At 72.8% G+C, this 112,176-nt stretch carries 103 protein-coding genes, 4 tRNA genes and 4 pseudogenes (2 of these 111 cut by a window edge); 68 read left to right on the forward strand and 43 right to left on the reverse strand.

Going from position 1 to position 112,176, the window contains the following annotated elements; translation table 11 throughout:
- The 19 genes from ilvN to BRM3_RS10445 all read left to right on the forward strand — a co-directional run.
- A protein-coding gene (ilvN, locus tag BRM3_RS10355; protein WP_263593245.1) for an acetolactate synthase small subunit crosses the window boundary here: on the forward strand, positions 1 to 323 show its 3' portion. The gene continues 223 nt to the left of window position 1, outside the view; the window shows 323 of its 546 coding nt (coding positions 224-546); its start codon lies off the left edge, out of view; it ends in the stop codon at positions 321 to 323.
- A gap of 127 nt (positions 324 to 450) precedes the next feature.
- Entirely contained in the window at positions 451 to 1,482 is a 1,032-nt protein-coding gene (gene ilvC, locus BRM3_RS10360) for a ketol-acid reductoisomerase (protein WP_263593246.1), read from the forward strand.
- Positions 1,483 to 1,656: 174 nt separating this feature from the next.
- Positions 1,657 to 3,261 (forward strand): phosphoglycerate dehydrogenase, encoded by a 1,605-nt coding sequence (gene serA, locus BRM3_RS10365; RefSeq protein WP_263593247.1) that lies wholly within the window; start codon positions 1,657 to 1,659, stop codon positions 3,259 to 3,261.
- Between the two features lie 59 nt (positions 3,262 to 3,320).
- Positions 3,321 to 4,364 (forward strand): 3-isopropylmalate dehydrogenase, encoded by a 1,044-nt coding sequence (locus BRM3_RS10370; RefSeq protein ID WP_263593248.1) that lies wholly within the window; start codon positions 3,321 to 3,323, stop codon positions 4,362 to 4,364.
- 49 nt (positions 4,365 to 4,413) lie between these two features.
- On the forward strand, positions 4,414 to 5,511 hold the full coding sequence (locus tag BRM3_RS10375) for a branched-chain amino acid aminotransferase (RefSeq protein ID WP_263593249.1): 1,098 nt from the start codon (positions 4,414 to 4,416) through the stop codon (positions 5,509 to 5,511).
- An 11-nt stretch (positions 5,512 to 5,522) separates the two neighbouring features.
- A complete protein-coding gene (gene cimA / locus BRM3_RS10380; protein WP_263593250.1) occupies positions 5,523 to 7,154 on the forward strand; it encodes a citramalate synthase in 1,632 nt (543 codons plus the stop codon).
- Between the two features lie 107 nt (positions 7,155 to 7,261).
- Complete coding sequence (locus tag BRM3_RS10385; RefSeq protein WP_263593251.1) at positions 7,262 to 7,954, forward strand: GntR family transcriptional regulator; 693 nt, start codon at positions 7,262 to 7,264, stop codon at positions 7,952 to 7,954.
- Between the two features lie 62 nt (positions 7,955 to 8,016).
- Positions 8,017 to 8,847 carry an acetoacetate decarboxylase family protein gene (locus tag BRM3_RS10390; RefSeq protein ID WP_263593252.1) on the forward strand — a complete coding sequence of 277 codons (831 nt, stop codon included), beginning with the start codon at positions 8,017 to 8,019 and terminating at the stop codon, positions 8,845 to 8,847.
- Between the two features lie 45 nt (positions 8,848 to 8,892).
- Positions 8,893 to 9,618, forward strand: a complete 726-nt coding sequence (locus tag BRM3_RS10395) for an acetoacetate decarboxylase family protein (protein ID WP_263593253.1) — start codon at positions 8,893 to 8,895, stop codon at positions 9,616 to 9,618.
- A gap of 37 nt (positions 9,619 to 9,655) precedes the next feature.
- On the forward strand, positions 9,656 to 9,784 hold the full coding sequence (locus tag BRM3_RS10400; RefSeq protein ID WP_263593254.1) for a hypothetical protein: 129 nt from the start codon (positions 9,656 to 9,658) through the stop codon (positions 9,782 to 9,784).
- Positions 9,785 to 9,902: 118 nt separating this feature from the next.
- The gene (locus tag BRM3_RS10405; protein WP_263593255.1) at positions 9,903 to 11,117 is read left to right on the forward strand and encodes an MFS transporter; all 1,215 of its coding nucleotides are present in this window, start codon (positions 9,903 to 9,905) and stop codon (positions 11,115 to 11,117) included.
- Between the two features lie 66 nt (positions 11,118 to 11,183).
- Positions 11,184 to 14,963 (forward strand): nitrate reductase subunit alpha, encoded by a 3,780-nt coding sequence (locus BRM3_RS10410; protein ID WP_263593256.1) that lies wholly within the window; start codon positions 11,184 to 11,186, stop codon positions 14,961 to 14,963.
- A gap of 65 nt (positions 14,964 to 15,028) precedes the next feature.
- Entirely contained in the window at positions 15,029 to 16,678 is a 1,650-nt protein-coding gene (gene narH / locus BRM3_RS10415) for a nitrate reductase subunit beta (RefSeq protein WP_263593257.1), read from the forward strand.
- Positions 16,678 to 17,487: a nitrate reductase molybdenum cofactor assembly chaperone gene (gene narJ / locus BRM3_RS10420; RefSeq protein ID WP_263593258.1), complete on the forward strand. Its 810-nt coding sequence runs from the start codon at positions 16,678 to 16,680 to the stop codon at positions 17,485 to 17,487. The genes narH and narJ overlap by 1 nt, the downstream gene beginning before the upstream one ends.
- Entirely contained in the window at positions 17,484 to 18,218 is a 735-nt protein-coding gene (gene narI, locus BRM3_RS10425) for a respiratory nitrate reductase subunit gamma (RefSeq protein ID WP_263593259.1), read from the forward strand. Before narJ ends, narI begins: the two co-directional genes overlap by 4 nt.
- Positions 18,218 to 18,517 (forward strand): DUF6457 domain-containing protein, encoded by a 300-nt coding sequence (locus BRM3_RS10430; RefSeq protein ID WP_263593260.1) that lies wholly within the window; start codon positions 18,218 to 18,220, stop codon positions 18,515 to 18,517. The genes narI and BRM3_RS10430 overlap by 1 nt, the downstream gene beginning before the upstream one ends.
- A 134-nt stretch (positions 18,518 to 18,651) precedes the next feature.
- Complete coding sequence (locus BRM3_RS10435) at positions 18,652 to 19,650, forward strand: ABC transporter ATP-binding protein (RefSeq protein ID WP_263595442.1); 999 nt, start codon at positions 18,652 to 18,654, stop codon at positions 19,648 to 19,650.
- The gene (locus tag BRM3_RS10440; protein ID WP_263593261.1) at positions 19,647 to 21,266 is read left to right on the forward strand and encodes an ABC transporter permease; all 1,620 of its coding nucleotides are present in this window, start codon (positions 19,647 to 19,649) and stop codon (positions 21,264 to 21,266) included. The genes BRM3_RS10435 and BRM3_RS10440 overlap by 4 nt, the downstream gene beginning before the upstream one ends.
- Positions 21,267 to 21,291: 25 nt before the next feature.
- A complete protein-coding gene (locus BRM3_RS10445) occupies positions 21,292 to 21,852 on the forward strand; it encodes a glycine cleavage system protein R (protein ID WP_263593262.1) in 561 nt (186 codons plus the stop codon).
- A gap of 3 nt (positions 21,853 to 21,855) precedes the next feature.
- On the opposite strand, the gene BRM3_RS10450 is transcribed toward BRM3_RS10445, so the two are convergent.
- The 3 genes from BRM3_RS10450 to BRM3_RS10460 all read right to left on the reverse strand — a co-directional run bounded on the left by BRM3_RS10450 (position 21,856) and on the right by BRM3_RS10460 (position 25,937).
- On the reverse strand, positions 21,856 to 24,420 hold the full coding sequence (locus BRM3_RS10450) for a DEAD/DEAH box helicase (protein ID WP_263593263.1): 2,565 nt from the start codon (positions 24,418 to 24,420) through the stop codon (positions 21,856 to 21,858).
- Between the two features lie 72 nt (positions 24,421 to 24,492).
- On the reverse strand, positions 24,493 to 25,359 hold the full coding sequence (locus BRM3_RS10455; protein WP_263593264.1) for a hypothetical protein: 867 nt from the start codon (positions 25,357 to 25,359) through the stop codon (positions 24,493 to 24,495).
- Entirely contained in the window at positions 25,356 to 25,937 is a 582-nt protein-coding gene (locus tag BRM3_RS10460) for a PH domain-containing protein (protein ID WP_263593265.1), read from the reverse strand. Before BRM3_RS10460 ends, BRM3_RS10455 begins: the two co-directional genes overlap by 4 nt.
- 180 nt (positions 25,938 to 26,117) lie before the next feature.
- On the opposite strand from BRM3_RS10460, the gene BRM3_RS10465 reads away from it, so the two are divergent.
- Positions 26,118 to 27,116: a hypothetical protein gene (locus BRM3_RS10465; RefSeq protein ID WP_263593266.1), complete on the forward strand. Its 999-nt coding sequence runs from the start codon at positions 26,118 to 26,120 to the stop codon at positions 27,114 to 27,116.
- A 59-nt stretch (positions 27,117 to 27,175) separates the two neighbouring features.
- Positions 27,176 to 28,105 (forward strand): PfkB family carbohydrate kinase, encoded by a 930-nt coding sequence (locus tag BRM3_RS10470; protein WP_263593267.1) that lies wholly within the window; start codon positions 27,176 to 27,178, stop codon positions 28,103 to 28,105.
- A 56-nt stretch (positions 28,106 to 28,161) separates the two neighbouring features.
- Here BRM3_RS10470 and BRM3_RS10475 read toward each other — a convergent pair whose 3' ends face one another.
- Positions 28,162 to 29,289: a Gfo/Idh/MocA family protein gene (locus tag BRM3_RS10475; RefSeq protein ID WP_263593268.1), complete on the reverse strand. Its 1,128-nt coding sequence runs from the start codon at positions 29,287 to 29,289 to the stop codon at positions 28,162 to 28,164.
- Positions 29,286 to 30,110: a sugar phosphate isomerase/epimerase family protein gene (locus tag BRM3_RS10480; protein WP_263593269.1), complete on the reverse strand. Its 825-nt coding sequence runs from the start codon at positions 30,108 to 30,110 to the stop codon at positions 29,286 to 29,288. The genes BRM3_RS10475 and BRM3_RS10480 overlap by 4 nt, the downstream gene beginning before the upstream one ends.
- A 119-nt stretch (positions 30,111 to 30,229) precedes the next feature.
- Between BRM3_RS10480 and BRM3_RS10485 the strand changes: the two genes are divergently transcribed.
- Positions 30,230 to 30,892 (forward strand): TetR/AcrR family transcriptional regulator, encoded by a 663-nt coding sequence (locus BRM3_RS10485; protein WP_263593270.1) that lies wholly within the window; start codon positions 30,230 to 30,232, stop codon positions 30,890 to 30,892.
- A 20-nt stretch (positions 30,893 to 30,912) separates the two neighbouring features.
- Here the strand turns inward: BRM3_RS10485 and BRM3_RS10490 are convergent, their stop codons facing one another.
- The 6 genes from BRM3_RS10490 to BRM3_RS10515 all read right to left on the reverse strand — a co-directional run bounded on the left by BRM3_RS10490 (position 30,913) and on the right by BRM3_RS10515 (position 34,634).
- Positions 30,913 to 31,926 (reverse strand): 3-methyladenine DNA glycosylase, encoded by a 1,014-nt coding sequence (locus tag BRM3_RS10490; protein ID WP_263593271.1) that lies wholly within the window; start codon positions 31,924 to 31,926, stop codon positions 30,913 to 30,915.
- A 128-nt stretch (positions 31,927 to 32,054) separates the two neighbouring features.
- Positions 32,055 to 32,288, reverse strand: coding sequence for an AsnC family protein (locus tag BRM3_RS10495; protein ID WP_263593272.1), 234 nt, complete (start codon positions 32,286 to 32,288; stop codon positions 32,055 to 32,057).
- A gap of 114 nt (positions 32,289 to 32,402) precedes the next feature.
- Complete coding sequence (locus BRM3_RS10500) at positions 32,403 to 33,176, reverse strand: ABC transporter permease (RefSeq protein ID WP_263595443.1); 774 nt, start codon at positions 33,174 to 33,176, stop codon at positions 32,403 to 32,405.
- Positions 33,173 to 33,958 carry an ABC transporter ATP-binding protein gene (locus BRM3_RS10505; protein WP_263593273.1) on the reverse strand — a complete coding sequence of 262 codons (786 nt, stop codon included), beginning with the start codon at positions 33,956 to 33,958 and terminating at the stop codon, positions 33,173 to 33,175. The genes BRM3_RS10500 and BRM3_RS10505 overlap by 4 nt, the downstream gene beginning before the upstream one ends.
- A complete protein-coding gene (locus BRM3_RS10510) occupies positions 33,955 to 34,323 on the reverse strand; it encodes a DUF1048 domain-containing protein (protein WP_263593274.1) in 369 nt (122 codons plus the stop codon). Before BRM3_RS10510 ends, BRM3_RS10505 begins: the two co-directional genes overlap by 4 nt.
- A complete protein-coding gene (locus BRM3_RS10515; RefSeq protein ID WP_263595444.1) occupies positions 34,320 to 34,634 on the reverse strand; it encodes a PadR family transcriptional regulator in 315 nt (104 codons plus the stop codon). Before BRM3_RS10515 ends, BRM3_RS10510 begins: the two co-directional genes overlap by 4 nt.
- A gap of 686 nt (positions 34,635 to 35,320) precedes the next feature.
- Between BRM3_RS10515 and BRM3_RS10520 the strand changes: the two genes are divergently transcribed.
- The 7 genes from BRM3_RS10520 to BRM3_RS10550 all read left to right on the forward strand — a co-directional run bounded on the left by BRM3_RS10520 (position 35,321) and on the right by BRM3_RS10550 (position 39,851).
- Positions 35,321 to 36,097, forward strand: a complete 777-nt coding sequence (locus BRM3_RS10520) for a fumarylacetoacetate hydrolase family protein (protein WP_263593275.1) — start codon at positions 35,321 to 35,323, stop codon at positions 36,095 to 36,097.
- A 155-nt stretch (positions 36,098 to 36,252) separates the two neighbouring features.
- Positions 36,253 to 37,680 (forward strand): glutamate--tRNA ligase, encoded by a 1,428-nt coding sequence (gltX, locus tag BRM3_RS10525; RefSeq protein ID WP_263595445.1) that lies wholly within the window; start codon positions 36,253 to 36,255, stop codon positions 37,678 to 37,680.
- 7 nt (positions 37,681 to 37,687) lie between these two features.
- On the forward strand, positions 37,688 to 38,455 hold the full coding sequence (locus BRM3_RS10530) for an HAD family hydrolase (protein WP_263593276.1): 768 nt from the start codon (positions 37,688 to 37,690) through the stop codon (positions 38,453 to 38,455).
- Between the two features lie 58 nt (positions 38,456 to 38,513).
- Positions 38,514 to 38,585 (forward strand) — tRNA-Gln (locus tag BRM3_RS10535).
- 41 nt (positions 38,586 to 38,626) lie between these two features.
- Positions 38,627 to 38,699: transfer RNA gene (locus tag BRM3_RS10540), tRNA-Glu, on the forward strand.
- Between the two features lie 87 nt (positions 38,700 to 38,786).
- Positions 38,787 to 38,859 (forward strand) — tRNA-Glu (locus BRM3_RS10545).
- Between the two features lie 128 nt (positions 38,860 to 38,987).
- Positions 38,988 to 39,851 (forward strand): universal stress protein, encoded by an 864-nt coding sequence (locus BRM3_RS10550; protein ID WP_263593277.1) that lies wholly within the window; start codon positions 38,988 to 38,990, stop codon positions 39,849 to 39,851.
- A 70-nt stretch (positions 39,852 to 39,921) separates the two neighbouring features.
- On the opposite strand, the gene BRM3_RS10555 is transcribed toward BRM3_RS10550, so the two are convergent.
- Positions 39,922 to 40,659, reverse strand: a complete 738-nt coding sequence (locus tag BRM3_RS10555; protein ID WP_396126910.1) for an IclR family transcriptional regulator — start codon at positions 40,657 to 40,659, stop codon at positions 39,922 to 39,924.
- A gap of 195 nt (positions 40,660 to 40,854) precedes the next feature.
- On the opposite strand from BRM3_RS10555, the gene leuC reads away from it, so the two are divergent.
- From leuC to BRM3_RS10595, 8 genes are all read left to right on the forward strand, one after another.
- Entirely contained in the window at positions 40,855 to 42,297 is a 1,443-nt protein-coding gene (gene leuC / locus BRM3_RS10560; RefSeq protein ID WP_263595447.1) for a 3-isopropylmalate dehydratase large subunit, read from the forward strand.
- A gap of 26 nt (positions 42,298 to 42,323) precedes the next feature.
- Positions 42,324 to 42,935, forward strand: a complete 612-nt coding sequence (gene leuD / locus BRM3_RS10565; RefSeq protein ID WP_263593278.1) for a 3-isopropylmalate dehydratase small subunit — start codon at positions 42,324 to 42,326, stop codon at positions 42,933 to 42,935.
- Between the two features lie 163 nt (positions 42,936 to 43,098).
- Positions 43,099 to 44,424 (forward strand): UDP-N-acetylglucosamine 1-carboxyvinyltransferase, encoded by a 1,326-nt coding sequence (murA, locus tag BRM3_RS10570; RefSeq protein ID WP_263593279.1) that lies wholly within the window; start codon positions 43,099 to 43,101, stop codon positions 44,422 to 44,424.
- Positions 44,425 to 44,477: 53 nt separating this feature from the next.
- Positions 44,478 to 45,053 (forward strand): DUF2867 domain-containing protein, encoded by a 576-nt coding sequence (locus BRM3_RS10575; protein WP_263593280.1) that lies wholly within the window; start codon positions 44,478 to 44,480, stop codon positions 45,051 to 45,053.
- A gap of 14 nt (positions 45,054 to 45,067) precedes the next feature.
- The gene (locus BRM3_RS10580) at positions 45,068 to 45,817 is read left to right on the forward strand and encodes a lysophospholipid acyltransferase family protein (protein ID WP_263593281.1); all 750 of its coding nucleotides are present in this window, start codon (positions 45,068 to 45,070) and stop codon (positions 45,815 to 45,817) included.
- On the forward strand, positions 45,814 to 46,869 hold the full coding sequence (locus BRM3_RS10585) for an NAD(P)H-dependent glycerol-3-phosphate dehydrogenase (protein WP_263593282.1): 1,056 nt from the start codon (positions 45,814 to 45,816) through the stop codon (positions 46,867 to 46,869). Before BRM3_RS10580 ends, BRM3_RS10585 begins: the two co-directional genes overlap by 4 nt.
- Positions 46,870 to 46,883: 14 nt before the next feature.
- Positions 46,884 to 47,999 (forward strand): D-alanine--D-alanine ligase family protein, encoded by a 1,116-nt coding sequence (locus BRM3_RS10590; RefSeq protein WP_263593283.1) that lies wholly within the window; start codon positions 46,884 to 46,886, stop codon positions 47,997 to 47,999.
- Positions 48,000 to 48,110: 111 nt separating this feature from the next.
- On the forward strand, positions 48,111 to 49,079 hold the full coding sequence (locus tag BRM3_RS10595; RefSeq protein ID WP_263593284.1) for a hypothetical protein: 969 nt from the start codon (positions 48,111 to 48,113) through the stop codon (positions 49,077 to 49,079).
- A 108-nt stretch (positions 49,080 to 49,187) separates the two neighbouring features.
- On the opposite strand, the gene BRM3_RS10600 is transcribed toward BRM3_RS10595, so the two are convergent.
- Positions 49,188 to 49,688, reverse strand: coding sequence for a DUF3515 domain-containing protein (locus BRM3_RS10600; RefSeq protein WP_263593285.1), 501 nt, complete (start codon positions 49,686 to 49,688; stop codon positions 49,188 to 49,190).
- A 42-nt stretch (positions 49,689 to 49,730) separates the two neighbouring features.
- On the opposite strand from BRM3_RS10600, the gene thiL reads away from it, so the two are divergent.
- Entirely contained in the window at positions 49,731 to 50,738 is a 1,008-nt protein-coding gene (thiL, locus tag BRM3_RS10605; protein WP_263593286.1) for a thiamine-phosphate kinase, read from the forward strand.
- A 77-nt stretch (positions 50,739 to 50,815) separates the two neighbouring features.
- Here thiL and BRM3_RS10610 read toward each other — a convergent pair whose 3' ends face one another.
- Together BRM3_RS10610 and BRM3_RS10615 are read right to left on the reverse strand one after the other, a co-directional pair.
- Entirely contained in the window at positions 50,816 to 52,939 is a 2,124-nt protein-coding gene (locus BRM3_RS10610; protein ID WP_263593287.1) for a potassium transporter Kup, read from the reverse strand.
- 78 nt (positions 52,940 to 53,017) lie between these two features.
- The gene (locus tag BRM3_RS10615; RefSeq protein WP_263593288.1) at positions 53,018 to 54,427 is read right to left on the reverse strand and encodes an aldehyde dehydrogenase family protein; all 1,410 of its coding nucleotides are present in this window, start codon (positions 54,425 to 54,427) and stop codon (positions 53,018 to 53,020) included.
- A 171-nt stretch (positions 54,428 to 54,598) separates the two neighbouring features.
- On the opposite strand from BRM3_RS10615, the gene BRM3_RS10620 reads away from it, so the two are divergent.
- Together BRM3_RS10620 and BRM3_RS10625 are read left to right on the forward strand one after the other, a co-directional pair.
- Positions 54,599 to 55,294, forward strand: coding sequence for an SDR family oxidoreductase (locus BRM3_RS10620; RefSeq protein WP_263593289.1), 696 nt, complete (start codon positions 54,599 to 54,601; stop codon positions 55,292 to 55,294).
- Positions 55,295 to 55,299: 5 nt separating this feature from the next.
- A complete protein-coding gene (locus BRM3_RS10625; RefSeq protein ID WP_263595448.1) occupies positions 55,300 to 56,172 on the forward strand; it encodes a glycosyltransferase family 2 protein in 873 nt (290 codons plus the stop codon).
- 54 nt (positions 56,173 to 56,226) lie between these two features.
- On the opposite strand, the gene BRM3_RS10630 is transcribed toward BRM3_RS10625, so the two are convergent.
- The 7 genes from BRM3_RS10630 to BRM3_RS10670 are packed head-to-tail and all read right to left on the reverse strand — an operon-like array spanning position 56,227 to position 66,990.
- Complete coding sequence (locus BRM3_RS10630; RefSeq protein ID WP_263593290.1) at positions 56,227 to 57,288, reverse strand: UDP-glucuronic acid decarboxylase family protein; 1,062 nt, start codon at positions 57,286 to 57,288, stop codon at positions 56,227 to 56,229.
- Positions 57,285 to 59,795 carry a PfkB family carbohydrate kinase gene (locus BRM3_RS10635; RefSeq protein WP_263593291.1) on the reverse strand — a complete coding sequence of 837 codons (2,511 nt, stop codon included), beginning with the start codon at positions 59,793 to 59,795 and terminating at the stop codon, positions 57,285 to 57,287. Before BRM3_RS10635 ends, BRM3_RS10630 begins: the two co-directional genes overlap by 4 nt.
- Positions 59,792 to 61,696: a glycosyltransferase gene (locus tag BRM3_RS15070; protein WP_318152401.1), complete on the reverse strand. Its 1,905-nt coding sequence runs from the start codon at positions 61,694 to 61,696 to the stop codon at positions 59,792 to 59,794. Before BRM3_RS15070 ends, BRM3_RS10635 begins: the two co-directional genes overlap by 4 nt.
- Entirely contained in the window at positions 61,693 to 62,652 is a 960-nt protein-coding gene (locus BRM3_RS10650) for a glycosyltransferase (protein ID WP_263593292.1), read from the reverse strand. Before BRM3_RS10650 ends, BRM3_RS15070 begins: the two co-directional genes overlap by 4 nt.
- Positions 62,640 to 63,758, reverse strand: a complete 1,119-nt coding sequence (locus BRM3_RS10655) for a glycosyltransferase family 9 protein (protein WP_263593293.1) — start codon at positions 63,756 to 63,758, stop codon at positions 62,640 to 62,642. Before BRM3_RS10655 ends, BRM3_RS10650 begins: the two co-directional genes overlap by 13 nt.
- Positions 63,755 to 65,356 carry an HAD-IIIA family hydrolase gene (locus BRM3_RS15075; RefSeq protein ID WP_318152402.1) on the reverse strand — a complete coding sequence of 534 codons (1,602 nt, stop codon included), beginning with the start codon at positions 65,354 to 65,356 and terminating at the stop codon, positions 63,755 to 63,757. Before BRM3_RS15075 ends, BRM3_RS10655 begins: the two co-directional genes overlap by 4 nt.
- Positions 65,353 to 66,990 carry a carbamoyltransferase family protein gene (locus BRM3_RS10670; protein ID WP_263593294.1) on the reverse strand — a complete coding sequence of 546 codons (1,638 nt, stop codon included), beginning with the start codon at positions 66,988 to 66,990 and terminating at the stop codon, positions 65,353 to 65,355. Before BRM3_RS10670 ends, BRM3_RS15075 begins: the two co-directional genes overlap by 4 nt.
- A 398-nt stretch (positions 66,991 to 67,388) precedes the next feature.
- Here BRM3_RS10670 and BRM3_RS10675 point away from each other — a divergent pair, with 398 nt between their 5' ends.
- The gene (locus tag BRM3_RS10675; protein WP_263593295.1) at positions 67,389 to 67,667 is read left to right on the forward strand and encodes a hypothetical protein; all 279 of its coding nucleotides are present in this window, start codon (positions 67,389 to 67,391) and stop codon (positions 67,665 to 67,667) included.
- A gap of 40 nt (positions 67,668 to 67,707) precedes the next feature.
- Here the strand turns inward: BRM3_RS10675 and BRM3_RS10680 are convergent, their stop codons facing one another.
- Positions 67,708 to 68,511, reverse strand: a complete 804-nt coding sequence (locus BRM3_RS10680) for a tyrosine-protein phosphatase (protein WP_263593296.1) — start codon at positions 68,509 to 68,511, stop codon at positions 67,708 to 67,710.
- 229 nt (positions 68,512 to 68,740) lie between these two features.
- Between BRM3_RS10680 and BRM3_RS10685 the strand changes: the two genes are divergently transcribed.
- Positions 68,741 to 69,817: an NAD(P)-dependent alcohol dehydrogenase gene (locus tag BRM3_RS10685; protein ID WP_263593297.1), complete on the forward strand. Its 1,077-nt coding sequence runs from the start codon at positions 68,741 to 68,743 to the stop codon at positions 69,815 to 69,817.
- Positions 69,818 to 70,011: 194 nt separating this feature from the next.
- Entirely contained in the window at positions 70,012 to 70,371 is a 360-nt protein-coding gene (locus BRM3_RS10690) for a helix-turn-helix domain-containing protein (RefSeq protein ID WP_263593298.1), read from the forward strand.
- Here BRM3_RS10690 and BRM3_RS10695 read toward each other — a convergent pair.
- Together BRM3_RS10695 and BRM3_RS10700 are read right to left on the reverse strand one after the other, a co-directional pair.
- Positions 70,343 to 70,951, reverse strand: coding sequence for a ClpP family protease (locus tag BRM3_RS10695; RefSeq protein ID WP_263593299.1), 609 nt, complete (start codon positions 70,949 to 70,951; stop codon positions 70,343 to 70,345). The two genes, BRM3_RS10690 and BRM3_RS10695, sit on opposite strands and share 29 nt — an antisense overlap.
- Positions 70,948 to 71,691 (reverse strand): ClpP family protease, encoded by a 744-nt coding sequence (locus BRM3_RS10700; RefSeq protein ID WP_263593300.1) that lies wholly within the window; start codon positions 71,689 to 71,691, stop codon positions 70,948 to 70,950. Before BRM3_RS10700 ends, BRM3_RS10695 begins: the two co-directional genes overlap by 4 nt.
- Before the next feature lie 157 nt (positions 71,692 to 71,848).
- On the opposite strand from BRM3_RS10700, the gene BRM3_RS10705 reads away from it, so the two are divergent.
- Positions 71,849 to 72,460 carry a dihydrofolate reductase family protein gene (locus BRM3_RS10705; RefSeq protein WP_263593301.1) on the forward strand — a complete coding sequence of 204 codons (612 nt, stop codon included), beginning with the start codon at positions 71,849 to 71,851 and terminating at the stop codon, positions 72,458 to 72,460.
- Between the two features lie 30 nt (positions 72,461 to 72,490).
- On the opposite strand, the gene BRM3_RS10710 is transcribed toward BRM3_RS10705, so the two are convergent.
- The 3 genes from BRM3_RS10710 to rpmB form a co-directional block, all read right to left on the reverse strand.
- Positions 72,491 to 73,150 (reverse strand): HAD family hydrolase, encoded by a 660-nt coding sequence (locus tag BRM3_RS10710; protein WP_263593302.1) that lies wholly within the window; start codon positions 73,148 to 73,150, stop codon positions 72,491 to 72,493.
- Positions 73,151 to 73,416: 266 nt separating this feature from the next.
- Positions 73,417 to 73,950 carry a phosphoribosyltransferase family protein gene (locus BRM3_RS10715; RefSeq protein WP_263593303.1) on the reverse strand — a complete coding sequence of 178 codons (534 nt, stop codon included), beginning with the start codon at positions 73,948 to 73,950 and terminating at the stop codon, positions 73,417 to 73,419.
- A gap of 403 nt (positions 73,951 to 74,353) precedes the next feature.
- Positions 74,354 to 74,548: a 50S ribosomal protein L28 gene (gene rpmB / locus BRM3_RS10720; protein ID WP_263593304.1), complete on the reverse strand. Its 195-nt coding sequence runs from the start codon at positions 74,546 to 74,548 to the stop codon at positions 74,354 to 74,356.
- Positions 74,549 to 74,861: 313 nt separating this feature from the next.
- Here rpmB and BRM3_RS10725 point away from each other — a divergent pair, with 313 nt between their 5' ends.
- Both BRM3_RS10725 and BRM3_RS10730 read left to right on the forward strand, forming a co-directional pair.
- Complete coding sequence (locus tag BRM3_RS10725) at positions 74,862 to 77,060, forward strand: ATP-dependent DNA helicase RecG (RefSeq protein WP_263593305.1); 2,199 nt, start codon at positions 74,862 to 74,864, stop codon at positions 77,058 to 77,060.
- A 1-nt stretch (position 77,061) separates the two neighbouring features.
- Complete coding sequence (locus tag BRM3_RS10730; RefSeq protein WP_263593306.1) at positions 77,062 to 77,646, forward strand: RsmD family RNA methyltransferase; 585 nt, start codon at positions 77,062 to 77,064, stop codon at positions 77,644 to 77,646.
- An 85-nt stretch (positions 77,647 to 77,731) separates the two neighbouring features.
- Here the strand turns inward: BRM3_RS10730 and BRM3_RS10735 are convergent, their stop codons facing one another.
- Entirely contained in the window at positions 77,732 to 78,094 is a 363-nt protein-coding gene (locus BRM3_RS10735; RefSeq protein ID WP_263593307.1) for a type II toxin-antitoxin system PemK/MazF family toxin, read from the reverse strand.
- Positions 78,054 to 78,251 carry a hypothetical protein gene (locus BRM3_RS10740; protein ID WP_263593308.1) on the reverse strand — a complete coding sequence of 66 codons (198 nt, stop codon included), beginning with the start codon at positions 78,249 to 78,251 and terminating at the stop codon, positions 78,054 to 78,056. The genes BRM3_RS10735 and BRM3_RS10740 overlap by 41 nt, the downstream gene beginning before the upstream one ends.
- 212 nt (positions 78,252 to 78,463) lie before the next feature.
- Here BRM3_RS10740 and coaD point away from each other — a divergent pair, with 212 nt between their 5' ends.
- The 4 genes from coaD to mutM are packed head-to-tail and all read left to right on the forward strand — an operon-like array spanning position 78,464 to position 81,344.
- Complete coding sequence (coaD, locus tag BRM3_RS10745) at positions 78,464 to 78,967, forward strand: pantetheine-phosphate adenylyltransferase (RefSeq protein WP_263593309.1); 504 nt, start codon at positions 78,464 to 78,466, stop codon at positions 78,965 to 78,967.
- A gap of 39 nt (positions 78,968 to 79,006) precedes the next feature.
- Positions 79,007 to 79,606, forward strand: coding sequence for a YceD family protein (locus tag BRM3_RS10750; RefSeq protein WP_263593310.1), 600 nt, complete (start codon positions 79,007 to 79,009; stop codon positions 79,604 to 79,606).
- The gene (gene rnc / locus BRM3_RS10755) at positions 79,606 to 80,358 is read left to right on the forward strand and encodes a ribonuclease III (RefSeq protein WP_263593311.1); all 753 of its coding nucleotides are present in this window, start codon (positions 79,606 to 79,608) and stop codon (positions 80,356 to 80,358) included. The genes BRM3_RS10750 and rnc overlap by 1 nt, the downstream gene beginning before the upstream one ends.
- Positions 80,359 to 80,360: 2 nt before the next feature.
- Positions 80,361 to 81,344: a bifunctional DNA-formamidopyrimidine glycosylase/DNA-(apurinic or apyrimidinic site) lyase gene (gene mutM, locus BRM3_RS10760; RefSeq protein WP_263593312.1), complete on the forward strand. Its 984-nt coding sequence runs from the start codon at positions 80,361 to 80,363 to the stop codon at positions 81,342 to 81,344.
- Positions 81,345 to 81,451: 107 nt separating this feature from the next.
- Here the strand turns inward: mutM and BRM3_RS15195 are convergent.
- Positions 81,452 to 82,048: pseudogene (locus BRM3_RS15195) on the reverse strand (DUF7738 domain-containing protein); the annotation flags it as partial.
- Between BRM3_RS15195 and BRM3_RS10765 the strand changes: the two are divergent.
- Positions 81,975 to 82,598: a response regulator gene (locus tag BRM3_RS10765; RefSeq protein WP_263593313.1), complete on the forward strand. Its 624-nt coding sequence runs from the start codon at positions 81,975 to 81,977 to the stop codon at positions 82,596 to 82,598. The pseudogene BRM3_RS15195 and the gene BRM3_RS10765 overlap by 74 nt on opposite strands.
- Before the next feature lie 37 nt (positions 82,599 to 82,635).
- Here the strand turns inward: BRM3_RS10765 and BRM3_RS10770 are convergent, their stop codons facing one another.
- From BRM3_RS10770 to BRM3_RS10790, 5 genes are all read right to left on the reverse strand, one after another.
- The gene (locus BRM3_RS10770; protein ID WP_263593314.1) at positions 82,636 to 83,760 is read right to left on the reverse strand and encodes a sensor histidine kinase; all 1,125 of its coding nucleotides are present in this window, start codon (positions 83,758 to 83,760) and stop codon (positions 82,636 to 82,638) included.
- 50 nt (positions 83,761 to 83,810) lie between these two features.
- Positions 83,811 to 85,550 (reverse strand): thiol reductant ABC exporter subunit CydC, encoded by a 1,740-nt coding sequence (cydC, locus tag BRM3_RS10775; RefSeq protein ID WP_263593315.1) that lies wholly within the window; start codon positions 85,548 to 85,550, stop codon positions 83,811 to 83,813.
- Positions 85,547 to 87,298, reverse strand: coding sequence for a thiol reductant ABC exporter subunit CydD (gene cydD / locus BRM3_RS10780; RefSeq protein WP_263593316.1), 1,752 nt, complete (start codon positions 87,296 to 87,298; stop codon positions 85,547 to 85,549). Before cydD ends, cydC begins: the two co-directional genes overlap by 4 nt.
- Positions 87,299 to 87,416: 118 nt before the next feature.
- A complete protein-coding gene (gene cydB / locus BRM3_RS10785; protein WP_263593317.1) occupies positions 87,417 to 88,487 on the reverse strand; it encodes a cytochrome d ubiquinol oxidase subunit II in 1,071 nt (356 codons plus the stop codon).
- A gap of 11 nt (positions 88,488 to 88,498) precedes the next feature.
- A complete protein-coding gene (locus tag BRM3_RS10790) occupies positions 88,499 to 90,034 on the reverse strand; it encodes a cytochrome ubiquinol oxidase subunit I (protein ID WP_263593318.1) in 1,536 nt (511 codons plus the stop codon).
- A gap of 161 nt (positions 90,035 to 90,195) precedes the next feature.
- On the opposite strand from BRM3_RS10790, the gene BRM3_RS10795 reads away from it, so the two are divergent.
- From BRM3_RS10795 to proB, 7 genes are all read left to right on the forward strand, one after another.
- Entirely contained in the window at positions 90,196 to 91,527 is a 1,332-nt protein-coding gene (locus BRM3_RS10795) for a hypothetical protein (RefSeq protein ID WP_263593319.1), read from the forward strand.
- Between the two features lie 104 nt (positions 91,528 to 91,631).
- A complete protein-coding gene (locus tag BRM3_RS10800) occupies positions 91,632 to 92,474 on the forward strand; it encodes a PspA/IM30 family protein (RefSeq protein ID WP_263593320.1) in 843 nt (280 codons plus the stop codon).
- 306 nt (positions 92,475 to 92,780) lie between these two features.
- Entirely contained in the window at positions 92,781 to 95,924 is a 3,144-nt protein-coding gene (locus BRM3_RS10805) for an Rne/Rng family ribonuclease (RefSeq protein ID WP_263593321.1), read from the forward strand.
- Between the two features lie 262 nt (positions 95,925 to 96,186).
- A complete protein-coding gene (gene rplU, locus BRM3_RS10810) occupies positions 96,187 to 96,495 on the forward strand; it encodes a 50S ribosomal protein L21 (RefSeq protein ID WP_263593322.1) in 309 nt (102 codons plus the stop codon).
- A gap of 37 nt (positions 96,496 to 96,532) precedes the next feature.
- A complete protein-coding gene (gene rpmA / locus BRM3_RS10815; protein WP_263593323.1) occupies positions 96,533 to 96,787 on the forward strand; it encodes a 50S ribosomal protein L27 in 255 nt (84 codons plus the stop codon).
- Positions 96,788 to 96,913: 126 nt separating this feature from the next.
- The gene (gene obgE, locus BRM3_RS10820) at positions 96,914 to 98,455 is read left to right on the forward strand and encodes a GTPase ObgE (RefSeq protein WP_263593324.1); all 1,542 of its coding nucleotides are present in this window, start codon (positions 96,914 to 96,916) and stop codon (positions 98,453 to 98,455) included.
- A 4-nt stretch (positions 98,456 to 98,459) separates the two neighbouring features.
- Complete coding sequence (gene proB / locus BRM3_RS10825) at positions 98,460 to 99,620, forward strand: glutamate 5-kinase (RefSeq protein WP_263593325.1); 1,161 nt, start codon at positions 98,460 to 98,462, stop codon at positions 99,618 to 99,620.
- A 46-nt stretch (positions 99,621 to 99,666) separates the two neighbouring features.
- Here proB and BRM3_RS10830 read toward each other — a convergent pair whose 3' ends face one another.
- Both BRM3_RS10830 and BRM3_RS10835 read right to left on the reverse strand, forming a co-directional pair.
- Positions 99,667 to 100,593, reverse strand: coding sequence for a ribokinase (locus tag BRM3_RS10830; RefSeq protein ID WP_263593326.1), 927 nt, complete (start codon positions 100,591 to 100,593; stop codon positions 99,667 to 99,669).
- A 36-nt stretch (positions 100,594 to 100,629) separates the two neighbouring features.
- Positions 100,630 to 101,604 carry a threo-3-hydroxy-L-aspartate ammonia-lyase gene (locus BRM3_RS10835; protein ID WP_263593327.1) on the reverse strand — a complete coding sequence of 325 codons (975 nt, stop codon included), beginning with the start codon at positions 101,602 to 101,604 and terminating at the stop codon, positions 100,630 to 100,632.
- Positions 101,605 to 101,914: 310 nt separating this feature from the next.
- On the opposite strand from BRM3_RS10835, the gene BRM3_RS10840 reads away from it, so the two are divergent.
- The 7 genes from BRM3_RS10840 (at position 101,915) to BRM3_RS10870 (ending at position 106,188) form a co-directional block, all read left to right on the forward strand.
- Positions 101,915 to 103,243: a glutamate-5-semialdehyde dehydrogenase gene (locus BRM3_RS10840; protein ID WP_263593328.1), complete on the forward strand. Its 1,329-nt coding sequence runs from the start codon at positions 101,915 to 101,917 to the stop codon at positions 103,241 to 103,243.
- 188 nt (positions 103,244 to 103,431) lie between these two features.
- Positions 103,432 to 103,653, forward strand: a complete 222-nt coding sequence (locus BRM3_RS10845; RefSeq protein ID WP_263593329.1) for a hypothetical protein — start codon at positions 103,432 to 103,434, stop codon at positions 103,651 to 103,653.
- Positions 103,654 to 103,657: 4 nt separating this feature from the next.
- Positions 103,658 to 104,281: a nicotinate-nucleotide adenylyltransferase gene (nadD, locus tag BRM3_RS10850; protein ID WP_396126911.1), complete on the forward strand. Its 624-nt coding sequence runs from the start codon at positions 103,658 to 103,660 to the stop codon at positions 104,279 to 104,281.
- Positions 104,256 to 104,948 carry a hypothetical protein gene (locus BRM3_RS10855; RefSeq protein ID WP_263593330.1) on the forward strand — a complete coding sequence of 231 codons (693 nt, stop codon included), beginning with the start codon at positions 104,256 to 104,258 and terminating at the stop codon, positions 104,946 to 104,948. Before nadD ends, BRM3_RS10855 begins: the two co-directional genes overlap by 26 nt.
- Positions 104,945 to 105,358 carry a ribosome silencing factor gene (gene rsfS, locus BRM3_RS10860; RefSeq protein WP_263593331.1) on the forward strand — a complete coding sequence of 138 codons (414 nt, stop codon included), beginning with the start codon at positions 104,945 to 104,947 and terminating at the stop codon, positions 105,356 to 105,358. The genes BRM3_RS10855 and rsfS overlap by 4 nt, the downstream gene beginning before the upstream one ends.
- Positions 105,355 to 106,041 carry a histidine phosphatase family protein gene (locus BRM3_RS10865; protein WP_263593332.1) on the forward strand — a complete coding sequence of 229 codons (687 nt, stop codon included), beginning with the start codon at positions 105,355 to 105,357 and terminating at the stop codon, positions 106,039 to 106,041. Before rsfS ends, BRM3_RS10865 begins: the two co-directional genes overlap by 4 nt.
- A 71-nt stretch (positions 106,042 to 106,112) precedes the next feature.
- Positions 106,113 to 106,188, forward strand: a tRNA-Ala gene (locus tag BRM3_RS10870).
- Positions 106,189 to 106,876: 688 nt separating this feature from the next.
- Here BRM3_RS10870 and BRM3_RS15165 read toward each other — a convergent pair.
- Both BRM3_RS15165 and BRM3_RS10875 read right to left on the reverse strand, forming a co-directional pair.
- A pseudogene (locus tag BRM3_RS15165) lies at positions 106,877 to 106,951 on the reverse strand (hypothetical protein); the annotation flags it as partial.
- 45 nt (positions 106,952 to 106,996) lie between these two features.
- Positions 106,997 to 107,878: pseudogene (locus BRM3_RS10875) on the reverse strand (IS3 family transposase); the annotation flags it as partial.
- A gap of 251 nt (positions 107,879 to 108,129) precedes the next feature.
- Here BRM3_RS10875 and BRM3_RS10880 point away from each other — a divergent pair.
- Positions 108,130 to 109,176, forward strand: a complete 1,047-nt coding sequence (locus BRM3_RS10880) for an IS110 family RNA-guided transposase (protein ID WP_263593333.1) — start codon at positions 108,130 to 108,132, stop codon at positions 109,174 to 109,176.
- 135 nt (positions 109,177 to 109,311) lie between these two features.
- Here BRM3_RS10880 and BRM3_RS15170 read toward each other — a convergent pair.
- A pseudogene (locus BRM3_RS15170) lies at positions 109,312 to 109,626 on the reverse strand (transposase); the annotation flags it as partial.
- On the opposite strand from BRM3_RS15170, the gene BRM3_RS10885 reads away from it, so the two are divergent.
- Positions 109,625 to 110,113, forward strand: coding sequence for an HNH endonuclease (locus BRM3_RS10885; RefSeq protein WP_263593334.1), 489 nt, complete (start codon positions 109,625 to 109,627; stop codon positions 110,111 to 110,113). The pseudogene BRM3_RS15170 and the gene BRM3_RS10885 sit on opposite strands and share 2 nt — an antisense overlap.
- A gap of 213 nt (positions 110,114 to 110,326) precedes the next feature.
- On the opposite strand, the gene BRM3_RS10890 is transcribed toward BRM3_RS10885, so the two are convergent.
- On the reverse strand, positions 110,327 to 110,623 hold the full coding sequence (locus BRM3_RS10890; RefSeq protein WP_263593335.1) for an EamA family transporter: 297 nt from the start codon (positions 110,621 to 110,623) through the stop codon (positions 110,327 to 110,329).
- Between the two features lie 8 nt (positions 110,624 to 110,631).
- Here BRM3_RS10890 and BRM3_RS10895 point away from each other — a divergent pair, with 8 nt between their 5' ends.
- Entirely contained in the window at positions 110,632 to 111,534 is a 903-nt protein-coding gene (locus BRM3_RS10895) for a LysR family transcriptional regulator (RefSeq protein WP_263593336.1), read from the forward strand.
- A 92-nt stretch (positions 111,535 to 111,626) separates the two neighbouring features.
- Here the strand turns inward: BRM3_RS10895 and BRM3_RS10900 are convergent, their stop codons facing one another.
- Positions 111,627 to 112,176: the 3' portion of an RCC1 domain-containing protein gene (locus tag BRM3_RS10900; RefSeq protein WP_263593337.1), read on the reverse strand. 329 nt of this gene lie beyond the right edge of the window; only the last 550 of its 879 coding nucleotides appear in the window; its start codon lies beyond the right edge, outside the window; the stop codon is at positions 111,627 to 111,629.

Raw genomic sequence — 112,176 nt, forward strand, 5'->3', positions numbered from 1 at the left:
AGCAGCTCAACAAGCTCGTCAACGTCCTCAAGATCGTCCAGCTCGAGCCGCGCCAGACCGTCGTGCGCGAGCTCGTGCTGGTCAAGGTCAAGGCCGACAGCTCCACGCGCACCTCCGTGCTGGAGATCGTCCAGATGTTCCGCGCCAAGGTGGTCGACGCCTCCTCCGACGCGGTGACCATCGAGGCCACCGGCGCCGAGGACAAGCTGCGCGCCCTGCTGGGCATGCTCGAGCCCTTCGGCATCCGGGAGATCGTCAAGTCGGGAGCCGTCGCCATCTCGCGCGGAGGCCGGTCGATCACCGACCGCACGCTGCTGTCCTGACGGCTCCCACCCCGAGAGTCGTCCCACTATTCGGGCGCGCCTCTCAGAACGCAAGACGGTGGCGGGCTACCATGAGTCCGTCACCGAACCGACTGCACCGCCTCACCCCTATGAAGGAGCACATCTCGTGGCTGACATGTTCTACGACGACGACGCCGACCTCTCGCTCATCCAGTCCAAGAAGGTCGCCGTCATCGGCTTCGGCTCGCAGGGCCACGCCCACGCGCTGAACCTGCGCGACTCGGGCGTCGAGGTCCGCGTCGGCCTGCGCGAGGGCTCGGGCTCCCGCGAGAAGGCCGAGGAGCAGGGCCTCACGGTCGGCACCCCGGCCGAGGTCTCCGCGTGGGCCGACGTCGTCATGATCCTCGCGCCCGATCAGCACCAGCGCACGCTGTACGCCGAGGAGATCCGCGACAACCTCGAGGCCGGCAACGCCCTCTTCTTCGCGCACGGCTTCAACGTCCGCTTCGGCTACGTCGAGGCCCCCGAGGGCGTCGACGTGTGCATGGTCGCCCCCAAGGGCCCCGGCCACACCGTGCGCCGCGAGTACGTCGCGGGCCGCGGCGTCCCGGTCATCGTCGCCGTCGAGCAGGACGCGACGGGCGAGGCCTGGCCGCTCGCGCTGTCCTACGCCAAGGGCATCGGCGGCCTGCGCGCCGGCGGCATCCGCACCACCTTCACCGAGGAGACCGAGACCGACCTGTTCGGCGAGCAGGCCGTGCTGTGCGGCGGCATGAGCCACCTCGTGCAGGCGGGCTTCGAGACCCTCACCGAGGCCGGCTACCAGCCGGAGATCGCCTACTTCGAGGTGCTCCACGAGCTCAAGCTCATCGTCGACCTCATGATCGAGGGCGGCATCTCCAAGCAGCGCTGGTCGATCTCGGACACCGCCGAGTACGGCGACTACGTCTCGGGCCCCCGCGTCGTCGACGACCACGTCAAGGAGAGCATGAAGGCGGTGCTGTCCGACATCCAGGACGGCACCTTCGCCCAGCGCTTCATCGACGACCAGGACAAGGGCGCGGCCGAGTTCACCCAGCTGCGCGAGACCGAGGCCGGTCACCCGATCGAGGGCGTCGGCAAGGAGCTGCGCAAGATGTTCTCCTGGAACAAGGAGAACGTCGACGCGGACTACACCGAGGGCTCCGCCGCGCGCTGATCCGCACCGGCCCTCTCGAGGCCGGTCGCCGCTCGCGATCCGAGCGCGGCCGGCCTCGCCCGTCCCGCCCAGCAGCACCCCGCCGTGCATCTTGCATGGTGACCCCTGTGACCGCATCGCGGACACCCCACTAGGCTCAGCCCCATCGTCCAACCCACCCCCGGAGGTCAGATCGTGCCGCGTCCCGTCGTGCTCATCGCCGAAGAGCTCTCGCCCGCCACCGTCGAGGTCCTCGGCCCCGACGTCGAGGTGCGCCAGGTCGACGGCACCGACCGTGCGGCCCTCCTGGCCGCAGTCGCCGAGGCCGATGCCCTGCTCGTCCGCTCCGCCACCACGGTCGACGCCGAGGTGTTCGCCGCGGCGCCCCACCTCACGGTCGTCGCGCGCGCCGGCGTGGGCCTCGACAACGTCGACGTGCCCGCCGCGACCACCGCCGGCGCGATGGTCATCAACGCCCCGACCTCCAACATCACCTCGGCGGCCGAGCTCGCGGTGGCCCTCATCCTGGCGAGCCTGCGCCACCTGGGCCGGGCCGACGCCTCCGTCAAGGCCGGACGCTGGGAGCGCAAGCAGCTCACGGGCACCGAGCTGCTCGACAAGACGGTCGGCGTCGTCGGCTTCGGCCGCATCGGCCAGCTCGTCGCCGAGCGCCTGCGCCCCTTCGGCGTGCACCTGCTCGCCTACGACCCCTACGTCTCCCAGGCGCGCGCCGCCGAGCTGGGCGCGCGCGTGGTCGACCTCGAGGAGCTCATGAGCACGGCCGACGTCGTGACCGTGCACATGCCCAGGACCCCGGAGACCGTCGGCCTCATCGGCGAGGCTGAGCTCGCCCTCGCCAAGCCCGGCCTCCACGTCGTCAACGCCGCGCGCGGGGGCCTCATCGACGAGGAGGCCCTGTACCGGGCCCTCGCCGAGGGCCGGATCGCGGGCGCCGCCCTCGACGTCTACTCCTCCGAGCCCCCCACGGCCTCCGAGACCGCGGCCCGGCTGCTCGAGCTGCCGACCGTGACCCTCACGCCCCACCTGGGTGCCTCGACCGTGGAGGCCCAGGAGAAGGCGGGCGTGGCCGTGGCCCGCTCCGTGCGCCTCGCGCTCGCGGGCGAGCTCGTGCCCGACGCGGTCAACGTCGCCGGCGGTGCGATCGACGAGGACGTGCGGCCCGGGATCGCCCTGGCCGACCGGCTCGGCCAGGTGTTCACGGCGCTCGCCGCCGAGGCGCCCGAGCTGCTCGAGATCGTCGTGCGCGGCGAGATCGCCTCGCGCGACGTCACCGCGATCAAGCTCTCGGCGCTGCGCGGCATCTTCCGCCCGATCGTCACCGAGCAGGTCAGCTACGTCAACGCGCCCGTGCTCGCCGAGGAGCGCGGCATCCGCGTGGACCTCGTGACCGCGGAGGACCCCGACCGCTTCCGCAACGTGGTCCAGGTGCGCGGCACCCTGCGCGACGGCTCCGTGGTGTCGGTCTCGGGCACCCTGTCCGGGGTCTCCCAGGAGCACAAGCTCGTCGAGGTGGGCGGTCACGAGGTCGACACGCCCCTGTCCGACCACCTCATGTTCATCCGCTACGAGGACCGTCCCGGCCTGATCGGCCGCTACGGCGGCCTGCTCGGCGAGGCCGGCATCAACATCGCGGGCATGGTCGTCTCCCGCGAGGCGGGCACGGGCTCCGAGGCGCTCGTGATCCTGAACCTCGACCAGAGCGTCGACCAGCAGATCGCCGAGGACATCGGCGAGCAGATCGGGGCGACCCGCTGCCAGAGCGTCGACCTCGTCTACTGACCGCGGCCGCGACCGCGACCACCCCCCATCTCCGCGAACACAGAGGAACCCTGAAGCACATGAGCACCCTGAAGCTGGCCGTCATCGAGGGCGACGGCATCGGCCACGAGGTCGTCCCCGAGGGCCTGCGGGTCCTGGCCGCCGCGCTCGAGGGCAGCGACGTCACCGTCGAGACCACCCCCTTCGACCTCGGCGCGGGGCGCTGGCACCGCACGGGCGAGACCCTGACCGACGAGGACCTCGAGCGTCTCGCCGAGCACGACGCGATCCTGCTGGGCGCCGTCGGCGACCCCGACGTGCCCTCCGGCGTGCTCGAGCGGGGCATGCTGCTGCGCCTGCGCTTCGCCTTCGACCAGTACGTCAACCTGCGTCCCACCCGCCTGTTCACGGGGGTCTCCACGCCCCTCCAGGACCCGGGCCAGGTCGACTTCCTGGTGGTCCGCGAGGGCACCGAGGGCCCGTACGTCGGCAACGGCGGCACCCTACGCGAGGGCACGAAGGACGAGGTCGCGACCGAGGTCAGCCTCAACACCGCCCTCGGCGTCGAGCGTGTGGTCCGCTACGCCTTCGACCAGGCCGCCGCCCGCCGCGGGCACCTGACGCTCGTGCACAAGCACAACGTGCTCGTGCACGCCGGGCACCTGTGGCGCCGCATCGTCGAGCAGGTCGGGGCCGAGTACCCCCAGGTGAGCGTCGACTACGCCCACGTCGACGCCGCGACCATCTACCTCGTGACGGATCCGTCGCGCTTCGACGTGATCGTCACCGACAACCTGTTCGGCGACATCCTGACCGACCTGGCCGGCGCGATCGGCGGCGGCATCGGGCTCGCGGCGAGCGGCAACATCAACCCCACCGGCGCCTTCCCGTCCATGTTCGAGCCGGTCCACGGCTCCGCGCCCGACATCGCCGGGCAGGGCCTCGCCGACCCGACCGCGACCGTGCTCTCCGTCGCGCTGCTGCTCGACCACATCGGCCGGGCCGACGCCGCCGAGCGTGTGCGCCGCGCCGTCGAGCAGGATCTCGCGAGCCGCGCGGGACGCCCCGCCCGCTCGACGGCCCAGATCGGCACCGACCTCGCCGAGGCCGTCCGCGGCGCCTGAGCGCCGCGTAGTCTTCACCCCATCCACGTCACACCCCCGGAGGTTCACGGTGTCCCCGCTCTCGTTCCCTCAGGCTGATGCCACCCGCCGTGCCACGGACGACGAGCGCGCCGCCATCCTCGCCGCACCCGGCTTCGGCCAGCACTTCGCCGACTTCATGGCGCACGCCCGCTGGAACGCCGAGGGCGGCTGGGGCGGCGACGAGCTCGTGCCCTACGGCCCGCTCAGCCTCGACCCCGCCACGGCCGTCTTCCACTACGCGCAGGAGATCTTCGAGGGCCTCAAGGCCTTCCGCCACGAGGACGGCTCGGTGTGGACCTTCCGCCCCGAGAAGAACGCCGAGCGCATGCAGGCCTCGGCCCGTCGCCTTGCCCTGCCCGAGCTGCCCACCGAGGACTTCCTCGCCTCCCTGCGCACCGTGACCGCGGCCGACGAGCCGTGGGTCCCCGCGGTCGACCCGAGCGCCGAGCACTCCCTGTACCTGCGCCCGTTCATGTTCGCCTCGGAGTCCTTCCTGGGCGTGCGCGCCTCCCACACCGTCGACTACTACGTGATCGCCTCGCCCGCGGGCGACTACTTCCCGCGCGGCGTCGAGCCGCTCGTGGTGTGGATCTCCGACACCTACGCCCGCGCCGGCGCGGGCGGCACGGGCGCCGCCAAGTGCGGCGGCAACTACGCCTCCTCGCTGCTGGGCAAGAAGGAGGCCGCCGAGCACGGCGCCGACGAGGTCCTGTTCCTCGACTCCGAGACCCACACCCGGATCGACGAGCTGTCGGGCATGAACGTCTTCGCGATCACGGCCGACGGGCGGATCGTCACCCCCGAGCTGTCGGGCTCGATCCTGCCCGGCGTCACGCGCGACTCGATCCTGCAGCTCGCCGCGGACCGCGGCCTCGCCCCCGCCGAGGAGCGCCTCGACATGTCGAGCGTGCTCGACCAGGTGACCTCGGGCGACATCGTCGAGATGTTCGCGTGCGGCACCGCCGCCGTCATCACCCCGATCGGGGAGTTCCGCTCCAAGGACGGCTCCTGGCCGGTCGGCGGAGGCGGCTCGGGCGAGCACACCCTCGCCCTGCGCAAGGAGCTCACCGACATCCAGTACGGCCGGGCCGAGGACCGCCACGGCTGGCTGACCAGGCTCGTCTGAGGAGGCCCAGGATGTCCGCCCCGCATCCGCCCCCGCCCATCGACTCCTTCCACCTCTACGACACGACGCTGCGCGACGGCTCCCAGCAGGAGGGCCTGACGCTCTCGGTCGCCGACAAGCTCGCCGTCGCACGCCTGCTCGACGAGCTCGGCGTGACCTACATCGAGGGCGGCTGGCCCGGCGCCGTCCCGCGCGACACCGAGTTCTTCGCGCGGGCCCGCACCGAGCTCGAGCTCCATCACGCGCGCCTGGCCGCGTTCGGCGCCACCCGCAAGGCGGGCGCGGCGGTCGAGGAGGACGAGCAGGTGCGCGCCCTGCTCGACTCGGGCGCCCCCACGATCACCCTCGTGGCCAAGTCCGACCTGCGCCACGTCACCGGGGCCCTGCGCACCGACGGCCCCGAGAACCTCGCGATGGTGCGCGAGACCGTCGCCCACCTGGTCGCCGCGGGGCGCGAGGTGGTCATCGACGCCGAGCACTTCTTCGACGGCTTCCGCGCCGACGCCGACTACACCGCGTCCGTCGTCGTCGAGGCCTTCCGGGCCGGGGCGCGCGTGGTCGTGCTGTGCGACACCAACGGCGGCATGCTCCCGCACGACGTCGGCGAGATCGTCGCGGACCTGCAGGCGCGCCTCGCGGACGCGGGCCTCGCGGAGGCGCGGCTCGGCGCCCACACGCACAACGACTCGGGCTGCGCGGTCGCCAACGCCCTCACCGCGGTGCGCGGCGGCATCAGCCACGTCCAGGGCTGCGTCAACGGCTACGGCGAGCGCACCGGCAACGCGGACCTGCTCACGATGCTCGGCGACCTCCAGCTCAAGATGGGCCACGACCTCGTGCCCGCCGGCACGCTCGCCGAGGCGACCCGGATCGCGCACGCGATCGGCGAGATCGTCAACATGCCGGCCTCGCCCCGCGCGCCCTACGTCGGGACGAGCGCCTTCGCCCACAAAGCGGGGCTGCACGCCTCGGCGATCCGCGTGGACCCCGACCTGTACCAGCACATCGACCCGCGCCGCGTGGGCAACGACATGCGCATGATCATCTCCGACATGGCCGGGCGCGCCTCGATCGAGCTCAAGGGCCGCGAGCTGGGCTTCGACCTGGCAGGGGAGAAGAACCTGCTGGGGCGCCTCGCCGCGCGCGTCAAGCAGCGCGAGGCCGAGGGCTACTCGTACGAGGCGGCGGACGCCTCCTTCGAGCTGCTGCTCATGGACGAGATGGGCCGTGTGCCCCGATACTTCGACGTCGAGTCGTGGCGGGCCAGCTCCCACCAGCTGCGCGACGGCACCCTCGAGACCGAGGCGACCGTCAAGCTCTCCGAGCCGGGGGACGGCGACGGCCGCTCGGTCGCGCTCGCCGAGGGCAACGGTCCCGTCAACGCGCTCGACCTCGCGCTGCGCTCCGCGCTGCGGGGCCGCTACCCGCTCATCGACGAGTTCGAGCTGCTCGACTTCAAGGTGCGCATCCTCGACGCCCACCACGGCACCGACGCGACGACGCGCGTGCTGATCCGCACCGCGGGGGACGGCATCGAGTTCCAGACGGTGGGCGTGGGCCCCAACATGATCGAGGCCTCGTGGGAGGCCATCGCCGACGCGTACACCTACGGGCTGTACAAGGCGGGCATCGCGCAGCCCTGAGAGGATGAGGACGGAGACCGTCCGAGCGGCGCACGAGTCCGCTGGCGGACCGTGACGGCGCGGTGACGGTCCGGGAGCGGACCGGCCACGGTCGTGAAGGGACGAGAGTGAGCGACATCGGACAGAGCCTCGCCGGACGCGCGTATCGCGAGCTCTGGCAGCGCATCGTGCACCTCGACTACCCGCCGTTGACCCCGCTCCACGAGAAGGCGCTGAGCCAGGAGCTCGGGATGGGCCTCTCGCCCGTCCGGCAGGCGCTGCGCCGCCTCGAGTACGACGGCCTCGTGATGATCCTGCCGCGGCGCGGGACCCTCACGACCGAGGTCGGCCTGCACTCGCTGCAGTGGGAGCTCGAGATCCGCGAGGAGCTCGAGGGCTTCGCCACCGCGCTCGCGGCCAGGCGCGGCTCGCGGCGCGAGCACGAGGAGCTGCTCCGGCACATCGCCACGATGGACGAGCTCGCGTCGCACGAGAGCGACCTCCCCACGCTCATGCGGTTCACCGACGCCGACAGCGCCTTCCATCGCATGATCTACCGGCAGACGCGCAATGACAGCCTGATCGTGGATCTGGAGCGGCACTTCGCCCACGCCCTGCGGATCTGGAACTACTGTCACCGCAGCCAGTCGATCGATCGGCCGTCCTTCACGCTCGACGCGTACGACATGGGCAGCTATCGGGACGTCGCGCTCGCCGTGAACGACCGCGACGCCGAGGCGGCCCGGGAGGCGATGCGCGATCACGTGCGGCGCGACACGACCGCTGCGCTCGCCCTCCTGCGCGATCTCGACGCCGGCTGACCGGGCGCGATGCCTGGTCCGTGGTCCTGAGCGGGGGTCTTGGACACCCAACTGAAATTTCAGTGGTATGTTCAGGTGATCACGGTCACCCCGATGGCCGTGCCCCCGGACCCGAGCACGAAGGACCCCTGAAGAGCGCCTCGTACGACCCCCGCCGGTACTTCACCGTCCTGGGCTACGACCCGGGCGACCAGGAGTACGCGTGCACGGATCTGGCCACGCTCAACGTCTACTGCCGAGGCGACCGCGAGCAGCTCTCCGCGCTCGTCGGCGTCACCCCCTTCGAGCTCACGAGCGACGTGTTCGTGCTGACCGTCGCCGACTTCGCGAACTGCACGATGACGCAGGGCCGGTACTTCGACGGGGGAGCCATCCTGCCCATCGCGTACGGCGAGCATCGTGGCGGCACCTACTTCTTCGAGTTCGAGGACGAGCACTGGAGCACCGCGGCCGGACGCGAGCTGTGGGGATACCCCAAGCGGTACGCCAAGATCTCGTTGGACAAGGACGACCGCGGCGCGCGCGGCACCATCTGGCACTACGACACGCCCATCCTCGACATCGCGCTCGAGTTCGACGACGCCGTGAGCGGCGAGGGCTGGGCCGATGCGGTGCTGTCCCCGACCCTCCAGGTGCGCGCCGTGCCCGAGCTCGACGGGCCCTCGTACTCCCAGTTCGACATCTCCCTGCGCGACACCGCCGCGAACTTCGTGCTCACCGAGCGGCGCCTCGGCCGCGCGAGCGCCCAGGTCGGACGCATCGACATCGGCTCGGACATCCTCGACGGCGCGGCGCTCGAGATCCTCGAGGTCCTGGGCGGGGAGTACGTCCTCGGGGACTTCGCCGCCACGCACGCGCACGGCACCCCGATCGTGCTCGACTCCCTCGTCTGAGCACCGCCGCCCCCGCCCCCGACAGACAGGACGACATCGTGACCTATGACCTCGCGCTTCACCGGGATGATGCCGGGCGACACCACCTACGAGGTGGACGGCCTCCGGCAGCTGTGGATCTACTGCCGCGGCGACCGGGACCAGCTCGAGCACCTCGTCGGGCACCTGCCGTTCGGCCTGCAGGACGACGTCTTCGTGCTGGGCATGGCGGACTTCTCCGCGGGGCCGGGATGGACGGACGCGAGCGTCGTGCTGCCGATCACGTTCGAGGGCCGCAGGGGCGGCACGTACTGCTTCGAGTACGAGGACCAGCACACCTCGGTGGCGATGGGACGGGAGGCCTGGGGGTACCCCAAGGCCCTCGCCCGGATGACCTGGGACGAGGACGCCTCGGGACTGCACGTCCGGGTCGACGACTACGACACCGAGGTCTTCGAGGCCGACGTCGTGCTCGACGACGCCGTGGACGACGCCGCGTGGAGCCATCTGAGCATCTACCCCCAGTACCAGGTCAGGGCGGTCCCCCAGAAGAACGGGCCGGGCTTCGACAGCATGGAGGTCGTCAGCCGCGACCCCTCGGTCGACGAGATCGTGCAGGAGAGGCACCTGGGGCGAGCCCGCGTGGACATCGGCACGGTCGACATCGCCAACCGCATCCTCGGCGGGCGCCGCCTCGAGGTCGTCGACGTGCTCGGGGCCGAGCTCCGGGTCAGCGACTACCGCTCCACCTCGGAGAACGGCGTGCCCCGCACCGTGCAGAGGCTGGTCTGAGCCGAGCACGACGGCACGGCCGGAGAGGAAGGATCGCATGTTCCGTCCGGATCACGACATCGCCCTGCTGACCTGCCGCCCGAACGACGAGATCGAGCAGGAGTTCACGGCCGCGATGGACGTGCTGGGCGCGGAGAAGGAGCGCCCCCGGGCCGCGGCGGCCTGACCACCGCCGCACGGCGAGGATCGGGACCATCGGTTCCGGCGGCGCGCGGAGGCTACCCTAGCCTGGACCGATCGGCCCGCCCCGGCCGTCGCCCCTCGCTTCCCGCCCCGGAGGTTCCATGTCCTCGCCCCGCCCTGCCGCGCCCGCCGTCGCCGACCAGGCCGATCCCCGCTCACCCGGCCAGGCGCGCCTGGCCCTCACCCTCGCGACCGTCGGCTTCGGGCTCAACTTCTGGGCCTGGGCGCTGCTCAGCCCGCTCGGTCCGGTGTTCGTCTCCCAGGGCATCGCGACGGACGCGGCGCTGCTGGTCGCGATCCCCGTGCTCGTCGGCTCGCTCGGCCGCATCCTGGTGGGCGCCCTGACCGACCGCTTCGGCGGCCGCACGATGTTCCCGATCCTGTCGATCGCGACGATCGTGCCCGTGCTGTTCCTCGGCGTCCTGGGCCAGCACAGCTACCCGATGATCCTGCTCGGCGGCTTCTTCCTCGGCGTCGCCGGGACGACCTTCGCGATCGGCGTCCCGTACGTCAACTCGTGGTTCCCGGCCGCCAAGCGCGGCATGGCCACCGGCATCTACGGCGTGGGCATGGGCGGCACCGCCATCAGCGCGTTCGCGACGGTGCCGCTGTGGCGCCACGTGGGCCCCGTCGCGCCGTTCGTGATCGTCGCGATCGTGCTGGCCGTCTACGCCGTCGTGGCGTGGCGCCTCATGCCCACCTCGCCCACCTGGACGCCCGTCACCAAGAACCTCGCCGCGCAGCTCGGCGGCGTCATGCGCATCCCGCTGACCTGGCAGACCGCGTACCTGTACGCCGTCTCCTTCGGCGGCTACGTCGCCTTCTCGGTCTTCCTGCCCACGATGCTGACCACGTGGTACGACCTCGAGCTGTCGGACGCCGCGTTCCGCATGGCCGGGTTCGTCGTGGTCGCCGTCATCATGCGGCCCGTCGGCGGCACCCTCGCCGACCGCCTCGGCGCCGTGCGGACCCTGCTCGTGGCCTACGCGCTCGTGAGCGTCGCCGCCGTCGTGCTGGCCTTCCATCCGGGCCTCATGCCGCTCGGCACGATCGCCTTCATCGTCATGGCGATGGGCCTCGGCCTCGGCTCGGGCGCCGTGTTCGGCCTCATCGGGCAGACCGCCGACCCCGCGCAGGTCGGCTCGATCACCGGGTTCGTCGGCGCCGCCGGGGGACTGGGCGGCTTCGTGCCCCCGCTCGTCATGAGCGCCGTGCACGGCGCGACCGGCAGCTACTCCGCCGGCGTCGTGCTGCTCCTGATCGCGGCGCTCGCCGCGATCGGCGTCACCGTCGTCGTGGGCCGGCGCGCCCGCTGACGGCGGCGGCGCCCCGCCGCGCACCCCGCTTCATGACCGTTCGCCCCGCGTCCTGAGGAGGACCCCGTGACCACCCGCAGCACCCAGCCCGACCGCCCCGAGACCGCCCCCGAGGGGAAGCGTCCCGGCGTCGACTCCTCCCTCGTCGACGCGCTCATCGGCACCCGCCGGATCTTCAGCCGCCGCGAGCGGATCTCCGAGGACAACCGCTTCACCCAGCGCGTCGGCGGCCGCAGCGGCGACACCTTCTACCGCGACCGCTGGAGCCACGACAAGGTGGTGCGCTCGACCCACGGCGTCAACTGCACCGGCTCGTGCTCGTGGAAGGTGTTCGTCAAGGACGGCGTCATCACGTGGGAGGCCCAGGAGACCGACTACCCCACGGCCGGCCCCGACCGGCCCGAGTACGAGCCCCGCGGCTGCCCTCGCGGCGCCTCGTTCTCGTGGTACACCTACTCGCCCACCCGCGTGCGCTACCCCTACGTGCGCGCCGAGCTGCTGCGCATGTTCCGCGAGGAGCGGGCCCGCGTGCCCGGCGGCGACCCCGTCCTGGCCTGGCGCAACATCGTCGAGGACCCCGTCAAGGCACGGCGCTACAAGTCCGTGCGCGGCAAGGGCGGCCTCGTGCGCGCCGACTGGGACGAGGCGCTCGACCTGGTCGCGGCGGCCTACGTGCACACCGTCAAGGAGTACGGTCCCGACCGCGCGACCGGGTTCAGCCCCATCCCCGCCATGAGCCAGGTGTCGTTCTCCTCGGGCGCCCGCTTCCACCAGCTCATCGGCGGCTCGATGCTGTCCTTCTACGACTGGTACGCCGACCTCCCGCCGGCGAGCCCGCAGGTGTTCGGCGACCAGACCGACGTGCCGGAGTCCGGCGACTGGTGGGACGCGAGCTACCTCATCATGTGGGGCTCGAACGTGCCGCTGACCCGCACCCCCGACGCGCACTGGATGGCCGAGGCCCGCTATCGCGGCCAGAAGGTCGTCTCGGTCGCCCCCGACTACGCCGAGAACGTCAAGTTCGCCGACGAATGGCTCGCCCCGCACCCCGGCACCGACGCGGCGCTCGCGATGGCGATGGGCCACACCATCCTGCGCGAGTTCTTCGTCGAGAGGACCACGCCCTTCTTCCACGACTACGTGACCCGCTACACCGACCTGCCCTTCCTGGTGCGCCTCGAGCGGCGCGAGGACGGCGCGCTCGTGCCCGGCAAGATGGTGGTCGCCTCCGACCTCGAGGCCGACGGCCTCGACGACGCGACCGAGGCCGAGCGCACGAGCGAGCACGCCGACTTCAAGCCGATGCTGTTCGACGTCGCGACGGGCACGCCGCGGGTGCCCCACGGCACGCTCGGCCATCGCTACTCGAGCGACGGCGAGGGCCGCTGGAACCTCGAGCTGGGCGACATCGAGCCGGCCCTGTCCCTCCTGGACCACCGCGAGGACGTCGCCGAGGTGCTGCTGCCGCGCTTCGACACCGTGGGCCAGGGCGGCCGCGGCGACGTGGCGCGCGGGGTGCCCGTGCGACGTCTCGGCGACGACCTCGTGACGACCGTCTTCGACCTGCTGCTGGCCGAGTACGACGTCGGCCGCGAGGGGCTGCCCGGACAGTGGGCCACGGGCCTCGACGACGCCGAGGCCCTCTACACGCCCGCGTGGCAGGAGGGCATCACGGGCGTGCCCGGCCCCGCCGCCGCCCGCATTGCCCGCGAGTTCGCGACCAACGCGATCGACTCGGGCGGCCGCTCGATGATCATCATGGGCGCCGGCACCAACCACTGGTTCCACTCCGACACGATCTACCGCACCTTCCTCACGCTCACCACCCTGTGCGGCACCCAGGGCCGCAACGGCGGCGGCTGGGCCCACTACGTCGGCCAGGAGAAGGTGCGGCCCATCACCGGCTGGCTGCACCTGGCCAATGCGCTCGACTGGTCGCGGCCGCCGCGCCAGATGACCCAGACCACCTACTGGTACATGCACACCGACCAGTGGCGGTACGACACCTTCGGCGCCGACACCCTCGCGGCGACCACCGGCGCCGGCCGCTTCGCGGGCACCACCACGGCCGACGCCGTCGCGCTGTCCCAGCGCCTGGGCTGGCAGCCGTTCTTCCCGCAGTTCGACGTGTCGAGCCTCGAGGTCGCCGACCGGGCCGCGGAGGCGGGGGAGGAGACGATCCCGTACCTCGTGGACCGCCTCAAGGACGGCTCGATCCGCTTCGCCGCCGAGGACCCCGACGACCCGCGCAACTTCCCGCGCATCTGGTCGATCTGGCGGGCCAACACGCTCGGCTCCTCCGCCAAGGGCGACCAGTACTTCTTCAAGCACCTCCTCGGCGTGGACTCGGCGGTCAGCGCCGAGGAGACCCCGCCGGAGTTCCGCCCGCGCGACGTCACGTGGCGCGACGAGGCCCCGATCGGCAAGGTCGACCTGGTGCTGACGCTGGACTTCCGCATGACCAGCCACACCCTGCACTCGGACGTCGTGCTGCCCGCCGCCACGTGGTACGAGAAGCACGACCTCTCGACGACCGACATGCACCCGTTCATCAACTCCTTCAACCCCGCGATCTCCAATCCGTGGGAGTCGCGCACGGACTGGGAGACGTGGTCCTCGATCGCGCGTCGCTTCAGCGAGCTGGCCGCGACCCACCTGGGCACGCGCACGGACGTCGTCGCGTTCCCCCTCCAGCACGACACGCCCGGGGAGCTCGCCACGCCCCACGGGCGGGTGCTCGACTGGAAGAAGGGGGAGTGCGAGGCGGTGCCCGGGCGCACCATGCCGACCCTCGTCGAGGTCGAGCGCGACTACACCCAGATCCACGCGAAGTTCACGAGCATCGGGCCGCTGCTCGAGAAGCTCGGGATGGCCACCAAGGGCGTCGCCTACGACGTGAAGCCGTACGTCGCCGCGCTCCACCGGCTCAACGGCACCCATGCGCGCACCGGCACGGTCGCCGACGGCCGCCCGCGCCTGGTCACCGACCGTCAGGCGTGCGAGTTCATCCTGTCGCTGTCGGGCACCTCCAACGGGCACATGGCGACCCAGGGCTTCGAGACGCTCGAGAAGCGCACGGGCACGCGCCTCGCGGACCTCGCCGCCGAGAACGAGGGCCGCCAGATCCGCTTCGCCGACACCCAGGCCGCGCCGGTGCCCGTGATCACGAGCCCCGAGTGGTCCGGCTCGGAGTCCGGGGGCCGGCGCTACAGCCCCTTCACGATCAACGTCGAGCGCAAGAAGCCGTGGCACACCCTCACGGGGCGCCAGCACTTCTATCTCGACCACGACTGGCTGCTCGAGATGGGCGAGATGCTGCCGACGTTCCGGCCGCCGCTGGACATGACGGCCCTGTTCGGCGAGACGCCGCTCGGGGACACCGACGGGGTCGGGATCTCGGTGCGCTACCTGACGCCCCACAACAAGTGGGCGATCCACTCGATGTACATGGAGAACTTCTTCATGATGAACCTCTCGCGCGGCGGGCAGACCATCTGGATGAGCGTCGAGGACGCGCGCGCCGTCGGCATCGAGGACAACGACTGGATCGAGGCGGTCAACCGCAACGGCGTGGTCGCGGCCCGCGCGGTCGTCAGCCACCGCATGCCCCGCGGCACGGCGTTCATGCACCACGCCCAGGACCGCACGGTCAACGTGCCGCTCACCGAGCGCGACGGCCGCCGCGGCGGCATCCACAACTCCCTGACCCGCATCATGCTCAAGCCCTCCCACCTGATCGGCGGGTACGGCCAGCTGTCCTACGCGTTCAACTACTACGGCCCGACCGGCAACCAGCGCGACGAGGTGACGATGATCCGCAAGCGCACTGCCCCCGTCGAGTACTGACCCATCCCGTGACCCGCCGTCCCGACCGCCCCCGGGACCGCGGCAGAATCCGAAGGAGGGCATTCATGAAGGTCATGGCGCAGATGTCGATGGTGATGAACCTCGACAAGTGCATCGGCTGCCACACCTGCTCGGTGACGTGCAAGCAGGCGTGGACCAATCGCTCGGGCACCGAGTACATCTGGTTCAACAACGTCGAGACCCGGCCCGGCCAGGGCTACCCCCGCGGGTACGAGGACCAGGAGAAGTGGCGCGGCGGCTGGGAGATCGGGCGCAACGGCCGCCTGCACCTCAAGGCCGGCGGCCGCCTCACCAAGCTGCTCCAGCTGTTCTCCAACCCCAAGCTCCCGGGCATCGAGGACTACTACGAGCCGTGGACGTACGAGTACGACACGCTGCTGACCGCGCCCGAGCAGAAGAACATTCCGACGGCCCCGCCGAAGTCCCTCATCACGGGCGAGCGGGTGCAGATCGACTGGTCGGGCAACTGGGACGACGACCTCGGCGGCACCTACGCCCACAAGGACAAGGACCCGATGCTCAAGGGCATCGAGGACAAGGTGTCCCTCGAGTTCGACAAGACCTTCATGTTCTACCTGCCCCGCATCTGCGAGCACTGCCTGAACCCGTCGTGCGCGGCCTCGTGCCCCTCGGGCGCGATCTACAAGCGCGAGGAGGACGGCATCGTCCTGGTGGACCAGGACGGCTGCCGCGGCTGGCGCATGTGCGTGACCGGCTGCCCGTACAAGAAGATCTACTTCAACCACCGCACCGGCAAGGCCGAGAAGTGCACGTTCTGCTACCCGCGCATCGAGGCCGGCGAGCCGACCGTGTGCGCCGAGACCTGCGTGGGCCGCCTGCGCTACCTCGGCCTCGTGCTGTACGACGCCGACGCGGTGACCGCGGCCGCCTCGACCCCGGACGAGAAGGACCTCTACCGGGCCCAGCGCGACCTCATCCTCGATCCGCACGACCCCGAGGTGATCGCGGGCGCCAAGGCCTCCGGGATCTCCCACGACTGGATCCTCGCGGCCCAGCGCTCGCCCACCTACGCGCTCATCAAGGAGTACGAGGTGGCACTGCCGCTGCACCCGGAGTACCGCACCATGCCGATGGTCTGGTACATCCCGCCGCTGTCCCCGGTCATCGACGTCGTGCGCGACACGGGCTACGACGCCGAGGACGCCGAGAACCTGTTCGCCGCGATCGACGCGCTGCGCATCCCCGTGGAGTACCTCGCCAACCTGTTCACGGCGGGCGACGTGCCCACCGTCGAGCGGGTGCTGTACCGGATGGCGGCGATGCGCTCGTACATGCGCGACATCAACCTGGGCGCCGAGCCGAAGGAGGGCATCGCCAACGCCGTCGGCATGGAGGGGTGGCGCATGCAGGAGATGTACCGCCTGCTGGCCCTGGCCAAGTACGACGAGCGGTACGTGATCCCCGTGGGCCACTACGAGAGCGCCCACAACCTCGAGGGCATCTCGACCGACTGCCCGCTCAACGCCCCGGGCGGCCCCGGCATGGCCAACATGGCGTTGCCCGAGGAGTCGATGGGCATGGCCGGGCCCGGCTACGGCGAGAAGCGCGCGGCGGCCGAGGCCGAGGGCTTCGTGCCCCGCCCCGAGCGGGGTCGCGTGAACCTGTTGAACTGGGACGGGCAGGGCAGGCCCGCGGGCCTGTTCCCGCGCACCTCCGAGACGGGAGGCGTCTGATGGGACTGCTCGCCCGAGTCCTCGACCGCGGCGCCGGGCCGACCGCGCACCCGCGCGGCGACGTGCGCGACCCCCTGCACGCGAGCGGCCTCGCGCTCGACGAGCTGCGGGCCACCTGGGCGTGCGCCTCGTGGCTCATCGGCTACCCGGGGCCCGAGATGCTCGCCCAGCTGCCGACCATCCGCGCCGTCGCCCGCAGCGTGCCGGGCAGGGCGGGCGTCGCGCTCGGCGAAGCCGTCGCCGCGCTCGCCGGGAACGACCTCATCGAGCTGCAGGAGGCCTACGTCGACACGTTCGACACGCGGCGCCGCGGATGCCTGTACCTCACCTACTTCAGCCAGGGCGACACCCGCCGACGCGGGATGGCGCTCGTGCGCATCAAGCAGGACTTCCGCCGGGCGGGCGTCGAGCTCGGCGACGACGAGCTGCCCGACCACCTGGGCGTCGTGCTCGAGTTCGCCGCAGGGCACGACGCCGAGGCGGGCGCGAAGATCCTGCGCCAGAACCGGGCCGGGGTCGAGCTGCTGCGCCTGCACCTCGAGGAGATCGACTCGCCCTGGAACGGGGTGCTGCGAGCGGTGTGCGCGACGCTGCCGCCGCTCGACGCGGACGACCGCGAGGCCGTCCTGCGCCTGGCCGCCGAGGGCCCCGAGGAGGAGCTCGTGGGGCTCGACGGCTACGGCGCCGAACCCGGGACGGCGCCGAGCGCGCTGCCCGGAGGGGGATGCTCGAGCCACGACGGCCCCGGCGCCCCCGCGGCCCGTCCCGGGCCCGTCGACATCGAGATCATGAGAGGTCGTGCACGATGACCGTTCCCTACTCCCCGCTGGAGATCTTCCTGTGGGCCGTCGTGCCCTACGTCGCGCTCGCGGTGTTCGTGCTCGGCCACGTCTGGCGCTTCACCCAGGACCGCTTCGGCTGGACCACCCGCTCCAGCCAGATCTACGAGTCCAAGCTCCTGCGCATCGGCTCGCCGATGTTCCACTTCGGGATCATCGGCATCTTCTTCGGTCACGTCATCGGGCTCGGCATCCCGCAGTCCTGGACCCGGGCCCTCGGCATCCAGGACCATTGGTACCACCTGTTCGCGGCGTCGGTCGGGCTCGCGGCGGCCATCGCGTGCGTGGGCGGGCTGCTGATCCTGCTGTACCGCCGCCGCTCCAACGCGCGCGTGTTCGGCGCGACGACGGTCGGCGACAAGATCATGTACCTGAGCCTCTCGCTCACGATCGGCTTCGGGGTGCTCGCGACCCTCGTGCACACGACGCTGGGCGACTACAACTACCGCGAGGGCGTCTCGATCTGGTTCCGCCAGTTCTGGCTGCTGCACCCGGACATCGGCCTCATGGGCCACGCCCCGATCTTCTTCCAGCTGCACATCCTCTCGGCGATGCTGCTGTTCGCGATCTGGCCGTTCACGCGCCTCGTGCACGTGTTCGCCGTGCCGCTGGGCTATCTCACCCGCCCCTACATCGTGTACCGGTCCAAGGACCCGCGCCGCGAGGCCGAGCGCCGCGGCTGGGAGAAGGTGAGGTTCTGATGCCCACGACCCCGCCCGGCGGCAAGGCGCCGGTGACGCAGCAGGAGGACTGGGCCACCGTGCTCGAGCCGTGGCTCGCGGACATGGTGGACGCGCTGGGCCTGGACGGCGCCGAGCTCGACGTCGACCGCGTCCACGAGACCACGGGCGTGGTCGCGCACGAGGTGCAGCGGTCGATGGCACCGATCGCCTCGTTCCTCGTGGGCGTCGCCGTGGGACGCGGCCTCCCGCTCGAGCGGGCGTGCCGGGTCCTCGAGGACGCGACGATGCGCCGGGAGGGCACGCGGCGCAGCGCGTGACCGGCTCGCAGACGGGCCTGTCGGTCCCTTGACCCGCGGTGTCGGCGGGTCCACAGTGCAGGGGTGACGACGGCCGACCGGCCGCCCCACGTGGCACCGGGAGCGCGATCCGCCCCGGAGGACGAGGCATGACGATGGCTGACGCGATCGAGATCCACGACCTGACCAAGACGTTCGGGCGCACCCGGGCCCTCGACGGGCTCGACCTGACGGTCGCGACGGGGGAGGTGCGCGGGTTCCTCGGCCCCAACGGTGCGGGCAAGTCCACGACCATCCGGATCCTGCTGGGCTTCCTGCGGCCCGATGCCGGGACGGCCCGGGTCCTCGGCGGCGACGCGTGGCGCGACGCGCCCCGGCTGCACCGCCGTCTCGCCTGTGTGCCGGGCGACGTCTCGCTGTGGCCCAACCTGAGCGGGGGAGAGGCGATCGACCTGCTCGCCCGGGCCCGCGGCAGCCTCGACGTGCGCCGGCGCGACGAGCTCGTCGAGCGCTTCGAGCTCGACGTGCGCACGAAGGGCCGCAGCTACTCCAAGGGCAACCGGCAGAAGGTCGCGCTCGTCTCGGCGCTCGCCTCCGACGTCGAGCTGCTCCTGCTCGATGAGCCGACCTCGGGCCTGGACCCGCTCATGGAGCGCACCTTCCGCGAGGTGATCGCCGAGGAGAAGGCACGAGGCCGCACCGTGCTGCTCAGCTCGCACATCCTCTCGGAGGTCGAGGCGCTGTGCGACACGGTCTCCATCATCAAGGACGGGCGCATCGTCGAGTCCGGTCCCCTCGAACGGCTGCGCCACCTCCAGCGACTCCACGTGACCGCCGTCCTCGGCCGCAGGCCCGAGGGCTTCGACGCGCTGCCCGGCGTGCACGGCGTCGAGATCGACGGGGACCGGCTCACCCTGCAGGTCGAGGCCGAGGCCATGGCGCCCGTGCTCGAGCTGCTCGCCCGCAGCGACGTCCGCAGCCTCACCTCCGTGCCGCCCACGCTCGAGGAGATCTTCGTGCGCTACTACGACGGCCGCGGCACGGCACCGGGCGACGGGCCGGCACGGCAGACACCACAGGCACCGCAGGCACGGCAGGCAGAGCCGGCGCGGCGCCACGGGCGCCATGCGGCGCGAGGCGGCGAGGCGCGATGACCGGGCTCGCGACGGTGCTGCGGCTCCAGGCGCGTCGCAGCCTCGTGTTCTGGGGGATCTGGGTGCTGGTGCTGCTGTCGATGATGCCGCTGACCATCTCCCAGTACCCGACACTCGTCCCGGCGGGAGCGGCCGGCGATGCGATGGTCACCCAGCTCGCCGCGAACCCGACCATGCGCGCGATCCTCGGCCCGCCGTTCGACCTGAGCACCGCGGGAGGCTTCGCGTTCTGGAGGGTCGGCGCGTTCACGGCGGCCGCCGCCGCGCTCATGTCCGTGTTCGGCGTCATCCGGGCCACCCGCGCGGAGGAGGAGACCGGCCGGCTCGACCTCGTGCGCGCCGGAGCGGTCGGGCGCCACGTCCCGCTCGTCGCCGCGTTCGTCCTCGCCCTCGTGGCCGACGTCGTGCTCGGCGCGCTGCTGCTGCTCGCCCTGGCGGCGCTCGGCACCCCCGTGGTCGGCGCTCTCGCCTCGGCCCTCGCGATCGCCGCGACGGGCGCCGCGTTCACGGGCGTCGGCGCCCTGATCGCCCAGGTGTTCACGACCGCGCGCGCCGCCCGGGCCTGGGCCTGCGGGGTCGCCGTCGGCGGCCTGTACCTGCTGCGCGCGGTCGTCGACGGCTCCGAGGACCCGACGCGGGCGCCCGCGAGCGGCGTGCTGCCGTGGCTGAACCCGCTGTCCTGGCCCGCGCTCGTGCGCCCCTACGCCCACGAGAGGTTCTGGGTGCTGCTGCTCCCGTTCGCGCTCACCGCGGTGCTCGTCGTGCTCTCCGTGGTGCTCGAGTCCCGCCGCGACCTAGGATCGGGCCTCGTCGCCGCGCGCGAGGGCCCCGCGCGCGGCCCACGGGGCCTGCGGTCGGCCGGGGCGCTCGCCTGGCGCCTCTCGCGCGGCGGCGTGATCGGCTGGAGCGTCGCGATGATCGTCACCGGCCTCGCGATCGGCTCCCTCGCGGCGCAGGCGACCGCCGCCGCCCAGGACAGCCCGGGCCTGTCGGGCGTGCTGGAGCGGCTGGGCGGGGACCCGGGCCGGATCACCGACGCGTTCCTGGGTGCGATGGCGGGGCTCGTGGTCGCCATCCTGACCCTCGGCGCGACGAGCCTGCTCACGCGCGCCCACGCCGAGGAGGTCGAGGGGCACGCCGAGCTGGTGCTCGCGACGGCGACGAGCCGGCCGCGGTATCTCGGCGGCCACGTCGTGATCGCCGTCGCGACCGGAGTCCTGCTCGCGGTCCTCACGTGCGCGCTCATGGGCCTCGCGCTCGCCGGCACCGCCGGCGGGGGACGCAGCGGCGCCATGGCCCTCGCGGGCCTCGCCCTCGTGCCCGGGGTGCTGCTCGTGCTCGGGGTCGCGACGGCGCTCCTGGGCTGGGTGCCGCGCCTGCTCGTGCTCGTGTGGGTGCTCCTGGGCTGGTCGCTGTTCGCCGCGTGGGTCGGCGCGCTGCTGCGCTTCCCGAGCTGGCTGATCGAGCTCACCCCGTGGGGCCACCTGCCGCATCTGCCCGGTCCCGCCGTGTCGGGGGAGGCGTGGGACGCGATCGTGGTCGAGACCGTGCTCGCCCTCGTGCTCCTCGTCGTGGGACTGGTCGGGTTCCGGCGTCGCGATCTGGCCGGGCGGTGAGCCGCCATCCGCTAGGGTGACGCCCATGACCACCCTCGTGCTCACGGCGATCGGCGACGACCGCGAAGGCCTCGTCTCCGCCCTGTCCGGCGCGGTCGCCGAGCACGGCGGCAACTGGCTCGACAGCCAGTTCGCGCGCCTGGCCGGTAAGTTCTCCGGCGTCGTGCTCGTCGAGCTGGACCCCGCCCGGGCCGACGACCTGGGCCGCGCCATCGTGTCCCTGCTCGACACCGTCGGCTGGCGCGTCGAGATCACGCCCGTCCAGGAGCCCATGCCGGCCGGGGTGCACGCGCCCTCGACCGCGGCCCCGATGCGGCTGCACCTCGTCGGCCAGGACCGCCCCGGCATGGTGCGCGAGGTGTCCTCGACGCTCGCCGCGCAGCACGTGACGATCGACGAGTTCCGCTCCTGGACGTCCGCCGCGCCCGAGGGCGGCGGCGTGCTGTTCGAGGTCGACGCGGTCGTGAGGCTCGGCGAGGGCGCCCAGGAGGGCGACCTGCGCGACGCCCTCGAGACGATCGCCGCCGAGCTCATGGTCGACCTCGACCTCGAGGCCGCCCGCGTCGAGACCGGCGCCCGCGGCTGAGCCTCAGTAGCCGCCGACCTCCCCGACCGCGGTGATCGCGAGTACGGGCTCGCCCGCCTCGTCGGTCGCCTCGAGATCGAGATCCGCCTCGATCGCCCAGTCGTGGTGGCCCTGCGGGTCGTCGAGCAGCTGGCGGACGTGCCACACCCTCGACTCCTCGTCGATCACGAGGAGCTGCGGCGACCGCGCCGAGCCGTCGATGCCGACCTCGTCGTACGTGTCGTAGTACGCGTCCATCGCCTCGGCCCAGCGCCGCCGGTCCCAGCCCGAGGCCGCGTCGAGCTGCCCCAGCCGCTCCTCACGCTCGAAGGCGAACAGCTCGACGCGTTGCCACATCGCGGCCCTCACCATCTGGCGCAGCACCTTCGTCTGGGCCGAGAGCGCGCGCGGCGTGCTCGGTCGCAGCGCGCTCGCCGCGTCGTCCTCGGCGTCCTCGGGATGGGCGAGCGCCTCCCACTCGTCGAGCAGCGAGGAGTCGATGCCGCGCACGAGCACCCCGAGCCACTCGATGACGTCCTCGAGCTCGTCGGTGCGCAGGTCCTGGGGGATCGTGCGGCGCATCGCCTGGTACGCGTCCGAGAGGTAGCGCAGCACGATGCCCTCGGAGCGCTGCAGGCCGTAGCGCTGCACGAACTCGCTGAAGGTCTGGCCGGTCTCGTAGATCTCGCGGACCACGGACTTGGGCGAGAGATCGTCCTCGCGCACCCACGGGTGATGCCGCCGGTAGATCTCGAGCGCCGCCTCGAGATCGTCGGCGAGCGGCTTGGGCCACGTGACCTCGTCGAGCAGAGCCATCCGCTCGGTGTACTCGACGCCATCGGCCTTGAGCTCGGCGAGCAGCTCGCCCTTGGCGGCGCTCTGCTGCGCCAGCAGGATCTGGTGCGGGTCCTCGAGGATCGCCTCGATGATCGAGACCGTGTCCATCGTGAGGGTCTCGGACTCCTCGTCGAGGGAGTCGATCATCGCGATCGCGAACGGTGCGAGCGGCTGGTTCATGGTGAAGTCGAGCTGCAGGTCCTCGGTCAGCACGATCCGCCGTCCCAGATGGTCGGGCTCGGCGAGCACCTCGACGATGTCGGCGTCCCGCAGCCCCCGCAGCAGCTCGAGGGCCTGGCGCGCGAGCGCGACCTGCTGGGTGCGCGTCTGGTGGGAGGCGTAGATCAGGTGGCGTCCTGCGGCGACCGCGTCGCCAGGGCGGCTCACGAGCGCGAGCAGCATCGAGGACGTGATCCGCAGGTGCGGGCGCAGCGGCTCGGGAGGGTTCTCGACCAGACGCGCGAGGTTCGCCTCGGACCAGGTCACCGCGCCGTCGGGGATCTTGGGCTTGGGCTCCTTCTTGCGCTTCTTGGCGTTGTTGGGGACCGCGCCCGTCTCCTGGCGGGCGGCGTGCTTGGCGCGCTCGCGCTCGAACTCGATCGTCCACTCGGGGGCCTGCACGACCACGTGGCCCACCGTGTCGAAGCCCGCCCGGCCCGCGCGTCCGGCGATCTGGTGGAACTCCCGCGCGTTGAGCAGCCGCGTGCGCCGGCCGTCGTACTTGGCCAGGCCGGTGAGCAGCACCGTGCGGATGGGCACGTTGATGCCGACCCCCAGGGTGTCGGTGCCGCAGATGATCTTGAGCAGGCCGGACTGGGCCAGACGCTCGACGAGCCGGCGGTACTTCGGCAGCATGCCGGCGTGGTGGACGCCGATGCCCTGGCGCACGAGACGCGACAGGATCTGCCCGAATCCCTTGGAGAAGCGGAAGTCGCCGATCAGCTCCCGGATCCGCTCCTGCTCCTCGCGGTCCAGGACCTTCGTGCCGGCGAGGGCCTGCGCCTGCTCGAGCGCGTCCTTCTGGGTGAAGTGGACGATGTAGACGGGCGCGTCCCGTTCGGCGAGGATGCGCTGGATCGTGTCCGGCAGCGGCTCGAGCGACCAGCGGAAGTCGAGCGGCACGGGCCGCGGAGCGTCCGCGACCACGGTGACCCCGCGATCGGTGCGGGCCTCGAGGTCCTCGACGAAGAAGGACACGTCCCCGAGGGTCGCGCTCATGAGCACGAACTGGCAGCGGGGCAGCTCCACGAGCGGCACCTGCCAGGCCCAGCCCCGCTGGGAGTCGCCGTAGAAGTGGAACTCGTCCATCACGGCGAGGCCGACATCGGAGGTCTCGCCGTCGCGCAGCGCGTGGTTGGCGAGGATCTCGGCGGTGCACACGATGATGGGGGCGTCGTGGTTGACCGACGAGTCGCCCGTCATCATGCCGACCATGTCGGCGCCGAACATGGCGACCAGGTCGAAGAACTTCTCCGAGACGAGCGCCTTGATGGGAGCCGTGTAGTAGGCGCGCTCGCCGCGGGAGACGGCGGCGAAGATCGCCGCGTAGCCGATCGTGGTCTTGCCCGACCCGGTCGGCGTCGCGGCGATCACGTGGTCCCCGCTCGCGACCGCGAGCAGCGCCTCCTCCTGGTGCGGGTAGAGGCTGCGTCCCACGGCCTCCTGGCTCGCGAGGAACCCGTCCACGATCGCCTCGGGATCGGTGACGGGGTGCGCAGGCGTGCCGGGCAGGAAGGGGGCGAGGGAGGGCATGGGGCCAGTCTGCCAGGCACCGGGCGCGGTCCCGACGTGCGGGGGCGGCCTCCCCGGCGGGCGGCGCGGACGTCAGTCGGCGGCTGCGTCCCGATCCTCAGGGGAGAGCGCGTCGATCCTCACGAGCGATGCCGCGAGGTCCTCGATCCCGGCGGGGTCGGCCAGGGCGGCGCGCAACGGGGTGTCCGAGGCGGGATCCGACCTCTCCTCGTCGCCTTCGACGAGCGCGAGACCACGGGGGCCGGCGAGCACGAGGAGCCGATCTCGCGCACCGTCCCGGCGGTCGAGCACCTGGACCCGTGAGCGGCGACGCGCGTCCTCGAGCACGGGCCCCACCTGCGGGTCCGCGAGCAGCTCGTCCCAGGTGCCGACGGCGCTGGCCGGGTCGACGGCGGGCACCTCGGGCGGCAGGAGCCGGCCCACCAGGAGGCGCGCCGCGTGCTCGCGGTCGCACATCGCGAAGTGGTGCAGGCCGTCCGGGGACACCTGCTCGACCAGGACGCTGCCGTCATGGTCGACGAACATCACGACGATCGTGACGCGATCCTGCAGCGGCCCCTCGATGCGCACGACGAGGGGCGACAGGACACGGCGGGCGAGGATCCCCGTCAGGAGCGCGTCGGGCACGTAGGCGGACGGGTCCCCCTCGACCCGTCGCCCCTCGGCCTGCGCCACGGCGGACTCGGGGGCCAGGACGCCGCGGGCCAGGAGCGACCGCGCGGCCGACAGCCGTGCCTCGGCGCGCGAGAACCCGGTCGGGCGGGACTCCCGCCCGTCGACCCACGGCAGGTCGAAGCCGGCGAGCGCGTCCTCGTCGACGAGCGCGATGATCTCCTCGTCGGTCAGGCTGGGCAGCGGACGTCCCGCGCCGGCCGCATGCGGGGCGAGGGCTCCTGCGGCGGCGACCTGGCGTGCGGTGGCGGGCGGGGGAGTGCTCATCGACGGCTCCTGTCCTCGAAGGGGGCTGCGGGAAGCGGGCGGGGCGCCGGCGCGCCGAACTCGCCGCGCAGGTAGCGGCGATGGGCGTCGACAGCGGCCCGGACGGGGCGTGCCGGGCTGCGGATGTCGGGGCCGTGGTCGTCCGGGCTCTCGCCCCGGCGGAGGGCGAAGCGCGCGGCCGTGATCGGCGAGCGCACCACGGTGCCGTCGTGCAGCACCACCTCGGCGCCGCCGCGGTCCTGGGGGCGGCCGGAGATCCGCACGAGCTGCACGTCCGACCAGGGGATGCGGCGGCCGCCGAGCTGCCCGGTGACCGTGATGCCGCGGGTGGTCACGCTGAACGCCGGCCGCAGGCCGAGCACCACGAGGACCGCGGGCAGGCCGATCACGAGGAGGGAGCCCAGGACGGACCACGAGGTGGGCCCGTCGCCCCGTGCGAGCAGGGATGCGTTCCAGGCCGCGGCGAGCACGACCAGGACGAGGATCAGGGCGGCGCCCGCGAGGCGCAGCCACGGAGCCGTCCGCGCGCGGTAGAGAACGACCTCGGGGGGCGCGGCCCCCACGCTCGTGGCGTCCATGGCTCGCCCCCGTCCCGCTCCGCGTCCGGGCACGGAAGGGCCCGGATCGTGGGGCCAGCGTAGCGATCGGGCCGGCCCGAGGGGATGGGGAGTCCTCCCCATCGCCGGTGCCCGGCGCGGCGCTCTAGCATGCCAGCACATGACGCGCAGGCGGCGCGCATCCGAGCGGGAGGGCCTGCCATGTTCTACGGAGCCGACACGGACCAGATGGTCGCGTTGTCCCACCGCGCCGGTGACGCCCGGCAGCGACTGCTCGAGCTCGTGGACCGTCTCGACCCGCTCGTCACGGGCGTCGACTGGCAGGGTCCGGACGCCGACGCCTTCCGCTCGGACTGGAGCAGCGACGTCGCGACGCACATGCGCGCATGCGCCGGGCAGCTGCACGAGAGGGCACTCGTCCTCCAGCAGGAGGGCGAGGAGCAGGACTGCGCGAGCGGTTCCGGGGGCGACGGGTCCGGCGGCGACGGCTCCGGTGGAGGCAGCCCCTGGGATCAGTTCGTCCGCTGGCTCGACGACTACGAGCCGCGGGAGTCCGACGGCTTCTTCGGCGATCTCCTGGGAGGTCCGGAGTCGGGGCTGCTGGGCACCGGCGCGTGGAACACGCTGAGCCTCGGCCTCGACGTGTGGGGCATGTTCCCGGGCGAGGTCGCCACCGCCGTGGGCCTGCCCTTCGACCTCGCGAGCGCCGGGATCGGGCTGTACGACGCCTCGCAGTCGTTCCAGGACGGCGAGCTCTACGGCACGGTGGACGGTCTCGTCTCCTACGGGGTCAACGCGCTCGACTCGGCCTTCGGGATCGTGAGCCTCGTGCCGCATCCGATCGCGATGGCTGTCGGCGAGGGCGGCGGGATCGTCACGGGCGGGATCGACTCGGTGTGGTCGGCCGCGACGGTCCTCGCGCAGATGGACGCGGCCCAGGGCGGCGACCACGGCGGCTCGACGACCCGGTTCCTGCTCGAGAGCATGGGTGCTCCGGCGTCGCTGCTCGACACCGCGGAGTCCCTCTACGGGCAGGGCACGGGGTTCGTGCGCGACGCGGTGCCGATCCTCGACCCCCTCCTCGACGCGCCGCAGTACGTCGTGGAGAACCTGGTGCCGGGCGACGTGCAGGAGACCGTCGAGTCCTGGGCCGGCGACGTCAACGACTGGGCGGACGACAACATCCCCTGGTGGCACTGAGGATCCTCCGGCGTCGAGGGCTCCGGCCGGCGTCACGGCCTCGACGCTAGGCTGACCCGATGACCGAGCCGACGTCATCGGGTGGGCGTGCCTCCGCACCGCGCACCGGTCCCCGTGGTCTCTTCTTCGGGCTCGCGACGCTCGACGTCACGCACACGGTGGCATCGCGTCCCGCGCCCGACTCCAAGGTCACGGCGACCTCGCAGCACGTGATCCCCGGCGGCCCGGCGCTCAACGCGGCGGTCGCGTTCGCGGGGCTCGGCGGCCGGGCGACCCTCGCCGCACCGGTCGGCGGCACCGCCGTCTCGGGGATCCTCCGGGCGGACCTGGACCGCTGGGGCGTGCGCCTGCTCGACCTCGCCGCCGAGGACTTCGAGCCGCCGATCTCCTCGGTCACCGTGGTCGCCGACGGCGGTCGCGACGTGGTCTCGATCGACGCACGGGGCTTCCCCGCCGACCTCGATCCCTCCGCGATGGCCGAGGCCCTCTCCGAGGCCGACATCGCCTTGTTCGACGGGCACGGCGCGGGGGCCGCGGTCGCCGCCGCGCGCCTCGCCGGCGAGGCCGGGGTGCCGCTCGTGCTGGATGCGGGCCGATGGCGCCCCGTGTACGCGGACCTGTTCCCCCTGGCCCGCGAGGTGGTCTGCTCCGACGACTTCGCCGTTCCCGGCCGGCGGGACGTGCTCCGCGCGGTCCGCGAGGCCGGGCCCGAGGTGGTCGTGCGCACGGGCGGTGCGGGCCCTATCGGCTACCTCGCCGCCGGGCTCGGCGACGCCGGCGACGCCGAGGGCCGGGTGGCGCCGCCCACCGGGGTCGCCGTGCGCGACACCAACGGCGCGGGCGACATCTTCCACGGCGCCTACTGCTGGGCGCGCGCCGGGGGTGCCGGTGTGCGCGACGCGGTCGTGCACGCCGCCGAGGTGGCCTCGTTCTCGTGCGGGGTCGACGGGACCCGGGCATGGATCGAGCCCTGGCGCCGTCGCCGCTGAGCAGTGACGGGCGGCCTGGCACGTCCGTGCCGGGCCGCCCGCTCATGTCCGTGAGGTCAGTCGAGCGTCCGGGCGAAGGGATCGAAGTCGACCGGGACCGCGGGCACGGGTGCGACCGTGCTCTCGACCTCGACGAACGCGCCGGAGGCGGCCGACTCCTCCGCCGACAGCAGGACGTCGAGCACGTGGTAGCCGAGCTCCCCGCTCGCGACGTGGGGACGGTTCTCGGCGATCGCGCGCACCATGTCGAGCAGGCCGGTGCCGCGCCCGGCGACCACGCCCTCCTGCTCGATCTCGATCCACTCCTGGTCGATCGGGCCGCCGTCGGTCGCGGACGTGAGCGGGCGCGCGAGCGCGATCCGGCCCTCGAAGCGGTTCGGGTCGGGCAGCACGAGCGAGCCCTCGGTCCCGTGGATCTCCACGACGCCGTGCCGGGCCAGGGGCGAGTCGAAGCTGAGCAGGCTCTGGGCCTGCTGGCCTCCCTCGAACGCCGTGAGCACGGAGATCGTCGAGGGCACCTCGACCGGGAAGGTGGTCCCGGCCTGGGGACCGACCTGGATGCTGCGCTCCTCCTGCCCCTTGAGCCCGAGCGCGCCGACGCGGGCGACGGGTCCGAGCAGGCTGATCAGCGCGGACATGTAGTACGGGCCCATGTCCAGGAGCGGACCCGCGCCCTGGGCGAAGAGGAACGCCGGGCTGGGGTGGAAGAGCTCGGGGCCCTGCCACTGCATCGACGTCTGCGCGAAGAGCGGCCGACCGATGTCGCCGCGCGCGATCACGCGCTTGGCGGTCTGGAACCCCGGGCCGAGCACGGTGTCGGGGGCGGAGCCGACGCGCAGCCCCGCGGAGGCGGCGGCGCGCAGGAGCGCCGCGCTGCTCTCGCGGTCGAGGCCGACCGGCTTCTCGGTCCACACGTGCTTGCCGCTCGCGATCGCGCGCGAGGAGACCTCGGTGTGGGCGGCGGGGATCGTGAGGTTCGCGATCACCTGCACGTCCGGATCGGCGAGCACGTCCTCCGCCGTGCCCGCGCGGGGCACGCCGTGCTTGTCCGCCTGGGCACGGGCGCGCTCGGGCACGAGGTCGCCGACGGCGAGGACCTCGACGTCGGGGAAGGAGCCGAGATGCTCGAGGTAGGTGTCGCTGATGACGCCCGCCCCGATGATGCCGATGCCGACGGGGCTCATCGCACGAACCCCCCGTCGCGCAGGAAGGCGTAGCTCGCGGCGATGTCCTCGAAGACGTCACCGGGCGCGTGGTCGTACTCGATGACGGCGTGGGCGATGTTCGTCGCGGCCTGCAGGGACTCGACGAGCGGCACGTCGCCCTCGCCCGGGCGCCGCTGGTCGAGGCTCGCGGAGCTGAAGTCCTCGGCGCCGGGGGCCCAGGGGTTGAGGCCGGGGGAGACGCCGTCCTTGACGTGGATCGCCAGCAGGCGGTCGCCGAGCCGGGAGACCAGGGCGGGGACGTCCTGGCCGCCCACCATGGCCCAGTACAGGTCGAGCTCGAGGGCCACCCGGTCCTCGGTGAGCGACACGAAGCGCTCGTACGGGCTCTGCCCGTCGAAGTCGGCCACGAACTCCATCGCGTGGTTGTGGTAGCCGACGCTCAGCCCGAACGTCGTCGCGAGCTCGGCCGCCTTGTTGAGGCGCTCGGCGATGTCGGCCACGCCGTCCTCGGTCCGCCAGCGCTCGGGGTCGACGAACGGGTCGATCACGGTGCTCATGCCGATCGTCGCGGCGGCCTCGAAGACCACCTCGGGCGCAGGCGTCGGGGTCGAGCCGTCGGGGGTCCACAGAGTGTCCGAGAGCAGCGGAGCGTGGCCCGTCGGAGCGGTCATCCCGGTCGCGTCGAGCGCCTCGCGGATCTTCTGCGGCTCGTCGACGAAGCGGAACGCCTCGACCTCGCGCAGGCCGATGGCCGCGAGCTTCTCGAGCGAGCCGTGCATGTCGTCGGTGAACTGCGTGGCCAGCGTGTACAGCTGGACGGACGCGGCGGGTGTGGTCACAGGTGCCTTCTCTCGTACGTCGTTGTGCAGGGGCGCGGGGCGCCCTCGAGGGTGATGACCATGCTACGGCAAAAACATCCGAGCGGAGGTTTTTTGAGACGCCTCGTACACTCGAGGGCATGCCGACCCCCGAGACCCCCTCCGGCGCCTCGTCCGACGAGACGCCCGCGGTGATCGGGAGGAGGGGGTCCTACGCCAAGGGCGTCGCGCGACGCCGGGAGATCCTCGACCGTGCGCTCGAGGTCTTCCGGGAGCGGGGAGCGGAGGGGACCTCCCTGCGGCGGATCGCCGAGGCGATCGGCGTCTCCCACGGCGCTCTCCTGCACTACTTCCACTCGCGCGAGCAGCTGCTGCTCGCGGTCTACGAGCACGCCGAGGCCCAGCGCCGGGACGACCCCGACGCGCCTCCCGTGCACGGCGCGGTCGACACGCTCGTCGAGGCCGCGACCCGGAACGTGCACGTGCCCGGACTCGTGCAGCTGTACTCGACGCTGCTCGCCGCCTCGCTCGAGGAGGAGGCGGCCCACGGCGGCCCCCCGGGCGGGCGCGAGGGCACGGCCTTCTTCACCGAGCGGTTCGCGCGGCTGCGGCGCGACCTCGCCGGACGCCTCGCGCTGCAGCAGGCCGAGGGCAGCGTGCGCGGCGACGTCGACCCCGAGCGGGTGGCCGCCCTGCTGATCGCGGCGTCCGACGGCCTGCAGATCCAGTGGCTGCTCGAACCCTCGATACCGCTCGAGAGCACCCTCGAGGAGTTCGCCGTCCTGCTCCGGCCCGCCTCCTGACGAGGACCGGCCGCGAGCCGTCAGAGGGTGGACGGCGCGGTCGGGCCCGCGACGGCCGCGAGGGGCTCGACGACGGCGAGGATCCGCTCGCGCAGCCCGTCGGCCCGTCCCGCGAGCTCCCGTTGGCGCCGCACGTACTCCGCCTTGCCCTCGGCCGTCTCGATCGGGACCACGCCGTAGCCGAGCGGCCGCACGTCGTACGGGCTCGCCTCCATGTCGAGCACGCGCGTGTCCCGGGCGTGCTCGAAGCAGTCGAGCACGAGGTCGGAGGGGACGAGCGGCGTGAGCTTCATGGCCCACTTGTAGAGGTCCATGCCCACGTGCAGGCAGGCCGGGTTGTCGCGGCGCACCTGGGTCTCGCGCGTGGGACGCACGGCGTTGCGCGGCACGGCCTCGGGTGTGAAGAAGCGGAAGGCGTCGATGTGGGAGCAGACGAGGCGCTCGCGCTCGACGACCGCATCGGTCGCCTGCTGGCCCAGGCGCAGGGGCAGGTCCTCGTGGCGCTGCGCGCCGGGGGTGAGGCGGTAGACCATCGCCCACTCGTGCAGGCCGAAGCACGCGAGGTTCGGCGTGCGTTCGCGCAGCGAAGAGGCGCGCAGGAGGCGCGCCATGAAGCCGAGCGCGTCGGCTCGTTCGCGCACGTAGCGGTCCACGTCCGCGCGTCGCAGGACGACGCCGGCTCCATCGTCGCGGCCCGGGCCGGGCGCGTCGACGTACCAGGACCGCGAGCCGTCCGCGCGCAGGTCGCCGACCGGCGGTCTCCCGGCTTCCGGCACCGGGTCCGCCGCGGTCGGGTACGCCGCGTGCCACCCGGGGTGCCATCGGCGCAGCCGCGAGGGGGAGAAGGGGTAGTACGTGAACAGGAAGTCCTCGACGGGATGCTTGACACCCTGAGCTCGGCGCGTCCGGTGCTCGGCCGTCAGACGGTCCGCCCGCGCCTCATGGGCCTCGCGTGCTGCCTGCGCCTCGTCCAGGCTCAGCAGGTGCGCGGGACCGGGGATCGCGGAGGACGGCTCGACGGGCGGGATGGGCACCGCGCCAGTGTGCCAGGGAGCGGACGCACCGCGTCCCGGCGCGTCGACGACCGGAGGCGATCATGCCCCGACGGCACCGAGCGCACCGTCCCGATCCGTCGTCGCCGCGGTCCCGGTAAGGGCCCCGGTCAGCTCCGCGAGAAGCGGGAGCCGCCGTACTTGCGGTGGACGGCCTGCCGGCTGACCCCGATCGCCGAGGCCACCGCCGCCCACGACGCCCCGGCGTTGCGGGCGCGGCGCACGAGTGCGCTCTGCTCTCGCTCGAACGCCGTCTCGGCCTCCTGGCGCGTGCGTGCGAGCGTGCTCAGCCGGCGCAGGGCGTCGTCGTCAGGGTTCTCGTCCTGGGCGAGCGTGGTGGACATCTCGGACCTCCTCGATCCGTGCGGCGATCTCGCCGTCCAGCATCCGCCTGCACGTCCCGCGTGTCAACCAGTGTTGACGTCGCGAGGGTGTGCGGTGCGGGCGAGGGGTGCGCGTCACCGGCTCGCGGCGCGATACACCGCGGTCGCGGCGAGCTGGGCTGCCACGAGGATGCCCACGCAGCAAGCGAGGGCGATCCAGATGTCGTCGCCGACCGGCTGGGCCGTGAGCAGTCTCCGGATGGTGTCGACGATCGAGGTCACCGGCTGGTGCTCGGCGAACCAGCGCACGGGGCCCGACATCGAGTCGGTGGGCACGGACGCGGAGCTGAGGAACGGCAGGAGGATGAGCGGGTAGGAGAACGCGCTCGCGCCGTCCACCGACCTCGCGACCAGGCCGGGGATCGCCGCGACCCAGGTGAGCGCGAGCGCGACCAGGACGAGGATCCCCGCCACGCCCAGCCACGCGAGCACGCCGGCATCCGAGCGGAAGCCCAGGAGGAGGGCGACGCCGACGACGACGAGGAGCGAGACGAGGATCGCCACGACCGAGGTGAGGACGTGGGCCCACAGCACGCTCGACCGCGCGATCGGCATCGAGCGGAAGCGCTCGACGATCCCGCCCTTGATGTCCAGGAACAGGCGGAACGCGGTGTACGAGATGCCCATCACCACGGTGAGGAGCAGGATGCCCGGCAGCAGGTAGTCCACGTAGGAGCCGCTGCCCACGCCCGAGCCGGTGTCGATCGCGCCGCCGAGCACGTAGACGAACATCAGCATCATGGCGATCGGCATGAGCGCCGCGGTGATGATGGTGTCGGGGCTGCGCACGACGTCGCGCAGCGAGCGGCCCGTGAGCACCGCAGTGTCACTGAAGGCGTGAGCTGTTATGACGGTGTTCCCTCCCGCTCGTCGCCGACGATCGCGAGGAAGATCTCCTCGAGCGTCGGCTGCTTCTCGACGTACTCGGCCCTCGCGGGAGGCAGCAGCCGCCGGAGCTCGGCGAGGGTGCCGTCGGCGATGATCCGGCCGTGATGCAGGATCGCGATCCGGTCGGCCAGCTGCTCGGCCTCCTCGAGGTACTGCGTCGTCAACAGCACCGTGGTCCCGTTCTCGGCCAGGCCCCGCACCGCCTGCCACACCTCGATGCGCGCCTGCGGGTCGAGCCCCGTCGTCGGCTCGTCGAGCACGACGACCGACGGGTCGCCGATGAGGCTCATGGCGATGTCGAGACGACGGCGCATCCCGCCCGAGTAGGTGCCCACGCGTCGGCCGCCGGACCCGGCGAGCGAGAAGCGGGCGAGCAGGTCGTCGGCGATACGGCCGGGATCGTGCAGATGGCGCAGACGCGCGATCATGACGAGGTTCTCGCGGCCGGTGAGGATCTCGTCGACGGCGGCGAACTGGCCGGTGAGGCTGATCGTCTCCCGCACCTGCTCGGGACGACGCGCGACGTCGATCCCGCGCACCGCGCAGGCGTCGGCGTCCGCCCGGAGCAGCGTGGACAGGATCCGGACGAGCGTCGTCTTGCCCGCGCCGTTGGAGCCGAGCAGCGCGACGACGCTGCCGCGCTCCACCTCGAGGTCCACTCCGCGCAGCACGTGCAGGCCGCCGAAGGACTTCTCGAGGCCGGTCACGCGGATCGCGGGCTCGACGAGGGTCGTCGCGGTCATGCGCGCTCGCCGCCCTGCTGTCTCTCGGCCTGCTCGACGGCCTCGGTGAGCCGCCGTCGCTCCTTGGTGATCCAGCCCGCGCCGCCGTAGTTGGCCGCGAAGGTCTCGGCGAAGTCGACCGGGTCGGCGCCGACGATCTCGCGGATCGGGGTGCCGTCGGCGGCCGCCTGCTCGAACAGGTCGGCGAGGTCCTCGTAGGCCGTCAGCCAGATGTCGCCACCGGTGGCGCCGAAGTACATCAGGTAGTGCTCGAGCGCCTGGGCCGTCGTGCGGTAGCCATCCGGGAGCGCCTTCACGCGGGCCCGGTAGTCGCGCCAGCGGCGCTTGTCGCCGGAGTCCCCGACGACCTTCTCGATGATGTTCATGCGTGCGTGTCTCCTTGGTGGAGCTCGTCCAATCGCCCTGCGAGGACGCTCCACATCCTCCAGAACTCGTCGAGGTCGTCGCGCCCCTGTGCGTTGAGCGAGTACACCTTGCGAGGCGGTCCCTTCTCCGAGGGGACCTTCTGCACGTCCACGAGTCCTCGCTGCTCGACCCGCACGAGGAGCGCGTACACCGTGCCCTCCGCGATCTCGGTGAAACCCCGCTCGCGCAGCTGGGCGGTGATCTCGTACCCGTAGGCGGGCCGGATCGCCAGGAGCGCCAGGACCACGCCCTCGAGAACCCCCTTGAGCATCTCGGTCCTCTGCTTGTCTCCCACGGCACTCCCTCTGCTATTCAGTGTCACTGACTACCGGTAGACAGTAACGCTAAGTACCGAGGGTGGCAAGGGGGAGGCGCCGCGCGCCGTGGGGGGGCGTGGGCGTGCCCTGAGGAGCGTGTGTCCCGACGCAGCGTGCGCCCTGGGGGTGTGTTCCGGGAGGGCGCGGGCCTCGAAAGCCTCGAGGGAACGGGCGCACGGCGAGTCCCTTCGGCACGGAAAAGCGTGTGATCCGGGTGTGCGTGCGCCCCGCGGGGGAGCGGCGTGGCCGTGACCAGGGGGAGGTGGGGGAGCCGGCTGTGCGGTGCCGTCCTCCGGGGTGCCCTACCGGGGTGCCGTGTTCTGCACGGGACGCTGGTGATGTGCACTGGCTATATCGCCAGTGCACATCACCAGCGTCCCGCCCGCGACCATGCCCTCCGGTACCGCCTCCGATGTCGACCCCGGCGTCGCCGGTGTCCCCCGGTATCCCATGCTTCCCCGGTCTTCACCCCGCCCACGCCCCACGGCCCCGGCACCCATCCCTCCGCGGCCCCGCCCCACGGCTTCGGCGCCCACTCTCGCCTCACGCCCCCGCCGCCCCCGGCCGTCGTCGCGAGCACCCGGGAGGCCACGGATCCGCCCGGGATCCCGGCCCTCGCCGGGCCCGTAGACTGGCGGGCATGCGTATCGCCCGATTCACCACCGGCGAGGATCCCCAGTACGGCATCATCCAGCCCCGCGACGGGCAGGAGATGGTCTACGCGATCACCGGGGACCCCCTGTACACCGAGATCCGTCCCACCGGCACCGTGCTCCCGCTCGAGGACGTGCGCCTGCTCGCCCCCGTCATCCCACGGTCCAAGGTCGTGTGCGTGGGCCGCAACTACGCCGCGCACGCCGCCGAGCTGGGCAACGAGGTCCCCGCCCAGGCGCTGTACTTCCTCAAGCCCAACACCGCCGTGGTCGGCCCCGGCGACCCGGTCGTGCTGCCCTGCTACAGCGACGAGGTGAGCCCCGAGGCCGAGCTCGCGGTCGTCATGAAGACGATCGTCAAGGACGTCGAGCCCGACGACGTGCGCGAGCTGATCCTCGGCTACACGTGCGCCAACGACTTCACGGCCCGCGACGCCCAGCGCTCCGAGAACCAGTGGTTCCGCGCCAAGGCCTTCGACACCTCGTGCCCGCTGGGCCCGTGGATCGAGACCGACCTCGACGTGAGCGACCTCGCCGTCCGCTCCGCCGTGGACGGCGAGACGACCCAGGACGGCACCACCGCCGACATGCTCCGCTCGATCCCCGAGCTCATCTCGGAGATCTCGCGCGTCACGACCCTGCTTCCCGGCGACGTCGTGCTCACCGGCACGCCCGCGGGCGTGCGCACCGTGCCCGAGGGCGCGAGCGTCACCGTCGAGATCGAGGGCATCGGCACCCTCACCAACCCCGTCGTGCGGCGCTGACGCGCCGCCCCGTCCCACCGCCAGGAGAACCCTCCGTGACCTCTGCGTCCGTCGAAGCCCCGGACCCCCGCCCCGTCCACGCCCAGCAGGAGCTCGAGCCCGAGCAGGTGCGCGTGCGCTTCTGCCCGAGCCCGACCGGCACCCCGCACATCGGCATGGTGCGCACGGCCCTGTACAACTGGGCGCACGCCCGCCACACGGGCGGCCGGCTCGTCTTCCGCATCGAGGACACCGACGCCGCGCGCGACAGCGAGGAGTCCTACCACGAGCTGCTCGACGCAATGCGCTGGCTCGGCATCGACTGGGACGAGGGCGTCGAGGTGGGCGGCCCCGACGGGCCCTATCGCCAGTCCCAGCGCAGCGCCATCTACGCCGACGTCATCGAGCGCCTCCGGGCCGCCGGACACATCTACGAGTCGTACTCGACGGCCGAGGAGTCGGCCGCGCGCCACCGTGCCGCGGGCCGCGACCCGCAGCTCGGCTACGACGGCTACGACCGCGACCTGACCGACGAGCAGCGCGCCGCCTTCCGGGCCGAGGGGCGCGAGCCCGTCTGGCGCCTGCGCATGCCCGACGAGGACATCACCTTCACCGACCTCGTGCGCGGCGAGATCACCTTCCGCGCCGGCTCGACCCCGGACTACGTGGTCGTGCGCGCCAACGGATCGCCGCTCTACACCCTCGTCAACCCCGTCGACGACGCCCTCATGCGCATCACCCACGTGCTGCGCGGCGAGGACCTGCTGTCCTCGACGCCCCGCCAGGTGGCCCTGTACCGCGCCCTCATCGACATCGGCGTGACCGACCGGGTGCCCGTGTTCGGCCACCTCCCGTACGTGATGGGCGAGGGCAACAAGAAGCTGTCCAAGCGCGACCCGGAGTCCAACCTGTTCCTCTACCGCGAGCAGGGCTTCCTGCCCGAGGGCATGGTCAACTACATCGCCCTGCTGGGCTGGGGCTACAGCGCCGACCAGGACATCTTCACGCGCGAGCAGATGGTCGAGCGGTTCGACGCCGCCGACGTCAACCCCAACCCGGCGCGCGTGGACATCAAGAAGGCCACCGCGATCAACGCCGACCACATGCGCCTGCTCGCGCCCGAGGACTTCACCGAGCGCATGGTGCCCTATCTGCAGGCCGCCGGCGTGGTGTCCGATCCGATCACCGAGCGCGAGCACGCGCTGCTCGCGAGCGCGACTCCGCTCGTCCAGCCGCGCATGAACCTGCTCGGGGAGGCGCCCGACATGCTGCGCTTCCTGTTCGTGGCCGACGAGGACCTCGTGATCGAGGAGGACGCGACCCGGAAGCTGGGAGAGGATCCCGGGGCCGTGCTCGACCGCGCGATCGCCGAGGTCGAGGCCCTGGACGCCGACGCCTTCGCGACCGCGACCCTCGAGAAGCGCCTGCGCGGCGCGATCGTCGACGAGATGGGCATCAAGCCGCGGCTGGCCTTCGGACCCCTGCGCAGCGCGATCTCCGGGCGCCGGATCTCCCCGCCGCTGTTCGAGTCGATGGAGCTGCTCGGACGGGACTCCTCGCTCGCGCGGCTGCGGTCCTTCCGCGACCGCCTCGCGGCCGCCTGAGCTGCGCATGGCCGACCCTCGTCTGCGCGACGCCCTGTGCGGGGTGGAGGCCGTGTTGTTCGACATCGACCACACCCTCGTCGACACGGCGGGCGCCTTCGCGGCAGCCCTGCGCCATGCCGTGACCCCGCTGCTGGGCGCGGACGCCGACCACGACGCGATCGCCGCCCAGTGGTCGCGCGACCGCTCCGGCTGGTACCGCGCCTACACGCGCGGCGAGGTCGGCTACGGCGAGCAGCGCCACCGCCGCATCGACGAGGTCCTCACCGACCGTGACGCCCGCCCGCTCGACGCCGACGGCTTCGCTGTCTTCGACCGGGCCTTCGACGAGGCCTTCGCCGCGGCGTGGAGGCCGTTCCCGGATGCGATCATCGCCGTGCGCCGCCTGCGTGCCGCGGGCCTGCCCCTCGGCGCGATGAGCAACGCGGCCGCGGCGCTGCAGACGCGCAAGCTGACCGCGGTGGGGCTCGCCGAGTCGGTGCCGCTGCTGGCCACGATGGACACCTTCGGGGTGGGCAAGCCCGATCCGCGCATGTTCCTCGAGGGGGCGCGCCGGCTGGGCACGGATCCCGCGCACGTCGTCTACGTGGGCGACGAGCCCGACATCGACGCGGACGCCGCCACGGCGGCCGGCCTGATCGGCGTGCACCTGCAGCGGGAGCACGATCGCCGCTTCGAGAGATGCCGCCCCGACCAGCGTCGCCACCTCGAGGTGGGAGACCTCACAGCCCTCGCGGACGCTCTCGCTTTGCCCTCACCTGGGCCGACCGGCTAGAGTTGTACCTCGGTACGGCCCCGCCCCTGTGATCGCAGGAGAGGGATCGATACCCCCTTGGGGTATGGTGTAATTGGCAACACGGCTGATTCTGGTTCAGTTGTTCTAGGTTCGAGTCCTGGTACCCCAGCGCAACGTCGATCGTGCTCCGGCACGGCAGACGAGGCCCGCGCCCCGTTCGTCTAGCGGCCTAGGACGTCGCCCTCTCACGGCGGTAACACCGGTTCAAATCCGGTACGGGGTACGAGCGAACCTCCGGGTTCGTCGCGAGGAGCCGGCTCCGGTCGGCCGTCGCTGGTCCCTCGCGGACCGGATCCCTCCGGGATCGCACGCCCCGTTCGTCTAGCGGCCCAGGACGTCGCCCTCTCACGGCGGTAACACCGGTTCAAATCCGGTACGGGGTACGAGCAGAGCCGGCGCCTTCGGGCGCCGGCTCTCGTCGTCTGCACCCGGCTCTCGTCCCCGCGCGTCGTACGTCCCGGCCCGCCTCGGGTCCCGGTGTGACGGGCGTCGCACTGGCTAGAATCAGGCCATGGAGACCAACGACCTTCCCCCTCGCGTTCCCGACCTCCCGGCGTCGGCGCCCCGCCCGCGGGTCGTCGTCGGCGTCGCCGACACCGACGAGTCCGACAAGGCCGTGCGCTGGGGCGCCGAGCACGCCGCCCGCACCGGCGGCTCCCTGCACCTGGTCCACGCCTTCGTGTGGCCGCTCATGAACGTCGACGTGGACCCCGTGCCGGGGGTCGCGGGCTCGGGCCTGCGCTCGGCCGCCGAGACCCTCATGCTGCACGCGGTCCAGCATGCGCACGAGATCGCCCCGGACGTGCCCGTCACCTCGCAGATCGTCGAGGGACGCGGCGCCGACGTGCTGCTCGCGGCCTCGCGCGAGGCCGACGTGCTCGCCGTCGGCAGCCGTGGGCTCGGTCGCTTCCTGTCGATGGTGATGGGCTCGACGAGCCTGGCCCTGGGTCGCCGCGCGGACTGCCCGGTCGTCGTCGTGCGCGGCGACGAGGCGACCGACGGACCCATCGGCGTGGCCTACGAGGGCTCCGACCTGGGTACCCAGGCCCTCCGGCGGGCGGGCGAGCTGGCCGCCCTCTACGGCGCCGAGGTGCACGTGGTGATCGGCGTCGCGACGCCGCTGTCGGAGCATCCGCGCATCCTCGAGACCGCGCGGCGCCTCATCCACGAGGGCCACCCGGACGTGACCGTCGAGCTGGCCGACGGCTCGGCGGCCCATGACGCCAAGAGTCTCGTGCGCCTGAGCGAAGGGGTGCGCGCCCTCGTCGTCGCCGCCCGCGGCGAGGGGGCGGTCTCGGCGTCCTCGCAGACCGGCGCCGTCGTGCAGTACGCCCACACCCCGATCTGGATCGAGCGGCCGCTGCGCCGTCGCTGACCGCCCTGACGCGCACGGGGCGCCCGGCCGGATGGCCGGGCGCCCCGTGCGCGTCGCAGGAGGTCTGCGGTCAGACCGACGCGCGGCGCAGGACCTCCGTGAGGTGGTTGGCCGAGGAGATGACGGCGGCGGCGTGCAGGCGGCCGGGCTGACGGGTGATGCGCTCGATCGGACCGGACACGCTCAGGGCCGCGACCACACGACCGTTGGGCCCGCGCACGGGGGCCGAGACGGAGCCGACGCCGCTCTCGCGCTCACCGATGGACTGGGCCCAGCCGCGGCGCCGCACGGCCGAGAGCATGGTGGCCGTGAAGCGGGCGCCGTGGAGGCCCCGGTGCAGACGGTCCGGCTCCTCCCAGGCGAGCAGGATCTGGGCGGCGCTGCCGGCCTTCATGGTGAGCGTCGCGCCGAGCGGCACGGAGTCGCGCAGACCGATGGGGCGCTCGGCCGCGGCCACGCAGATGCGGTGCTCTCCCTGGCGGCGGTAGAGCTGCGCGGACTCGCCCGTGTGGTCGCGCAGCGCCGCGAGCACGGGGCCCGCGGCGGCGAGCAGCCGGTCCTCGCCCGCGGCGGCGGCGAGCTCGCCGAGCCGGCCGCCGAGGATGAAGCGGCCCTGCATGTCGCGGGCGACGAGCCGGTGGTGCTCGAGGGCGACCGCGAGACGGTGCGCCGTGGGGCGTGCCAGACCCGTCGCCTGCACGAGCTGTGCGAGGGTGGCGGGCCCCGCTTCCAGGGCGCCGAGCACGGTCGCGGCCTTGTCCAGGACTCCGACGCCGCTGCCCGCGTCCTCCATCTGCGTGTCGTTCATGGGCACGATCATGTCGTCTTGAACGGTGAGACGCAAGTGCATCGAAGTGTGGACAGTCCCACGATGGCTGGACGAACACCCGAGCACGCCCGGCCGTCGCCCCCATCGATGCCGGCGGCGGGGTTCCTCGAACCAGCATCCCGATCCACGACCGGTGACCCCGGCGCACGGATCGGTCCTAAGGAGATGACAGCAATGGCGGGCACGCTCGCGGAGAAGGTCTGGGCAGACCATGTGGTGCGACCGGGGGAGGGCAACGAGCCCGACCTCCTCTACATCGACCTCCAGCTCCTGCACGAGGTGACGAGCCCGCAGGCCTTCGACGGCCTGCGCCAGGAGGGCCGCCCCCTGCGCCGTCTGGACCAGACGATCGCGACCGAGGACCACAACACCCCGACGATCGACATCGACAAGCCGATCGCGGACCTCACGAGCCGCACCCAGATCGAGACGCTCCGACGCAACTGCGAGGAGTTCGGGGTGCGCATCCACCCCCTCGGCGACAAGGACCAGGGCATCGTGCACGTCGTCGGCCCGCAGCTGGGCCTCACGATGCCCGGCATCACCGTGGTGTGCGGGGACTCCCACACCTCGACGCACGGGGCCTTCGGCGCCCTCGCCTTCGGCATCGGCACGAGCGAGGTCGAGCACGTGATGGCGACCCAGACGCTCCCGCTCAAGCCGTTCCGCACCATGGCCGTCAACGTCGAGGGCACCCTGCGCCCGGGCGTGACCGCCAAGGACATCATCCTCGCCGTGATCGCGAAGATCGGCACCGGCGGCGGCGCGGGCTACGTGCTCGAGTACCGCGGCCAGGCCATCCGCGACCTCTCGATGGAGGGGCGCATGACGATCTGCAACATGTCGATCGAGGCGGGTGCCCGCGCCGGCATGATCGCCCCCGACGACACCACCTTCGCCTACCTCGAGGGCCGCCCGCACGCCCCCCGCGGCGAGGCATGGGACGAGGCCGTCGCGTACTGGCGCTCGCTGCGCAGCGACGACGACGCGACCTTCGACGCCGAGGTCACGATCGACGCCGACACCCTCGAGCCCTTCGTCACGTGGGGCACCAACCCCGGTCAGGGCCTGCCGCTGTCGGCGTCCGTGCCGGCCCCCGAGGACTTCACCGACGACACCTCCCGCGTGTCCGCCGAGAACGCCCTGGCCTACATGGACCTCGTGCCGGGCACCCCGCTCAAGGACATCCGGGTCGACACGGTCTTCATGGGCTCGTGCACCAACGGCCGCATCGAGGATCTGCGGGCCTTCGTCGACATCATCCGCGGACGCCAGAAGCATCCCGACGTGCGCGTGCTCGTGGTGCCCGGCTCGGCCCGCGTGCGCCTGCAGGCCGAGCGCGAGGGCCTCGACCGCGACATCCTCGCCTTCGGCGCCGAGTGGCGCCAGGCCGGCTGCTCGATGTGCCTGGGCATGAACCCCGACCAGCTCAAGCCGGGCGAGCGCGCCGCCTCGACCTCCAACCGCAACTTCGAGGGGCGCCAGGGCAAGGGCGGGCGCACCCACCTGGTCTCGCCCGTGGTCGCCGCGGCGACCGCCGTGCGCGGGACTCTGTCCTCGCCCTCCGACCTCGAGGCCGACGGCTCGATCGCGCCGCTCGCCCAGCAGTCGGCCTGACCCCTCGCCACCAGGAGCTCATCACCATGGAGAAGTTCACCTCCCACACCGGCATCGGCGTCCCGCTGCGCCGCTCCAACGTCGACACCGACCAGATCATCCCCGCGGTCTACCTCAAGCGCGTCACCAAGACGGGCTTCGAGGACGGTCTGTTCTCGGCCTGGCGCAACGACCCCGACTTCGTGCTCAACCGCGAGCCCTACAGCGCGGGCTCCGTGCTCGTCGCCGGCCCCGACTTCGGCACCGGCTCTTCGCGCGAGCACGCCGTCTGGGCGCTGCGCGATTACGGCTTCCAGGCCGTGCTCGCGAGCCGCTTCGCGGACATCTTCCGCGGCAACGCCGGCAAGCAGGGCCTCGTGGCCGCGCAGCTCGCCCAGGACGACATCGAGCAGCTGTGGAAGATCCTCGAGGAGAACCCCGGCACCGAGGTGACCGTCGATCTCGCCGAGCGCCAGGTGCGCGCGGGGGAGAGCGTCTTCCGCTTCGACATCGACGACTACACCCGGTGGCGCCTCATGGAGGGCCTCGACGACATCGGCCTGACCCTCCGGCACGAAGCCGACATCGACGCGTTCGAGGCGCGGCGCCCGCGCTGGATGCCCAAGACCCTGCCCGTGCGCACCGCCGACACGCACTGACCCCTCTCCTGCCCAGCGGCGCCGACCGCCCGGTATCCGCGCCGGTCGTGGGCGCTCGACGGGATCACACCGCCGACCCCGTCCACGGCCAGCGCGCTCCGGTATGGTGGGCCGGTCACCCAGGGTCCCCCCGGCCCCGGACCAGTGAAGCTGCAAGGACACGATGAGCCCCTCGAACTCGACATTCCACGTCCGCGGTGGTCGCCCCCTGAAGGGGGAGATCACGGTCCGCGGAGCGAAGAACCTGGTCTCCAAGGCCATGGTCGCGGCCTTGCTCGGCGAGGAGCCCAGCGTCCTGCACTCGGTGCCGGACATCCGCGACGTGCAGATCGTCGGCGATCTGCTCTCGATCCACGGCGTCAAGGTCGCCCGTGACGTCGAGGCCGGCGAGATCCGCATGGACCCCTCCAACGTCGAGCGGGCCCATGTGACCGACATCGACGCGCACGCCGGGAGCTCCCGGATCCCGATCCTCTTCTGCGGACCGCTGCTGCACCGTCTCGGCGAGGCGATCATCCCTGACCTCGGCGGCTGCCGGATCGGCGACCGCCCCATCAACTACCACCTCGACGTGCTGCGCAACTTCGGTGCGAAGGTCGACAAGCGCGAGCAGGGCATCTACATCACCGCGCCCGACGGACTGCACGGCGCCAAGATCCACCTCGAGTACCCGAGCGTCGGCGCGACCGAGCAGGTGCTGCTGACGGCGGTGCGCGCCGACGGCGTCACCGAGCTGACCAACGCGGCCGTCGAGCCCGAAATCGAGGACCTCATCGCGGTCCTGCAGAAGATGGGCGCGATCATCTCCCTGCAGACCGATCGCACCATCACGATCGAGGGCGTGAGCCGCCTGGGCGGCTACGAGCACGTCGCCATCCCGGACCGCATCGAGGCCGCGAGCTGGGCCTGCGCCGCGCTCGTCACCCAGGGCGACGTCTTCGTCCGGGGCGCCCAGCAGAAGCCGATGGCCACGTTCCTCAACGTCATGCGGCGCGTGGGCGCGGGCATGGACATCCTCAACGACGGGATCCGCTTCTACCATCCCGGCACGCCCCTGCACGCGATCGCCGTCGAGACCGACGTGCACCCCGGCTTCATGACCGACTGGCAGCAGCCGCTCGTGGTCGCGCTCACGCAGGCCGAGGGCATCTCCATCGTGCACGAGACGGTGTACGAGAACCGCCTCGGCTTCACCGACGCGCTCAACGACATGGGCGCCCACATCCAGGTGTACCGCGAGTGCCTCGGCGGCTCGCGCTGCCGCTTCGGGCGCCGCAACTTCAACCACTCGGCCGTCATCTCCGGCCCCAAGCCGCTCCACGGCGCGGACATCACCGTGCCGGACCTGCGCGGCGGGTTCTCCTACCTCATCGCCGCGCTCGGCGCCGAGGGCGTCTCCGCGATCCACGGCATCGACCTGATCGACCGCGGTTACGAGCGCTTCCGGGATAAGCTCACGGCGCTCGGCGCGGAGTTCTGGGAGGACTGACCGCCCCCGCGCGGCACACCCCGCCGAGCATCACGAAGGGAAAGGCACCTGACATGACGGAGCCGTCGCACGAGATCTCGCACGTCGTCCCGAGCCCGGCGACCTCGCTGGCCCTGCGCGACATCCCCGTGCCCGACTACTGCGACGTCGTCATCGTGCCGACCCGCGGGGTCGACGAGCCGGACCCGCGGGTCTGGGCCGAGGCGATCTTCTCCCACGAGAACACCCCGCTGTCCCAGCGCGGCCTGCGTGCGCTGCGCGACGAGGCGGTGCGCCTGTTCGACATGGTGCCGCCGCCCGCCAAGGAGTACGTGACCGACGAGGTGCGCGGCTCCGAGGCGCTCATCGTGGACGACGACGAGAACCTCCGGGTGCGCATCGGCGTCGCCCTGCTCCCCGGCGGACAGCTGCTGCAGGTCACGACGGCCGTCAAGTTCCTCTCGGTGCGGGGCCGCCTCGCCTTCGCACCGCGGCGCCTCCTGCATGCGACAGCCGTCAACACGCTCGCCCGCCGCGCCCCGGCGACCATCCGCCGACAGGCCGTCGCGACGGGCGCGACACCGCGCCGCAGCCTGCCCGGCCAGGTCGCGCGGCGCGTGATCGGCCGCGGCGGCTCCGGCGCGCACTGACCGACGGACCGTCCATGCCCGCCCGTCGGCGCGACGCGTCCCGCCGCACGCCGCCCCTGATCGCGATCGGCCAGGTGGCCGTGCGGCCCCTGCTGCGGCTTGTCACCCGACGCCACTGGATCGGACTCGAGAACCTCCCCGCGACCGGCGGCGCGATCGTCGTGTGCAACCACCTGAGCGTCTACGACCCCTTCGCGATCGGCAACGCGCTCCTGGACGCGCACGTGCCGCCGCGCTTCCTCGCCAAGGACTCCCTGTTCGAGGTGCCCGTCCTACGGGGGATCATGCGGGCCACCGGCCAAATCCCCGTCCGGCGCGGCACCCGCCAGGCGGGCGACTCGGTCGCCGCCGCCGGGCGGGCCGTCGCCGCCGGCGAGATCGTGACCGTCTTCCCGGAGGGCACGCTCACGCGCGACCCCGAGGACTGGCCCATGCGGGCGCGCCTCGGCGCGGCGCGCATCGCGCTCGCGACCGGCGCGCCCGTCATCCCCGCGGCGCTGTGGGGCACCCGCGCCGTCTGGCCGCGCGGGACCCATGCCCCGCGGCTGCTCCCGCGCCACGACGTGACCGTCGCCTTCGGCCCTGCGTTCACGGCATCGCAGCGGGATGATGAGACCGAGCACGAGGCCGCGATCCGCGTGACCACCCAGATCATGGGGCACATCGTGCCGATGGTCGGGGTGCTGCGCGGCCGGCGGCCCCCTGCCGTGCTGCACGACCCGCGCACCGACGCGTTCCGACCCGAGGAAGGGGCCCGGCGATGACCGCCGCATCCGCATCGTCCGCATCCGGCCAGCCTCGTGCGACCCGGCGCCTCGCCGTGCTCGGCGCGGGGAGCTGGGGCACCACCTTCTCCCTCGTGCTCGCCCGGGCGGGGGCTGAGGTCGCCGTCTGGGCCCGGCGCGAGGAGGTCGCGCGCGAGATCCGCGAGCAGCATCGCAACCACGCCTACCTCGGCGACCGGAAGCTGCCGGACGCCATCACCGCCGACTCGCGCGTCGAGGCGGTCCTGGAGGCGGTCGACGGCATCGTCCTGGCCGTGCCCGCCCAGTCCCTGCGCGAGAACCTCGAGGCGTGGAGGCGCGCGCCGGGGCTCGAGCACGGCCTGCCCGACGTGCCCGTGCTGTCCCTCATCAAGGGGATCGAACGGGGCACCGACCGCCGCATGAGCCAGGTCATCGTCGAGGCGGGCGGCATCGACCCCTCGCGCGTGGCCGTCCTCTCGGGCCCCAACCTCTCGGTCGAGATCGCGGCGGGGGAGCCGTGCGCGAGCGTCGTCGCCGCCCAGGACGAGAGGCTCGCTCGCGAGCTCGCCCACTGGTGCGCGGGCCCCGCCTTCCGCGCGTACACCTCGACCGACGTGATCGGCGTCGAGGTCGCGGGGGCGACCAAGAACGTCGTCGCGATCGGCGTGGGCGCGGCCGCCGGGCTCGGCTTCGGCGACAACGCCCGGGCGAGCCTCATCACGCGCGGCCTGGCCGAGATCGCACGGCTGGGCGCCGCCGCGGGGGCCGACCCCGCGACCTTCTCGGGTCTCGCCGGCATGGGGGACCTCGTGGCCACGTGCGCCTCGCCGCTGTCGCGCAACTTCCGCCTCGGGCGAGCGCTCGGGGAGGGCATGGACGTGGCGCAGGCCGCGGCCGCCGTCGGCCAGACCGCCGAGGGTGTCGCGACCGCACGGGCCGTCGCCGACATCGCCGAGCGCCTCGGGATCGACATGCCGCTCACCCGCGGCGTGGTGGACGTCGTGGACCACGGACGGGACATCCGCGAGGCCACCGCGGCCCTGCTTGCACGGTCCGTCCGCCCCGAATGACTACTGTGACCTGCATGAGAGCCACCGTCGCCCTGCTCTTCGGAGGCCGCAGCGCCGAGCACGGCATCTCGTGCGTGACCGCCGGCGGCTTCCTCGCCGCGATCGACCGGGACCGCTACGACGTCGTCGCCGTCGGCATCACGCGCGACGGCAGGCTCGTGCTCGCCTCGGACGACCCGGCGCACTGGCAGATCGAGGACGGCCAGGCGCCCGAGGTGCCCGCCGACGGCGACGAGGTGCTCCTGCCCGCGCGCGTGCACCGCCCGGGCCTGCGCAGCGAGCTGCGCGTCATCCGCGACGGCCGGGTCGAGCACCTCGCCGACATCGACGTGGTGCTGCCGCTCCTGCACGGCCCCTATGGTGAGGACGGCACCGTGCAGGGCCTCCTGGACCTCTTCGACATCCCCTACGTGGGCAGCGGCGTGCTCGCCTCGGCCACGTGCATGGACAAGGCCGCGACCAAGGCGGCGCTGCGCACCGCCGGCATCCCGTGTGCGCGCGACGTCGTGGTGACCGAGGACGCCTGGGCCGCCGACGCCGCGGGCGTCGCCGAGCGCATCCGCCGCGACCTCCAGCTGCCCTGGTTCGTCAAGCCCGCCCGCGCCGGCTCGAGCATCGGCGTGACGCGCGTGGCCGATCCCGCCGAGCTCGACCACGCCATGAAGACCGCCTTCGCCGAGGACCCCAAGGTGCTCGTCGAGCAGGGCGTCGTGGGCCGCGAGGTCGAGTGCGGCGTGCTCCAGGGAGCACCCGGCGAGGGCGCCCGGACCACCGCGCCCGGCGAGGTGCGCATCGGCGACGACCTCGACTTCTACGACTACGAGTCGAAGTACTTCGGCAAGGGCACCGTCGACATCGAGGTGCCCGCCCAGCTCACGGGCGAGCAGATCGCCGCGGTTCGTGCGATCGCCTCCCACGCCTTCGCGGCGCTCGGCCTCGAGGGGCTGGCCCGCGTCGACACCTTCGTGACCGCCGACGGGCAGGTGCTCGTCAACGAGGTCAACACGATGCCCGGCTTCACCCCGTTCTCGATGTTCCCCGTGCTGTGGGATCACATGGGGCTGTCCTACCCGGATCTCATCTCCGAGCTGATCGAGCTCGCGCGCACCCGGCGCATCGGTCTGCGCTGACCGTGAGGCATCGGCGCCTGTCCATTCGATGCCCCGCCGCCGCGAGGGCGTGGCGTCTTCGATCCGGCCTCCGCTAGCCTCCTGGCACGATCGGCGACGCAAGGAGCAACGATGTCGAACGTGCAGGCGGTCAAGGGCGCGCCCACCAGGCTCTCGGGCCTGCTCACGATGATGGCCGGCGTGCTGCTCATGACGAGCTGCTCGCTGGTCGCCGGCGGTGACGGCGGGCAGGAGCAGGGCTCGACGTCGGCCCCGGGAGGCTCCTCGGAGCCCTCGTCCGCCTCGGCGACGGAGGAGCCGAGTGATGGCGGCGCAACCTCCTCCGCGAGTGATGGCGGCGGCACGGCGGCGCCTGCATCGGTGGGCACTCGATGCGCGGAGAACGACGGATGGGCCGTCGTGGTCGCGCAGGGCGAGGTCGACTGCGCCACGGCGGCTTCCGTGATCGCCGACTACGAGGACACCGAGGACATCGCCCCCGGCGGCCGCCCGGCGAATCCCGAGAGCGTGCAGGGCTGGACGTGCGAACCGATCATCTTCGCCAAGATGGGGTTCGAGCCGGACACCTACACGTCCTGGTGCCAGAGCGGACAGCGCGCGATCATGACGATGGACGCGCGCACGGAGCTTCCGGCGACGGGAACCATCCGCAAGCCCTCGGACTTCTCGCTGCACGGGCTGGGCGACAAGGAGGCCCACTGGGGCTTCATGAGCCCGAGCGGGTCCTGGTACTGCGGGCTCGTCGACAACCCCCGCCCGGAGGACGGCCTTCCCTCCGGCGCCCACTGCTTCGTGATCGACAGCACCGGCATCCCCGGCACCGATGTCGAGCAGCCTGGGGGCGGAGGCACGGCCACGGCCGTGAGCCTCGACGACACCGTGGCGACCGCTGAGCCGTACTACTCCGGCGATCTCGCTCTCGTGTTCGTCCTGGAGCAGACACCGGTCACCCTCGACTACGGCGAGGTGCTCTACGCCCGGGGCGGGGCGTGCACCATCGACCGTGAGGCGGGCGTGACCTGCACCTACGGCGGACGAGGCTTCACGGTCTCGACCCACCGGGGACTGAGCACCTCGTGAGCCGGCGCCCGGGTCGCGCGGCCGCGCCGCCGCCGTGAAAAGTCCGCTGCCGGACCGTGTCGGCGCGGGCACGGTCCGCAGGCGGGATCATCCGCGGGGCACCAGTGCTCAGGCGACGTCGCCCGCGCCGACGCAGCGGTCGGTCGCGGGGATCTCCGAGATCAGCCGGGTCATGTCGAGCACGGCCGCCGAGGGCTGATCGGGCGCTGCGGCGCGCGGGACCGTCATGTCGACGGCGGGCGTGCGGCCGAACGTCGTGAAGGTGACCACGTCGTCCTTCTCCGAGACGAGCCAGTCGACCGTCGCGCCCCCGGCATCGGCGATCGTCGTGCACGGGTCCGTGGTCGGGCCCGGGGGCGTGACGCCGCAGCGCAGCACGATGGTGGCGTCGCCATCCCCCCATGCGACCGTGCCCTGGCTCGTCGTCTCGTGCCGCTTCTGGCCCAGCAGCTCCTCGGGCGCGTTGGCGACGAGCGGCGCGCATGCGGGGTCGGCGGCATCAGGACCGGCCGGGACGGTCACGGCGCCGCAGCCGGAGAGGCCGAACGCGGCCAGGAGGCACGCCGCGCCGGCCAGGACACGACGGGGCGGGGGAAGCGGCACGGGCACCCCAGCAGGGTAGCGCGGGCACGGCTCTGGCACAGTGTCCCCATGACCAACGAGCCGACGCCCGCCCCCGCGCCGATCGCCCATCTCTCCGAGTCCGGTCTGCTCGAACGCATCCTGCCCGCCCTGCCGAGCTCCGACGCCGTCGAGATCGGCCCCGGCGACGACTCCGCCGTGGTCCGCCTGGCCTCCCCGCGGCTCGTCGTCAGCACCGACACCCTCACCGAGGGCCAGGACTTCCTGCTGCCCGCGACCCGGCCGGAGTGGATCGGGGCCAAGGCCGCCGTGCAGAACCTCGCCGACGTCGCCGCGATGGGGGCCCGGCCCACCGCCCTCGTTGTCGCGCTGAGCGCCCCCGGCACCGCCGACGTGACGACCCTCGAGGGCATCAGCCGCGGGCTCGCCGCGCGTGCCGGACGGGACGGCGCGGTCGTGGTGGGAGGCGATCTGGGCGCGGCGGACGCGCTCTCGCTCACCGTGACCGCCCTCGGCGCACTGGCCGAGGGCCACGCCCCGATCCTGCGCACGGGAGCACGGGCGGGCGACGTGCTCGCTGTGGGCTCGCCCCTGCTGGGACGCTCGGGGGCCGGTCTCGCCTGGATCCTCGCCGACCGGCACCACGAGGCCCTCGCGGCGGACGTCGTGGCCTGGCACAACGCGCCCGATCCGCGTCTCGAGCTGGGGTGGACAGCCGCCCGGCGCCCGGACGGCACGGCGCGTGCGAGCGCCATGATCGACGTGTCCGACGGCCTCGTGCGCGACGGCGGACGTCTCGCCCGGCGCAGCGGCGTGGTCATCGATCTGGACCGCGAGGCCCTCGCAGCCGACGTCCGCGCGCTCGTGGACCTCGCCGCACCGCTCGGCGCCGACCCGTGGAGCTGGGTGCTGCACGGCGGCGAGGAGCACGCGATGCTCGCGACCTTCCCCGCCGACGACGTGCCCGAGGGTTTCCGTCCGATCGGCGTCGTCCATCGTCCGGCGGCGGGGGAGGAGCCGTTCATACTGCTGGACGGCCGGACGGTCCCGGGTGAGGGCTTCGACCACTTCGCGTGAGGGGCCGCTCGCGCGGTGGCCGCGCTGAGGCGGCGCCACCGCTGAGGCGGCGGCCGCGCTGAGGCGCCGGCCGCGGCTCAGAGCTCGGCCTCGGCCCCCATCACGATCGTCCGGGTGGGCGGCAGGTGCAGCACCTGGGTGCGGTTGGCCGAGAACTTCTCGAGGAAGCGGAACAGGCTCTTCTGCCAGTGCGGCATGCAGCGGTCGTCCCCGGGCTCGATCCTGAACACCGAGAGCATGTAGGTGGCCTCCTCGGGGTCGATGTCGAGCTCGCGGCACTTGCCGGCCGCGAGCCGCAGCGCCTTGGGCACGTCCTGGGAGTCGTTGAAGCCGACGCGGCACAGCACGTGCACGATCCCGTCGTCCTCGTCCCCGAGGTCGGACACCGAGATGCGCGCATCGTGGCGCACATGGGGCACCCCGATGTTCTTGATGGTCACGATCACGACGTGCTCGTGCAGGACGTGGTTGAACTCGACATTGCTGCGCAGGGCCAGCGGCGTGGTCCGCACGTCGCCGTGCGGGTAGACGGCCAGACCGGGCACACGGGGCACGCCGAGCCGCTTGACCTCCGCGACGAAGTCCTCGATCGGCCCCTCCATCTCGGCCCGTCGCCCGAACATGATCTTCGAGCCGCGCTTCCAGGTGAGCATGACGGTCAGCGCGATCGCCGCGATCACGAGCGGGAGCCAGCCGCCCGAGGCGACCTTGACGACATTGGCGCCGAAGAGGGACAGCTCGAGGCCGCCCACGACGACGGCCATCAGGACCACCCGCCACAGCGCCCACTTCCACACCCGGTAGGCGAGCAGCAGGAACAGGGACAGCTCGAGCATGAGCGTGCCCGTCACCGACAGGCCGTAGGCCGAGGCCAGCCGCTCGGAGGACCGGAACGTCAGGACCAGGGCGAGCACGCCCACGAACAGGATCGCGTTGACGACGGGCACGTAGATCTGGCCGCCCACCTCGCGCGACGTCTGCATCACGCGCAGCCGCGGGAGGATCGAGGAGCGCGTGGCCTGGCGGGACACCGAGAACGCGCCCGAGATGACCGCCTGGGAGGCGATCACGGTCGCGCACGTCGCGAGCACCACGAGGGGGATGCGCGCCCACGGGGGCGCGAGGTGGAAGAACGGGTTGTCGACCGTCGAGGCGTCCCGCAGGATCATCGCGCCCTGGCCGTAGTAGTTGATCAGAAGGGCCGGGAGGATCAGGCAGAACCACGCGAACGCGATCGGACGACGTCCGAAGTGGCCCATGTCGGCGTACAGGGCCTCGGCGCCTGTGACCGCGAGGACCACGGCGCCCATCGCGATGAACGCGACGACGGGACGGTCGAGGGCGAACGCGAACGCGTAGGTCGGCGAGACGGCGCGCAGGATCGACGGGTTCTCGAGGATCCGCGGCAGCCCGAGCACGCCGATCACGACGAACCAGAGCACCATGATCGGGCCGAACGCGCGACCGATGACGCCGGTGCCCCAGCGCTGGACCAGGAACAGCAGGGCGAGGACCGTCACGGCGGCCGGCACGACGTAGGCGGCGAGCGATGGATTGGCGACCTCGAGGCCCTCGAAGGCGCTGAGCACCGAGATGGCGGGGGTGATGAGCGAGTCGCCGTAGAAGAGGGAGGCGCCGATGATCGCGAGGATCATGCCGATCGCGGCCTGGCGCGAGCGGAGCCCGAGCTTGCGGCGCACGAGGGCGGCGAGGGAGAGGATCCCGCCCTCGCCCTGGTTGTCGGCCCGCAGGATGACGCCCACGTAGGTGAACGACACGATCAGCATGAGGCACCACGTGACCATCGAGATGATGCCCAGCACGTCCTCCTCCGAGGGGCTGACCGCGTTGTGGTGCACGCTGAACACCGTCTGCAGCGCGTACAGCGGGCTCGTGCCGATGTCGCCGAAGACCACGCCGATCGCGCCGATCATGAGCGCCATGAGCGGGCGGCGCGCGCGGGGGCGCCCGTCGGGCCCGAGCACAGGGGTGTGGGAGTGCGTCTCGGCGGCCGGTTCGGGGGCGGCGGTCGAGCCGCTCGGAGGCGGTGCCGTGGAGCTCTCGGTGATCGCGGTGCCGTCGGGTGCGGGGGAGTGCCCCGCCGGGGCGGGTTCCGCGTCCTGGGTACCCGTCGCGGCGGGCTCGGTGTGGGGGTTGCCCGCCTCGTCGGACGGCGAGGGCGGGCGCAGGTTCTGTGCCACGAACGGAGATCATGCCACCGCGGGATGCGTCTGGGTACTCCCGGGGTCCCTCTCGTCGTGCGAGCCCGCACACACCCGTCAGCCGGCCGGCATCTCCACGTGCACGACCTTGACGCGTGTCATCTCATCCAGCAGCTCGGGGCCGTACCCGAAGCCGTCGCCGCTGTCGCCCCGGGGCTGCGCGGAGCCTCCCGGGGCTCCGCCGAAGACGTTGTTGACCTTGAGCGTGCCGACCGAGAGGTCCGCGAGCGCCTGCTGCGTGTGCGCGAGACGGCCCGTCAGGACCGTCGCCGCGAGGCCGTACCGTCCCTCGCCGGCGCGGCGCAGTCCCTCGGCGAAGCTCTCGACGATCTGCACCGGCGCGACGGGCCCGAAGGTCTCCTCGCGCATGACGGTCATCTCCGCGGTGCAGTCCCGCAGCACGGTGGCCGGATAGGCCGCTCCGGGTCCCTCGGGGACGACCGCTCCCGTGAGCGCGACCGCGCCCGCCTCGAGGGCCTGCGTGACCTGCTCGTGGACCGCCCGCCGCAGCCGGCGGTCGACGAGGGGCGCCAGGGCGCCGTCCCGGTCCCGGCGCGCCGCCTCCTCGGTGAGAGCCGTGAGGAACGGTGCGGCGATGGCTTGATGGACGTAGATGCGTTCGACGGAGGTGCAGATCTGTCCGGCGTTGGCGAAGGCGCCGAGCGCGGCCTGCGCGGCCGCCCACGTCGGGTCGACGTCGTCGTCGATGACCAGGGGATCGTTGCCGCCGTTCTCGCGGACGACATGCGCTCCGGTTTCGGCGGCGGCTCGGGCGATGGCGTGTCCGGTGGCGCTCGAGCCGACGTGGGCGATGACGTCGACGTCCGGGGACGAGCTGAGCGCACGTCCCACGTCGGGGCCGCCGACGAGCGTGGTCAGGACGCCCTCGGGCAGGACGCCGGCGAGCACCTCGCCGAGGCGTCGTCCCACATGCGGGCAGCGCTCGCTGGGCTTGTGGATGACCGTGTTGCCGGTGACCAGAGCGGCTCCGAGGAGGCCGGCGGCGACCGCGATCGGATCGTTCCACGGGGTCAAGGCCACGACCAGGCCCCGCGGCTCGGGAACGGTCCAGTCGGCGGCGAGCACGCCTCCCCGCAGACTGTGCCCGCGATGCACGGGCCCCAGCTCGGCATACTGGCGCAGCGTGCCCACGCCTGCGCGCACGCCGCCGAGGGCGTCGTCGGCGAGCTTGCCCGTCTCCCGGGTCGTCAGCTCGGCGAGCTCCTCCGCGTGCTGCTCGACGGCGTCGGCCGCCTCGTGCAGCAGCGCTCCGCGTCGCTCGGGCTCGGTGCGCGACCAGGTGCGAGCGGAGCTCAGGGCGGCGGTGATCGCGGCGCGGACCTGTGCCGGAGCGGCGCAGGGGAGCGTCCCCACCGGCGTGCCGTCGCGGGGATCGACCACGGAGATGGTGGGGAGGGGATCGGCGTCGGTGCGGCCGTCGAGGGATCCGTTGCGGGCGTCGCTCATGATGCTCCTGTCGCGGAAGGGGTCATGGGTCCGTCGCGAGCGTATCCAACGGACCCACGCCGCGCTTACCGCCTGGCCCGGGTGGTCGCAGCCGGGGACGGCCGTCGATACGGTGGGGCGAGCAGAGCGGCGCCCGGACAGGACGGCGCCGGAGACGAGTGAGGACCATCCATGCCCATGACCAGCCCTGGACGCGTGCTCGTGACCGGAGGGGCCTCCGGCCTCGGTGCCGCGGTCGTCGCCGCGGTCCGTGCCGGCGGCGGCACCCCGATCGTCGTGGACCGCGACATCGCCGACGTGCAGGATGCCGCCGCCTACCAGGCGGACGTCGCGGACGCCGATGTCGTCGCCGACACCGTGGCACGCGCGATCGCTGACGCCGGAGGACTCGATGCCGTCGTCACGGCGGCGGGGATCGACCGCCCCGGAGCGCTCGAGGACGTCTCCTGGGCCGAGTGGGAACGGGTGGTGCTGGTCAACCTGATGGGCACGGTCTCGACCGTCCGGTCCGCCCTGCCGGCGCTCCGGGCCTCGCGCGGACGCGTCGTCACGGTCGCCTCGACGCTCGCGCTCAAGGGGGCCTCCGACGCGACCGCGTACTGCGCCTCCAAGTTCGGGGTGCTGGGGTTCACCCAGGCCCTCGCCGCCGAGCTCAAGGGCGAGGTCGGGGTCACCCAGCTGATCCCCGGGGGGATGCGGACGCGCTTCTTCGACGACCGCACCGAGCAGTACCGTCCGGCGGACGATGCGAGCCTGAACGATCCCGCCCATGTGGCCGACGCGGTCCTGTTCGCGCTCACGCAGCCTGCGGGATGCGAGGTGCGCGAGCTCTTCATCGCGCATGCCGACGAGCCCTCCTGGCCGTGATCGCCATGGAGGAGACCAGCACGGACCCGGCCGCGCAGGTCACCGTGGTCGTCGCCACGCGGGACCGGCGCGAGGAGCTCGTCCGCCATCTCGGTCGGCACACCGCGCCGGTGATCGTCGTCGACAACGGCTCGACCGACGGCTCGGTCGCCGCCGTGCGCGCGGCGCACCCGCAGGTGCGCGTGCTCGCGCTGGGCCGCAATCTCGGGGCGGCGGCGCGCACGATCGGCGTCCAGCTCGCCGACACGCCGTATGTGGCCTTCGCCGACGACGACTCCTGGTGGGAGCCGGGTGCCCTCGAGCACGCCGTCTCGATCTTCTCGGCACGTCCGCGGCTCGCGGTGATCGCCGGCGCGATCCTGGTGGGCCCCGAGGAGCGGCCCGATCCGCTCAACGCGGTCCTGGCCTCCTCGCCGCTGGGCACGCCGCCCGACGGCCCCGGCCCCGCCCTGCTGGGCTTCGTCGCCTGCGGGGCGATCGTCCGGCGCAGCGCCTTCCTCGCGGTGGGAGGGTTCGACGACGTGGTGCGCTTCCCGGGGGAGGAGGAGCGCGTGGCGCTCGACCTGTTCGACGCCGGGTGGCAGCTGTGCCACGTGCCGGCGGTGCGGGCGCACCACCACCCCTCGCCGCGGCGGGACGCCCCGGACGCCCGCCGGGCCGCCCTGACCCGCAGCGCCGTGCTGACGGCGATCATGCGCCGGCCCGGAAGCGTGGTCGCGGCGCAGACCGTCGCCGCGGTGCGAGCCGGCGCACCGGGGCGCCGAGGACTGTTCCGAGCGCTTCCGGACGTGCCCGCCGCCCTCCGGCGACGTCGAGGCGTGTCGCCGTCGACCGAGGCCGTGCTCGCTGCCCTGGCGTCCGGCGGCGAGGGGGACTAGGACCCGAGGCCGCTCGAGCTGCCTCGGGTCGACCCGCCCTCAGGCGACCCGTCCTCAGGCGACCCGCGAGGCGTCGTCGGACAGCTCCTCGCGGAACCACGCGACCGTGCGGTCGAGCCCGGTGCGCCAGGAGATGGAGGGCTCCCAGCCCAGCACCTGGGTGGCGAGCGTCGTGTCCGGGCGTCGGACGGTGGGGTCGTCCACGGGCCGGGCCACGTGCTCCACGCTCGAGGAGGACCCGGTCGCGGCGATCACGTCGTGGGCGATCTGCAGGACGCTCTGCTCGTGCGGGTTGCCGATGTTCATGGGGCCGCTGTGTCCGCTCGCGGCCAGGGCGAGGACGCCCCGCACGAGGTCGTCGACGTAGCACACGCTGCGGGTCTGCGACCCGTCGCCGGCGACCGTGAGGGGCTCGCCCGCGAGCGCCTGCCGGATGAACGTCGGGATCGCGCGGCCGTCGAAGGGCCGCATCCGGGGACCGAAGGTGTTGAAGATGCGCACGATCGCCGTGTCGACGTCGTTCTCGGACCGGTAGGCCACCGTGAGGGCCTCGGCGAAGCGCTTGGCCTCGTCGTAGACGCCGCGCGGACCGACCGGGTTCACGTGGCCCCAGTAGTCCTCCGGCTGGGGGTGCACCTGCGGATCGCCGTACACCTCGGAGGTGGAGGCCAGGAGGAAGCGCGCGCCCTTCTCCTTGGCGAGCCCGAGGGCGTGCAGGGTGCCCAGCGCCCCCACCTTGAGGGTGTGGATCGGCAGCTTCAGGTAGTCGACCGGCGATGCGGGGGACGCGAAATGCAGCACCAGGTCGACCTCGTCGGGAACGTGCATGTAGTCGGTGATGTCGCACTGCACGAGGCGGAAGCCGGGGTCGCCGAGAAGATGGGCGACGTTGCGGGGGGTGCCGGTGAGGAAGTTGTCGACGCACAGCACCTCGGTGCCGCGTCGCCGCAGCTCGCTGCACAGATGGCTGCCGAGGAAGCCCGCCCCGCCGGTGACGACCGCTCGCCGGAAGGGCGCGCCGTCGGAGAGATGAGGACGCGTGCTCGAGCGTTCCTCCGCAGGGGTCGCAGGGAGGGCGTCCGGGCGTCGGGTGGTCGGGAGGTCGGGCGATGTCATGGTGCTCCTTCGATCGGATCGGGGTGGACGACGCAGGGGACGGCGGCGAGCTCGGAGGCACCGGCGCCCCCGCCTCCCGGCGCAGGCGGGCGGGCCGCGAGATGGTGGGCGGCCGCCTCCAGCACCTCGGTGACGGTCACCCGTTCCAGGCGCGGGTCGAGCGCCTCGGCATGGGGATCGCCCGGACGGTCGGCGTCGGGACCGGTCGAACCGTGCCACAGCACGGTGTGCAGCTCAGGATCGATGCGGGGCCCCCAGAGAGCGGGAGGTGTGGGCCCGAACAGCACCACCGACGGCACGGCGAGCGCCGTGGCGAGGTGGGCGATGCCGGTGTCGCCGCTCAGGACGAGAGATGCCCGGGAGACGGTCCGCGTGAGGCCGTCGAGGTCGAGGGTGCCCGACAGGTCGGTCACGCCGTCGATCCCCACGGCGACGGCCCTCGCCAGCTCGCGCTCGCCCTCGGAGCCCGTGATCAGCACGCGGTGCCCGGCCCGCGCGAGCGCGGCGGCCACGGTGCGCCACCGCTCGCGGGGCCAGCGACGGGACCCGGCCGCGGCACCGGGGTGGAGCACGACGGGGGCACCCGGCATGACGGGGTGATGGGCCCGGAGGCGGAGGTCGGCCGGTCCGCACGGGCCGCCCGCGGCGGTGACCAGGCGGCACCAGCGATCCACCTCGTGCTCGTCGGCGCACCAGCGCGGGCCGTGCCGTCCGCTGACGGGGTCCGCGAAGGCGATCAGGCGGCGCGGCCCGGTCGCCTCCAGCACGGCATGGCTGCGGGGTCCGCGGCCGTGCAGGTTGACGGCCATGTGGCCTCCGCCCGTCGTCGGCAGATCAGTGAGCCCGGAGCTCGGCAGCACGGCGTCGACCAGTCCGAGGCCCGTGAGCCAGGCGCCGATGCCCTCCGGCGCGGCCAGCACGATCCGATGGTCGGGCAGGAGCCGGCGGATGCCCCGCAGTGGGGCGATGCCGGTCAGCGCATCGCCCAGACCGAGAGCGCGCAGCACGAGCACGTCACCGTCCCCGAGATGCTCCGGGGCGGCGTGAGCAGGCTCCGGGACGTGGCTCCCGGCATGGCTCCCCGGGTCACGGTCGTCGAGACCGCGGACCGTCTCCAGGATCGCGGTGGTCGATCGACCCGGCAGCTGCGGGAGCGTGACGACGACGCCGCCGAGGGCCTCGACGACCTCCGTCTCCGGGAGGCTGCGGGGGTCGTAGTCACCGCCCTTGACCCAGACGTCCGGGCCGAGTCGGCGCAGGGCGACGCGCGGATCGTCCTCCTCGAAGACGAGCACGGCGTCGACGCTGCGCAGCGCCTGGAGGATGCGGATGCGATCGTCCTGGGTGGTGACGGGGCGGTCCGGGCCCTTGAGACGCCGGACGGAGTCGTCCGAGTTCAGCAGCACGACGAGGGCGTCACCGAGGCGGCGGGCCTCCTCGAGGCAGCGGACGTGACCGGCGTGCAGGACGTCGAAGCAGCCTCCCGTGGCGACCAGGCGGCCGCCACGGCGCCGCACGTCCTCGACCACGGTGCGCACGTCGATCGGCAGGTCCGTGCCGAGGCCGTGCGCGGCGGGCCTCTCCGCCGCGCGCGCCCGGAAGGCCGCGGCCCCGCCCGCTGCGACCCACTGCCCGGAGGCGGCGACGGCGCGCTCGACGGCGACCGGCGGGGCGAGGTGGGCGGCGAGGGCGAGCGCCGCGGTCGAGGCGAACCGGTCGCCGGCACCGCACGGATCACCGTCATGGACGGCGCGCGCGGGGACGTGCACGCTCGCATCGGCGGTCGCGAGGTGCGCGCCGTCACCGCCGGCCGTGACGACGACGGCGTGGGCGTCCCACTGCTCGCGCAGCCGGGCGGCCAGCTCCTGGCCCGAGACGGCCGACTCCTCGGTCACCGGTCCGCAGAGGGCCTCCGCCTCGGCCCGGTTGGGCGTGACGAGCGCGCACCCGGGCACGGGGGGCGCACCGCGCGGATGTGGATCCCAGACCACGATGCCGCCGGCCAGGGCGTGGTCGGTGAGCGCCGCGCGGACGGCCGGGTCGTGCGTGATGCCGCCTCCGTAGTCGGAGACCAGCACGGCGTCGGCGGCCGCCAGGACACGGGCGACATGTTCGGCGTCGACGTCGACGGGGGTGCCCGGCCCGCCCTCGTCGAGGCGGGCGAGGCCGTGTCCGCCGCTGCGGACGCGGGTCTTGGTCCGAGTGGCGCCGCGGTGGCCGAGACGGGCGATGCGAACCGGTCCCAGGGTCGCGACGAGCTCCCGGCCGGCCTCGTCATCGGCCAGCGGGGCGAGCAGGGTGACCTCGACGGCGGGGGCCTCGGCATCCTGGTCCGCCGGTGTCTCGGCACACAGCAGCGCCGCGAGCCCGGCTCCTCCGGGGCTCGAGCGCGTGGTCGCGACGTCGACCACGGGCACCGGGGCGTCCGGTGCCAGTCGCGTGGACGAGCCGTCGATGTCCCGGTCCAGCAGGGCGTCCCCCACCACCACGATCCGCAGGGTGCTCATGCGCGTCCGCCCGTCTCCGCGCTCGCCGCGGCCGGGATCGGGGTCGGCGGTGCGAGCGCGACCGTCGGCGCCGGAGAGGTCGCGGTCGTGGCCGTCGACGTCGAGACGGGGAGCAGGCGCGCGTCGACGGCGGCGCACAGGGCGTGCACGAGGGCCAGGTGGAGCTCCTGGACCACCGAGCCGCTCGGTGCGTCGACGGCGATCGCCTCGTCCGCGAGACCGGCCAGCGGATTGGGGCCGGGTCCGGTGAGCGCCCAGACCCTCAGACCGCACGCGCGGGCCCGCTCGGCGGCTGCGAGCACGTTGGAGCTGCGGCCGCTCGTGGACAGCAGCACGAGGACGTCGCCGCTCCGGCCATGGGCCGCGACCTGCCGAGCGAACACCTCGTCGCGGCCGTAGTCGTTGAGCAGCGCGGTCAGGCTCGACGTCTCGGACGACAGGCAGAGGGCGGACAGGGGGACGCGTTCGTCGACGAAGCGCCCGACGAGCTCCGCGGTGAGGTGCTGCGCCTCGGCGGCGCTGCCCCCGTTGCCGGCTGCCAGCAGGCGCCCTCCCGCGGTGAGCACGCCCGCGAGGTGAGCCCCCCAGCGGTCGATGGTCGTCGCGTGCGCGGAGGCGCGGGCCGATGCGGTCCGCAGCTCGTCGAGGTGGCGCTCGAGCCACCGGCCGGCCCGGTCACCCGAGGGACGCCGTCCGCGGTAGCGGCTCAGCACCTGGCGATACGCCCGCTCGGTCGCCTCGGCGACGCGTTCCCAGCCGTAGAGGCGCTCGACGCGCTCGCGGCCGGCGCGGCCCATCTCGGCGGCCTCTCGCGGGTCCGTCAGGATCCGGCGCAGGGCGGCGGCCGTCGCGGACGCGTCCCGCGGCGGGACGTGCAGTCCCGTGCGCTCGTGCTCGATGGTGTCCAGGAACCCTCCGACGGCGCTGCCCACGATCGGCCGGCCCGCGGCCATGGCCTCGAGCGGGACCATGCCGAAGGGCTCGTACCACGGGGCGCAGGCGACGACGTCCGTGTCGGCGAGCAGCTCGCCGATCGTCTCGTGGTCGATGCGCCCGAGCAAGTGCACGCGCTCGGCGACGCCGCACTCCCGGGCGACGGCACGTAGGCGGAGCGCCTCGGGGTCCCCGTCGAGGTCGTCGCGGTCCGGCCCGCCGGCGATCACCAGCTCGGTGTCCTCGAGTCCGTCGGTCGCGGTGAGCTGGGCGAGGGCGCGCACGAGCGTCTCGACGCCCTTGCGCTCGACCAGGCGTCCGAGCGACAGGATGCGAGGCGGCCGCGCCTCGCCGGGCGGGGGCGACGGCGTGAAGGCGTCGAGATCGACGCCGCAGGGCACGATCTCGATGCGGGCGGGATCGGCGCCGAGGGCGAGCAGCTCCTCGCGCTCGTCACGGCACGTCGCCAGCACCAGATCGGCACCGGCCGCGAGCTCCCGCTCGACGTCAAGCCGGTCCGGCGGGCTGGTGTCGGCCGAGCCCTGATGGCGGCGCTTGACCACGCCGAGCGCATGGAACGTCTGCACGACGGGGATGCCCGCGGCGGCGGCGGCGCGTCGCGCGGCGATGCCCGACATCCAGAAATGGGCGTGCACGAGGTCGGGGGTCCCGACGGTGGACCAGTGCCGGGCGGTCCAGCGTCCGAAGTCGTCCATGAACGGCTCGAGCTCGTCCTTGGGCAGTGGCGCGGGAGGCCCTGCCGGCACGTGGACCACGCGGACGCCGTCGGCGAGGTCGACGCTCTCGGCGAGGTCGGGATCGTCGCGTCGGGTGTAGACGGTCACGTCGTGGCCGCGTCGTGCGAGGTGCTGTGCGAGGGCGGCGACCACGACGTTCTGGCCCCCGGCGTCGACGCCGCCGAGGGCGGCGAGGGGGCTGGCGTGCTCGGAGATCATGGCAAGTCTCATGGGATGAGCCTTTCCAGGAGGTGGTTCCAGTCCGTGAGGAACCGGTCGATGCCGAAATGGGCCAGGGCGTGGTCGCGGGCCGCCGCGCCGGCGGCCGCGGCCTCGCCCGGGTCGTGCAGCCAGAGGCGGGCGCGGGTCGCGAGCTCGCTGAGATCGGCGGACAGCAGTCCGGCGGCGGGTGGCACGGCGCGCGGTGCCTCGGTGGTGGGGAGCCCGAGCACGGGCATCCCGATCATCATGGCTTCGAGCAGCGCCAGGCCCAGGCTGGTCCAGCGGTAGGGGTGCAGGTAGAGGCGATGGCGTCCGAGCGTCGGATGCAGCTGGTCGTGCGAGAGGCTCTCGTGGACATGGCCCGCGAGGTGCTCGGCCACGTCGGCCAGGCGCTGGGTCTGCATCCCGTACACCTCGACGGGGAGGCCGCGCGCGAGGTACACGAGAAGGTCGGTGCCGGCGATGCGCTCGCGGCGCACCGGCTCGTTGACCACGACGGCGGCCGACGGGATGGTGCCGGTGTAGAGAGGGCCGGGGTCGAGGATGCCGTGCTCGATCACCGCGGTCGGCGCGAGCCCGTTGTCCCACATGATCCGGTTGAAGTGCGTGACGTGGACCAGGGGGATGTCATCACGATCGGCGACCGGGTGGCGGGTGGCGGCGGCCGGGCCGCGTGGCGTGTCGTGCTCGAGGTAGACGGCGGGCAGCTCGCTCCCCGGGCGCCGACCGGTCCAGGCGCGGGCCAGGTCGAGCTCGTGGGGACGCTGGAGCACGACCGCGTCGATCTGCTCGTCCGCGAGCTGCTCGGGGGTGACCTCCACGGCCGCGGCGGGCCAGTCCCAGGTGCGGGCGCGACCGCGCCCGTCAGGGCCGCGGTCCTCGACGACGGGCAGCAGATAGGTGTGCTCGCCCTGGACGAACGAGGTGGTCCACGAGCCGTGGACATGCCAGATCAGGATGCGCATCGATGTCCTCCTGTCAGCGGGGTCGCGGTGGCTGCGGTCGGGCCGCCGAGCTCGTCGACCGCGGCGACGACCTCCTCGGGTGTGACACCGGACAGGCACGGGTGGCCGGGCACCGGGCACTGCCGGGCACGGCTGTCCCGGCACGCGGCGTGCTGGTCGCCGAGCACGACGGTGGGGACGCCGTAGGGAGCCCACCGCAGGGCGGGCACGACCGGGGAGAACAGCGAGACGACCGGGGTGCCGACGGCTGCGGCCAGGTGCGCGGGCCCCGTGTTCCCGACGACCGCGCAGTCCGCGGCCTCGAGCACGGCGGCCAGGCCCGCGAGATCGGTGCGGCCGGCGAGGTCGACGAGGGCGTCCGCTGCGGTTCCGCGCCACCGGGATCCGTCGGCGCCGAGGATCGTGAGGGCGCCATGGCGGGCCCGGAGCACCAGGTCACGCTCACCCGGTCCGCCGGTGAGGACCACCCGGCGTCCCGATCGCACGAGGGCGGCCGTCAGCTCCGCCGCGTGATCGGGTCGGAGCGCGCGGGAGGGAACGGACGCTCCCGGATGCAGGACCACGTAACGCTCGCCCTCGAGGGCCGGCGGCACGGGCGGCAGAGGGCGCCGCACGGCCAGGAGCCGCTCGGCGCCGACGGCGGGAGGGGCGCCGGCGGCGGCCGCGAGCGCGAGCGCGGCCTCCACCTCGTGCCCGCCCCCGGGCGGATCGGCTCGGTGGTGCCGCACGTCCAGGAGGGTGCCGGGATAGTCGGCGCTGGTCGCCGCGATGTGCCCGATGCCCGCGAGGCGCGCGAGCAGCGCCATCGGCAGTGGGCTCTGGTGGAAGGAGGTGAAGATGACCGCGGTCGTGAAGTCGCGGTCGGCGAGGGTCGCGATGAGCCGATGGGTGGCCACCGGGTCGACCTCGGGCGGCGCGACACCGGACCACGGCGCAGCGAACTCGAGCACCTCGTCGACCCCGGGCAGGAGCCGCGCGGCGGCGGAGCCCGCAGGGGAGGCCAGCACGTCGACGGGGTGGCCGAGACGTCCGAGCGCACGGATCGCCGGCCCCGTGAGCAGCACGTCACCGTCGGAGTCGAGGCGGACCGCCAGGACGCGGGTCATCGCCGGCCCCCGGCGGCATCCCGACCGGGCAGGACGAGAGCGACGGCCTCGCCCAGGGTCGCCGCGACCTCGGGGGCCGACGTCACCTCGGCGGGCAGTGTCTGCGGCGTCGGCACCAGGACGCTGCGGGCGCCTGCCGCGTGCGCGGCCTCGACATCGGCCCCGATGTCACCGATGACGACGCACTCCTGGGGCCGCACACCGAGGGCGGCCGCCGCTGCCGTCACCATGCCGGGCATCGGCTTGCGGCACGTGCACCCGGCATCGGGTGCATGGGGGCAACGCTGCCACGTGCCGAACGGGCCGAGGAGCTCCCGGATGCGGTGGTCGACCGCATCGACCTGCGCGGTCGTCAGCCGGCCCCGCCCGATGCCGCTCTGATTGGAGACCACGCCGAGCGCGAGGCCCGCGTCGCGGAGCGCGGCCAGCGCCTCGCGGGCCCCCTCGACCGGGCGCACCCGCTCGGGGTCACCGTTGTACGGCACGTCGTGCACGAGCGTGCCGTCGCGGTCGAAGAGCACGGCACGGACAGGGGGCGGCCAGGGGACGGTGCGGCGGTGGCGGATCGTCCCGCGGAGGCGGTGGCGCACGGCGGCGACGGGGATCGCGGCGCTCGTGACGCCCATGCGCGCGAGCTCGGAGGCGAAGCGGTCATCGCCCGGTCGCGGCCCCGGGAGCACGCGGCGCGCGAGGAAGCGTGTGTACTGCACGCCCCACACGGCCAGACCCGCTCCCAGGAGGCCCCGACCGGCGCGCGCGGTGGAGCACCGTCCCACCGCGGTGGCGAGGACGGTCCCGGATGCGGCCGCCGCGAGCGCAGCGGTGGTGACCAGGTGAGCGCGGAGGGCGCCGCGGGGCGCCTCCGCCTGCTCCCGCCATCGCGGACCGTGGAGGCGGCGCATGAGCGCGTCGTCGGCGTTGCCGGCCTGGACGCGGAGGCTCACGAGGGCGTCGGCGGGTCGGGCGGGGTGGAGCACCCGGCGCTCGCCGCGCACGAGCTGCCATCCCGCGTGCCTCACGCGCAGGGCCAGATCGGCGTCCTCGCGGTAGGCACGGGGGAAGCGTTCGTCGAATCCGTCGACGGCCTCGAGCGCGGCGGGACGATAGGCCATGTCGGCCGTCGCCCAGGCGGCCTGCTCGAGGGAGGCGGTATTGCGCTCCCAATCGGTGGGTCGCCGATCCGCGGGGCGCGGGACCTCGATGCGACCCTGGCTGCCCCCGGTTCCCGGCGCACAGGACGCGAGATCCCGCGTGAGCCGGCCCGCCCAGTCCCGGGGGAGCTCGACGTCGTCGTCCAGGAAGGCGATCCACGTCGCACCGCTGCGGCGTGCGCTGCGCCAGCCCCGGTTGCGAGCGGCCGCAGGACCGCGGCCGTACCCGCGCACCGCGCGCACCGGGCCGCCGGCGTGAGCGGGCAGGTCGAGCGGCGGCAGGTCGGCGCCGCGCCGGTCGTCGACCACGACCACCTCGAGCGGGACGGCGCCTCCGGCGGCCAGGTCCTGGTCGGCGAGGGTCTCGAGCAGGCGAGCGAGCGAGGGGCGGCCGAGGGAGGGGATGACGACCGCGTAGGTCTCCGACCCCGTCGGCACAGCGCTCACCGGGGGCCCTCCACGAACGCGGCCCGTCGCACCAGGTGAGGGCCGAGCACGAGCGCGGCCACGGGGGCGGAGCCGAACAGCTCGAGGGCGTCGCGCGGGTCGTCGACCATGGGGCGGCCGGCCGTGTTCAACGAGGTGTTGACGACCACGGGCACGCCCGTGCGCTCCTCGAACGCGCGCAGCAGCGCGGCGATGCCCGGGACGTCGTCGTCCGAGATCGTCTGGATCCGCGCCGTGCCGTCGACGTGGGTGACCGCCGGGATCCGCTCGCGCCACTCGGGGGCGACCGTGTGCACGAAGAGCATGAACGGGCTCGGGATCGGCCCGTCGGAGAAGATCTCCGCGGCCCGCTCCTCGAGCACCATCGGCGCGACGGGCCGGAACTGCTCGCGACCCTTGACGTCGTTGAGGCGTTCGAGGTTCTCGGCCCGCATCGGGTTGGCGAGCAGCGAGCGACGTCCGAGCGCGCGAGGCCCGAACTCGCTGCGGCCCTCGAACCAGGCGATCACGCCGTCGTCGGCCAGGATGTCCGCGACCTCCCCGGCGAGATCGTCGGGCGTCGTGAACGGGACCTGAGCCGTGCGCAGCCACTGTGCCAGCTCCTCGTCGTCCCAGGACCGCCCGAGGGCAGCGGTGGGCTGCGGCGCGCCGAGCTCGCCCGCCTCCTGCGCCACGTGGAGAGCGGCGCCGAGCGCGGTGCCGGAGTCGCCCGAGGCGGGCTGGACCCACACCTCGGTGAAGGGCGACTCGCGCCAGATCCGCGAGTTCGCGACGCAGTTCAGCGCGGTGCCACCCGCCATGGTGAGCACGCTGTCCCCGGTCTGCTCATGCAGCCAGGTGGCCAGGTCGACGAGCGTCTCCTCGACGACGGCCTGCACGGACGCCGCGAGGTCGGCATGGTCACCTCCCCAGGTGCCGTCGTCGACACGGCGGGGGGCGAAGCGGCTCCAGTCGGGGGTGAGGGCCCGGAAGCCGCCGTCACCGGTCGCGTGGATGTGCTCGCGGAGCTCACCGGCGAAGCGGGGCCGGCCGTAGGAGGCGAGCGCCATGACCTTGAACTCGTCGCTCGAGCGCAGGAAGCCGAGATGGTCGGTGAGGGACTCGTAGACCAGCCCCAACGAGTCCGGGAGTTCCTGGCGCCGCAGGATCTCGAGCTCCCCGTCGCGGTATCGGCCTGCCAGGTGGGAGTGCGCCTCGCCCCTGCCGTCGAGCACCAGGACGCTGCTGGTCCGCGACGGGGCGGCCAGGCCGGCGGAGGCGGCGTGGGCCACGTGGTGCGGGACGTACCGGACCCTCCCGGGGTCCAGCCCCGGCAGCGCCTCGGCCAGGAAGGCGGGTGCCCGACGCACGTAGTCGATCCGCAGGGGGTCCGACGGATCGTCGGGGATGTGGGCGGCGAGATCCGGATCGAAGCCGTACGCGACGACGTCGAGGTCGGCCGGTTCGATCCCGGCCTCCTCGAGGCACCAGCGCATGGAGAGCTCGGGCAGCTCCCACGCCGAGAACGGCACGGGGCGTTTGGCGTGTTTACGGCGCGAGAAGCGCTCTTCCTCCGCAGCGGCCACGATCTGCCCGTCCACGACCAGTGCCGCGGACGAGTCGTGGAAGACGGCGTTCACTCCCAGGATTCGCATGGATCGGAGTGTGCCATTCAACTCACCTCCCGACGAATGGTCCGCGGCCTCCCCGCCGGCGGTGATGAGGAGAAGAGAAGCGCTGACCACTGCCGTCTTCGCCGAGAAGCGCTTCTCGACCACGTGGTCGAGAAGCGCTTCTCGCCCCGGCTGCCTGTCTCGTCAGGCCCATCGATCCCCGAAACGGCCCTGACCGGGGATGGGACCGCCCCGTCGCCATCGCCGAGGGGCGGAGGCATCGTCGCCCGCCTCGCGTTCCGCGCGCCGTTCGATGCCCGTGAACCTTGTTCCGACGAGTCCCCGTGCCTAGGCTCATGAGCCCATCGATCACCACGGAGCGAACGAATCTCCGCTGATGCCGCAGGGTGCCGGCGGAGATGCGACGGACAGGAGAGACCATGGCATCGGAGAGCCGCACGACCACCGATCACGACGAGATCCGCCGCTGGGTCGAGGACCACGACGGGCATCCGGCGAGCGTCCGTGGCACGGCCGAGGACGACGACCTCGGAGTGCTGCGGTTCGACTTCCCCGGCGGGGCGGGCTCGGACGACCTCCAGCGCGTCTCGTGGGACGACTGGTTCGTGAAGTTCGACCAGGAGGAGCTCGCGCTGCTGTACCAGGAGAAGCACGCCGACGGCTCGGACTCGACGTTCTTCAAGCTCGTCCAGCGCTGAGCGCGCCCGGGCAGGACGCCGGTGTGACGCGGCCGTCGCGCTAGGCGTCCTCGAGCAGCGTCTCGCCGAGGCGGTCGATCTCGTCGTCGGACAGCCCGAGCCCGTCGCGCACGTAGCCGTCGATGCCGTCGAAGCGCGCCCGGGCCTCGTCGAGCGCCGTGTCGAGGTATTCCTCGCGCACGCCGAGCACGGGCTCGAGCAGCTCGGGGTCGCCGACCGCCTGCTCGAAGCGGTCGAAGAGGGGCCGTAGCGCGGGCAGCAGGTCGTCGTTCGTGCGCAGGTAGTCCGCGCGCACCTCGTCCTCGTCGACGCCGAGGGCGAGCAGGAGCGAGGCGGCACCCCAGCCCGTGCGGTCCTTGCCCGTCGTGCAGTGGAAGAGCGCAGGCTCGCGGCCGTCGTCGAGGAGCCCGCGAAACAGCCCGCGATAGGAGCGGCGCGCGCTCGGCAGCGACACGAGATCGCGGTAGGCGTCGCGGAACACCCGCGCCGCCCCTCCCGCGCTCAGGATGCGCTCGGCCTGCTTGGGGTCCTCGACCACGGGTCCGAGCTGGGCGGCAGCATTGTCCGAGGCATCGGCCAGCACGTCGAGCTCGACGCGGCGCATGCCCTCGGGGACGCGATCGGGACGCTGCTCGGACTCCTGGGCGGTGCGCAGGTCGTAGACCGTGCGGATCCCGAGGCCCACGACGGCCGCGGTGCCGTCCTCGTCGAGACGGCTCAGATCCACCGAGCGGAACAGGATGCCCGGGCGCACGCGCCGGCCATCGCCGGTGCTCTTCCCACCGAGGTCGCGCAGGTTGGGCAGGGTCGGGATGACCGGGGTGGTCGGCTGCGAGGTGGGCATGCGCGCTCTCCGTTCGTGGGCGGTGACAGACGGTGCCCTGCGGAACCGGGCGAGAGTCCCGACACTATCGCCACCGGACCGGTCGCGGACCGGGTGCGAGCGGGAGGAGCGGCAAACCCTCCCGGCCGTCTGTCATCCAGCGGGACTAGGCTGGGGCGAGCGTCCGCGGAGAGCCCCGCGCCCACGGCCGGCCCCCGACGCATCCACATCCGAACTCGAGGAGGCCCCCATGCCCATCACCGTCAAGGCCCTGCAGAAGACCGGTCCGGACCAGCCCTTCCGGGTCGTCGAGATCGAGCGTCGCGACCCGCGCGAGGACGACGTCGTGATCGACATCAAGGCGGCAGGCATCTGCCACAGCGACATCCACACCGTCCGCAACGAGTGGGGCGAGGCCCGCTTCCCCCTGACCGTGGGCCACGAGATCGCCGGCGTCGTCGAGGCGGTCGGCGAGGGCGTCACCCGCTGGAAGGTCGGCGACCGCGTGGGCGTGGGCTGCATGGTCGACTCGTGCGGCGAGTGCGAGCAGTGCCTGGCCGGCCTCGAGCAGAACTGCCTGCGCGGCAACGTCGGCACCTACAACTCGATCGACGTCGACGGCAGCGTGACCCAGGGCGGCTACGCCCAGAAGGTCGTCGTCAACGAGCGCTTCGTCTGCCGGATCCCCGACGCCCTCGACTTCGACGTGGCCGCGCCCCTCCTGTGCGCGGGCATCACCACCTACTCGCCGCTCGCACGGTGGGGCGCCGCCGAGGGCAAGAAGGTCGCGGTGCTCGGCCTGGGCGGCCTGGGCCACATGGGCGTCCAGATCGCGGCCGCCAAGGGCGCCGAGGTCACGGTGCTCTCGCGCAGCCGCAAGAAGGAGCAGCTCGCGATCGACCTGGGCGCGAGCGAGATGCTCGCGACCACCGAGGACGGCTTCTTCGAGGCGCACCGCGGCGAGTTCGACCTGATCCTCAACACCATCAGCGCCGACATCCCGGTGGACAAGTACCTCGGGCTGCTCAAGCCGCGCGGCGTGATGGCCGTCGTCGGGCTGCCGCCGGCCGCCCAGGAGCTGCACTTCGGCCCGCTCATCGGCGGCGGCAAGGTGCTCGCCGGCTCCAACATCGGCGGCATCGCCGAGACCCAGGAGATGCTCGACTTCTGCGCCGACCACCACTTCGGGGCGGTCATCGAGACGGTGGGCGTCGAGGAGGTCGAGGCGGCCTACGACCGCGTCGTGAGCGGCGAGGTCTACTTCCGTGCCGTGATCGACACCGCGACCTTCGACGAGGCCGAGACCGAGGCCGTCCCCGCCGCCTGACGGCCGCGCGCCGCCTGCCGTGCGTCGGGCGCGCGCGGCGAGGCGCGGGGACGCATCGTCGTGCCTGTCGGCGGACCGTGCGGGGCCGACCACGGTCCCCCGGCGGGCTTCACGGCGCGCGGGGTGGGCCTCCGGCGTTTCCGCTCACGGCGGAGACCGGGGCGCCGGCCGCCCCTGCTCCGTAGTCTCGGGACATGGACGAGCACCTGCAGCCCCTGCTCCGCGAGCTCCTCGGCGACGCCCTGCGTCGTGAGCGGCATCGGCAGGGTCGCACGCTCGCACAGCTCTCGGCCGCGAGCGGCGTCAGCATCCAGCACCTGTCCGACGTCGAGCGCGGCCGCAAGGACCCGTCGTCCGAGGTGCTCGCCGCGATCACCGGCGCCCTCGCGATCGACGTCCTGGACCTGCTGCGCCGCATCGACGCCTCGGCGGCGGTCGCACCCGTGCTCGACCTGACCGGGCGTGCCGCCTCCCTGCCGCGACCGACCGTGACGAGCCTGCCGGGCGGGGGAGCGGGCGGCGCCGTCAGCGGCGCCCTGCTGCTGGCCGCCTGACGAGCACCCGGTCGGCGATGCCGTAGGCGACCGTCGCCTCGGCGTCGAGCACCCGCTCGCGCTCGAGGTCGTGGCGCACCCGGTCCAGGCTCTGCCCGGTGTGCTCGGCCAGCAGCGCTTCGAGGGACCGTCGCACCCGCTCGACCTCCTCGGCGGCGAGGATCAGGTCCGGCACCGCCCCGCGCCCGCTCGCCTCGAGCGGATGCAGGACCACCCGGGCGTGCGGCAGGATCGCGCGCAGCCCGGGTGTGCCCGCGGCCAGCAGGATGGTCGGTGCGGCCACGACCTGCCCGATGCACGTCACGGCCACGTCGCAGCGCACGTACGCGAGCGCGTCGTGGACGGCGAGCACGGCCTGGGCGTCCCCGCCCTCGCAGTTGACGTAGAGCTGGATCGGCTGGTCCGGGGCGTCGTTCTCGAGGTGCAGGACCTGCGCGATCACGGTGTTGGCGACGCCGTCGTCGATCGGCGTGCCGATGCACACGATGCGGTCCGAGAGCAGCCGGGAGAACACGTCGGCCGTGCGCTCGGTGCCCGAGGCGGTGCGCTCGATGACGTGGGGGATCGTGTACGTGCTCATCGGGACTCCTCCGTGGTGGTCTCGGGCCGGGGCTCCGGTCTCTCGGCGGGGCGGGTGCTCGCCTCGGGACGGTCGGAGGCGGCGGGCGTGGCCGCCGAGAACCCGGCCGGATCCCGCCGGTCGGCAGGGGAGAGGTCGTCGCCGCTCGGTCCGCGGCCGGGCAGGATCTGGGCGAGGTCGCTCAGCACCGCGTCGCAGAAGCCATACGCGACGGCCTCCTGCGCGTCCCACATGCGGTCGCGCTCGGAGTCCCGGGCGATCTGCTCGACGCTGCGGCCGGTCCGGGCAGCGGTGAGACGAATGAGGAGGTCCCGGTTGCGCCGCAGGTCCTCCGCCTGGATCTCGATGTCGGCCGCGCTGCCGCCGAACCCCGCCGACCCCTGATGCATGAGCACCTTGCCGTGCGGCAGGATGTAGCGCTTGCCCGGGGCGCCCTGCGTGAGCAGGAACTGACCGGCGCTGTAGGCCATGCCGAGGGCGACGGTCCGCACGTCGCACGGCAGGAGCGTCATGAGGTCGCCGATGGCCAGCATGGCCGGCACGAGGCCGCCGGGGGAGTTGATGAGCAGGGTGATGTCGCGATCGGGGCGCTCGGCGGCGAGCAGGATCAGCTGCGAGCACAGCTGGGCTCCGTTGTCCTGATCGAGCTCGCGGTCGAGGATCAGCACGCGCCGGTCGAGCAGGCTCGCGGCGGTCAGGTCGGCCAGGGCGGGTGGGCGGTTCTGGGCGGTGGTGGTCATGGCTCGATCCTGCGTCCGCGCGCGGCTCGGGACGACGGTTCTCCGCGCGGGGCGGATCCACGGTGGGCTGATCCGCCGGAGGCGGAGAGAGCACATCGCCGCGACGGCGCCTCCGCGGTGGCAGGATGAGCGGCGAGCCTCGACCTGGGAGACACCGATGTCCGACACCACGTGCCACATGTCCATCTCGCTCGACGGGTTCGTCGCCGGGCCCGACCAGAGCCTCGCCAACGGCCTCGGCGTCCGCGGCGGTGAGCTGCACCCCTGGCACATGGGCGATCCGCGGGCCACCGAGAACGACCGGATCGCCGAGGGCTGGCTCATGAGGCCTCGCGGCGCCTACGTCATGGGGAGCAACATGTTCAGCCCGGGCCGCGGCGAGTGGGACCCCGACTGGACGGGATTGTGGGGGCCCGAACCGCCGTATCACGCGCCGGTCTTCGTGCTCACGCACCACGCACGCGAGCCGATCGAGATGGAGGGCGGCACCGTCTTCCACTTCGTCACCGAGGGCTTCGACGCCGCCTACGCGCGGGCGGTCGAGACGGCCGAAGGGCGCGGCGTCGACATCGCCGGCGGCGCCTCGACCGTGCAGCAGGCGCTGCGCGCCGGGGTCATCGACGAGCTGACCCTCGACGTCGCGCCCGTCCTGCTCGGACGCGGCGAGCGCCTGTTCGACGGCGTCGAGGACTTCGACCTCGAGCCCGTCGAGGTGCTGGGGTCGCCGCTCGCCACACACATCCGATACCGCCGGGCCGAGGCGCGCTGACCGGCAGGAGCCATTCGGAACTGCGGCCGGTCAGTCGGCGCGGTGCAGGACGGCCTGCCAGCCGAAGGTCTCGGCGCCCCGGACGTGAGAGGGGCTGTCGTCGAGGAAGGCCACGGCGCGATGCTCGACATGGCGCCCGAGCACGTGCTCGATCCGGGCATGCGCCGCGGCGTACGCCGTCTGCTCGGGTTTGGCGGCGCCGAAGTCGACGGAGTTGAGCAGGTGAGTGCCGTCGGCGCCGACCTGGGCTGAGAGCCCCAGCTCCTCGATCTCGGCGCGGACTCGATCGGTGCCGTTGGTGAACACGAAGACCGCCATGCCGTGGTCGCGGGCGTCGTCGAGGACCCCCTGGACCTCCCGGTCCACGGTCGCCGGAGTCGTGGACCAGATCTCGACGGCACGCTGAGCCGCCGCCGAGCCGGCCCCCTCAGCTCGCAGGTCCCGCGTCGCGCGAGCGCGCCACTGGGCATGCGTGACACGTCCCCGCACGACGTCGTGCAGAGCGGGGTTGCCCAGGATCGCGCCGAAGACGGTGGGCGCGGGCAGGCCCGTGAGATCGGCCAGGTCGGTCCAGAGGGTAGGGTCGAATCGCCGCAGCACGCCGTCCAGATCGCTCACCGCCACCTCGGTGTGCTCCGCGCTGAGCGCACGTCGGAAGGCGGTCAGATCGGCGCGGGACGAACGGGACATGCGGGAGAGTGTAGGAGCCGTGCGTGGGAGTCCGGCGATGGCACCGACCTGGCGGACGGCTGCGCTGCTGCGATCACGACCGCGCCAACGTCGCGATCGGAGGTCATCCACGGATCACCCGGCTGACCAACTTCTCCGGGCATCACCGCCGGGAACGTCGGCACACAGGTCAACGAGGCCCGCAGACGGCGCGCTGACCTGCAGAGCAACAATTCTCAGCAAGGAGCGGGGCGAGCGTGGCAGTTCCCCTCGTCCACGGCAGGTGGTCAGGGGACAGCGGAGCCGCTGACGATGGAGCGGATGACGGGGAGCCCGGCGTGGGCTTCCTCTCCCGCCTCGTCGACGATGACGGACAGGTTCACGAGCTCGGCGCCGGTCGACTCGATCAGCTGTCGTGCGGCGATCGCCTGGCTGCCGGTCTCGACCCAGTCGTCGACGAGCGAGACCCGCATCCCGGGGCCCAGGTGGTCGGTCCTGACCGAGAGGACCTGCGTGCGGCCCCGATAGTCGGGTGAGCTCTCCATGGTGGCGGTGTCCCCGGGGAACAGCGCGCCGCCCTTGCGGATCGGTGAGAATCCGACCCCCAGGGTCAGGGCGACCATCGGCGCGAGCACGAATCCTCGGGCCTCGATGCCGACGACGAGGTCCGGCCGCTCCGGCGCGCTGAGCCGGGCCAGCTCGGCCACGATGGCGCTGAGCGCCGAGGGGTCCCTGAGCATGTTCCAGGTGTCGGCATCGCCGTCCACCCATCGGAAGTGCTGGAGGACCGCGGCGGTGGCCGAGGAGAGGTTCGCCGTCATGCGGCCGACCCTAGCGGGGCGACTCGGCCCCACCAACGGGTTTATGCAGGCCGCTCTTGGGCGTAGCCGTCCCGACTACTGCCCGTGGAGAGGGAGCCGGCGCGGGTCGAACGGGACATGCGGGAGAGTGTGGGAGCCGTGCGCGGGAGTCCGGCCCCGCACGAGTGTGACGCTGAGAGCCGCAGCCCTCCGAATTCGGGGGGCTGCGGCTCTCAGCGTCACATCTGTGCAGGCGCGGCGGCTCAGGCTTGTCACGCGCAGTGCCCGAGCGCGCCCTCCTGGCTGCTCGGAACACACCTCGTCGGACATGCGCCGCGACGGCGCCCGGACATGCGACGAGGGCCTCTCCGATGGAGAGGCCCTCGTGGTCCGCGGACGACGCCGCGGATGATGCTGGATGCGATCAGGCGCTGATCTGCTGCACCTTGCCGGCCTTGAGGCACGAGGTGCACACGTTCAGACGCTTGGGGGTGCCGTTGATGACGGCGCGCACGGTCTGGATGTTCGGGTTCCAGCGGCGCGAGGTGCGGCGGTGCGAGTGGGACACGCTCTTGCCGAAGCTCGGGCCCTTGGCGCAGAGTTCACACGTAGAAGCCACGGTAGTCTCCTGAAGAATCGATTCGCTGAGGGTGGCCCCGGCATCCGCTCTGCCGTTCATCCCGGGCCACAGGGGCATCGGGCGTGATCGAAGGATCCGGCGCGCAAGGCAACTTGACCACTGTAGCCCATCGCTCGCGCCCTCCCCACCTCGCGAGCCGCCGGGGCCTGTGGAGTCTGCCACAACGGCACTCCGAGCGGGCCTGACGCCCCTCGGACGCCGGCGGCGCGTGTGGATGACGCGCTGAGTTGTCCGACCCCGGTGGCACGATGGGCGATGACCGGGCGACGGATGATCGGGATCGAGGAGAGCCATGAGCGGGGACGAGGAGACGATGCGTCGCGCTCCTCGCCGCACCGGCGGCGTGCCCGAGCTCTCGGAGATGCTCACGGCGCGCGAGCTCAAGGCGGCCCGGACCCTCGGCGTCGCGGACCTGGGCCACCTGCTGCGCCTGCCCCCCAACCGCTACGTCGTCCCCGGGCCGCTGAACTTCCTGGGCGACATGACCGAGGGCGAGGAGGTCTCGGCCGTCGCGACCGTGCGGGACGTCCGTGATCGCTCGATGCGCAACCGCCCCGGATCGATCCTGTCCGTGCTGATCGACGACGGCACCGACGCCATCTCCCTCACCTTCTTCCTCGCCAAGGCGCATCTCGTCGCCTGGCACCGTAAGAACCTGCGTCCCGGTGTGCGGATCCACGTCTCGGGCACCGTCGGCAACCACAACGGCGAGCGGCAGATCGTGCACCCGGACTACGTCGTGCTCGACGAGGACCACACGATCGACGAGGCGATGCGGCCCATCCCCGTGTACCCGCTGCGCGGCCGGGTGACGCAGGCCGCGATGCGCCAGGCCTTCCGCTCGGCCCTCGAGTTCGCGCCCCTGCTGCCCGACGTCATCCCCTCCGACATCCTGCGTGAGCAGGGCCTGCCGTCCCTGCAGGAGGCGCTCGCGGCGCTGCACGCCCCGCACACGATCGACGACACCCGCCGCGGCATGGCCCACCTCGCGTTCGAGGAGGCGTTCGTGCTGCAGACGATCTTCGCGCAGCGTCGGGCCGCCGACGAGCTGACGCCCGCCCCGCCGCTCCGGGCCGAGGGGCCTCTCCAGGGGCTGCTGCGCGACCGTCTGCCCTTCACCCTCACGCAGGGACAGGAGGAGGTCGCGGCCGCGATCGCGGAGCGGATCTCGCGCGACATGCCCACGAGCGTCCTGCTCCAAGGAGATGTGGGCTCGGGCAAGACCGTCGTGGCGCTGCTGGCGATGCTGCGCGCCGTCGACTCGGGCCACCAGGCCGCGCTGCTCGCGCCGACCGAGGTGCTCGCCGAGCAGCACCATCGCACGATCATGGAGCTGCTCGGGGAGCTGGGCCGGGCCGGGCGCATCGACGGGGTGCCCGAGGCCACGCGGGTCAGGCTGCTCACCGGCTCCCAGCGGGTGGCGCGACGGCGAGAGACCCTGCTCGACGTGACGAGCGGGGAGGCCGGGCTCGTGGTCGGCACGCACGCCCTGCTCACCGAGTCCGTCGAGTTCGCCTCCCTGGGCCTTGTCGTGATCGACGAGCAGCACCGCTTCGGCGTGGACCACCGCCGCCGGCTGCGCACGCGCGGCGCGGACGGTCGAAGCCCGCACGTCGTGGTCATGACCGCCACTCCCATCCCGCGGTCCGCGGCGCTCGCGATCGTGGGGGACCTCGACGTGCTGTCGCTGCGCGAGATGCCGAGCCGGCGCGCCGGGACCACGAGCTTCGTGGTTCCCGAGACCCAGCGCAGCTGGCACGACCGCATGTGGGAGCGCGTGCTCGAGGAGGTCAGGGCGGGGCGCCAGGCCTTCGTCGTGTGTCCTCGCATCAACGACGCCGACGAGACCGAGGCGCCCGTGGCCCCCGACGGCGGCGGCGCGCCGCGCGGCGTCGAGGAGACGTACGAGAGGCTGCGCGCCGATCCCCGTTTCGCCGACGTCCGCATCGGCATGCTCCACGGACGCCTCCCGGCCGAGGAGAAGCAACGGAGCATGCAGGCGATGGCCAATCGGGAGCTGGACCTGCTCGTGGCGACCACCGTGATCGAGGTCGGCGTGGACGTGCCCACCGCGAGCGCCATGGTCGTCCTGGACGCCGAGCGCTTCGGGGTCTCCCAGCTCCATCAGCTGCGAGGACGTGTGGGCCGCGGCGAGCACCCCGGGATCGTCTTCTTCGCCACGACGGCCGCGCCTGGCAGCGAGAGCCTCGAGCACCTGGGCCGGATCGCCGGCACCCAGGACGGCTTCGAGCTCGCACGGCTCGACCTCGAGCGGCGCGGTGTCGGCGACCTCGTCGGTTCCCAGCAGTCCGGGCTGCACCGCACGCTGCGCCACCTCGACGTCCTCCATGACAGCGAGGTGATCGAGGCCGCGCGTACCTCCGCGGCGGCGCTCGTCGCGGTCGACGCGGACCTCGACGCCCATCCGGGCCTCGCCGAGGCGGTCGACGACCGTCTGCGCGACGCCGACCCCGACGTGGAGAGGAGCTGACATGCCCCGCATCATCGCCGGCGCCCTGGGAGGTCGCACCGTGCCCGGCCCTCCCGGATCCGGAACGCGCCCGACGAGCGACCGGGTCCGCGAGGCGGTGTTCTCGCGCCTGTCCGGATGGGACGCGATCGCCGACCGTCGTGTGCTCGACCTGTTCGCCGGCACGGGAGCGCTCGCCTTCGAGGCGCTCTCCCGTGGAGCCCGCGACGCCGAGCTGGTCGAGGCCCACGCCCGGACCGCAGGTCAGATCGGCCGCACCGCCCGCGAGCTGGGCATCGCCATGCGCTGCCGCGTGCGCTCGGCACGCGCCGAGGCCGTCGTCGCGGTACTCGCCTCCGACGTCGCCGCCGGTCGCGTCGACCCCTTCGGGCTCGTCTTCATCGACCCGCCGTACGAGGTCCCGACCTCGGCCGTCGAGTCGCTCGTCGCAGCGCTCGCGCCGGCCCTCGAACCGGACGCGGTGGTCGTCGTCGAGCGGTCGTCGCGATCGACGAGCCTCACCTGGCCCCGCGGATTCGCCGACGACGGCACGAAGTCCTACGGCGAGACGGTGGTGCAGTACGGCGGGCCCTCCGCGGAGACATGACCAGGGTCTGCTGATCTCGAGACACCGCTGCGCTGTCCACGGGCGCGGTGCGCCCGCCCGGGCTCCGCCTCGCCGCGCCACAGCCTCAGGCGTCGATCATGATCGCCACGATCCCTCGGATCTGTCGGAGCACGACCGGGCCGACGTTGCCGAGCTGTGCGCTCACGCGGGTCGTGGCGACGGAACGGATGTGCTGGCACTGTGCCGCCGAGGCGGCGCGCAGACCGTTGTGCTCGTCGGGCTCGATGATGACCTCGGACCCGCTGACACGCAGGGTGCGGGTGAGAGGGACCACCTGCACGACGTTCGGGCCGCCTTGGAGTACGCGATCGGCCGTGATGACGACAGCGGGCCTGCGCAGGCCCGCCTCGGCGCCCGCGGGCGCACCGAGATCGAGGTCGACCACGTCACCCGGCGTCAGCATCGAGCCAGGCACGTTCGTCGTCATGGAGGGGAGCGGCGAGGTCGCGTCCGATGGCCTCCTGCTCGAGCAGGCGTGCGCCGCGGGAGACGGTCTCCGTCAGGGTCTCACCCCGTCGCTCCGCGAGGTCACGGAGAAGATCGCGCGTGGCACGGCTGACCCGGATCGTGGTGCTCTCGCTCATGGCCCGAGCCTACCGACTGTAGATGATTCGGTCTACAGCCGCGTCGGTCCCCTTCGACGACTCCGCCTCCTTCGACGACTCCGCCTCCTTCGACGACTCCGCCTCCTTCTGCGACTCCGCGCGACGAGCGACCGGAAGGGGCTCCGCGCGCGGGCGTTCCGGCGACCTGCTCCTGCTGCCGCACGACCACCCCGAGTGGATACCCTCATGCCATGAGCACCGTCGTCCTGCCCGGCTCCTTCGACCCCTTCACCCGGGGTCATCTCGATCTCGCGCGGCGGGCCGCCGACCTCGCCGGTCGCGTCGTCATCGCCGTCTCCCACAACCCGTCCAAGCGGAACCTGCTGGACCTCGAGACGCGCTGCGCCGTCATCTCCGAGGTGCTCGAGGCGGAGGCGCTCGCCGACCGGGTCCAGGCGCGCCCGCTGCCCTCCGGCCTGCTCGTCGACTTCTGCCGCGAGCTCGGCGCCCGCGCCGTCGTGCGCGGCCTGCGGTCCCAGGTGGATCTCGCCTACGAGGAGCCGATGGCGCGCATGAACGCGCACCTGGCCGAGGTCGACACCATGTTCCTGCTGACCGACGCCTCGCTCGCCCACATCTCCTCGTCCCTCGTGCGGGAGGTGGCGGCCCTCGGCGGCGACGTCGACGACATGCTCCCGGTCGCCTCCGCGCGCGCTCTGCGCGCGGCTCTCGCCGATCGCGAACAGGACGACTGAGACCCGGGGAACGTCGGCCCGCCCCCGTATCCTGAACACGTGAGCACCACCGAGACCCCCACCCCCCTGCCGGACCTCCGCTTCGACGCCGTCGACCTCATCGGTCGCCCCGGCGCGCACCGCGACATCTCCCGCACCGTCACCGCGCCCGCAGCACCCGAGGCCCCGGCCGCGATGTGGATCCCGGCCGGCGACCCCATCGAGGTGGAGGGATCGCTCGAGTCGGTCGTCGAAGGCGTCTACGCGGGCGGCACCGCCCGCACGCATCTGGCGGGGGAGTGCTCGCGCTGCCTGGACCCGCTCGAGGACGACATCGAGGTCCGCTTCGACGAGCTGTTCACCTACCCCGAGAAGATCCCCCACGAGATGTCCGCCGAGGAGCGCGAGGAGGTCGTCGTGCTCGACGGCGACACGGTCGACCTCGGGCCGCTGATCTACGACGCCCTCGTGCTCGCCGCCCCCACGGCCCCGCTGTGCCGCCCGGACTGCGCGGGGCTGTGCCCGCAGTGCGGGATCCGCCTCGAGGACGAGCCCGGCCACCACCACGACGTGATCGACGACCGCTTCGCTGCGCTCCAGGGCTTCTTCGCCGATCCGGAGCCCGGCTCCGATGCCCAGGCGGACGAGGACGTGCGCTGATGACCCGGTCGCGCCGCGGCCGGCAGGCCGCCGACCCGGCCGCCCTGCTCGAGGTCCTGCCTCTGGACGCCGAGGAGGGCCGGATCCTGCGTGATTCCGGGCTTCTCGAGCTCGCCCTGACCCACCGTTCGTACGCGTACGAGCACGAGGGGACCCTCCACAACGAGCGGCTCGAGTTCCTGGGCGACGCGGTGCTGGGCCTCGCGACCACCGAGGAGCTCTACCGCACCCACCCGGAGCTGCCCGAGGGCGAGCTCGCCAAGCGCCGCGCGGCGATCGTCAACACGCGCGCGCTCGCCCTCGTCGGCCGCCGCATCGAGCTCGGCGCCTACATCCGCCTGGGCCGCGGGGAGGACCTCTCGGGAGGCCGCGAGAAGGCCTCGATCCTGGCCGACACGATGGAGGCCGTGATCGGCGCGGTCCACCTCGCCCTCGGCGAGACGACCTCGCGCCGGTACGTGCTCGCGCTGCTGGCGCCCATGCTCGACTCCGACGAGATGCTCGAGGCCGGCTACGACTTCAAGACGCGTCTGCAGGAGATCGCCGCCCAGGCCGCCCTCGTGCCGGTCTACCGGATCACGGAGTCCGGCCCCGAGCACGCCAAGACCTTCCGGGCCACCGCGACGATCGAGGGCATCGTGACCGCGACCGGCGAGGGCGCCTCGAAGAAGGACGCCGAGCTCGCGGCCGCCGCCGGCGCCGTGCGCGCCGTGCTCGCCGAGCGTGGCGAGTCGCTCCTGACCCGGGGCTGACGATGCCCGAGCTCCCCGAGGTCGAGGTGGTCCGCCGCGGCCTCCTGCCGCGCGTGCACGGCCGTGTCATCGAGCGGGTCGAGGTCCTCGATCCCCGCGCCGTGCGCCGCCAGCACGGCGGTCCTGAGAGCCTCGCCGCCGACCTCGTGGGCGCACGCATCACCGCCGTGGCCCGTCGCGGCAAGTTCCTGTGGTGGCGTCTGGCGGAGGGCCCCGGCACCGACGACGTGGCCCTCATGACCCACCTCGGCATGAGCGGACAGCTGCGCGTGCGCGACCGCGCCGGGGCGCGAGAGGTCGAGCTGCCCGCCCCGGCCGAGCCGCCGGGAGAGGGCCCGGCCCCCGATCCGCGGCGCCATCGCCGTCTCACGCTGACCCTGGACGACGGCACGGAGGTCGACTTCCTCGACCAGCGTCTGTTCGGCGGCATGTGGACCTCGGCGCTCGCCCCTTCGGCCGACGGCCGGCTCGCCGCCGCCGGCAGCCCCGACACCCTGCTGCCCGTCGACGCCGCGCACATCGCGCGCGACGTGCTGGACCCCGCCGTCGACCTGGCCGCGGTCGCCCGTCGTCTCCGCGCGCGCAGCGCAGCCGTGAAGTCCCTGCTGCTGGCCCAGGACCTCATCAGCGGGATCGGCAACATCTACGCCGACGAGGCCCTGTGGGCCGCGCGCACCCACTACGCCACGCCGGGGGAGGCACTGTCCCAGGTGCGGGCCCATCGCCTCCTCCAGGAGACCCGCCAGGTCATGGAGCGCGCGCTCGAGGTGGGCGGCACGAGTTTCGACGCCCTCTACGTGAACGTCGAAGGCCGTAGCGGTTTCTTCGCCCGCTCCCTCGCGGCCTACGGCAAGGAGGGCGAGCCGTGCCCGCGCTGCGGGACCCCGATCCGCCGTGCCGTGCACCAGGGACGCTCCTCGTTCTTCTGTCCGCACTGCCAGCGCAGACGCCAGCTCGCCGCCCGGCCGATCACGACGTCGAGGTGACGGGGCGCGGGGTCCTGCGGCCGATCGAGCGTGTCCGACGGAACGGCGTCGAGCGGCGACACCCCGTGGACGCTCACCGCACCGGGGTAGGAGCCGCTCGCGAAGTACGGTCGCATCTCAGGCCGCACCGACGCGAGATGGCCGGGGTCCTCGACCAGGTTCACGTCCAGCTCGGTGACGGCCTCGCCGTCGACGGTCGATGCTCGGATGCCGAGCGCATCCCAGACCAGCCAACGGTTCCTCGGCGGCTCCGCGCCGTCCTCCCGCGTGGGGGGAGCGGGCTTCACCGGCTCCCCGAAGGTGCTGATCAGCGCCAATACGGGCACGGGATCGTAGGTCCTGTCACCGATCCGGACTCCTCTCGCCGTGAAATCGATGGGGGGTACATCGACCATGTCGCCTCGCTGTGATGGAGATCGGTGCCGACCTGGCGGCCTCGTCGTGGGTTCACGGGTGTCGTCCGTGGACGGCTGTGCGCACACGATACAGGGCGGGGCCGCGGTGCTCCGGGCGGATCGGGGCGGCACGGATGGCGTGCTCCCAGTGCCTGAGACACCCCGCGTCGAGTGCCCTCGATCGACGAACCTCGGGTACGGTCGGGACAGCTGCTCGACCAGGAAGGGAACCCCCATGACCGTTCGGACCACGGACACGCCTGTGCGCGTGATGATCGTCGACGACCACGAGGTGGTCCGCCGCGGCATCGTGACCGTGATCGACGCGAGTCCTGCCCTGACGGTCGTCGGCGAGGCCTCGACGGTCGACGAGGCGCGTCGCCGTCTGCCCGCCGTGCGCCCGGACGTCCTGGTCGTGGACCTGCAGCTTCCCGACGGCACCGGCATCGACGTGATGACGCGCGCCCGCGAGCTGAGCCCCGAGCAGCGCATGCTCGTGCTCACGTCCTTCGACGACGACGCGGCGCTGCGGGAGTCCCGTGCGGTGGGCGCCGCGGGCATGCTCTTGAAGTCGGCCCGCTCGCGCGACATCGTCGCGGCCATCGAGAAGATCGCCGAGGGCCAGACGGTGTGGCCCAGCCGCCCGGCCGAGGACGAGGAGGAGCTGTCGGCCACCGACCAGCGCATCGTCGAGCTGATCGGGGACGGCTGCACCAACCGGGAGATCGCCGACGAGCTCGGAATCGCCGAGAAGACCGTCAAGAACCGCATCACCGCGATCCTCCACTCCCTGGGCCTGCAGCGACGCACCCAGGTCGCCGCGCGCGAGGCCGCCCGCCGCCGCGCCGGCTGGAAGTGACCGCCCCGCCCTGTGCACCTCGTGGCGCGCGTCGGCGTCAGACCGGCGGCAGCGTGACCCGCCAGGAGATCATCGTGCCCGGCTCGAGCGGGATCGCGTCGACCCAGCCCTGATGGCGCCGGGCCCGGCTCGACATGTTCGCCAGGCCGCTGCGCCGCGTGACCGTGGGGTCGATGCCGCGGCCGTTGTCGGACACGTCCACCTGCGCGACGCGGTCGACCCCTTCGGAGAACACCGTCACCGAGATGGCGACGGCGCTCGCATGGGCGTGGCGCGCCGCGTTGGCGAGGGCCTCCCGCACCACCGCCACGATGTCCTCGGCGATCTCGTCGGGGATCTCGAGGTCCAGGCGCGAGGGGTCCGTGGGCAGGCGCAGGTTGGGGGCGAAGCCGAGCCCCGCGATGGCCAGCCCGCTCTCGTGGCGCAGGCGCTCGGTGAGCGTGGCCTCGCGGCGATCGCGGCGCAGCGACTGGACGATCTGCCGGATCTGCGCGACGGCCCGCTCGACGCCCTGCACGGAGAGCTCGACGGACCGCGCGATCGACGGGTCGAGGCCGCGCGCGCCCGGCTCCTGGAGGTCGCGCTGGAGCGACTCGAGCTCCATGCCGACGGCGAACAGCTCCTGGATCGCCAGGTCATGCAGGTCCCGGGCGATCCGGCCGCGTTCGTCGTCGACCCCGCTGTCGGGGTCGACCGGCTCGCGCAGCGCGAGCCCGATGAGCGTCGCGAGCGCGTTGAGGTGCTCGCGTGCGGCTCCGTCGAGCGCTGTCGCGTCACCGAACGACACGATCAGGGCGCCGATCCCGTCGAGCCCGGCGTCCACGGGCGCGGTGAGCGTGCCCGTGCCTGCGAGCGGCGGCAGGAAGGACAGGTCCGCGCACTCCACGGCGTCCGGGTCGCCCATGAGCAGGGCCGCGCCGAGTCCGCTGTCCGGCGGGACCTCCTCGCCCAGGAGGGCCTCGCCCGTCTCTCCGTCCGTCAGCTCGACCGCCCAGCTGCCGTGCCCCGCGGGGAGCACGAGCGCGCTCGACGCGGCGCCGAGATCGGCCCGTGCCCGTACGGTCAGGAGCGTCAGGAGGTCCTCGAGGTCGCCCCCGGCGAGGACGGCGGCGCACAGGTCCTGGATGCGGGTGCGCGCGGGTGCTGCGGCGTGGGCGGTCATGTCGTCTCCTGGGACTCCGGAGGAGGTGGGGCTCTGCTCGGTCCAGTGCATCAGGTGTTCGGCCCCACGTGCAGGACTGTGGTCCCGTGCGGGATGGCGGCGCGATCGTGCGTCACCACGACCACGGCCGACGCGGGGTCCAGGAGGGCGCCCGGGCCCGTCGTCAGCAGCCCCTGCAGGAGCGCGCGGGCCCGCTCGGGATCGAGGTGCTCGGTCGGCTCGTCGAGCAGCGTGAGGGGCGCGCGGCGCAGCAGGGCTCGGGCCAGCAGCAGGCGTCGGCGCTCCCCGCCGGAGACGGTCGTGCCGTCCGGTCCGAGCATGTGGCCCAGGCCGCCGGGCAGGGAGGCCACCCACGGGGCGAGGCCGGCCGCGTCGAGCGCCGCCTCGATCTCCTCGTCGGTCACGTCCCCGCGCGCGACCCGCAGGTTCTCCCGCACCGTGGTCGCGAACACGTGGGCGTCCTCGGCGAAGAGGACCATCTCGCGGCGCACGCGGTCCTCGGGCAGGGTCGCGAGGTCGGCGCCGTCGAGCTCGAGCGTGCCCGCGAGCGGCTCGAGCAGACCGGCGAGCGTGAGCAGGAGCGTGGACTTGCCCGCGCCGGAGGGCCCGACGACGGCTAGACGGCTGCCCGGGCCCAGATCCAGGTCGAGGTGCTCGACCCGCGGTGCCTGGGCGTTCCACCCGGCGGCCAGGTCGCGTACGTGCAGGTGCGGTGCGCCGGGGCCATGCTCGGCCGGCTCCCGGACGGCGCCGACGGGGCCGGCCGGGGCGACCGCCTCCTCGGGGCCGATGGTCTCGACGATGCGGGCCGCCGCGGCCCGGGAGCGGGCCACCTGGGCGGCGGCCGCGGGCAGCGCGGCGGAGGCCTCGAACGCCGACAGCGGCAGCAGGAACAGGATGCCGATCGCGCCGGCGCTCGCCGTGCCCGTCGTCCACAGCGGACCGGCGGCCAGCACGGAGCCGAGCACGGCGAGGATCATCGCGGCGGGCACGGAGGCCGCGGCGATGGCCGAGGGCAGGGCCGCCCGGTCGATCGCGGCGTCGTAGCGGTCCTGGGCGGCGCCATGCCGGGCGATCGCCTCGTCGAGGCGGCCGTCCAGCCGCAGCGCGGTGGCGTCGTCGATGACCTCGAGAGCGCTCTGGGTGACGGCGCCGCGGCCCTCGATCACGGCGCCCTGGCTGAGACGGGCCGCCCGATAGGAGGCGAGGGGGGCCACGAGCCCGGCGACGGCGAGGGCGAGCAGCATCGAGGCGGCCGCGACGAGGGAGAGCGGTGCCAGGGTCGCGACCGCGACCATGCCCATCACGATCGCGACCGCGACCGGCACGACGGCACGGATCACGTGGTCGCCGATCTCCTGCGCGTCGTCGCCGAGCCGGGCCAGCAGGTCGCCGCGCCGCAGGCGCGTGAGCGCATCGCCGGGCCGCGCCGCGAGTGCCGTGAACAGGCGCGTCCGCAGCGACACCACGCCCCGCAGGGCGGCGTCGTGCGTGGTCATGCGGTCGACCCAGCGGAACGCGCCGCGCGAGATGCCCAGCGCGCGCACGGCGACCACGGCGACGGTGAGGTCGAGCACGGGCGGCATGGTCCAGGCGGTCGTGATGAGCCAGGCGCTCACCGCGGCGAGGGCGAACGCCGAGGCGAGGGTCGCGGTGGCGCTCGCGATCGCCGCCAGCAGGCGGCCGCGGGGGATCGCGAGCATCGCCGTGACCCGTGCGAGATCGGAGGGACGGTGGCGGGCGCTCGGGCCCTGCTCGGGAGCCGTGGCGTCGGACGTCGTGGGGCTCATGCGTGCACCTCCCCAGGGGCGGCCGGCATGTCGTCTTGGCGGGGCTCGAGCTCGACCACGTCGTCGGCGAGGTCCCGCAGGGTGCTGCGGTGGGCGACGACCACGACGGCGCGGCCCTCGCCGCGCCAGCGGGCGAGCAGCTCGAGGACCACGCCCTCGCTCGCCCCGTCGAGATGGGCGGTGGGCTCGTCGAGGATCACGACGGGGGCGGGGGAGAGGACCGCGCGGGCGAGCGCGAGCCGCTGGCGCTCGCCGAGCGAGAGCCCCGTGCCGCCGCGCCCCACCTCGGCGTCCCAGCCGCGTTCGCGGACCACGCGGTCGAGTCCGCTGCGCCTGGCGGCCTCCTCGAGGTCGGCGTCGTCGAGACCGGGGCGCGCGTCGGCGAGCACCGAGCGGATGGTGCCCGGGCCCACGACGGGGCGCTGGGGCAGGTAGGCCACCTGCTCCCACAGGCTCGCCCGCCGCAGCGCGAGCACGTCGACCGGGGCCTGGCCGGGCGCGGTCGCCACGGCCCGCCCCGCATCGGGGGCCAGCAGCCCGAGCAGGCACAGGACGGCCGTGGTCTTGCCCGCCCCGGAGGGTCCGGAGATCGCGAGCAGGCGCCCGGGGGCGACCGTGAGGGCGGCGTCGTGCGGCGCGAGGCCGTCCCGCGAGCGCACGCTCACGCCCTCGAGCGCCAGCGTGCCCGTGCGCAGATCGGGCGCCTCGATCTCCCCTTCGGGCAGGAGCGGCTCCTCGAGCACCTCGAAGGCGGCGTCGACGGCGGCGAGCCCGTCGGTCGAGGCATGGAACTGCTGGCCCACCTGCCGCAGCGGGAGGTAGAGCTCGGGCGCGAGGATCAGCACCGCGAGGCCCGCGGCGAGGTTCATGTCCCCGCTCACGAGCCGCAGGCCGATGCTGACGGCGACGAGGGCGACGCCGAGGGTCGCGAGCAGCTCCAGGACCATCGAGGACAGGAACGCGTAGCGCAGGGACCCCATCGCGGAGCGGCGGTGCCGTTCGCCGAGCTCCTCGACCGTGCGCTCGGGGCCCTTCTCCCGGCCGAGGGCCCGGAGCGTGGGCAGCCCCTCGACGAGATCCAGCAGCTGGGACCACAGGGTGCGCATGTCGGCCAGGAGCGCCTCGGAGCGGCCGACCGTGAGCTGGCCGATGAGGATCATGAAGATCGGGATGAGGGGGATCGTGATGGCCGCGAGCACCGCGCTCGTCACGTCGAGCAGCGCGATCGCGACGAAGCACAGCGGCGTGACGGTCGCGGCCAGCAGGAGCTGGGGGACGTAGCCGACGAGGTAGGGCCGGAGCGCCTCGAGCCCGGTGGTGGCGAGGGTCGTGAGGTCCGCTCCGCGCCCGGCGGAGCGGCGCGGACCGAGCAGAGCGCCGTGCAGCAGGACCCGTCCGCGCAGGTCCGCGATGGCGGCCGTCGCGGCACGATGCGCCGTGCGCTGCTGGGCGAGGACCGCCAGGGCCCGCACCGCGAGCGCGACCAGCACGGCCACCAGCAGCCCCGGGTGCTCGAGCGGGGAGACGCGGTCGATGAGCAGGGCCGCGCCCAGGCGCCCGAGCGCGATCGCGGTGACGATGACGCACACCGACTGCACGAGGCCGAGCACCCCCTGGAGCGCCACGTGGGCGCGCGCGGCGCGGACATGGCGGACCAGGCGCGGGTCGAGCGGCGGCCGGGCGGTGCGGCCGGGCGGCTCGGGCGCCTCCTCCGAGCTGCCGGCGGCGGCGACCGGCTGATCGCTCACCGGGTCCGAGAGCGCCGGACGGCCCGGAGCGGTGTGCTCCCGGGCCGTCGCGTCGTCCGTGGTGGGGCTTCCCGTCAGGGTGATCGCCTCCGTGGAGTCGTGGGCTGCCTGGTCGGCGTCAGTCCTGTTCGAAGGCGGCGCGGTAGCCGGCGCGCGCCCTCTCGGAGAGGGTACGCGGCTGCTGTGTCTCCGCGTCGGACCCGGCCCGGGCCCGGAACACCCAGTAGGCCCAGATCTGGTAGGCGAGCACGATCGGCATGAACACGCACACGGCAATCAGCATGACCGTGAGGGTGGGTGCGCTCGATGACGCGTTCATCACCGTGAGGCTGTTGGCCGCCGCGTTGCGTGACGGGAGGACGTCGGGGAAGAGCCCGCCGAACATCTGCACGCCCGCCGCCATGATGGCCACCGAGGTGGCCAGGAAGGTGCCCACCTCGGAACCCGCGCGGTGCAGCACGACCACGGCGAGCAGCGCGAGAGCGGCGATGGCGAGCGGGATCCAGGTGAGGCCGGTCCGCGCGTTCGCCAGCTGGTTCCAGATCAGGAAGGCGGCGCCGGCGACGATGGTCGGCCAGATCAGGAGCCCGACCATGCGGTTCGCGTCCGCGCGGATGCTGCCCTCGGTCTTGCCCGCGAGGTAGGCGCTGCCGTGCGTCCAGAACAGCAGCACGAACACCACGCCTCCGAGCAGACCGAAGGGATTGAGCAGCCCGAGCAACGAGGTGGTCACGTGCTTCGAGGCGTCGATGTCGACGCCCCGGACGATGTTGGCGAAAGCGACCCCCCACAGCAGCGCGGGGGCGAAGCCGCCGATGGCGTGCACCGTGTCCCATGCCCGCAGCCACCGTCGATCCGCGGACTTGGCACGGTACTTGAACGCGCACACCCGGGCGATCAGGACGAGCAGCAGGAGCAGCAGCGCCAGGTAGAAGCCGGAGAAGAGTGAGGCGTACCACTCCGGGAAGGCGGCGAAGATGGAGGCGCCTCCCACGATCACCCACACCTGGTTGCCGTCCCAGATGGGCCCGACGGTCTCGATGATCTCTCCGCGCCGCTCGGCGTCTCCTCGCCCCAGGACGAGCGAGTTCATCCCGACGCCGAAGTCGAAGCCCTCGAGCACGAAGTAGCCGATGAAGAGGAAGGTGATGAGGACGAACCAGGTGGTCTGGAGTGCGGTGGGTTCCATGTCTGCTCTCCTCAGTACCCGAAGGACAGGGCCGGGGTGTCCAGCTCGTCGGTCTTCTCGTCACGGCGCGGCAGGGGTATGCCCTTGAGCGCGTTACGTCGCATGAGCTCGAACCACACGACGGCGAGGATCCCGTACAGCACCGTGAACGTCACGAGGGAGACGATCACCATCCACTGCGGATTGGGCGAGACGCCCTGCATCGTCATCAGCCGGATGGTCCAGTCTCCGGTGGGGTTGGGCGCTACGACCCACGGCTGGCGGCCCATCTCCGTGAACACCCAGCCGGCCGAGTTGGCGAGGAACGGCATCGGGATCGCGAGCACGGCGAACCACTGGAAGAACCGCGACCCGGTGCTGCGGCCGCCGCGCGTGGCCCAGAGGGCCCAGAACGCGACGATGGCGCTGAACGCCGCGAGGCCGATCATGAGGCGGAACGACCAGTAGGTGACGAAGAGGTTGGGACGGTAATCGGTCTGCTGGGTCGAGCCGTCGACCGCGGCCACCGTCGAGCCGTACCGCTCGGTGTACTCCTTCTGCAGCTCGTCGACGCCCTGGAGGGTCGCGTGCGGGTCATTGGTCGCGAGGATCGAGGTGACGTAGGGGATCTCGATCAGGTGGGTGACGTCGCTGCAGTTGGCCGCGAAGGCATCGGGTCCGCCGACGGTGAGGATCGAGAACGACGCGCCCGTCTCTGTCTGGCACAGCGCCTCGGCCGAGGCCATCTTCATGGGCTGCTGCTCGAACATGAGCTTGCCCTGGGTGTCGCCCGTGACCACGAGAACCAGAGCCGAGATGAACATGGCCAGCACGCCGAACCGCACCGCGGGGCGGAACACGGTGCGCGCCTGCACGTCGTGCGCCTCGCCCTCGGGCGTCTCGAGGCCGGCGCTGCGCGCCTGGTTGTGGTGACGGACCATGTGCCACGTCGCCACGCCCGTGACGAAGGCGCCGGCGACGAGCCAGGCACCGGCGACCACGTGAGGGAAGGCGGCCAGGGCGGTCACGTTCGTGAGCACCGCGACGATGCTGTCGAGCTCGGCGCGGCCCGTCTCCGGGTTGTAGACCGCCCCGACCGGATGCTGCATGAACGAGTTGGCCGCGATGATGAAGTAGGCCGAGAGCATCGTGCCGATGGCGACGCACCAGATCGTGAGCAGGTGCAGGCGCGGCGACAGCCGGTTCCAGCCGAAGATCCACAGGCCCAGGAAGACGGACTCGAGGAAGAAGGCGGCGAGCCCCTCGAAGGCGAGCGGCGCGCCGAACACGTCGCCCACGAACCGGGAGTACTCCGACCAGTTCATGCCGAACTGGAACTCCTGGACGATGCCGGTCGCGATGCCGATGCCGAAGTTCACGATCAGCATCGAGCCGAAGAACTTGGTCAGGCGCGTCCACGCGTCGGCCTTGACCGGGTCCTTGGAGCGCAGGGCGATCGTCTGCATGAGCGCGACCAGTAACGAGAGCCCGATGGTCAACGGCACGAAGATGAAGTGGTAGACCGTCGTGATCCCGAACTGCCAGCGGGCAACATCGAGGGCTTCCATGGAACTCCTCTGAGGGGGCGGACGGCCCGAGGGCCGCGGAGGGGCGAATCCTGATCAGAGTACGGCGCGGCGCCTGGGTGCCACGGGACGTAGGTCCCCTCGGTTTCGGCCGTGCGACGGGCGTCACGTCCGCTGTCAAGAGGGCTCGGTACAGTGCCGCCATGGTGGAGCAGACGATCCTGGCCGAGGTCCTCCTCGCCGATCCCGCGGGTGCGCTCGCGGCCGTCGGCGCGCTCGGCGTGGGCGGCGTGTTCCTGGTCGGCGGCGTCATCGTGCTCGCCCTGACGGGGGAGCGCCGCGCGCGGGGAGCCCAGCGCCGACGGATCGGCTCGCTGACGCCGCTGCCCGATCTGCTCACCGATCTCGACGCGGTGCTGCTGCGGGCCGACGAGGCCGTGCGCGCCGCGGCCGACGAGCAGCTGTACGCCGACGCCGAGTTCGGCGCGAGCACCGCCTCCACGATCGGTGCGGCGGTCGAGGCCGCGCGCACCGCCCTGGACGACGCGTTCTCCCGCCGGCAGGAGATCGACGGGCTCCTGGGCCGCGGCGAGGAGATCGCTGCGCGCAGCCTCGCCGACGAGGTCCGCACCTCCGTCACGCGGGCGCTCACGAGCCTCCGCGACGCGACGACCGAGCTCACGGGCCTGCGCCGCGAGGCGGTGCTCGCCCCCGAGCGGGTCGAGCGCGCCCGACGCCGGTGCGCCGAGCTGACGGGGTCGATCGCCGGGGCCCGCGAGGAGCTCGACCGGGTGGCCGCGCGGGAGGGCGAGGCCGCGACCGCGGGCCTGCGGCCCGCGCTCGCCGAGGTCGAGACCGACCTCGCGGCCGCGTCGGCCGATCTCGACCGGATCGCGGCGGCGACGGCGCCGTCCTCCCCGGGGGCCGTGCGGGTCGACGGGACCGAGGTCGAGCGCCTCGCCGCCGTCGAGGCCTCCCTCGAGACGAGCGCCGCCGTCATCGCCCGTGCCGCGGAGCTGTCGGAGGAGGTGGCCTCCGCCCGCGCGGCGCTCCCCGGCGCCGTGGACGCCCTGCGCACCTCGCTCGTGCGCGCCGAGGCGACCGACGACCCCGACCCGCGCCTGCCCCAGGCGGTCGCCGTCGCCCGTGCCGCGGTCGCGAGCGCGAGTGCGGGCGCCGTGCCCGATCCCGTCACCACGCTGGCCCGCGTGCAGGCCGCCCGCACGGAGGTGGACGCGGCCGTCGAGGCCGCCCGCACCCGCTACGACGCGGACCGCCGGGCGCGCGAGGAGGAACGCGAGCGCACCCGGCTGCTCTCCGACGCCTACGACCCGCGCGCCGGCCAGGCCGCCGAGGAGGCCGCGCGCGGGCGCTACGGCGTGCTCGACCCGGCCATGCCGCGCGGGATCGCCGGGGACGCCCGGTCCGCGGGCAGACCCGCCGGTCAGGGCTTCGACCTGGTCGCCGAGGTGCTCGACGAGATCACACGCCCCGCGTCCCGGCGCCCGCGCGACCGAGGGCGCCGACGGTGGTGAGCGTCCGCTAGGCTCGGCGTGAAGCAGGACACATCGCGCGGGCCGGCCCCGAGCACGGCCCCGCCGCGAGTCCTCGACCGACCACGGAAGGTGAGGTTCCCCCCATGCCCAAGAAGCAGTCCATCCTCGGACGCATCGCCCAGCTCACGCGCGCAAACATCAACGCCCTGCTCGACCAGGCCGAGGATCCCGAGAAGATGCTCGACCAGATGATCCGCGACTACACCGACTCGATCCGCGAGGCCGAGGCGGCGGTGTCCCAGACCATCGGCAACCTCCGACTCATGGAGCGCGACCAGGAGGAGGACCGCAAGGCCGCCGAGGACTGGAACCGCAAGGCCCTCGCCGCCTCCCAGCGCGGCGACCAGCTGCGCGCCGAGGGCAACGGCTCCGAGGCCGACCGCTTCGACAACCTCGCCCGGGTGGCCATCGAGCGCCAGCTGCAGGCCGAGGAGGAGGTGCAGGCGGTCGAGCCCTCGATCCGCTCCCAGAACGAGGTCGTCGGGCAGCTCAAGACGGGCCTGGACACCATGCGCGGCAAGCTCACCGAGCTGCGCTCCAAGCGCGACCAGCTCGTGGCTCGCTCGCGCGCGGCCGACGCCCAGAACCGCATGAGCGACGCCATCGGCGCGATCGACGTGCTCGACCCCACGAGCGAGCTGTCGCGCTTCGAGGAGAAGGTGCGCCGCGAGGAGGCCAAGGTCATCGGGCGCCAGGAGATCGCCGCGAACTCCCTCGACAACCAGTTCGAGTCCCTCGAGGTGGAGGCGCGCCGCCTCGACGTCGACGACCGCCTGGCCGCCCTCAAGCGCGGAGCGGGCACCGAGCAGGTCGAAGGGCGCCGCGCGATGGAGGGCATCGAGGCCTCCCGTCCTGCCGCCTCCGCCGACGACGAGACCGTCGACGCCGAGATCGACGAGGAGTACGTCCCCGGGCAGTCCAGCTGACCGATCCCGCGTCTGCGCAGTCAGCGGACGCGGGTCCCGCCGCGGTGAGCCCTCCGGCCTCCGCGGCGGGCCCTGTGCCATACTGGCCGCAGCGCTCCTCCGCCCCGTACCGGGCAGGGGAACCTCCCGGCGTCGACCGCCCAGCACCGGTTCCGCGTTCCTCGCGACCGAGACTGCTCCACGGCATCGACATCGCTGCGCTCCGACCAGGAGCTGCGCGACGGTGAGGGCACACGACTTCCGTCCTCCGGGACGATGACAACACGGGCCCAGGGTGCGCTGGACCCGGCAGAAGGAGCAGCCCCCATGGCTGATGATTCCCGCACACCCACGGACGAGACCACGACGGCGTCCGAGACCCCCACGGCCGAGGAGGCCCGTCCCCGACGGCGCCGCCGCGCCGGCGCCCCCGTCGGAGCGCCTGCTCCTGCGGCCGCGGAGACCGAGGCGGAGCCGCACGCCCCTCTGACGAGCGTGCCCGAGCAGGAGACGGCACCCGTCGAGGTCGTCGAGCAGGCCCCCGCCCGCTCCCGCCGCCGCGCCGGCGCTCCCGCCGGCCCGCCGAGCGCCCCGGTCTTCTCGGCCGCCCAGGCGCCCGCCGTGCCCGAGGCCGCCGCCGACGAGGACGAGGAGGACGAGGGGGACCAGGACGCCGTCGAGGCCGAGACCTCCGCGACGTCCGACACCGATCGCGAGGAGGGCTCGAGCGGCGTCGCCGAGGCCCTCGCCTCCCTCGCCGACCGGCGCCCCGCCCGCGAGCGGTCCGACGACGAGGCCGCGGCCCGTCGTGAGCGTGCCCAGCTCGACTTCTCCTCCCTGCTCTTCCAGGCCCCCGCGCCCCGCACCGCCGACGAGGCGCCCGAGGAGGCCCCCGAGGACTCGACCGAGAGCGACGAGGGCTCCGAGACGGACGCCTCCGACGACGAGGGCGGTGCGGGCACCGCGCGCCGTCGTCGTCGCCGGGGCGGCCGCGGTCGCCGTGGCCGCGGTCGCGGCGACAACGTGGGCGGTGACGAGGGCTCCGAGTCGGACGCCGAGGAGACCGCCGGCTCGAGCGAGGCCGGTGCCGAGGAGACGGCCTCGTCCTCCGACACGAGCACCGAGGAGTCCGCGTCCTCCGACGACGAGTCCGGCGAGGGCGCCTCCCGCCGGTCCCGCTCGCGCGGCTCCCGGTCGCGCAAGCGCTCGAACGCCGGCTCGACCGAGACCGCCGAGGAGCCCGAGGGCTCCGAGTCCGCCGACGGCGCGGACACCTCCGACGCCGCCGACACCGACGAGAGCGACGACGCCGACAAGAACGGCGGCTCGAGCTCGCGGCGCCGTCGTCGTCGCCGCCGCTCCGGCTCCTCGGGCGGTGACGAGTCACCGTCGCCCGACGACCCGCCCAACACCGTCGTCAAGGTCCGTGAGCGCCGTGACGAGGTCAAGTCCGTCAAGGGCTCGACCCGCCTCGAGGCCAAGAAGCAGCGCCGCCGCGAGGGGCGCGACGCCGGCCGCCGCCGCAACGTCATCACCGAGGCCGAGTTCCTCGCACGCCGCGAGAGCGTCAAGCGCTCGATGATCGTGCGCGAGCGTCCGGGCCGCACCCAGATCGCCGTGCTCGAGGACGACGTGCTCGTCGAGCACTACGTCGCGCAGAAGACCCAGAGCTCGATGGTCGGCAACGTCTACCTGGGCAAGGTCCAGAACGTGCTGCCCTCGATGGAGGCCGCGTTCGTCGACATCGGCAAGGGCCGCAACGCCGTGCTGTACGCGGGCGAGGTCAACTGGGACGCCGCCGGACTCGAGGGCCAGCCGCGCCGCATCGAGCTCGCGCTCAAGAGCGGCGACCCCGTGCTCGTGCAGGTCACCAAGGACCCGATCGGCCACAAGGGCGCACGCCTGACCAGCCAGGTGTCGCTGCCCGGCCGCTACGTCGTGTTCGTGCCCGGGGGCTCCATGACCGGGATCTCGCGCAAGCTGCCCGACAACGAGCGGGCGCGCCTGAAGAAGATCATGAAGCAGGTCATCCCCGAGGGCGCGGGCGTCATCGTGCGCACCGCCGCCGAGGGGGCGAGCGAGGAGGAGCTCACGCGCGACGTCGAGCGCCTGCGCGCCCAGTGGGAGAAGATCGAGAAGGCGCAGAAGTCCAAGTCGGCGCCCGTCTCGCTCTCCCAGGAGCCCGACCTCGCCATCAAGGTCGTGCGCGACGTCTTCAACGAGGACTTCACCTCGCTCATCGTCGAGGGCGAGCGCGCCTACTCCGAGGTCCACCGCTACGTCTCCGACGTGGCGCCCGACCTGCTCGAGCGCGTCACCAAGCACGTAGGCGAGAAGGACTCGTTCGCCAAGCACCGTGTCGACGAGCAGCTGCTCAAGGCGATGGACCGCAAGGTGTACCTGCCCTCCGGCGGCTCGCTCGTGATCGACCGCACCGAGGCCATGACGGTCATCGACGTCAACACGGGCAAGTTCACCGGCTCCGGCGGCTCGCTCGAGGAGACGGTGACCCGCAACAACCTCGAGGCGGCCGAGGAGATCGTCCGCCAGCTGCGGCTGCGCGACATCGGCGGCATCATCGTCATCGACTTCATCGACATGGTGCTCGAGGACAACCGCGACCTCGTGCTGCGCCGCCTCGTCGAGTGCCTCGGACGCGACCGCACGAAGCACCAGGTCGCCGAGGTCACGTCGCTCGGCCTGGTCCAGATGACCCGCAAGCGCGTGGGCCAGGGCCTCGTCGAGACGTTCTCGACCACGTGCGAGCACTGCAACGGCCGCGGCGTCATGATCGACATCGACGGCAAGCACCATCACGAGGCCCCCGAGAAGGACGAGTCCTCGCGCTCTTCGCGCCGCCGCGGCGGCAACGGCAAGAAGGGGGCCGCGGCGAAGGACGCCCCGGACTCCACGCCCGAGGGCGGGGACGCCGAGAACGTGCACCGCCTCGAGGAGGACTCGAGCTCGCGCGAGCTGGCCCGCGCCACGATCGCGTCGATCGCGGCGGCGACCACGGCGCACACGCATCCCGAGGTCATGGTCGACGGCCAGGTCATCAGCGTCGACCAGCCCGAGCCGCCGGAGGACGCCGAGCCGGCCGCCGACGACGCGTCCACCGGTCCGGCCGAGCCTGCCGAGCAGGCGGAGCCCGTCGCCGAGCAGCCCGCCGATCCCGCGGCCGAGGCGAGCGAGCCCATCGTGGAACCGGCCGCCGAGGAGCAGCCGGCCGAGTCCGATCCGGCCGCGTCGCCCGTCGAGCCCTCGGACCAGCCCGTGCCGGCCGAGGCCGACGCCGCGGAGCAGGCCCGCTCCATCGAGCCCGACGCGGACGAGGCGGCGCCGAGTGCGGACTCGCCCGTGGAGGACGTGCCCGAGCCCGCCGTCGCGCCGCTGGACGAGGACGCGACCGTCGAACCGGCGACCGCAGAGGTCGCCGACGGAGCCGATCGTGCCGAGGACTCCCCGGCGTGATCAGTTCCACACGCTGACAGCGCGTTCCCGCAGGTCACAGGGCATCGCATGGTTGACCCTGGGGCCTGCGGGAACGTAGTCTGTCCCGTGGCGCATGTCCGCGCCCACAGTCGTGCCCACCCTTCAGGGCCCCGCGCGACCGCATCGTCCCGTCACGGTGATCCCGCTTGAGGATCGTCTCCGTCGGGCGGTCGACGGTCGCAGGTGCGCGGGACGGGGCGGGATCGCACACAGGTGTCTTTCGAACAGATGGAGCAGTGACGTGGTGTACGCAATCGTCCGCGCAGGCGGTCGGCAGGAGAAGGTGTCGGTCGGCGACACCATCGTGATCAACCGCGTCGCCGGCGAGGCGGGCGACAGCGTCGAGTTCGCTCCCGTCCTGCTGGTCGACGGCGACAAGGTCACCGCGGCCAAGAAGGATCTCGACAAGGTCACGGTCACCGCCGAGATCGTCGAGGACCTCCGCGGCCCGAAGATCCGCATCCTCAAGTACAAGAACAAGACCGGCTACAAGAAGCGCCAGGGCCACCGCCAGGAGCTGACGCGTCTCAAGGTCACGGGCATCGCCTGAGCGATCGCTCCCGGTAACGACGGAAGAAGGTTTCCTCATGGCACACAAGAAGGGCGCGAGCTCCTCGAAGAACGGCCGCGACTCGAACGCCCAGCGCCTCGGCGTCAAGCGCTTCGGCGGCCAGGTCGTCGGCGCGGGCGAGATCCTCGTCCGGCAGCGCGGCACCCATTTCCACCCCGGTGACGGCGTGGGCCGCGGCAACGACGACACCCTGTTCGCCCTCACGGCGGGCACGGTCGAGTTCGGCCGCAAGCGCGACCGCAACGTCGTCAGCGTCGTCGCGGGCGCCTGACGCAACCCGGGCCGACGCCCGGCACCAACACCTCGACGAGGGGCGGAGTTTCCTCCGCCCCTCGTCGTCGTCCTCGGCGGGTCCTCCGCCGCCATCGCGACCTCCTCGCGTCCGGAAGGAATCACCATGGCCACGTTCGTCGACAGGGTCGTCCTGCACGTCTCCGGCGGTGACGGCGGCAACGGCTGCGCCTCGATCCGCCGCGAGAAGTTCAAGCCGCTCGCCGGTCCCGACGGCGCCAACGGCGGCCGCGGCGGCGACGTGATCCTCGAGGTCGACCCCTCGGTCACGACGCTCCTGGCCTACCACCACGCCCCGCATCAGCGCGCCGAGTCCGGCGGCTTCGGCAAGGGCGACATGCGCGGCGGCGGCAACGGCCAGGACCTCGTGCTCGGCGTGCCCGAGGGCACCGTCGTGGCCACCAAGGACGGCCAGGTCCTCGCCGACCTGGTCGGCGCGGGCACCCGCTTCGTCGCCGCCCGCGGCGGCACCGGGGGCCTGGGCAACGCGGCGCTCGCCTCGCGGGCCCGCAAGGCGCCCGGCTTCGCGCTGCTCGGCGAGCCGGGGGAGGAGCGCTCCCTCGTGCTCGAGCTGAAGTCCGTGGCCGATGTCGCGCTCGTCGGCTTCCCGAGCGCCGGCAAGAGCTCGCTCATCGCGGCCATGAGCGCCGCGCGGCCCAAGATCGCGGACTACCCCTTCACGACGCTCACGCCCAACCTCGGCGTCGTCGAGGCCGGCCAGTACCGCTACACCGTCGCCGACGTGCCGGGCCTGATCCCGGGCGCGAGCGAGGGCAAGGGCCTGGGCCTGGACTTCCTGCGCCACATCGAGCGCTGCCACGTGATCGCCCACGTGCTCGACGCCGCCGCGCTCGAGTCCGACCGCGACCCGATCACGGACCTCGAGATCATCGAGGGCGAGCTCGCCGCCTACGCGGGGCGCCTCGACGCCGAGGACTCCGAGCGCACGCCGCTCATGGAGCGCCCGCAGGTGATCGTGCTCAACAAGACCGACCTGCCCGACGGCCAGGACATGGCCGATCTGGTGCGCGAGCGCCTGTCCGAGCGGGACGTGCCGATCCTCGAGGTCAGCGCCGTCTCCCACAAGGGGCTGCGCGAGCTCGAGTACCTGCTCGGCTCCCTCGTCGAGGAGGCCCGCGCCGCGCTGCCGGAGTCGACGGCCGCGCCCCTCGTGCTGACCCCCGCCGCGGTCGACGAGACCCCGTTCACCGTGGTCAAGGACCAGTACGACGGCGCCGTCGCCTACCGGATCGTCGGCTCCAAGCCCGAGCGCTGGGTGCGCCAGACCGACTTCGCCAACGACGAGGCCGTCGGCTACCTCGCCGACCGTCTGGCCCGCCTGGGCGTCGAGGAGAAGCTGTACGCGGTCGGAGCCGTCGCCGGCGACACCGTCGTGATCGGCCCCGGGGACGACGCGGTCGTCTTCGACTGGGAGCCCACCCTCATGGGCGGTGCCGAGCACCTGGGCGCGCGCGGGACCGACGCGCGCCTCGAGGACCATTCGCGGCCCACCCGTGAGGCCAAGCGCGCCGAGCAGAAGGCCCGCACCGCCTCCCGCATGGACCGGCTCGCGACGATGGAGGACGAGCGGCGCAGCGGCCACTGGGCCGATCCCGCGGTCGACGACACCGAGGCGGGGGAGCGCTGAGACCATGGCGACCGCCGTCGAGGGGCCCCGTCAGCCGCAGCGACTGACCGCGCGCGAGCAGGTCGCCGCCGCGCGGCGCATCGTGGTCAAGATCGGCTCGTCGAGCCTCACGGACGCCGACGGGCACCTCGACGCGGCGAGCGTCGCCCACGTCGCCGACCAGGCGGCCCGTCTCGTCGAGCGCGGCTGCGAGGTCGTGCTCGTCTCCTCGGGCGCGATCGCCGCGTCGCTCGGGCCGCTCGGCCTGCCCGCCCGGCCGAGCGACGTGCCCACCCAGCAGGCGGCCGCTGCGGTCGGCCAGAGCCTGCTGGCCGCCGCCTGGTCCACCTCCTTCGGCGCGCACGGACTCGTCACCGGGCAGGTGCTGCTCGCCGAGTCCGACGTCATCCGCTCGGAGACGTACCGCAACGTGCGCACGGCCCTCGAGGCGCTGCTCGCGATGGGCGCCGTGCCCGTCATCAACGAGAACGACACGACCGCGACCCACGAGATCCGGTTCGGGGACAACGACCGGCTCGCCGCGCTCGTGGCCCAACTGCTCGGCGCCGACCTGCTCGTGCTGCTCACCGATGTCGACGCCCTGTACACGGCGCCGCCCTCCACGCCCGGCGCCCACCGCATCCCGGTGGTCGAGGACCCGGCCGCGCTCGAGGGCGTGAGCGTCGGCTCCGTCGGCTCGAGCGTGGGCACGGGCGGTATGGTCACCAAGCTCGCCGCGGCCCAGCACGCCACGATCACGGGCACCGCCACGCTGCTCGCGGCGGCCGGGCACTTCGCCGACGTGGTGGCGGGCGCCGACGTGGGCACGTTCTTCCCGGCCCATCACGGACGGCGCCGTTCGCGCCTGGTGTGGCTGCGCTTCGCGACCCGCGGCGCCGGCAGCCTGCTGATCGACGAGGGCGCCGCGGCCGCGCTCACCGCGAGCCGACGCTCCCTGCTGCCCGTCGGCGTGACCGGCATCGAGGGCACCTTCCCCGCGGGCGTGCCCGTCGACGTCAGGGCGCCCGACGGCACCGTGGTGGCGCGGGGCCTCGCAGCCTACGGGAGCGAGGACCTGCGTTCGATGGTCGGGCGCGCCACCGGCGAGCTGCGCCGGGAGCGGGGCGACCGCTACGGCCGCCCCGTCATCCATCGCGACGACATGGTGCTGCTCCCGCGGCCGTGAGCCCGGGCCTCAGAACGGCACGCCGGAGCGCAGGACCACGTTCGCCTCAGCCCAGCTCCTCCAGGCTCGGGTAGCTGGGCTGGGCGCCCTCACGCTGCACCGCGAGCGCGGAGACGCGCGCCGCGAAGCGGGCGGCCGCTGCGAGGTCGTCCCCGGCGGCAAGCCGCACCGCGAGAGCACCCGTGAAGGCGTCGCCGGCGCCGGTCGTGTCGACGGCGTCCACCGCGACGGCGGGCACGTGCTCGACGTCGACGTCCACGCCGGATCGGGTCCCGACCAGGGCCCCTGCGGCGCCGAGGGTTAGCACGACGGACGCCGCCCCCTCGGCGAGCAGCGCGCGGAGGGTCGCCTCGGGAGCGTCCGCGTCTTCGGGCGACGCCGGGCGCTCCACGAGCTGGGCCAGGACCAGCCCGGCCTCGTACTCGTTGACGACGAGGGGGTCGGCGGCGAGGAGCACGTCGCGATCCAGATCGAGCACGGGCGCCGGGTTCAGGATGAGGCGCCCCGTGCACAGGCTTGCGGCGCGCTCGATGCCGTCCCGGGGGATCTCGCCCTGCAGCACGACCACCCGGGCCGCGGAGACGGTGTCGGCGTCACCGTCGAGGGACGGCGCCGTCATCGTCGCGTTGGCGCCGGGCACGACCACGATCGTGTTCTCGCCGCGCGCATCGACCGTGACGACCGCGAGGCCCGTCGGGCCCGGCACGGTGCGCACCGCGTCGAGGTCGGCGCCGCTCGCGCGCAGCAGGGCCAGCGCCCCCTCCGCGTGCGCGTCGTCGCCGACCGCCCCGACGAGAGCGACGTGACCACCCAGGAGCGCGGCCGCGAGCGCCTGGTTGGCCCCCTTGCCGCCCGGGGAGACGCCGCCGCCCGTGCCGTGGAGGGTCTCGCCGGGCTGGGGGTGGCGGGCCACGCGCACCACGAGGTCCGCGTTGATCGAGCCGACGACGACGATGTCGGGTGTGGCGCTCATGGTCATCCCCTCCTCCTCTCTGGCCACGACGGTCTCTCAGGCCACGACGGTGCCGCTCAGCAGTCCCGTGTAGCGGTCGAGATCGACGTTGCCGCCGGAGAGGATGACGCCCACCCGGGCGCCGCGCCAGCGCTCGGCGTGGGATCGCAGGCCGGCCAGGCCCAGGCAGCCCGTGGGCTCGACCACCGTCTTCAGACGCAGGGCGAGCATGCGCATCTCCTCGACGAGCCGCTCGTCGGGCACCGTGGTCATCTCCGCGCCGCGGTCGCGGATGATCGGGAACGTCAGGTCGCCCACGCGGGCCGTCTGGGCCCCGTCGGCGATCGTGCGGGGCACGTCGATCGCGATCGGATGGCCCGCGGCGACCGAGCGGGTGACATCGTCGCCCGCGGCGGGCTCGACGCCGATCACGGTGCAGTCAGGGGACGCATCGGCCGTGGCGAGCAGGCTGCCCGCGAGCAGGCCTCCGCCGCCGCACGGCACGAACAGGGCGTCGAGCTCCCCGACGTCCTCGAACAGCTCGAGCGCGGCGGTGCCCTGCCCGGCGATGATCCGTGGGTGGTCGAAGGGCGGGATGACGTGGGCGCCGCGCTCGGCGGCCAGGGTCGCGGCGATCGCCGAGCGGTCCTCCGTGTACCGGTCATAGGTGACGATCTGGGCCCCGTAGCCGCGCGTGGCCTCGGCCTTGGAGCGCGGGGCGTCGCTCGGCATCACGATCACGGCCTCGCGCCCCTGGATCCGGGCGGCGAGTGCGATCGCCTGGGCGTGGTTGCCGGAGGAATAGGCCACGACACCGTCGCCCTCGGGCAGGTTCTCGAGCGCCCAGAACGCGCCGCGGAACTTGAAGGCGCCCATGCGCTGGAGGTTCTCGGCCTTGAGGTGGACCTCGCAGCCGAGCTCGGCGTCCAGGAGGTGCGAGGTGAGCACCGGCGTGCGATGCGCGACACCATCGAGCGCCTGCGCGGCGGCACGGACGTCGGCAGAGGTGATCTCGGGGCGGGCACTGGTCACGAGGGCTCCTGAGCGTGGGGGAGGGCGGGCGGCGCGGCGCGCGGCGGGTCGGGCCGGGGTGGGGAGGCCAGGCTACGGGCTCGGCGGGGCCCTGTGCCCGGCCGGGCCCGCTGAGCGGCGGCTCACGAGGGCACCCTGCACAGATGTGACGCTGAGAGCCGCAGCCCTCGAAAAACGGAGGGCTGCGGCTCTCAGCGTCACCTGCGTGCGCGCCACGACCGGCCATCAGCGCGTGGCCACCCGATCCGCGACCGTTCCGCCTCCCGGCCCCTCGGTGCGCCCACCCTTGCCGGCCTCGTACCCTGGCCGCATGACCTCCCAAGCCGTGACGTCCGCACCCGTGGCCGACTCCGCGAGCGCCGCGACGCCTGCCGCCGAGGGCGTGCTCGCCGCCGCGCGCGCCGCGAAGGACGCCCAGCCCGGGCTGGCCCTGCTCACCCGTGAGCGCAAGGACAGCGTGCTGCTCGCGATGGCCGATGCTCTCGTGGCCCGCGCCGACGAGATCGTCGCCGCCAACGCCGCCGACCTCGAGGCCGCCGACGCCGTCGGCATGGACCCCGGCCTGCGCGATCGCCTGCTGCTGACCCCCGAGCGCGTCGCCGCCATCGCCCAGCAGCTGCGGGACGCCGCTGCCCTCCCTGACCCGGTCGGCGAGGTCGTCCGCGGGTCCGTGCTCGCCAACGGTCTCGAGCTGCGCCAGGTGCGCGTCCCCCTCGGCGTGGTCGGCATGATCTACGAGGCCCGCCCCAACGTGACCGTCGACGCCGCCGGATTGGCCCTCAAGTCCGGCAACGCCGTCGTGCTGCGCGGCGGCTCGGCGGCCCTGCACTCCAACACGGCGCTCATCGCGGTGCTGCGCGACGTGCTGCTCGAGCGCGGCCTGCCCGCGGATCTGGTGGTCGGCATCGACCGCTACGGCCGCGAGGGCGCCGACGTGCTCATGCGCGCCCGCGGCCTCGTGGACGTGCTCATCCCGCGCGGGGGCGCCGGCCTCATCCAGCGAGTCGTCGAGAACTCGACCGTGCCCGTCATCGAGACCGGCACCGGCAACACCCACGTCCTCGTCGACGCGAGCGCCGACATCGACCGGGCCGTCGAGATCGTCGACAACTCCAAGACCCAGCGGATCGGCGTGTGCAACGCGCTCGAAACCCTGCTCGTGCACGCCGACGTCGCCGAGAGCGCCCTCGTGCCGATCGCGGCCCGGCTCGCGGGCAAGGGCGTCACGCTGCACGCGGACGAGCGCGCCCGCGCGATCCTCGAGGCTGCCGGCTCGCCCGCCCAGGTGGTGCCGGCGACCGAGGAGGACTGGGCCACCGAGTACCTCGCGCTCGACCTCGCCGTGCACGTCGTGGGCTCGGTCGACGAGGCCATCGAGCACATCCGCTGCTACTCCTCGGGCCATACCGAGTCGATCCTCACACGCGATCTCGGATCTCAGCGCGCCTTCCTCGCGCGTGTCGACTCCGCGGTGGTCATGGTCAACGCCTCGACCCGGTTCTCCGACGGCGGCGAGTTCGGCTTCGGCGCCGAGATCGGCATCTCCACCCAGAAGCTGCACGCACGCGGCCCGATGGGGCTGCCCGAGCTCACCACCACCCGCTGGACCGTGATCGGCGACGGTCACGTGCGCCCCTGACCGCGAAGGGTTCCCCGGCCCTTCGTCGGCAGGTGCTCCGGCCCGCGATCATGTCCGTGAGCGGGACCGCCCGACGGCCCCCGGCGAGCCGTGCCGCGCGCCCGAGCGCCGGAGCGGCTGTGGGATGATGGGGCCGTCCCCGCGGTCCGACCCGGGTTCCCCGCCGTGCCCCATGAAAGGCCCACCCCATGCTCGACCATCTCCTGATCCTCGCCGAGGGCGGCTCGCACGCGTCCGAGGGCGTGTCCCCGTTCCTCGTCGGCGGCGGATTCTTCGTGTTCTTCATGATCCTGCTCGGCATCACGTACCTGTTCAGCGGCCTGAACCAGAAGGTCGTCACCAAGGGCGACGAGGTCGCTCATCGCGAGGGCACGCACGCCGCCGGCGGCAGCGCCCCGCACCAGCACTGACCGGATGGAGACCACGCGACGTCGCATCGGCGTGATGGGCGGGACGTTCGATCCCATCCATCACGGCCACCTCGTCGCCGCGAGCGAGGTCCAGAGCGTCTTCGGGCTCGACGAGGTGGTGTTCGTCCCCACCGGGCGGCCCTGGCAGAAGGCCGGGCGCGGCATCTCCGACCCCGAGCACCGCTACTTGATGACGGTGATCGCGACGGCCGCGAACCCCGTCTTCACCGTCTCGCGCGTCGACATCGACCGCCCTGGCGCCACGTACACGACGGACACGCTCAAGGATCTCTCGGCTCTGCATCCCGACGCCGACCTGTTCTTCATCACGGGCGCCGACGCCCTGCAGTCGATCCTGACCTGGCGCAACAACCACGAGCTGTTCGAGCTCGCCCACTTCATCGGCGTCACCCGTCCCGGGCACGAGCTGGACACCTCGGGGCTGCCCGAGGGTCGGGTCACCCTGATCGAGGTGCCCGCCATGGCCATCAGCTCGACCGACTGCCGCGTGCGGGTCGCGGCCGGCAACCCCGTCTGGTACCTCGTGCCCGACGGCGTGGTCCAGTACATCAACAAGTACGCGCTGTACACAGGAGGTGACGATGGTGGAGAGCAGCCCGACGGCTGAGAACACCTCGACGCAGTCCACGCCCCGGCACGGCCGCCGTGCCCGGCAGCTCACGCCCGAGGAGCAGGCCGAGCTCGACCGCCTGCGCGCCGAGTACGAGCAGTCCCAGGCGGAGTCCGCGACTGAGGAGGAGGCCCCGGAGCCCGCCGTCGACCCCGAGGCGAGCGCTCCGGCCGAGGCGGCTGCGGATGTGCCGACTGCGGACGTGCCGGAGCAGGGTGTCTCCTCGGCGCCGGTCGTGCCCGCCGAGCCTGCGACGCCGAGCGTGCGACGCTTCGGCCGCCGCGCCCGCATCATCGAGGTCGACGACGCGCTCGCGCCCGGTGAGACCGCGACCGCCGCGGGCGTCGACCCCGACGGCCGACCGATCCCGACCGACGCCGACGGCGTCGAGCTCGGCGAGATGCCCGAGGGAGAGGCCCCGGACCCGCGCCCGGCCCCGCGCTTCGAGGGCCGCGTGCTGCACCGCCCCGAGCGCGGCGCCGGCAACCCGCTGGTCTGGATCGTGTGGGCGCTCGTCGCCCTCGCCGTGATCCTCGTGATCGTGCTGCTCGTGACCGGGGTGCTCGGCTCCGGTGACACGAGCGCCCTGTCCGCCGTGGCCGACGGGACCGTCGGCGCACTCTCATCAGCAGTACCGACGACCGGGGAGGTCATCGCCGCGTGAGCGCACCAGAAGAATCCATCGAGCTGGCCCGGGTGGCCGGCCAGGCCGCCGCCGACAAGCTCGCGGGTGACGTGATCGCCCTCGACGTGTCCGAGCAGCTGGTCATCACCGACATCTTCCTCGTGTGCTCGGGCACGAGCGAGCGCCAGGTCTCCGGCATCGTCGACGGCATCGAGGAGGAGATGCTCAAGAAGCTCGGGCGCAAGCCCGTGCGTCGTGAGGGCGAGGCCGACGCGCGCTGGGTGCTGCTGGACTACAACGACATCGTCGTGCACGTGCAGCATGCCGAGGACCGCGCGTTCTACGCCCTCGAGCGGCTGTGGCGCGACGCGCCCGTGATCGACCTCCAGCTCGACGACGCCGCCGCGGAGGACGCCTCGGGCACGGCGGGCGCCAGCTCGGCGTCGTGAGCGAGCCGGCGGGACCGGGATCCTCCGAGTCCGCGCATCCCACCGCCCGACTGGGGGAGGGGTCCCGGCTGCTGCTGGCCCGTCACGGTCAGACCGACCACAACCGGGCCGGTCGCATGCAGGGCCAGATCGACATCCCGCTCAACGCGGTCGGTCTCGGGCAGGCGCGGGCTCTCGCACGGTCCCTCGAGGCCTCGCCCCCCGACGTCATCGTCGCCTCGCCCCTGCGGCGGGCCTACGTGACGGCCACGACCGTCGGCGAGCACCTCGGCCTGCGGGTGACCACGGATGACGGTCTGCTCGAGCGGGGCTTCGGACAGTGGGAGGGGCTCACCGGCGACGAGATCCGCCGGGGCTGGCCCGAGGAGTACGAGGCCTGGCGCGAACGCCGGAACGTCGCCGGTGTGGGCATGGAGACCCGCACCGAGGTGGCGCGCCGGGTGGGCGCAGCGTGCCGTCACCACCTGGGGTCCCACGACGGCGACACCGTGCTGATCGTCGCCCACGGGGCCGCGATCACGCTCGGGATCTGCGATCTGCTGGACCTGGACCCCGAGGGCTCCCGCGCCATCTCGGGGCTCGAGAACTGCCACCGCAGCGTGCTCGATCCGCTGTACGGGGACCCCGACGGACGGCTCATGAGGCTGATGTCACACAACCTGCCACCGGCTTTCACCCGCTGACGTCGGCGTTGTAAACTCGACTGGTCGCCGCAGCACGGGCCTCATCGAGACCGAGCGACGGAGACGCCCACGGGGCTATGGCGCAGTTGGTAGCGCGCTTCCATGGCATGGAAGAGGTCAGGGGTTCGAATCCCCTTAGCTCCACCATAATGCTCTTACTCGCACCCTCGACAAGAGCAATGAACTGATCGGACAGTACGTCCAGGGAGAGCCCGCCGGTTTCGGCGGGCTTTTTCGTTTGCCCCGTGCTGTCGGGGGTGGCGTCGTGCTGTGCGTGTCGTGCCTCGTGGACGAGTGCTCGGGTGTCTGGGCTGTAGATGACGTCGAATGGTGCCCGGGAGGTTGCCTCGACGTGGTGCTGGCCGTTGTCGTCGGTGGTGACGAGGAGTTTGTCGAAGAGGAGCTGGTTGAACATGCGGCGGATGTGCTCGGGGGCTTGCCGGTAGGTGTTTCCGGCGTGCTGGGCGATGTCGAGTGCGATGCTGATGAGTTCGTCGGCTTCGGCGATATCGGCGGTGAGGTTGCTGAGGCTGCGGTTGGTGGCGGCCAGTTCGGTGTCGAGGCGCTTCTGCTCGGTGCGGAGCATGTCGATGGGGATCGCGTCGTTGTAGTGGGCTTCGAGGAGCTTACGTTGGCGACGCTCGATGGTCTGCTTCGTGGCCTCGAGTTGTTCTCGTTCAAGGTCGGTGTCGGTGCGAAGCTGCTTCAGTCCGTGCCGGAGGAGTGTTTCGAGGTCGCGGCGAAACTCGGGCGCGAGACTGATGCGGTCGTAGAGATCTTGGATCAGGTCTTCGGCGTGTTCGATCTGGATGGAGCGGAGGGTGCAGTCGGTGCGCTTGGAGTGTCGTCCGAGGCAGGAGTAGTACGGGTAGGTTTCGCCGTGACGGTTCTTGACGACCTGGACGACCATGCGGAATCCGCAGGGGACTGCTGCACGGAGAGGTGTCAGTTGCGGTTAAGCCGCCAGGGTGACGGTCGGGTTCATGATGGTCTCGTATTCGATGGGGGTCAACCGGCCCAGGCGGGCCTGCCGCCGGCGCCGGTGGTAGGTCCGTTCGATCCAGGTGATGATCGCGATGCGCAGCTCATCGCGGGTTTGCCAGCGGCGGCGGTCCAGGACGTTCTTCTGCAGCAGCGCGAAGAAGGACTCCATCGCTGCGTTATCACCCGCGGCCCCGACCTGGCCCATCGATCCGAGCAGGTGGTGCTCGTTCAGGGCGTGCACGAATGACCTGGCGCGGAACTGCGATCCCCGGTCCGAGTGGACGATGCAACCGGCCACTTCACCCCGACGCGTGACCGCGCTGACCAGCGCGTTCACCGCGAGACGAGCCTTCATTCGGGAGTCCATCGAGTAGCCCACGATCCGCCCGGAGAAGACATCCTTGATCGCACAGAGATAGAGCTTTCCCTCCTCCGTGGAGTGCTCCGTAATGTCGGTGAGCCAGAGCTCGTTGACGTCATCTGCGGCGAAATCGCGTTTCACGAGGTCCTCGTGGACCGGCGGACCGGGGCGCTTCCCGTTCTTCCCACGCTTCTTGCCGAAGACCGACCACCACTGGTTGTCGCGGCAGATCCGCCACGCCGTCCGCTCGCACATCACCTCGCCGGCCGCGTGGGCCTCGACGGTCAGGAACCGCGATCCGAACTCCGGGTCATCCCGGTGGGCGTCGAACAGGGCGTTCGCCCGATACGCCGCCCGGAGTTCCGAGGCTGTGACCCGGTGTTTCCGCCACCGGTAGTACGGCTGACGGGAGAGCTTCAAGACCCGCAAGGACACCGCGACGGGGATCCCGTCACCGGCGAGCTCGCTCACGAGCGGGTAGAACTGTAATGGCCTCTGGCGGGCCTGCGGCCGGCTGGGATGCTGAGCCGTAGCTCGGCCGAGTGACTCCGGGTAGAACCGACTCGTGAAGATTTCACGATGTCTTCAAAAGGACGTGTCCTCGGCTGAGCTGCGGCTCGGTCTCTCCGCGCAGATGCCTTGATCAGAAGCCTGTCCGTCCCCAGGGGCGTGACTCATTACAGATGTGACTCTGAGCGACCCGGGCCAGCCCGCTGAAGTGCTGACGACTGGAGGAACTCACCATGGCCACCGCTACTGAACGCTACGAGCACGTCGTAGGGATCGATACCCACGCGCGCACTCACACCTATTGCATCATCGAATCCCGGACGGGAGCGGTGGTCGATACGAGATCGTTCCCGACTACTGCCCCCGGGATGCAGCGTGCGGTCTCCTGGATTCGACGAAGGACTCACGGGACGCCGGTGCTCGCTGCCGTGGAGGGTACTTCCTCGTACGGTGCCGGCATCACCACCGCCCTTCTGACCGAGGGGATCGAGGTGGCCGAGATCCGACCTCTCTACCGCCGTTCCCGAGCACGAACAGGCAAGTCAGACCCCCTGGATGCAGAAGCAGCCGCTCGAACGGCGCTTTCCACGGATGCCGAGAAACTTGCTCAGCCACGTCGCTCTGGTGACCGCGCGGCGCTCCGCGTGCTGCTGGCGAGCCGGTCACTGATCGATCAGCAGCGCACGGCCAACAAGAACGCACTCACAGCACTCCTGCGCACCACCGACGTCGGAATCGATGCGCGCAAACCGCTCACTGACGTGCAGATCTCCACCATCGCGGCCTGGCGGACCGGGCGAGATGAACCATCACAGCGAGTCTTCCGTGAGGAGGCACGAAGGCTGGCCAAGTCGATCATCGAGCAGACCCGGTCACTTCAGCAGAATCACCAGGCGCTGTCCGTGCTGACCGAGACTCTCGCCCCGGGCCTCCAGGGCATCCCGGGGGTCGGCGCGGTCACAGGAGCGATCTTGGTGGCGTCGTACTCACACCACGGACGGGTGCGCTCGGAAGCGGCTTTCGCCGCGCTCGGGGGCATTGCCCCGTTGCCGGCTTCCTCGGGCAACACCAGTCGCCACCGGCTCTCTCGCTCGGGCGACCGGCAACTCAATCGTGCCGTCGACGTCGTCGTCCGCACGCGGATGAGCTACGACCCCGACACCTGCGCATATGTTGAGCGTCGGCGCGCGGAAGGACTCTCCAAACGCGAGATCCGACGATGCCTCAAGCGATACGTCTGCCGGTCCCTCTTTCGGGAGCTTCGGACTCGGATGGCTTGACAGCAAGGCATAGAAGCGTCCTTTTCCCGGCAGATTCGCCTGTGAGAGGTAGGCGGCCGCGCGCCGCAGGACCTCGTTCTCCTGCTCCAGCAACCGGATCCTCTTGCGAGCATCACGCAGCTCGGAGGATTCGTCACGGGTCTTGCCGGGACGGGCACCGTCCTCGACATCCGCTTGGCGCATCCAGTTCGTCAGGCACGACTCGGAGATCCCGAAGTCCTTCGCGATCGCCGAGAGCCTCTGGCCAGGTTCACGGTTCCTCGCGACTCGCACGACGTCATCACGGAACTCTTGGGGGTAGGGAGCGGGCATGGTCCACATCCTTCCCTGCAGCGCTCTGAGGCACCACAGATGATGTGACACCTCTCCGTGCAGCAGTCCCGCGGGGTGGGACGAACACCCTGACGCCACGATGAACGCGACCATGAGACGGCTGTATACACACCCCATGACGGGTGAGCTGGTGGCGATGGACTCGCGCGCCAGGGCGTTCCCGGCGCCGTTGGAGCAGATGGTGCGGTGGAGGGAGTCGACGTGTGCGAGTCCGTGGTGCAACGCGACCGTCCGCCACATCGACCACGTCGCTCCACACGCTCACGGTGGAGCCACGTCTTATGCGAACGCGCAGGGACTCTGCGTCCGCTGCAACCTGCTCAAGGACCACGCCGGGTGGATCGTCACGCCGACCCGCGACGACGACGGTGCACCCGCCGTGACCTGGGTCAGCCCCGGCGGTGCGACCACCACCTGCCACCTCACACCACTCGGACCCCGCGGTCCTGACGAGACCCACAGAGACCAGGAGGCCGCCGGCGCGCGAATGAACCGTGGAGGCGTCAACCCCGGAGACGGCACCGACGACACCGGTGCTTCCCGAGGATGCAGCGACGCCGGCGACGAGGACGGCACCGAGAGCAGCTCATCGCCCGACCCCTAGAGGGCGGCACCTCCGAGCCGACGGCAGAGCTGCCGACACCGCTCCGGTCCACAAAGCTGTTGCCAGCAACGCCGCTGCCCACCGCTGTGATCCGCCGCTGCCGACAACGCTCCAGTCCACAACACCGCTGCCACCGCCGCCGCCCGGCATCGACACCAGTCGGCGACAAGCGAGCTTTCGCCACTCCGGCGCGGTCACCGGGCGGCGGAACGGTCACACCACCTCGTGCTCGAGCTCCGCGCGCTCAGCTCGTGCGACCTCGGGCCCCGTCGTCACCTGCGCCCGAGCCCGCCCGAGCCGCGGAAGAGCGGTCGCACCGATCAGGACCCCGGCCACGATGAGGCCTGCCCCGAGCAGCTCGCCGCGACGGACGGTCTCGCCCAGGAGCGCCCAGGCCGCGGACATGCCGAAGACCGGCACCAGCAGCGAGAACGGGGCGACCAGGCCGGCGGGGTGCCGCGAGATCAGCCACGTCCAGATCCCGGAGCCGGCCAGGAGAGCGATGACCACGGTGTACAGTGCGCCATCTCCAGCTGCTGCGCGAACTGGCCGAGCGCGGCAGCGTCACGGCGGTCGCGGCGGCGACGCATCGCACCGTCTCCGCCGTCTCCCAGCAGCTGCGCACGGCCCAGCGCGATGCCGGCATGCGTCTGGTCGAGCCCCACGGGCGCGGAGTGCGGCTCACCGAGGCGGGACAGCTGCTCGCGCAGGGCGGCGCGGAGGTCGAGTCGGCGCTCGCGGTCGTCCAGGCCCGCTGGGACGCCTATCGGGACGACCCCGGTGGACGGGTCGGCCTGATCGCGTTCCCGAGCGCTGCGATCTGGCTGTTCCCGCCCGTGCTCGACGCGGCCCGGTCCGCCGGCTTCGACCTGCACCTGACGGATCTCGATCCCGCCGAGTCCGAGTTCGCGGGCCTCACGGCCGACGCCGACATCGTGATCGGGCACAGTCTCCACCGTGCCCGCCCCCTCGGCACCGAACGGCTCGCGGTGCGGGAGCTGACGGCCGAGCCGCTCGACATCGCGATGTCCCGTGCACATCCCCTGGCCGCACGGCCCAGCGTGCGCGCCGAGGACGTCGCCGACGCCACCTGGATCGGTGTTCCCGAGGGCTACCCCTTCGACACCGTGCTCACGTCGATCGCCGCCCAGGTGGGCAGACCGCTCGACGTGGTCCAGCGGATGCGGGACAACCGTCTGATCGAGACGCTCGTCGCCTCGAGCGGACACCTCGCCGTCCTCCCGCGCTTCACGACCCGCGCCAACGAGGAGATCGCGCTCCGGCCGATCCTCGACGTGGACGCGCATCGCTTCATGTCCGCGATCATGCGCCCGGACCGTGACCAGCGCCGCGCCGTCCGCACCGTGCTCGCCGCGATCACGGCGGCCGCGCGGGCCCAGGACCGCGGCGACGTGGGGTGACGCCCCGCGACACGACGAGCGGCTCGACCGGCTGTCGGGCCTGCCCGTTGCCGACACCCGCCTCGCCGACGCCGACACCCGCCGACACGACGTCACTCTCCGGGCGTGCCCCGCACACACTGCGGACGCCTCAGGTCCGTCCAGGTGCCCACGTCACATCGCCCGTCGTCGGTGCTCCCCGCGCTCACGACCGTTCCGTCGGCGCGCACCCCGAGCGTGTGCGCGGAGCCGGCCGCGACCGCGACGACGTCCTCCCAGGCGCCGACCTCGCACTGCCCGTGGCTCGAGTCGCCGACGGCGAGGACCCGGCCCGTCGCGGTGAGGCCGATGGTGTGGGAGCTGCCCGCGGCGACCTGGACCACGTCGCGCCACCGGTCGACCTCGCACGCTCCCGTCTGCCGGGCGCCCGTGGCGACCACCCGGCCGTCCGCGCGCAGACCGACCGTGTGGAGGTGCCCGGCCGAGACCGCGACGATGTCCCGCCATCCCTCCACCGCGCACTGCCCCCGCACGCCGGTGCCGGCCGCCACCGCCCTGCCGTCGTCGGTGGCTCCCACGGTGTGCCAGTCGCCGCCCGCGATCGCCACGATGCGGCGCCACGCGGGCACGTCGCACGCGCCGTCTGCGGCGCGCCCCGCCGCG

The organism is Brachybacterium huguangmaarense (assembly GCF_025725725.1).
Lineage (GTDB): Bacteria > Actinomycetota > Actinomycetes > Actinomycetales > Dermabacteraceae > Brachybacterium > Brachybacterium huguangmaarense.

Coding starts and splice junctions, on each gene's coding strand:
- BRM3_RS10370 (WP_263593248.1), top strand. CDS start 3,321: ATGAGCACCCTGAAGCTGGCCGTCATCGAGGGCGACGGCATCGGCCAC.
- cimA (WP_263593250.1), top strand. CDS start 5,523: ATGTCCGCCCCGCATCCGCCCCCGCCCATCGACTCCTTCCACCTCTAC.
- BRM3_RS10395 (WP_263593253.1), top strand. CDS start 8,893: ATGACCTCGCGCTTCACCGGGATGATGCCGGGCGACACCACCTACGAG.
- BRM3_RS10400 (WP_263593254.1), top strand. CDS start 9,656: ATGTTCCGTCCGGATCACGACATCGCCCTGCTGACCTGCCGCCCGAAC.
- BRM3_RS10405 (WP_263593255.1), top strand. CDS start 9,903: ATGTCCTCGCCCCGCCCTGCCGCGCCCGCCGTCGCCGACCAGGCCGAT.
- narH (WP_263593257.1), top strand. CDS start 15,029: ATGAAGGTCATGGCGCAGATGTCGATGGTGATGAACCTCGACAAGTGC.
- narJ (WP_263593258.1), top strand. CDS start 16,678: ATGGGACTGCTCGCCCGAGTCCTCGACCGCGGCGCCGGGCCGACCGCG.
- narI (WP_263593259.1), top strand. CDS start 17,484: ATGACCGTTCCCTACTCCCCGCTGGAGATCTTCCTGTGGGCCGTCGTG.
- BRM3_RS10430 (WP_263593260.1), top strand. CDS start 18,218: ATGCCCACGACCCCGCCCGGCGGCAAGGCGCCGGTGACGCAGCAGGAG.
- BRM3_RS10435 (WP_263595442.1), top strand. CDS start 18,652: ATGGCTGACGCGATCGAGATCCACGACCTGACCAAGACGTTCGGGCGC.
- BRM3_RS10440 (WP_263593261.1), top strand. CDS start 19,647: ATGACCGGGCTCGCGACGGTGCTGCGGCTCCAGGCGCGTCGCAGCCTC.
- BRM3_RS10445 (WP_263593262.1), top strand. CDS start 21,292: ATGACCACCCTCGTGCTCACGGCGATCGGCGACGACCGCGAAGGCCTC.
- BRM3_RS10450 (WP_263593263.1), bottom strand. CDS start 24,420: ATGCCCTCCCTCGCCCCCTTCCTGCCCGGCACGCCTGCGCACCCCGTC.
- BRM3_RS10455 (WP_263593264.1), bottom strand. CDS start 25,359: ATGAGCACTCCCCCGCCCGCCACCGCACGCCAGGTCGCCGCCGCAGGA.
- BRM3_RS10460 (WP_263593265.1), bottom strand. CDS start 25,937: ATGGACGCCACGAGCGTGGGGGCCGCGCCCCCCGAGGTCGTTCTCTAC.
- BRM3_RS10465 (WP_263593266.1), top strand. CDS start 26,118: ATGTTCTACGGAGCCGACACGGACCAGATGGTCGCGTTGTCCCACCGC.
- BRM3_RS10470 (WP_263593267.1), top strand. CDS start 27,176: ATGACCGAGCCGACGTCATCGGGTGGGCGTGCCTCCGCACCGCGCACC.
- BRM3_RS10475 (WP_263593268.1), bottom strand. CDS start 29,289: ATGAGCCCCGTCGGCATCGGCATCATCGGGGCGGGCGTCATCAGCGAC.
- BRM3_RS10485 (WP_263593270.1), top strand. CDS start 30,230: ATGCCGACCCCCGAGACCCCCTCCGGCGCCTCGTCCGACGAGACGCCC.
- BRM3_RS10495 (WP_263593272.1), bottom strand. CDS start 32,288: ATGTCCACCACGCTCGCCCAGGACGAGAACCCTGACGACGACGCCCTG.
- BRM3_RS10505 (WP_263593273.1), bottom strand. CDS start 33,958: ATGACCGCGACGACCCTCGTCGAGCCCGCGATCCGCGTGACCGGCCTC.
- BRM3_RS10510 (WP_263593274.1), bottom strand. CDS start 34,323: ATGAACATCATCGAGAAGGTCGTCGGGGACTCCGGCGACAAGCGCCGC.
- BRM3_RS10515 (WP_263595444.1), bottom strand. CDS start 34,634: ATGCTCAAGGGGGTTCTCGAGGGCGTGGTCCTGGCGCTCCTGGCGATC.
- BRM3_RS10520 (WP_263593275.1), top strand. CDS start 35,321: ATGCGTATCGCCCGATTCACCACCGGCGAGGATCCCCAGTACGGCATC.
- gltX (WP_263595445.1), top strand. CDS start 36,253: ATGGTGCGCACGGCCCTGTACAACTGGGCGCACGCCCGCCACACGGGC.
- BRM3_RS10530 (WP_263593276.1), top strand. CDS start 37,688: ATGGCCGACCCTCGTCTGCGCGACGCCCTGTGCGGGGTGGAGGCCGTG.
- BRM3_RS10550 (WP_263593277.1), top strand. CDS start 38,988: ATGGAGACCAACGACCTTCCCCCTCGCGTTCCCGACCTCCCGGCGTCG.
- BRM3_RS10555 (WP_396126910.1), bottom strand. CDS start 40,659: ATGAACGACACGCAGATGGAGGACGCGGGCAGCGGCGTCGGAGTCCTG.
- leuC (WP_263595447.1), top strand. CDS start 40,855: ATGGCGGGCACGCTCGCGGAGAAGGTCTGGGCAGACCATGTGGTGCGA.
- leuD (WP_263593278.1), top strand. CDS start 42,324: ATGGAGAAGTTCACCTCCCACACCGGCATCGGCGTCCCGCTGCGCCGC.
- murA (WP_263593279.1), top strand. CDS start 43,099: ATGAGCCCCTCGAACTCGACATTCCACGTCCGCGGTGGTCGCCCCCTG.
- BRM3_RS10575 (WP_263593280.1), top strand. CDS start 44,478: ATGACGGAGCCGTCGCACGAGATCTCGCACGTCGTCCCGAGCCCGGCG.
- BRM3_RS10580 (WP_263593281.1), top strand. CDS start 45,068: ATGCCCGCCCGTCGGCGCGACGCGTCCCGCCGCACGCCGCCCCTGATC.
- BRM3_RS10585 (WP_263593282.1), top strand. CDS start 45,814: ATGACCGCCGCATCCGCATCGTCCGCATCCGGCCAGCCTCGTGCGACC.
- BRM3_RS10590 (WP_263593283.1), top strand. CDS start 46,884: ATGAGAGCCACCGTCGCCCTGCTCTTCGGAGGCCGCAGCGCCGAGCAC.
- BRM3_RS10595 (WP_263593284.1), top strand. CDS start 48,111: ATGTCGAACGTGCAGGCGGTCAAGGGCGCGCCCACCAGGCTCTCGGGC.
- thiL (WP_263593286.1), top strand. CDS start 49,731: ATGACCAACGAGCCGACGCCCGCCCCCGCGCCGATCGCCCATCTCTCC.
- BRM3_RS10615 (WP_263593288.1), bottom strand. CDS start 54,427: ATGAGCGACGCCCGCAACGGATCCCTCGACGGCCGCACCGACGCCGAT.
- BRM3_RS10620 (WP_263593289.1), top strand. CDS start 54,599: ATGCCCATGACCAGCCCTGGACGCGTGCTCGTGACCGGAGGGGCCTCC.
- BRM3_RS10625 (WP_263595448.1), top strand. CDS start 55,300: ATGGAGGAGACCAGCACGGACCCGGCCGCGCAGGTCACCGTGGTCGTC.
- BRM3_RS10630 (WP_263593290.1), bottom strand. CDS start 57,288: ATGACATCGCCCGACCTCCCGACCACCCGACGCCCGGACGCCCTCCCT.
- BRM3_RS10635 (WP_263593291.1), bottom strand. CDS start 59,795: ATGAGCACCCTGCGGATCGTGGTGGTGGGGGACGCCCTGCTGGACCGG.
- BRM3_RS15070 (WP_318152401.1), bottom strand. CDS start 61,696: ATGAGACTTGCCATGATCTCCGAGCACGCCAGCCCCCTCGCCGCCCTC.
- BRM3_RS10650 (WP_263593292.1), bottom strand. CDS start 62,652: ATGCGCATCCTGATCTGGCATGTCCACGGCTCGTGGACCACCTCGTTC.
- BRM3_RS10655 (WP_263593293.1), bottom strand. CDS start 63,758: ATGACCCGCGTCCTGGCGGTCCGCCTCGACTCCGACGGTGACGTGCTG.
- BRM3_RS10670 (WP_263593294.1), bottom strand. CDS start 66,990: ATGCGAATCCTGGGAGTGAACGCCGTCTTCCACGACTCGTCCGCGGCA.
- BRM3_RS10675 (WP_263593295.1), top strand. CDS start 67,389: ATGGCATCGGAGAGCCGCACGACCACCGATCACGACGAGATCCGCCGC.
- BRM3_RS10680 (WP_263593296.1), bottom strand. CDS start 68,511: ATGCCCACCTCGCAGCCGACCACCCCGGTCATCCCGACCCTGCCCAAC.
- BRM3_RS10685 (WP_263593297.1), top strand. CDS start 68,741: ATGCCCATCACCGTCAAGGCCCTGCAGAAGACCGGTCCGGACCAGCCC.
- BRM3_RS10690 (WP_263593298.1), top strand. CDS start 70,012: ATGGACGAGCACCTGCAGCCCCTGCTCCGCGAGCTCCTCGGCGACGCC.
- BRM3_RS10695 (WP_263593299.1), bottom strand. CDS start 70,951: ATGAGCACGTACACGATCCCCCACGTCATCGAGCGCACCGCCTCGGGC.
- BRM3_RS10700 (WP_263593300.1), bottom strand. CDS start 71,691: ATGACCACCACCGCCCAGAACCGCCCACCCGCCCTGGCCGACCTGACC.
- BRM3_RS10705 (WP_263593301.1), top strand. CDS start 71,849: ATGTCCGACACCACGTGCCACATGTCCATCTCGCTCGACGGGTTCGTC.
- BRM3_RS10710 (WP_263593302.1), bottom strand. CDS start 73,150: ATGTCCCGTTCGTCCCGCGCCGATCTGACCGCCTTCCGACGTGCGCTC.
- BRM3_RS10715 (WP_263593303.1), bottom strand. CDS start 73,950: ATGACGGCGAACCTCTCCTCGGCCACCGCCGCGGTCCTCCAGCACTTC.
- BRM3_RS10725 (WP_263593305.1), top strand. CDS start 74,862: ATGAGCGGGGACGAGGAGACGATGCGTCGCGCTCCTCGCCGCACCGGC.
- BRM3_RS10730 (WP_263593306.1), top strand. CDS start 77,062: ATGCCCCGCATCATCGCCGGCGCCCTGGGAGGTCGCACCGTGCCCGGC.
- BRM3_RS10735 (WP_263593307.1), bottom strand. CDS start 78,094: ATGACGACGAACGTGCCTGGCTCGATGCTGACGCCGGGTGACGTGGTC.
- BRM3_RS10740 (WP_263593308.1), bottom strand. CDS start 78,251: ATGAGCGAGAGCACCACGATCCGGGTCAGCCGTGCCACGCGCGATCTT.
- coaD (WP_263593309.1), top strand. CDS start 78,464: ATGAGCACCGTCGTCCTGCCCGGCTCCTTCGACCCCTTCACCCGGGGT.
- rnc (WP_263593311.1), top strand. CDS start 79,606: ATGACCCGGTCGCGCCGCGGCCGGCAGGCCGCCGACCCGGCCGCCCTG.
- mutM (WP_263593312.1), top strand. CDS start 80,361: ATGCCCGAGCTCCCCGAGGTCGAGGTGGTCCGCCGCGGCCTCCTGCCG.
- BRM3_RS10765 (WP_263593313.1), top strand. CDS start 81,975: ATGACCGTTCGGACCACGGACACGCCTGTGCGCGTGATGATCGTCGAC.
- BRM3_RS10770 (WP_263593314.1), bottom strand. CDS start 83,760: ATGACCGCCCACGCCGCAGCACCCGCGCGCACCCGCATCCAGGACCTG.
- cydC (WP_263593315.1), bottom strand. CDS start 85,550: ATGAGCCCCACGACGTCCGACGCCACGGCTCCCGAGCAGGGCCCGAGC.
- cydB (WP_263593317.1), bottom strand. CDS start 88,487: ATGGAACCCACCGCACTCCAGACCACCTGGTTCGTCCTCATCACCTTC.
- BRM3_RS10790 (WP_263593318.1), bottom strand. CDS start 90,034: ATGGAAGCCCTCGATGTTGCCCGCTGGCAGTTCGGGATCACGACGGTC.
- BRM3_RS10795 (WP_263593319.1), top strand. CDS start 90,196: ATGGTGGAGCAGACGATCCTGGCCGAGGTCCTCCTCGCCGATCCCGCG.
- BRM3_RS10800 (WP_263593320.1), top strand. CDS start 91,632: ATGCCCAAGAAGCAGTCCATCCTCGGACGCATCGCCCAGCTCACGCGC.
- BRM3_RS10805 (WP_263593321.1), top strand. CDS start 92,781: ATGGCTGATGATTCCCGCACACCCACGGACGAGACCACGACGGCGTCC.
- rpmA (WP_263593323.1), top strand. CDS start 96,533: ATGGCACACAAGAAGGGCGCGAGCTCCTCGAAGAACGGCCGCGACTCG.
- obgE (WP_263593324.1), top strand. CDS start 96,914: ATGGCCACGTTCGTCGACAGGGTCGTCCTGCACGTCTCCGGCGGTGAC.
- proB (WP_263593325.1), top strand. CDS start 98,460: ATGGCGACCGCCGTCGAGGGGCCCCGTCAGCCGCAGCGACTGACCGCG.
- BRM3_RS10830 (WP_263593326.1), bottom strand. CDS start 100,593: ATGAGCGCCACACCCGACATCGTCGTCGTCGGCTCGATCAACGCGGAC.
- BRM3_RS10840 (WP_263593328.1), top strand. CDS start 101,915: ATGACCTCCCAAGCCGTGACGTCCGCACCCGTGGCCGACTCCGCGAGC.
- BRM3_RS10845 (WP_263593329.1), top strand. CDS start 103,432: ATGCTCGACCATCTCCTGATCCTCGCCGAGGGCGGCTCGCACGCGTCC.
- nadD (WP_396126911.1), top strand. CDS start 103,658: ATGGAGACCACGCGACGTCGCATCGGCGTGATGGGCGGGACGTTCGAT.
- BRM3_RS10855 (WP_263593330.1), top strand. CDS start 104,256: ATGGTGGAGAGCAGCCCGACGGCTGAGAACACCTCGACGCAGTCCACG.
- BRM3_RS10880 (WP_263593333.1), top strand. CDS start 108,130: ATGGCCACCGCTACTGAACGCTACGAGCACGTCGTAGGGATCGATACC.
- BRM3_RS10885 (WP_263593334.1), top strand. CDS start 109,625: ATGACGGGTGAGCTGGTGGCGATGGACTCGCGCGCCAGGGCGTTCCCG.